General features: G+C 67.5%; 103 protein-coding genes, 1 tRNA gene, 1 other RNA gene and 3 pseudogenes (1 of these 108 running past the window's edge). 52 read left to right on the top strand and 56 right to left on the bottom strand.

The genetic code is table 11. The features are described 5' to 3' along the window. From hflK to GGR04_RS11445, 3 genes are all read right to left on the bottom strand, one after another. A protein-coding gene (hflK, locus tag GGR04_RS11455) for an FtsH protease activity modulator HflK (RefSeq protein ID WP_183200030.1) crosses the window boundary here: on the bottom strand, positions 1-770 show its 5' portion. It extends 478 nt beyond the left edge of the window; only the first 770 of its 1,248 coding nucleotides appear in the window; it begins with the start codon at positions 768-770; the stop codon falls past the left edge of the window. A 196-nt stretch (positions 771-966) separates the two neighbouring features. Beyond that, on the bottom strand, positions 967-1,596 hold the full coding sequence (locus GGR04_RS11450) for a dihydrofolate reductase (RefSeq protein WP_312857445.1): 630 nt from the start codon (positions 1,594-1,596) through the stop codon (positions 967-969). A gap of 180 nt (positions 1,597-1,776) precedes the next feature. Continuing rightward, on the bottom strand, positions 1,777-2,571 hold the full coding sequence (locus tag GGR04_RS11445) for a thymidylate synthase (RefSeq protein ID WP_183200028.1): 795 nt from the start codon (positions 2,569-2,571) through the stop codon (positions 1,777-1,779). Positions 2,572-2,707: 136 nt separating this feature from the next. Between GGR04_RS11445 and ssrA the strand changes: the two genes are divergently transcribed. The 4 genes from ssrA to GGR04_RS11425 all read left to right on the top strand — a co-directional run bounded on the left by ssrA (position 2,708) and on the right by GGR04_RS11425 (position 4,600). Beyond that, positions 2,708-3,065: a transfer-messenger RNA gene (gene ssrA, locus GGR04_RS11440) on the top strand. Positions 3,066-3,120: 55 nt separating this feature from the next. Further along, positions 3,121-3,723, top strand: a complete 603-nt coding sequence (locus GGR04_RS11435) for an SspB family protein (protein ID WP_183200027.1) — start codon at positions 3,121-3,123, stop codon at positions 3,721-3,723. 11 nt (positions 3,724-3,734) lie between these two features. Then, positions 3,735-3,944 (top strand): DUF4169 family protein, encoded by a 210-nt coding sequence (locus GGR04_RS11430; protein ID WP_183200026.1) that lies wholly within the window; start codon positions 3,735-3,737, stop codon positions 3,942-3,944. Beyond that, entirely contained in the window at positions 3,941-4,600 is a 660-nt protein-coding gene (locus GGR04_RS11425) for a ribbon-helix-helix domain-containing protein (protein ID WP_183200025.1), read from the top strand. The genes GGR04_RS11430 and GGR04_RS11425 overlap by 4 nt, the downstream gene beginning before the upstream one ends. A 312-nt stretch (positions 4,601-4,912) precedes the next feature. Here the strand turns inward: GGR04_RS11425 and GGR04_RS11420 are convergent, their stop codons facing one another. Continuing rightward, positions 4,913-8,683 carry an AsmA family protein gene (locus GGR04_RS11420; protein WP_183200024.1) on the bottom strand — a complete coding sequence of 1,257 codons (3,771 nt, stop codon included), beginning with the start codon at positions 8,681-8,683 and terminating at the stop codon, positions 4,913-4,915. Between the two features lie 295 nt (positions 8,684-8,978). On the opposite strand from GGR04_RS11420, the gene GGR04_RS11415 reads away from it, so the two are divergent. Continuing rightward, positions 8,979-11,648, top strand: coding sequence for an ATP-dependent helicase (locus GGR04_RS11415; protein ID WP_183200023.1), 2,670 nt, complete (start codon positions 8,979-8,981; stop codon positions 11,646-11,648). Positions 11,649-12,050: 402 nt separating this feature from the next. Here GGR04_RS11415 and GGR04_RS11410 read toward each other — a convergent pair whose 3' ends face one another. The 3 genes from GGR04_RS11410 to GGR04_RS11400 form a co-directional block, all read right to left on the bottom strand. Next, entirely contained in the window at positions 12,051-12,542 is a 492-nt protein-coding gene (locus tag GGR04_RS11410; protein ID WP_183200022.1) for a hypothetical protein, read from the bottom strand. Between the two features lie 77 nt (positions 12,543-12,619). Beyond that, a complete protein-coding gene (locus GGR04_RS11405) occupies positions 12,620-13,090 on the bottom strand; it encodes a hypothetical protein (RefSeq protein WP_183200021.1) in 471 nt (156 codons plus the stop codon). A gap of 50 nt (positions 13,091-13,140) precedes the next feature. Then, on the bottom strand, positions 13,141-14,637 hold the full coding sequence (locus GGR04_RS11400; RefSeq protein WP_183200020.1) for a chromosome partitioning protein ParA: 1,497 nt from the start codon (positions 14,635-14,637) through the stop codon (positions 13,141-13,143). Positions 14,638-14,933: 296 nt separating this feature from the next. Here GGR04_RS11400 and GGR04_RS11395 point away from each other — a divergent pair, with 296 nt between their 5' ends. Both GGR04_RS11395 and GGR04_RS11390 read left to right on the top strand, forming a co-directional pair. Then, positions 14,934-15,401 carry a BA14K family protein gene (locus GGR04_RS11395; protein WP_246393118.1) on the top strand — a complete coding sequence of 156 codons (468 nt, stop codon included), beginning with the start codon at positions 14,934-14,936 and terminating at the stop codon, positions 15,399-15,401. Between the two features lie 109 nt (positions 15,402-15,510). After that, a complete protein-coding gene (locus tag GGR04_RS11390) occupies positions 15,511-15,999 on the top strand; it encodes a BA14K family protein (RefSeq protein ID WP_183200019.1) in 489 nt (162 codons plus the stop codon). Positions 16,000-16,015: 16 nt separating this feature from the next. Here GGR04_RS11390 and GGR04_RS11385 read toward each other — a convergent pair whose 3' ends face one another. Continuing rightward, complete coding sequence (locus GGR04_RS11385) at positions 16,016-17,848, bottom strand: aminopeptidase P family protein (RefSeq protein WP_376769856.1); 1,833 nt, start codon at positions 17,846-17,848, stop codon at positions 16,016-16,018. Positions 17,849-18,103: 255 nt separating this feature from the next. Here GGR04_RS11385 and GGR04_RS11380 point away from each other — a divergent pair, with 255 nt between their 5' ends. Both GGR04_RS11380 and GGR04_RS11375 read left to right on the top strand, forming a co-directional pair. Beyond that, positions 18,104-19,900, top strand: a complete 1,797-nt coding sequence (locus GGR04_RS11380; RefSeq protein ID WP_183200017.1) for an acyl-CoA dehydrogenase C-terminal domain-containing protein — start codon at positions 18,104-18,106, stop codon at positions 19,898-19,900. A gap of 52 nt (positions 19,901-19,952) precedes the next feature. Next, positions 19,953-21,161, top strand: coding sequence for an acetyl-CoA C-acetyltransferase (locus GGR04_RS11375; protein ID WP_183200016.1), 1,209 nt, complete (start codon positions 19,953-19,955; stop codon positions 21,159-21,161). Between the two features lie 32 nt (positions 21,162-21,193). Here GGR04_RS11375 and GGR04_RS11370 read toward each other — a convergent pair whose 3' ends face one another. Then, positions 21,194-21,979: an EAL domain-containing protein gene (locus GGR04_RS11370; RefSeq protein WP_183200015.1), complete on the bottom strand. Its 786-nt coding sequence runs from the start codon at positions 21,977-21,979 to the stop codon at positions 21,194-21,196. 266 nt (positions 21,980-22,245) lie between these two features. On the opposite strand from GGR04_RS11370, the gene GGR04_RS11365 reads away from it, so the two are divergent. After that, positions 22,246-24,450, top strand: a complete 2,205-nt coding sequence (locus GGR04_RS11365; protein WP_183200014.1) for an FAD-dependent oxidoreductase — start codon at positions 22,246-22,248, stop codon at positions 24,448-24,450. A 110-nt stretch (positions 24,451-24,560) separates the two neighbouring features. Here GGR04_RS11365 and GGR04_RS11360 read toward each other — a convergent pair whose 3' ends face one another. Then, a complete protein-coding gene (locus GGR04_RS11360; RefSeq protein WP_183200013.1) occupies positions 24,561-25,589 on the bottom strand; it encodes a YihY/virulence factor BrkB family protein in 1,029 nt (342 codons plus the stop codon). A 280-nt stretch (positions 25,590-25,869) separates the two neighbouring features. Here GGR04_RS11360 and GGR04_RS24570 point away from each other — a divergent pair. The 3 genes and pseudogenes from GGR04_RS24570 to GGR04_RS11350 all read left to right on the top strand — a co-directional run. Further along, positions 25,870-26,071, top strand: a pseudogene (locus GGR04_RS24570) (helix-turn-helix domain-containing protein); the annotation flags it as partial. A 74-nt stretch (positions 26,072-26,145) separates the two neighbouring features. Continuing rightward, a pseudogene (locus tag GGR04_RS24565) lies at positions 26,146-26,520 on the top strand (S24 family peptidase); the annotation flags it as partial. Positions 26,521-26,585: 65 nt separating this feature from the next. After that, complete coding sequence (locus GGR04_RS11350; RefSeq protein WP_183200011.1) at positions 26,586-27,359, top strand: thermonuclease family protein; 774 nt, start codon at positions 26,586-26,588, stop codon at positions 27,357-27,359. An 8-nt stretch (positions 27,360-27,367) separates the two neighbouring features. Here the strand turns inward: GGR04_RS11350 and GGR04_RS11345 are convergent, their stop codons facing one another. Together GGR04_RS11345 and GGR04_RS11340 are read right to left on the bottom strand one after the other, a co-directional pair. Then, a complete protein-coding gene (locus tag GGR04_RS11345; protein WP_183200010.1) occupies positions 27,368-29,029 on the bottom strand; it encodes a lysine--tRNA ligase in 1,662 nt (553 codons plus the stop codon). A gap of 108 nt (positions 29,030-29,137) precedes the next feature. After that, complete coding sequence (locus tag GGR04_RS11340; protein ID WP_246393117.1) at positions 29,138-29,941, bottom strand: transporter substrate-binding domain-containing protein; 804 nt, start codon at positions 29,939-29,941, stop codon at positions 29,138-29,140. A gap of 280 nt (positions 29,942-30,221) precedes the next feature. On the opposite strand from GGR04_RS11340, the gene GGR04_RS23950 reads away from it, so the two are divergent. Further along, positions 30,222-32,027, top strand: coding sequence for a glycosyltransferase family 2 protein (locus GGR04_RS23950; RefSeq protein ID WP_183200008.1), 1,806 nt, complete (start codon positions 30,222-30,224; stop codon positions 32,025-32,027). 44 nt (positions 32,028-32,071) lie between these two features. Here GGR04_RS23950 and GGR04_RS11330 read toward each other — a convergent pair whose 3' ends face one another. After that, positions 32,072-32,317: a DUF2188 domain-containing protein gene (locus GGR04_RS11330; protein ID WP_183200007.1), complete on the bottom strand. Its 246-nt coding sequence runs from the start codon at positions 32,315-32,317 to the stop codon at positions 32,072-32,074. Between the two features lie 275 nt (positions 32,318-32,592). Between GGR04_RS11330 and GGR04_RS11325 the strand changes: the two genes are divergently transcribed. After that, entirely contained in the window at positions 32,593-36,138 is a 3,546-nt protein-coding gene (locus GGR04_RS11325; protein WP_183200006.1) for a beta strand repeat-containing protein, read from the top strand. Between the two features lie 570 nt (positions 36,139-36,708). Here the strand turns inward: GGR04_RS11325 and GGR04_RS11320 are convergent. Next, positions 36,709-36,864, bottom strand: coding sequence for a hypothetical protein (locus tag GGR04_RS11320; RefSeq protein WP_183200005.1), 156 nt, complete (start codon positions 36,862-36,864; stop codon positions 36,709-36,711). Positions 36,865-37,293: 429 nt separating this feature from the next. On the opposite strand from GGR04_RS11320, the gene GGR04_RS11315 reads away from it, so the two are divergent. Next, entirely contained in the window at positions 37,294-37,728 is a 435-nt protein-coding gene (locus tag GGR04_RS11315) for an NUDIX hydrolase (protein ID WP_183200004.1), read from the top strand. Positions 37,729-37,792: 64 nt separating this feature from the next. On the opposite strand, the gene GGR04_RS11310 is transcribed toward GGR04_RS11315, so the two are convergent. The 7 genes from GGR04_RS11310 to GGR04_RS11280 form a co-directional block, all read right to left on the bottom strand. Then, entirely contained in the window at positions 37,793-38,068 is a 276-nt protein-coding gene (locus GGR04_RS11310) for a formate dehydrogenase subunit delta (RefSeq protein ID WP_183200003.1), read from the bottom strand. Then, positions 38,058-38,891: a formate dehydrogenase accessory sulfurtransferase FdhD gene (fdhD, locus tag GGR04_RS11305; protein ID WP_312857440.1), complete on the bottom strand. Its 834-nt coding sequence runs from the start codon at positions 38,889-38,891 to the stop codon at positions 38,058-38,060. The genes GGR04_RS11310 and fdhD overlap by 11 nt, the downstream gene beginning before the upstream one ends. Before the next feature lie 4 nt (positions 38,892-38,895). After that, entirely contained in the window at positions 38,896-41,745 is a 2,850-nt protein-coding gene (gene fdhF, locus GGR04_RS11300; RefSeq protein WP_183200002.1) for a formate dehydrogenase subunit alpha, read from the bottom strand. Positions 41,746-41,755: 10 nt separating this feature from the next. Next, positions 41,756-43,309 carry a formate dehydrogenase beta subunit gene (locus tag GGR04_RS11295; RefSeq protein WP_183200000.1) on the bottom strand — a complete coding sequence of 518 codons (1,554 nt, stop codon included), beginning with the start codon at positions 43,307-43,309 and terminating at the stop codon, positions 41,756-41,758. Beyond that, positions 43,306-43,779 (bottom strand): formate dehydrogenase subunit gamma, encoded by a 474-nt coding sequence (locus GGR04_RS11290; protein ID WP_183199998.1) that lies wholly within the window; start codon positions 43,777-43,779, stop codon positions 43,306-43,308. Before GGR04_RS11290 ends, GGR04_RS11295 begins: the two co-directional genes overlap by 4 nt. 94 nt (positions 43,780-43,873) lie before the next feature. Continuing rightward, positions 43,874-44,761, bottom strand: a complete 888-nt coding sequence (locus GGR04_RS11285; protein ID WP_183199996.1) for a LysR family transcriptional regulator — start codon at positions 44,759-44,761, stop codon at positions 43,874-43,876. A gap of 132 nt (positions 44,762-44,893) precedes the next feature. Further along, positions 44,894-45,628: a TerC family protein gene (locus GGR04_RS11280; protein ID WP_183199994.1), complete on the bottom strand. Its 735-nt coding sequence runs from the start codon at positions 45,626-45,628 to the stop codon at positions 44,894-44,896. 289 nt (positions 45,629-45,917) lie between these two features. On the opposite strand from GGR04_RS11280, the gene queF reads away from it, so the two are divergent. The 3 genes from queF to GGR04_RS11265 all read left to right on the top strand — a co-directional run bounded on the left by queF (position 45,918) and on the right by GGR04_RS11265 (position 48,552). Further along, positions 45,918-46,376 carry a preQ(1) synthase gene (gene queF / locus GGR04_RS11275; RefSeq protein ID WP_183199992.1) on the top strand — a complete coding sequence of 153 codons (459 nt, stop codon included), beginning with the start codon at positions 45,918-45,920 and terminating at the stop codon, positions 46,374-46,376. A gap of 74 nt (positions 46,377-46,450) precedes the next feature. After that, positions 46,451-47,584: a 3,4-dihydroxy-2-butanone-4-phosphate synthase gene (ribB, locus tag GGR04_RS11270; protein WP_183199991.1), complete on the top strand. Its 1,134-nt coding sequence runs from the start codon at positions 46,451-46,453 to the stop codon at positions 47,582-47,584. Between the two features lie 104 nt (positions 47,585-47,688). Then, the gene (locus tag GGR04_RS11265) at positions 47,689-48,552 is read left to right on the top strand and encodes a VOC family protein (protein ID WP_183199990.1); all 864 of its coding nucleotides are present in this window, start codon (positions 47,689-47,691) and stop codon (positions 48,550-48,552) included. A 19-nt stretch (positions 48,553-48,571) separates the two neighbouring features. Here GGR04_RS11265 and GGR04_RS11260 read toward each other — a convergent pair whose 3' ends face one another. The 10 genes from GGR04_RS11260 to GGR04_RS11215 form a co-directional block, all read right to left on the bottom strand. Continuing rightward, a complete protein-coding gene (locus GGR04_RS11260) occupies positions 48,572-49,567 on the bottom strand; it encodes a type II secretion system F family protein (RefSeq protein ID WP_183199988.1) in 996 nt (331 codons plus the stop codon). A gap of 20 nt (positions 49,568-49,587) precedes the next feature. Next, on the bottom strand, positions 49,588-50,586 hold the full coding sequence (locus GGR04_RS11255) for a type II secretion system F family protein (protein ID WP_183199987.1): 999 nt from the start codon (positions 50,584-50,586) through the stop codon (positions 49,588-49,590). Next, entirely contained in the window at positions 50,583-52,037 is a 1,455-nt protein-coding gene (locus tag GGR04_RS11250) for a TadA family conjugal transfer-associated ATPase (protein ID WP_183199985.1), read from the bottom strand. Before GGR04_RS11250 ends, GGR04_RS11255 begins: the two co-directional genes overlap by 4 nt. 38 nt (positions 52,038-52,075) lie before the next feature. Further along, positions 52,076-53,311, bottom strand: a complete 1,236-nt coding sequence (locus tag GGR04_RS11245; protein ID WP_246393126.1) for a CpaE/TadZ family protein — start codon at positions 53,309-53,311, stop codon at positions 52,076-52,078. A gap of 58 nt (positions 53,312-53,369) precedes the next feature. Continuing rightward, a complete protein-coding gene (locus tag GGR04_RS11240) occupies positions 53,370-54,074 on the bottom strand; it encodes a CpaD family pilus assembly protein (protein WP_183199983.1) in 705 nt (234 codons plus the stop codon). Further along, positions 54,071-55,690, bottom strand: coding sequence for a type II and III secretion system protein family protein (locus tag GGR04_RS11235; protein WP_183199982.1), 1,620 nt, complete (start codon positions 55,688-55,690; stop codon positions 54,071-54,073). The genes GGR04_RS11240 and GGR04_RS11235 overlap by 4 nt, the downstream gene beginning before the upstream one ends. Before the next feature lie 3 nt (positions 55,691-55,693). Further along, the gene (gene cpaB / locus GGR04_RS11230) at positions 55,694-56,521 is read right to left on the bottom strand and encodes a Flp pilus assembly protein CpaB (protein WP_183199981.1); all 828 of its coding nucleotides are present in this window, start codon (positions 56,519-56,521) and stop codon (positions 55,694-55,696) included. Positions 56,522-56,636: 115 nt separating this feature from the next. Then, complete coding sequence (locus GGR04_RS11225; protein ID WP_183199980.1) at positions 56,637-57,149, bottom strand: A24 family peptidase; 513 nt, start codon at positions 57,147-57,149, stop codon at positions 56,637-56,639. Between the two features lie 39 nt (positions 57,150-57,188). Further along, positions 57,189-57,377, bottom strand: coding sequence for a Flp family type IVb pilin (locus GGR04_RS11220; protein ID WP_183199978.1), 189 nt, complete (start codon positions 57,375-57,377; stop codon positions 57,189-57,191). 80 nt (positions 57,378-57,457) lie between these two features. Further along, a complete protein-coding gene (locus GGR04_RS11215; protein WP_183199977.1) occupies positions 57,458-57,649 on the bottom strand; it encodes a Flp family type IVb pilin in 192 nt (63 codons plus the stop codon). A 241-nt stretch (positions 57,650-57,890) separates the two neighbouring features. On the opposite strand from GGR04_RS11215, the gene GGR04_RS11210 reads away from it, so the two are divergent. The 5 genes from GGR04_RS11210 to GGR04_RS11190 all read left to right on the top strand — a co-directional run bounded on the left by GGR04_RS11210 (position 57,891) and on the right by GGR04_RS11190 (position 62,049). After that, the gene (locus GGR04_RS11210) at positions 57,891-58,346 is read left to right on the top strand and encodes a pilus assembly protein N-terminal domain-containing protein (protein ID WP_183199975.1); all 456 of its coding nucleotides are present in this window, start codon (positions 57,891-57,893) and stop codon (positions 58,344-58,346) included. 94 nt (positions 58,347-58,440) lie between these two features. Next, positions 58,441-59,637 (top strand): phosphopentomutase, encoded by a 1,197-nt coding sequence (locus GGR04_RS11205; protein WP_183199974.1) that lies wholly within the window; start codon positions 58,441-58,443, stop codon positions 59,635-59,637. Beyond that, a complete protein-coding gene (add, locus tag GGR04_RS11200; protein WP_183199973.1) occupies positions 59,634-60,680 on the top strand; it encodes an adenosine deaminase in 1,047 nt (348 codons plus the stop codon). The genes GGR04_RS11205 and add overlap by 4 nt, the downstream gene beginning before the upstream one ends. A 51-nt stretch (positions 60,681-60,731) precedes the next feature. After that, entirely contained in the window at positions 60,732-61,361 is a 630-nt protein-coding gene (gene upp, locus GGR04_RS11195) for a uracil phosphoribosyltransferase (RefSeq protein WP_183199972.1), read from the top strand. A gap of 148 nt (positions 61,362-61,509) precedes the next feature. Then, a complete protein-coding gene (locus GGR04_RS11190) occupies positions 61,510-62,049 on the top strand; it encodes a retropepsin-like aspartic protease family protein (protein ID WP_183199971.1) in 540 nt (179 codons plus the stop codon). Positions 62,050-62,052: 3 nt separating this feature from the next. Here the strand turns inward: GGR04_RS11190 and deoA are convergent, their stop codons facing one another. From deoA to GGR04_RS11150, 8 genes are read right to left on the bottom strand one after another with little or no spacing between them, the layout of a single operon-like run. Continuing rightward, positions 62,053-63,366, bottom strand: coding sequence for a thymidine phosphorylase (gene deoA, locus GGR04_RS11185; protein WP_183199970.1), 1,314 nt, complete (start codon positions 63,364-63,366; stop codon positions 62,053-62,055). Continuing rightward, complete coding sequence (gene deoC, locus GGR04_RS11180) at positions 63,366-64,121, bottom strand: deoxyribose-phosphate aldolase (protein ID WP_183199969.1); 756 nt, start codon at positions 64,119-64,121, stop codon at positions 63,366-63,368. Before deoC ends, deoA begins: the two co-directional genes overlap by 1 nt. Then, the gene (locus GGR04_RS11175; RefSeq protein ID WP_183199968.1) at positions 64,118-64,918 is read right to left on the bottom strand and encodes a purine-nucleoside phosphorylase; all 801 of its coding nucleotides are present in this window, start codon (positions 64,916-64,918) and stop codon (positions 64,118-64,120) included. The genes deoC and GGR04_RS11175 overlap by 4 nt, the downstream gene beginning before the upstream one ends. After that, a complete protein-coding gene (locus tag GGR04_RS11170; protein WP_183199966.1) occupies positions 64,915-65,310 on the bottom strand; it encodes a cytidine deaminase in 396 nt (131 codons plus the stop codon). The genes GGR04_RS11175 and GGR04_RS11170 overlap by 4 nt, the downstream gene beginning before the upstream one ends. Before the next feature lie 57 nt (positions 65,311-65,367). Then, positions 65,368-66,336, bottom strand: a complete 969-nt coding sequence (locus tag GGR04_RS11165; RefSeq protein WP_183199965.1) for an ABC transporter permease — start codon at positions 66,334-66,336, stop codon at positions 65,368-65,370. Next, positions 66,336-67,472, bottom strand: a complete 1,137-nt coding sequence (locus GGR04_RS11160) for an ABC transporter permease (RefSeq protein WP_183199964.1) — start codon at positions 67,470-67,472, stop codon at positions 66,336-66,338. The genes GGR04_RS11165 and GGR04_RS11160 overlap by 1 nt, the downstream gene beginning before the upstream one ends. After that, positions 67,469-67,939: a VOC family protein gene (locus GGR04_RS11155; protein WP_183199963.1), complete on the bottom strand. Its 471-nt coding sequence runs from the start codon at positions 67,937-67,939 to the stop codon at positions 67,469-67,471. The genes GGR04_RS11160 and GGR04_RS11155 overlap by 4 nt, the downstream gene beginning before the upstream one ends. After that, entirely contained in the window at positions 67,936-69,465 is a 1,530-nt protein-coding gene (locus GGR04_RS11150) for an ABC transporter ATP-binding protein (protein WP_183199962.1), read from the bottom strand. The genes GGR04_RS11155 and GGR04_RS11150 overlap by 4 nt, the downstream gene beginning before the upstream one ends. A gap of 162 nt (positions 69,466-69,627) precedes the next feature. Between GGR04_RS11150 and GGR04_RS11145 the strand changes: the two genes are divergently transcribed. Both GGR04_RS11145 and GGR04_RS11140 read left to right on the top strand, forming a co-directional pair. Beyond that, a complete protein-coding gene (locus tag GGR04_RS11145) occupies positions 69,628-70,068 on the top strand; it encodes an acyl-CoA thioesterase (protein ID WP_183199961.1) in 441 nt (146 codons plus the stop codon). Further along, positions 70,065-70,271 carry a SlyX family protein gene (locus tag GGR04_RS11140; RefSeq protein WP_183199960.1) on the top strand — a complete coding sequence of 69 codons (207 nt, stop codon included), beginning with the start codon at positions 70,065-70,067 and terminating at the stop codon, positions 70,269-70,271. Before GGR04_RS11145 ends, GGR04_RS11140 begins: the two co-directional genes overlap by 4 nt. A gap of 7 nt (positions 70,272-70,278) precedes the next feature. Here GGR04_RS11140 and GGR04_RS11135 read toward each other — a convergent pair whose 3' ends face one another. From GGR04_RS11135 to GGR04_RS11125, 3 genes are all read right to left on the bottom strand, one after another. Then, the gene (locus GGR04_RS11135; RefSeq protein WP_183199959.1) at positions 70,279-71,217 is read right to left on the bottom strand and encodes a nucleoside hydrolase; all 939 of its coding nucleotides are present in this window, start codon (positions 71,215-71,217) and stop codon (positions 70,279-70,281) included. A 142-nt stretch (positions 71,218-71,359) separates the two neighbouring features. Continuing rightward, on the bottom strand, positions 71,360-72,358 hold the full coding sequence (locus GGR04_RS11130) for a BMP family lipoprotein (RefSeq protein ID WP_183199958.1): 999 nt from the start codon (positions 72,356-72,358) through the stop codon (positions 71,360-71,362). A gap of 224 nt (positions 72,359-72,582) precedes the next feature. Beyond that, on the bottom strand, positions 72,583-72,939 hold the full coding sequence (locus GGR04_RS11125; RefSeq protein WP_183199957.1) for a hypothetical protein: 357 nt from the start codon (positions 72,937-72,939) through the stop codon (positions 72,583-72,585). Positions 72,940-73,378: 439 nt separating this feature from the next. Between GGR04_RS11125 and GGR04_RS11120 the strand changes: the two genes are divergently transcribed. The 3 genes and pseudogenes from GGR04_RS11120 to GGR04_RS11115 all read left to right on the top strand — a co-directional run bounded on the left by GGR04_RS11120 (position 73,379) and on the right by GGR04_RS11115 (position 75,273). Further along, positions 73,379-73,468 (top strand) — tRNA-Ser (locus tag GGR04_RS11120). 80 nt (positions 73,469-73,548) lie between these two features. Next, a pseudogene (locus GGR04_RS24560) lies at positions 73,549-73,710 on the top strand (DUF6538 domain-containing protein); the annotation flags it as partial. A gap of 15 nt (positions 73,711-73,725) precedes the next feature. Then, positions 73,726-75,273 carry a site-specific integrase gene (locus GGR04_RS11115; protein ID WP_183199956.1) on the top strand — a complete coding sequence of 516 codons (1,548 nt, stop codon included), beginning with the start codon at positions 73,726-73,728 and terminating at the stop codon, positions 75,271-75,273. Between the two features lie 97 nt (positions 75,274-75,370). On the opposite strand, the gene GGR04_RS11110 is transcribed toward GGR04_RS11115, so the two are convergent. From GGR04_RS11110 to GGR04_RS11095, 4 genes are all read right to left on the bottom strand, one after another. After that, entirely contained in the window at positions 75,371-76,768 is a 1,398-nt protein-coding gene (locus GGR04_RS11110; protein ID WP_246393115.1) for a DNA cytosine methyltransferase, read from the bottom strand. 252 nt (positions 76,769-77,020) lie between these two features. Further along, a complete protein-coding gene (locus GGR04_RS11105) occupies positions 77,021-78,112 on the bottom strand; it encodes a GIY-YIG nuclease family protein (protein ID WP_183199955.1) in 1,092 nt (363 codons plus the stop codon). Further along, a complete protein-coding gene (locus tag GGR04_RS11100) occupies positions 78,105-80,231 on the bottom strand; it encodes a DEAD/DEAH box helicase (protein ID WP_183199954.1) in 2,127 nt (708 codons plus the stop codon). The genes GGR04_RS11105 and GGR04_RS11100 overlap by 8 nt, the downstream gene beginning before the upstream one ends. Continuing rightward, complete coding sequence (locus GGR04_RS11095; protein WP_183199953.1) at positions 80,228-82,876, bottom strand: DNA methyltransferase; 2,649 nt, start codon at positions 82,874-82,876, stop codon at positions 80,228-80,230. Before GGR04_RS11095 ends, GGR04_RS11100 begins: the two co-directional genes overlap by 4 nt. Positions 82,877-83,107: 231 nt before the next feature. Here GGR04_RS11095 and GGR04_RS11090 point away from each other — a divergent pair, with 231 nt between their 5' ends. The 5 genes from GGR04_RS11090 to GGR04_RS11070 all read left to right on the top strand — a co-directional run bounded on the left by GGR04_RS11090 (position 83,108) and on the right by GGR04_RS11070 (position 87,571). After that, positions 83,108-84,262 (top strand): hypothetical protein, encoded by a 1,155-nt coding sequence (locus GGR04_RS11090; RefSeq protein ID WP_183199952.1) that lies wholly within the window; start codon positions 83,108-83,110, stop codon positions 84,260-84,262. Further along, a complete protein-coding gene (locus GGR04_RS11085; RefSeq protein WP_183199951.1) occupies positions 84,259-84,657 on the top strand; it encodes a hypothetical protein in 399 nt (132 codons plus the stop codon). The genes GGR04_RS11090 and GGR04_RS11085 overlap by 4 nt, the downstream gene beginning before the upstream one ends. A gap of 158 nt (positions 84,658-84,815) precedes the next feature. Next, positions 84,816-85,385, top strand: coding sequence for a recombinase family protein (locus GGR04_RS11080; RefSeq protein WP_183199950.1), 570 nt, complete (start codon positions 84,816-84,818; stop codon positions 85,383-85,385). Positions 85,386-85,546: 161 nt separating this feature from the next. Beyond that, positions 85,547-86,317: an ATP-grasp domain-containing protein gene (locus GGR04_RS11075; protein WP_183199949.1), complete on the top strand. Its 771-nt coding sequence runs from the start codon at positions 85,547-85,549 to the stop codon at positions 86,315-86,317. A gap of 261 nt (positions 86,318-86,578) precedes the next feature. Further along, positions 86,579-87,571: a type I restriction enzyme HsdR N-terminal domain-containing protein gene (locus GGR04_RS11070; protein WP_183199948.1), complete on the top strand. Its 993-nt coding sequence runs from the start codon at positions 86,579-86,581 to the stop codon at positions 87,569-87,571. A 247-nt stretch (positions 87,572-87,818) separates the two neighbouring features. On the opposite strand, the gene GGR04_RS11065 is transcribed toward GGR04_RS11070, so the two are convergent. The 3 genes from GGR04_RS11065 to GGR04_RS11055 all read right to left on the bottom strand — a co-directional run bounded on the left by GGR04_RS11065 (position 87,819) and on the right by GGR04_RS11055 (position 91,867). Next, positions 87,819-89,216, bottom strand: coding sequence for a UvrD-helicase domain-containing protein (locus tag GGR04_RS11065; protein ID WP_183199947.1), 1,398 nt, complete (start codon positions 89,214-89,216; stop codon positions 87,819-87,821). Between the two features lie 5 nt (positions 89,217-89,221). Continuing rightward, the gene (locus tag GGR04_RS11060; RefSeq protein WP_183199946.1) at positions 89,222-90,934 is read right to left on the bottom strand and encodes an ATP-dependent nuclease; all 1,713 of its coding nucleotides are present in this window, start codon (positions 90,932-90,934) and stop codon (positions 89,222-89,224) included. A gap of 96 nt (positions 90,935-91,030) precedes the next feature. Then, positions 91,031-91,867 carry a hypothetical protein gene (locus GGR04_RS11055; protein ID WP_183199945.1) on the bottom strand — a complete coding sequence of 279 codons (837 nt, stop codon included), beginning with the start codon at positions 91,865-91,867 and terminating at the stop codon, positions 91,031-91,033. A 629-nt stretch (positions 91,868-92,496) separates the two neighbouring features. On the opposite strand from GGR04_RS11055, the gene GGR04_RS11050 reads away from it, so the two are divergent. The 13 genes from GGR04_RS11050 to GGR04_RS10990 all read left to right on the top strand — a co-directional run bounded on the left by GGR04_RS11050 (position 92,497) and on the right by GGR04_RS10990 (position 99,542). Beyond that, on the top strand, positions 92,497-93,825 hold the full coding sequence (locus GGR04_RS11050) for a hypothetical protein (RefSeq protein WP_183199944.1): 1,329 nt from the start codon (positions 92,497-92,499) through the stop codon (positions 93,823-93,825). A 435-nt stretch (positions 93,826-94,260) separates the two neighbouring features. Then, a complete protein-coding gene (locus GGR04_RS11045) occupies positions 94,261-94,707 on the top strand; it encodes a hypothetical protein (protein ID WP_183199943.1) in 447 nt (148 codons plus the stop codon). A gap of 12 nt (positions 94,708-94,719) precedes the next feature. After that, a complete protein-coding gene (locus tag GGR04_RS11040; RefSeq protein WP_183199942.1) occupies positions 94,720-95,028 on the top strand; it encodes a hypothetical protein in 309 nt (102 codons plus the stop codon). Between the two features lies 1 nt (position 95,029). Next, positions 95,030-95,605: a hypothetical protein gene (locus GGR04_RS11035; protein ID WP_183199941.1), complete on the top strand. Its 576-nt coding sequence runs from the start codon at positions 95,030-95,032 to the stop codon at positions 95,603-95,605. Positions 95,606-95,698: 93 nt separating this feature from the next. Then, complete coding sequence (locus tag GGR04_RS11030) at positions 95,699-96,250, top strand: hypothetical protein (RefSeq protein WP_183199940.1); 552 nt, start codon at positions 95,699-95,701, stop codon at positions 96,248-96,250. Positions 96,251-96,339: 89 nt separating this feature from the next. Further along, positions 96,340-96,741, top strand: a complete 402-nt coding sequence (locus GGR04_RS11025; RefSeq protein WP_056688249.1) for a hypothetical protein — start codon at positions 96,340-96,342, stop codon at positions 96,739-96,741. Between the two features lie 95 nt (positions 96,742-96,836). Next, on the top strand, positions 96,837-97,217 hold the full coding sequence (locus tag GGR04_RS11020) for a hypothetical protein (RefSeq protein ID WP_183199939.1): 381 nt from the start codon (positions 96,837-96,839) through the stop codon (positions 97,215-97,217). Positions 97,218-97,310: 93 nt separating this feature from the next. Then, the gene (locus GGR04_RS11015) at positions 97,311-97,700 is read left to right on the top strand and encodes a hypothetical protein (protein WP_183199938.1); all 390 of its coding nucleotides are present in this window, start codon (positions 97,311-97,313) and stop codon (positions 97,698-97,700) included. Between the two features lie 89 nt (positions 97,701-97,789). Beyond that, positions 97,790-98,044 carry a hypothetical protein gene (locus tag GGR04_RS11010; protein ID WP_183199937.1) on the top strand — a complete coding sequence of 85 codons (255 nt, stop codon included), beginning with the start codon at positions 97,790-97,792 and terminating at the stop codon, positions 98,042-98,044. Positions 98,045-98,100: 56 nt separating this feature from the next. Beyond that, positions 98,101-98,370 carry a hypothetical protein gene (locus GGR04_RS11005; RefSeq protein WP_183199936.1) on the top strand — a complete coding sequence of 90 codons (270 nt, stop codon included), beginning with the start codon at positions 98,101-98,103 and terminating at the stop codon, positions 98,368-98,370. A gap of 60 nt (positions 98,371-98,430) precedes the next feature. Then, on the top strand, positions 98,431-98,685 hold the full coding sequence (locus tag GGR04_RS11000; protein ID WP_183199935.1) for a hypothetical protein: 255 nt from the start codon (positions 98,431-98,433) through the stop codon (positions 98,683-98,685). 175 nt (positions 98,686-98,860) lie between these two features. After that, positions 98,861-99,007: a hypothetical protein gene (locus GGR04_RS10995; protein WP_183199934.1), complete on the top strand. Its 147-nt coding sequence runs from the start codon at positions 98,861-98,863 to the stop codon at positions 99,005-99,007. A 1-nt stretch (position 99,008) separates the two neighbouring features. Beyond that, positions 99,009-99,542: a hypothetical protein gene (locus tag GGR04_RS10990; protein ID WP_183199933.1), complete on the top strand. Its 534-nt coding sequence runs from the start codon at positions 99,009-99,011 to the stop codon at positions 99,540-99,542. Positions 99,543-99,615: 73 nt separating this feature from the next. On the opposite strand, the gene GGR04_RS10985 is transcribed toward GGR04_RS10990, so the two are convergent. Further along, the gene (locus tag GGR04_RS10985) at positions 99,616-101,748 is read right to left on the bottom strand and encodes a DotA/TraY family protein (protein WP_183199932.1); all 2,133 of its coding nucleotides are present in this window, start codon (positions 101,746-101,748) and stop codon (positions 99,616-99,618) included. Then, entirely contained in the window at positions 101,745-102,014 is a 270-nt protein-coding gene (locus tag GGR04_RS10980; protein WP_183199931.1) for a hypothetical protein, read from the bottom strand. The genes GGR04_RS10985 and GGR04_RS10980 overlap by 4 nt, the downstream gene beginning before the upstream one ends. Before the next feature lie 309 nt (positions 102,015-102,323). Here GGR04_RS10980 and GGR04_RS10975 point away from each other — a divergent pair, with 309 nt between their 5' ends. The 5 genes from GGR04_RS10975 to GGR04_RS10955 are packed head-to-tail and all read left to right on the top strand — an operon-like array spanning position 102,324 to position 106,337. After that, positions 102,324-102,626 carry a hypothetical protein gene (locus tag GGR04_RS10975; RefSeq protein ID WP_183199930.1) on the top strand — a complete coding sequence of 101 codons (303 nt, stop codon included), beginning with the start codon at positions 102,324-102,326 and terminating at the stop codon, positions 102,624-102,626. Continuing rightward, a complete protein-coding gene (locus GGR04_RS10970; RefSeq protein ID WP_183199929.1) occupies positions 102,623-104,509 on the top strand; it encodes a MobA/MobL family protein in 1,887 nt (628 codons plus the stop codon). The genes GGR04_RS10975 and GGR04_RS10970 overlap by 4 nt, the downstream gene beginning before the upstream one ends. Before the next feature lie 10 nt (positions 104,510-104,519). After that, positions 104,520-105,071 (top strand): hypothetical protein, encoded by a 552-nt coding sequence (locus GGR04_RS10965; protein WP_183199928.1) that lies wholly within the window; start codon positions 104,520-104,522, stop codon positions 105,069-105,071. Continuing rightward, the gene (locus GGR04_RS10960) at positions 105,068-105,538 is read left to right on the top strand and encodes a hypothetical protein (RefSeq protein WP_183199927.1); all 471 of its coding nucleotides are present in this window, start codon (positions 105,068-105,070) and stop codon (positions 105,536-105,538) included. Before GGR04_RS10965 ends, GGR04_RS10960 begins: the two co-directional genes overlap by 4 nt. A gap of 58 nt (positions 105,539-105,596) precedes the next feature. Beyond that, a complete protein-coding gene (locus GGR04_RS10955; protein WP_183199926.1) occupies positions 105,597-106,337 on the top strand; it encodes a hypothetical protein in 741 nt (246 codons plus the stop codon). Positions 106,338-106,782: 445 nt separating this feature from the next. Here GGR04_RS10955 and GGR04_RS10950 read toward each other — a convergent pair whose 3' ends face one another. The 5 genes from GGR04_RS10950 to GGR04_RS10930 all read right to left on the bottom strand — a co-directional run bounded on the left by GGR04_RS10950 (position 106,783) and on the right by GGR04_RS10930 (position 112,172). Beyond that, positions 106,783-107,979, bottom strand: coding sequence for an ABC transporter permease (locus tag GGR04_RS10950; RefSeq protein ID WP_183199925.1), 1,197 nt, complete (start codon positions 107,977-107,979; stop codon positions 106,783-106,785). Positions 107,980-107,983: 4 nt separating this feature from the next. Next, positions 107,984-109,126, bottom strand: coding sequence for an ABC transporter permease (locus tag GGR04_RS10945; protein WP_183199924.1), 1,143 nt, complete (start codon positions 109,124-109,126; stop codon positions 107,984-107,986). Beyond that, positions 109,123-109,839: an ABC transporter ATP-binding protein gene (locus GGR04_RS10940; RefSeq protein WP_183199923.1), complete on the bottom strand. Its 717-nt coding sequence runs from the start codon at positions 109,837-109,839 to the stop codon at positions 109,123-109,125. The genes GGR04_RS10945 and GGR04_RS10940 overlap by 4 nt, the downstream gene beginning before the upstream one ends. A gap of 4 nt (positions 109,840-109,843) precedes the next feature. Beyond that, on the bottom strand, positions 109,844-110,959 hold the full coding sequence (locus GGR04_RS10935) for an efflux RND transporter periplasmic adaptor subunit (protein ID WP_183199922.1): 1,116 nt from the start codon (positions 110,957-110,959) through the stop codon (positions 109,844-109,846). A gap of 124 nt (positions 110,960-111,083) precedes the next feature. Further along, complete coding sequence (locus GGR04_RS10930) at positions 111,084-112,172, bottom strand: AraC family transcriptional regulator (protein WP_246393114.1); 1,089 nt, start codon at positions 112,170-112,172, stop codon at positions 111,084-111,086. Positions 112,173-113,258: the final 1,086 nt, after the last annotated feature.

The raw sequence follows: 113,258 nt of genomic DNA, 5'->3' as shown, positions 1-113,258 counted from the left end.
GATTCGTTCTGCTCGGCGCGCTGCACCTCCTCGAACGCATCGGCGACCTCGGCCGGCGGCGCGGCGTCCTCGATGGTGATCGCGTTCACGGTGAGGCCGGAATTGTAGCTGTTCAGCGTGTCCTGCGTGATCTGGCGCACCGCCTCGGCGATGCCGGTCCGGTCGTTGCGGAACACGTCCTCCACCGGACGCCGGCCGACGACCTCGCGCACGGCGCTCTCGGCGACCTGCCGCAGGAGAGCCTGCGGATCCTGCACGTTGAACAGGTAGGCCTGCGGGTTGGTGACGGCGTAGAGAACGGCGAACTGAACGTCGACGATGTTCTGGTTGCCGGACAGCATCAGGCCGCTGCCGTCGCCGCGCTGGCCGCTGCCGATGGTAATCTGGTTCTCGGCTCTCGACACGGTCTCGACCGTCTCGAAGGGCCACATCACGAAATGCAGGCCCGGCTCGGAGAGCTCGGGGCGCGGCTTGCCGAAGAGCAGTTCGACGCCTTGCTCGTCCGGCTGCACGGTGTAGACCGCGTTCAGCAGCCAGACGACCGCAAGACCGGCGACGATCAGACCGCCGAAGGCGACGCCACTGGCTCCGCCGCCACCGCTACGACCGCCCCCGCCGCCCGGCATCGCGCGTCGCAGGCGTTCCTGGCCGCGCCGGAGGATGTCCTCGAGATCAGGGGAATTGTTGTTTCCGCCGGGACGCGGGCCTTGCGGTCCCTGGCCCCAAGGACCGCCGCCGCCGCCCTTTCCCGTCTGATTGCTCCAGGGCATGTATGTCCTTCCGATGGGAACCACGGGTGCGGCGCTCGCCGAGACCCGAAACGCGTCGTCGAACACCTTATAGGAACGGCCAAAATCCGTTTCAACGCGCGTGCGGCCATTTAGACACGGCGATACGATCACATGGTTATCATAAGCGCGACGGAATGTGTGTCGCCAACCCTGCCTGAGCCTCCTGACGTCGATGCTACAGCAGCTTCATCTGATCTAGGCTTAAGGCATCTGAATTCTTGACACCGACCAGATACGGCCCAACAAACCGCGCGAGCTCGGGCCTTTCGCGAATAAATTTTTCAACGGATTGAGATCTGAATTCTTTTCTTCTCTTCAAATAGCATTTGACATCGAATTCGCATTCGTCTGACAGACTTTTCGGATAGGAGACTGAACGGAACAACTGCCAGTCATTCTTGTTGAATTCAATATCAAATTTCGCGTCACCATTTATAGGACCGCACTGCACTTCAGTGACAAAAACCTTATTGATATAACTCGCAAGCGCGCGGTAGACATTTTCCCCGCCTACAACGAAGAATTGTTTTTTAAAATTTAAGATAGAATAATTATCAGCAAGATAAATAGCAGTCGAAACACTGTCGGCCCAAACTAAATTGGAAGAGTCAGCAAATTTAGTTCGTGAGAGAACGATGTTCATTCGCCTTGGAAGCGGCCGACCAACCGACTCAAAAGTCTTTCGACCCATGATTATAGCGTGACCTTCGGTCCGCCTCCGAAAGATATCGAGATCGGTTTTCAGACGCCACGGAAGGTGATTCTCAACGCCGATCACGTGGCTTTCTGCACTTCTTGCTACCACCGATGTAGCCGAAGGTAGGCGGACTCGCGGTCGATGCGACAAATCTGAACCCTCGACCAACGCAACGCGTCCCGATGCGCTTGCACAAGCGTCATTCTTGGACTTTCGAGGCTAACGAACCCTTACCCGCGCCCTCCTACACAAATGCCTGCGAATCAACAACCACTCACATACCGGCGTTTAGACCGCCACCTTGGCCTTGATGGGCTCGTGGGCCTCGTAGCCCTCGATCGCGATGTCGTCGAAGGTGAAGGCGAAGAGGTCGCGCACCTCCGGGTTCAGCCGCAGGGTCGGCAACGCCAGCGGCTCGCGGGCGAGCTGCAGCCGGGCCTGTTCGAAATGGTTGGAATAGAGATGCGCGTCGCCGAGCGTATGGACGAAGTCGCCGGGCTGGAGGCCCGTCGCCTGCGCCACCATGGCGGTGAGCAGGGCGTAGGACGCGATATTGAAGGGCACGCCGAGGAAGATGTCGCCCGAGCGCTGGTAGAGTTGGCACGACAGCCGCCCGTCCGCCACGTAGAACTGGAAGAGGCAGTGGCAGGGCGGCAGCTTCATTTCGTCGATCATCGCCGGGTTCCAGGCGGAGACGACGAGGCGGCGCGAGTTGGGGTTGCTGCGGATCGCCTCCACCACGTCGGCGATCTGGTCGATGTGCCCGCCGTGATAGTCGGGCCAGGAGCGCCATTGCGAGCCGTAGACGGGGCCGAGATCGCCGTTCGCGTCGGCCCACTCGTCCCAGATCCGCACGCCGTTCGCCTGCAGATAGGCGATGTTGGTGTCGCCGCGCAGGAACCACAACAGCTCATGGATGATGGAGCGAAGGTGCAGGCGCTTCGTGGTGACGAGCGGAAACCCCTTCGCGAGATCGAACCGCATCTGGTGGCCGAAGATCGAGCGCGTGCCGGTTCCCGTCCGGTCTACGCGATCCGTTCCCTCGTCGAGAACCTTCTGGAGAATATCGAGATAGGCGCGCATGGAGGCTCCGAAGAGAACGGCGCGGCGAACCCGGCCCATCGGCGCGATAGATTCCCGAGCGTCGCCGCTCTGTCCAGCACCGAACGCCCCCGCCTTTCGCCAGGCTGACCGACGCCGCGACGGAGACCGCGGATTCGGGCTTTCCACCGCGACGGGGAATGCCTATATTCCGCGGGTCGGGGCTTGCCTCGACTATGGCGATAAACTGACGATGAAATAAACCATTCGGACCCGGGGGCGGTACCCGGCGCCTCCACCTGAGCCCATCCCCAGCGATGGGTTGAGGCGGGGGCGAAATAGGATCGACGAGGGTGTAAAGATCGGACTTTCGCTCGGCATGGTACCACCGTCATCGGGCTGTAAAAGTAGTTGCCAACGACAACTATGCGGAAGTGCGTCTCGCCGCGTAAGCGGTGCGATAACTTCGAATCAAGCCCTGAGGGTTCGCACTCTTAGGCGGGGCCCGGAGGCGCCTGGCAACAGAAGCCTCCACCTGTTTTTTATGCGCGGTGACGACCCGGTTGGTCGACGCGAAGTCCAGGACACCCGATGGGTCAGGATCTTATCCGTTACGATGTTCTGGCGCAGGACGCCCTGCGGGGCGTCATCCGCAAGGTGCTGAGCGAAGTCGTCAAGACGGGCCTGCCCGGCGACCATCATTTCTTCATCACGTTCCTGACCTCCGCTCCCGGCGTGCGGCTGTCGTCTCGCCTTCGCGAGAAGTATCCCGAGCTGATGACGATCGTCGTCCAGCACCAGTACTGGGATCTCTCGGTCAACGAGACGGCTTTCGAGGTCGGCCTTTCCTTTTCCGACATTCCCGAGCGCCTGCTCGTGCCGTTCAGCGCGATTCGCGGCTTCTACGATCCAGCCGTGAATTTCGAGCTCGAATTCGACGTGCGCGACATGGACGCCGCCAACTCGCAGGACGAGGACGCCCCGGCGCCGACCGCGATCGCACCCGTTCCCGCCTCGCCCGCGCCGGTCGCCGTGAAATCGGCGTCCAAGGCAGCAAAGTCCGCCGGTACGGCGAAGCCGGTCAAGGAGGCGCGGCCGAGCGCTGCGTCCGACGAGAAGGCGCCCGACGACAAGCCGGCGGAGAAGAACTCCGCCGACGTCGTGTCGCTCGACGCCTTCCGCAAGAAGCCCTGACGGCTCAAGTCGTGGGGGACCTCGTCAACCTTCGCCAGATCCGCAAGCGTGCCGCACGCGCGGCGGACGAGCGCAAGGCAGAGGACAATCGCATTCGGCACGGGCTGACCAAACGCCAACGCGACGATGCCAGCGTTGAGCGCTCGACTCAGGATCGCCGCCTCGACGGCATGCGCATCGTCCGATCTGGCGCCGAGTCGGGCGGCGTCGACGGCGAATGACCGTCAAACGGTCGCTTTCGATCCAGGGGCACCGCACCTCGATCAGCATCGAGGATGCCTTCTGGCAGGGCCTGCGAGACATCGCGACGCGAACGCGCCAGCCGCTTGCGGCGCTCGTCGCCGAGATCGACGCGGGCCGCGCGCCGGGCACCAACCTTTCCTCGGCGATCCGCCTACGCGTTCTTGCCGACCTTCAGGACCAGCCTCGTGCCCCCTCGCCGCTCGCGCCGGACACGACGCCCTTCTCCCACGTCTATCTCGGCGTTTCCGACCACGAGGCCGCGCGCGCGTTCTGGGCGCCGCTGGCGGCATTGCTGGGCTGGCGCGCGCGATTTCACGATCTCGTAGCCGGTTGGAGCGGGTGGCAGCCCAGCGGCGCCGACCGCCCGCTCTTCCTCATCGGCCGCCCGTTCGACGGACAAAATGCCACCGTCGGCAATGGCGCGATGGTCGCGTTCCTCGCGGCAGATCGGGAGACCGTCGACCAATGCCACGCGCTGGCCCTTCGCGCCGGTGGCGCCGACGAAGGGCCACCCGGCCTGCGCCCGCACTACCATCCTCACTATTACGGCGCCTATTTCCGCGACCTCGACGGCAACAAGATCTGCGTCTGCCATCATGGCGGACCATCCGAGACGAATGCCGATCCTGACTGAATCGAACCGCACGATGACGCACAAGGTTGATTCGCGAAGGTACCGAGCCGCTGCTTGATCATGCGCGGCGATGCAAACTCGCCCCCTACAAGGCCGTCCTTGCCGTTCGCCGAATTCTTACAATTCCTGCGGCGACTCAAGCGGTTCCCTACCACGTCGAAGCGACGAACCTCATGCAGGTTTGGGCGCGGTTGCGCCGCGTCTTCGAACGACGGGAGCGAGCTGGGCCGATAGCGACGCGTTGATCGGTGCGCGGACCACAAAGCGACCATCCGCAAGACGCCTACGACTGAATAGGGCGCGGGGTTGATGTCAGAACGCGTTGGGATCGCCGACGCCCGGCAGATCGGGGAAACCGCGCGACGGCGACGGAACTGCCGGCACGGCGGGCGAGTCCGCGCGAAAATCGAGGCGCGGGCCGGGGGCGCCGCCTTGAGCGGGCGACGGCGAGGTTTCCCGTCCGGACGGAGGGGGCACCACCCCGTTGGACAGCGTCCGACGCATGATCTCCTGTGCCGCCGCCTCTGCCGCCGCGGCGGCCTCCCGGTCGCGGACCGCCGCGGCCTGACGTTCGGTCTCGGCGGCCGCGGCAGCAGCGGCCTGACGTTCGGCTTCGACCTCGGCAGCCTCTCGCGCGTCCCGAAGGGCGTCGCGAAGACTTTGGCGTTCGCGATAGAGACGCGCCTCGCGCCGCAACCGCACGCTCTCGCGCAGGTCCTCCTGCAAGGCTTCCACACGTGCCTGCTCGCGCTCGTAGGCACGCGCCGCGAGATAGCCGACGAGCGGTTGCGCGTCGGCCGTCAGGCTGGGATCGCGCAGCGTGCCGCCCACGCGATAGGCGAGCGAGGGGGTTGTCGCGTCCGCGGCCGCGCCGGCGGCATCGTCCGAAGGTGGCAGCGAGAGGACAAGCGACCCGTCGAGCGCGGCCTGCGCCATCGCTAGCCGGACCTCGCCGGCCAGCGTCGCCGGTCCGTCGCGCAGGTCGATCGAAGGCACCCGCAGCGTCCCCGCCGCGACCGCGAACGGAAGCGTCGCGGTGCCGAGATCGAAACGCGCGGCCGGCGACGCAGCGGCGACCAGCGCCTCGACACTCTCGGCCGTGGGCGTGAAGCCATCGGCGTCCGCAGCCGGAAGGATCGCCGCCAAGAGATCGGGCCGCACGCCCCGCAGCGATGCGTCCTGCAATTCGATCGCCCCGTCGCCCGCCAGCGACGCGAGGAGTTCTGGCATGGAGCGCCCGCCACCCGCGAGGGTTCCCTCGATCGTCAGCCGACCGGTCAGGAGGTCGGCGGCGGGATCATCGCCAAGGGGGAAATTCGCCAGTCGCGCCTTCGCCTGAAGGCTCGCGGTGCCCGCGACATTGCGGAACGCGCCGGACCCGGTCAGTCGAGCGCCGGCGAGCGTCGCCTCCAGCCCATCGGCGCTCAGCGCGCCGCCATCCGAGATGAGGCGCGTGCGCAGGCCGGTCAGTTCCTCGGACAAACCGGTGACGCGATCGGCCGAAAGCGCCAGTGCGAACGGCCGTGCGGGAAGGAGGCTGGCGCCGAACGGCGTCGATGCCGCGTCCGGGTCGCCGTCGTCGAGACCGGTCAGAAGCCGCCAGAGCCATTCGCCCGACAATTCGGAGAGGACGACCTCACCGGCGACGGAAGCACCCGGCGTCGCGCGAAGATCCGCGTTCACGCGCGTGCCCGCCACCGTGCCGCTCGCATCGCTCAACGTCCAGCCACCCCGATCCCAGGCGAGGCGCGCGTTGAGATCGACTGGCAGTGCGTCGAGTCCCTGCCCCGCGGCCACCGCCAGCGCCGTGAGCCAGGGCGCGAGGTCGCGGCTGCGGGCCGACAGCCGCGTCGCGAACGTCGCGAGCCCGTCGGCCCCGATCGTCATCGTGCCGTCCGCTCCGATCGTGGAGCCCGGCGCGGTGAGGCGCAGGGAATGCGCGGTGGCGGCGTTCGGGGTGCCGGAAGCCTTCAGCACCAGGGTCAGCGGCGCGGGGGTCGCGACGCCGAGCGCAGGCAGGCCGAGCTGGTCGAGAAGCACGGCCGGCGTATCGTTCGCCAAGGACAGCTCCAGCCCGAAGCGCCCGTCGAGATCACGCGCCGCCAGGCCGTTCTCGACGGCGACCGCGAGGCCGACCTTCGTTCCCGCCGCGGTGCCGTCGAGATCGACCCGCAGCGCCGGCGCGCCGGCGCCGGGCTGCGAGGCCGCCGTGCCCTGCATCTGCAACGGCCCGAGCGTGGCGGCCGTGCGGCGGAGCGAGGCAAGGAGCGGACTGTTCGGCAGGCGCTCCTGCAGGAAGGCGATGAAGCGCCCGGGCTCGGCCGCCGAGACGTCGACGCTGAGATCGGGAGCGGGCTGCAAGAAAAGATCGGCCACCGTGCCTTCGAGATGCAGGTCGGCGCCCGCGAAACCGGCGGCGTCGAAGCTGGCGATGTCGAGCAGCCCGTCGTCCAGCGTGAAATCCGCCGAGACGTGTCCGACCTCGGTGTCGGCATAGCGCAGTGGATTGGCTTCGAACTGCATGTCGAGGCGCTCGCCCGGCGCGATGCCCGGCCCGCCCGCCGCGAAGGCGCCGAACAGGGCGGCGAAGGCGTCGAGTTCCACGCGCCCGCCATGGAGATCGACGGTGACGACGCGGTCCTCCGGTCGCAGCGAGCGCACGATCGAGCCGCTGAGCATCTGGCCGCCGAGATCGAGTTCGAGGTCGCGGAACGCCTGCGCGTCTTCAGCCAGATCCACCTCGGCCGAGAAGCCGGCGCGGTCGAGCCGCGCGATCGCCGGATCGGCCCCGCCGCCGGCCCAGCGCACGAAGGCGGCGGGCTGGCGCACGGCCAGGAGCATCGAGCCGCGAAACCGCGGCTCGCCCCGCAGCGTCGCGACGCCCGATGCCTCGAGAAGCGTGCGGCCGGGCCACTCACTCGACAGCGTCTCGATCGACCAGCCGTCGCCGGTAGGCGAACCCGCGAAGCGCAGGTTGCGGATCGCGGTATCGCCGAGCGTCACGAGCGGCAGCGACACGGCGACCCGTCCGGGGATCGAGACGGTGGGGATGCGGGCGAGCGCCGCTCGCAACCCCTCGACCCGCGAGGCCATCGACGGGGCCGCGCCTTCGTTCGATGGCGTGACGACCGCGTCGACGTCGAACTCCTGTCCTTCGAGGCGCAGGTCGAAATGCGGCACCGCGCCGAGATCCAGCGACGCCTCGCCCGTCGCGAGATAGGGCGCCGTGCCGCCGCCGATCGAGGCCTTCAGTTCGCGCGCGTCGATCGTGCTCGGCGTGATCCGCAGCCCACCTTCGAGCTGGAACGGCGGCGGTGCGGTCCCCTCGGGCCCCGGCGTCTCGCCCTCCTTCGGCGGCAGGGTGGACACGAGAAGGCGACCGTCGAGCAGCGGACGCTCGCCGTCGGCCGCCGCCAGCCCGTCGATCGACACGGCGAGGCCGGCGCGGTCCGACTGCGCGGTGACGCGCAGCGGCATCGATCCGTCGCCATTGTCGGCGCCCGTCGAGACCGTGAAGCGCAGCGGCTCGCCCGCGGCGAAGAGCGTGCCCTCCCCGGTGAAGGGTCCGCGCAGCGAACGTGCCGCAATCGTCGTGTCGACGTCGGTGAGGGCGAGCGTGCGGCCGGTGCGGGCGTCGCGAAGGGTCACGGCGCCGTTGCCGATCTCCAGGCGCTCCACCACCACCGGCGTGCTCGGCCCCGACGCGCTCGCACCGATCGGCCAGCGGATCTGCCCGTCCGCCCCGACCGAAAGGTCGAGCTTGGGCGATTCGATGCGCATGTCGAAGATGCGGATCTCGCCGGACAGATAGGGAGCGAGCTCGGCGTCCATGCTGAACCGGCGGACGGTGAGAACGGGTGCCGCCGGGTCGTCGCCGATCGCGACGTCGGCGAAGGTGACGGAGGGGAACGGCAGGATGCGCACCGAAGCGGCGCCGTTCACGACCACCCGCTGGCCGAGGATGCGCGAAGCCTCCGTCTCGAACGACGCCCGGTAGGCCGTCCAGTCCACGAAGCGCGGCCCGACCAAGAGAACGAGCAAGGCGGCCACGAGAAGGCTGCCGAGCACGATGAAGACTTTCACGGGCGACCTCCTTTCGCGGCAAGTCGTTGGCGCGACGGATTCGCCTTCGTCGGCGCGAGCGGTCGCCCGCCGACTTGAGCGGGAACGACGTCGCCTGTCGAGGGTGTTTGCCCCGCGCCAAACGAAGTCTTGCGAATTGGTGAACGCTCTGTGCCCGGCCCGCCATAACGGATCGACCGGGCGCCGCAGTTCGCCGGCAGCGAACGAGACGGTCGGCAACGGGCGTGCCGCGCGAGGTCGCATCCGGTCGTCCGTTCCCCTAGTGTTCTCCGAGGAAATCGCTAGATAGAAGCCGATGAACGATTCCAACGATCCGAGGGCGGCTTCGCCCGGTCGGCCCGCCGGGGCCGGCATCGCGGCCCGGGCCCTGGCGGCGCGCGGCGGTCCCGTGGCCGCCCCCCCCGCCGACTATCTCGCCGGCCTCAACCCCGAGCAGCGCGCCGCGGTGGAAACCACCGAAGGCCCGGTCCTCGTGCTCGCGGGCGCCGGCACGGGCAAGACGCGCGTCCTCACCACCCGCATCGCGCATATCCTCGCGACGCGGCGCGCCTACGCGTCGCAGATCCTCGCGGTGACCTTCACCAACAAGGCCGCCCGCGAGATGCGCAACCGCATCGGCCTGCTGGTGGGCGGCGAGGTGGAGGGCATGCCCTGGCTCGGCACGTTCCACTCGATCGGCGTGAAGATCCTGCGTAAACACGCCGAGCTCGTGGGCCTGAAGCCCAACTTCACCATTCTCGACACCGACGATCAGATCCGCCTCATCAAGCAGCTGATCCAGGCCGAGAATCTCGACGATAAGCGCTGGCCGGCCCGCACCTTCGCCAACCTGATGGACGGCTGGAAGAACCGGGGGCTGACGCCCGAACACATTCCCGAAGGCGACGCGCGGGCCTTCGGCAACGGTCGCGGCCGCGAGCTCTACCGCGCGTATCAGGCCCGGCTTCTCAGCCTCAACGCCGCCGATTTCGGCGACCTGCTGCTGCATCCGATCGCGATCTTCCAGAACCATCCGGACGTGCTCGCCGACTATCACCGGCGCTTCCGCTACATTCTCGTCGACGAGTACCAGGACACCAACGTCGCGCAGTATCTCTGGCTGCGCCTGCTCGCGCAGTCGTCGGAGGCGCGCGTCGCCGAGGGCATCCGCACGGTCAACGTCTGCTGCGTGGGAGACGACGACCAGTCGATCTACGGCTGGCGCGGCGCCGAGGTCGACAACATCCTGCGTTTCGATAAGGATTTCCCTGGCTCTACGGTGATCAGGCTGGAGCGCAACTACCGCTCCACCGCCCATATCCTCGGCGCCGCCGCCCATCTCATCGCCCACAACGAGGACCGCCTCGGCAAGACGCTCTTCACCGACTTCCACGACCCCGAGCACGAGAAGGTGACGGTGAACGCCGGCTGGGACTCGGAGGAGGAGGCTCGCGCCATCGGCGAGGAGATCGAGCAGCTGCAGCGCAAGAGCCATGCGCTGAACGACATGGCCATTCTCGTGCGCGCCTCGTTCCAGATGCGCGAGTTCGAGGATCGCTTCGTCACGCTCGGGCTCAACTACCGCGTCATCGGCGGCCCGCGCTTCTACGAGCGGCAGGAGATCCGGGACGCGCTCGCCTATTTCCGCTGCGTCTGCCAGCCGGCGGATGATCTCGCCTTCGAGCGCATCGTCAACACGCCGAAGCGCGGCCTCGGCGACGCCGCGCTGAAGCTCCTGCACGAATACGCTCGCGCCAAGACGATGCCGCTGATCGAGGCGGCCGGCGATCTCGTGCAGGGCGACGAGTTGAAGCCCCGCCCCCGCGCGGCGCTGGCCGAGGTCGTACGCAATTTCGCGCGCTGGTCGAGCCTGCTGCCGACCATGCGCCACACCGACCTCGGCGAGATGATCCTCGACGAGAGCGGCTACACCGAGATGTGGCAGGCCGACCGCTCGGCCGACGCGCCGGGGCGGCTGGAAAATCTCAAGGAACTGATCCGCTCCATGGACGACTATGAGAGCCTTCCCGGCTTTCTCGAACACATCGCCCTGGTGATGGATGCAGAGCAGAACGCCGAGACGGACGCCGTGTCGATCATGACGCTGCATTCGGCCAAGGGTCTCGAATTCGAGACCGTGTTCCTGCCGGGCTGGGAGGAGGGTCTCTTCCCGCATCAGCGATCGCTCGACGAGGGTGGACGCTCCGGGCTGGAGGAGGAACGGCGCCTCGCCTATGTCGGCATCACCCGCGGCAAGAAGCGCGTGAAGATCTGGTTCGTCTCGAACCGCCGCATTCACGGCATGTGGCAGTCGACCATCCCCTCGCGCTTCCTCGACGAGCTGCCGGAGGACCATGTCGACGTGCTCGAACCCTCCACCTCCTACGGTGGCTATGGCGCCGGCGGCATGGGCGGCTACGGTGCCTCACGCTGGGATCAGAACGCCTTCTCCGCTTCCTCCTACCAGACGCCGGGCTGGCGCCGGGCGCAGGCCGCGGGCGGCGGCGGCTCCACCTATGCGGGCGGGCGCGGACAGGCGATTCGCTACGGCGAGGGCGGCGTCGCGGGATCGGAACCGGCGAGCCGCACCGCCTCGAAAGCCGACCGCTACATCTCGCGCGACGGCAGGCCGGTGGGCGAGACCGGATTCGACGAGCCCGCCGCCCCCACGTTCGATCGCTCGGGCTTTGCCGGCAAGCTGACGGACCCGCTCTCCGCCAACCGCTCGCGCGGCTCGAACATGCCGGCGCGTAAGGGCGGCGGGCTCTACGCTTCGGCTCGTGCCGGGGGCCCGCGCGACATCGAAGGCTCGCTCGTCGCAAAATCCGTCGCCGACGAGGAGAGCCGGTTCACCGTCGGAGACCGGGTGTTCCACCTCAAGTTCGGCAACGGAACGGTGGCGTTGATCGAGGGCAACAAGCTGACGGTGGACTTCGACCGCGCCGGCCAGAAGCGCGTGCTCGACGGGTTCGTCGAAGCGGTGTGATATCGGCATCGCCTCGGCGATGGTCCCCCGCATGCCGGGACCACGCCGGGTCGATGCGGCGTTCATCCGTCACCGTTCGGCGTTGAAGCGATCTCTCAGCGCCGGGTGCCGCGCAGACAGACTTCGGGCATGCTCGGCATTCGTTCGGCGTCGCGCCCGATCCGATTGTGTCAGCTGCATGGGCGGACGCGGTCACCGCTGGCGTTCGGCATCGAGCCCGGTCTCGATCTCGCTCTCGCTCTCAAGGCGACTACCGCAGTGCCCGCCGACTGCTATCGCCATGCCTCACTTCGGACCGAACCGATTTCTCCGAGTGGGTTCCAGGGCGTACAAGCCATGGCGATGCGTCCTGCGGAGGCCGACCGCGCGGCATACTTCCGAGAAACCGTCCGATGGGGCCGCTCAGACGACGGCGAGCAACTCGTGCACACGCCGCAGATACGCCTCCAACTGATGCGCCTTGGCCTCGGCCTCCGTCGCGCGCTGCTCCATGCGCTTCTCGCGCATGTTGGCCTCCCACTCGTGATATTCGGCGTCGCGCGTCGCCGCTTCCGAATGGGTGACGCGGTCTTCGGCCAGCTTCAGTCGGTCTTCGAGCGACTGGATGTGGGCCTGGAGCCGATGCTGGTCTTCGGCGGCCCGGTCGGCCAGCGCCTTGGACTGCTTTTCGAGTTGCAGGAAGCGCTTCTCGTAGGCCCGGATGGTGGCGGCGGCGCGCTCCACCATCGTCAGCGTCTTCGTCCAGTCGCCGCCGCCGAGTTCGGCGGGCATCGACACCTGCGAGAGCGCGACCGAGCGACCGACCGATCCCTCGCCGCTCTCCTCGCTCTCGCCGACGCTGCGCAGGTTGCTCGACGTCTCGCCGCCCCGAAACATGTCCCCGAGATCAGCCACGGATCCATCGAAGACCGATGGTCGCAGGCCGTTTCCAAGCCGATCGTCGTGCCGCTCCCGGTCGTCCCGCAGCGCGCTCATGCGGGGTTGCCCAGATCGCCGTTCGCGAAGGCCGCGCGGAGTTCGGCCTCCGCGTTGTCGTCTCCCGCGACGACCCTGGCGAAGCTGCCGACGATCGCGTCGTGCATCTTGGCGAGCCAGGCCTCGGCCTCTGCCGCGCGCGCCTCGGCCGTGCGAGCCCGGGCTTCGGTCTCGGCGAGACGCAATTCGGTCTCGTCCAGCTGCTCCTGCAGGGTGCGGATGTCCTCGCTGGCCCGTTCGGCGTCGAGCCGGTGCTCGATCTCCATCTCGGTCGCGCGCTCGTCGCGAATGCGGATCGCCTCGCTCGCTTCGCGCACGAGGTCGAGCGCCGCCGACCAGTCCCGCTTGCCGGAATCGGACGGGGGCACGAGCACGAAGCCCGAATCCGCCCGTCCGGCGTTGGCCGGATGATCGACCACGCTCTGGCGCAGGCCCATCCCGATCTGCTCGCTGGCTCCGTTGACCATGCTCTCAATCCCTCACGCCGCCTTGTGGAAGATCCCGCCGCCGCGGATCTTCAGTCGTTTCTCTCCGGCGCCGTGAAGGGCCGGACGTTGGAGACCCGCTCTTCACGAATCGTCTCGCCGTCGTAATCGTTCCCGCCGCCGTGGTCGCCCTGGCGCACGCGCGTGGCGCGCTTCAACGTCTCGTTCTGCCGTTGCAGCGCGGCCCGGCTTTCGCGCGCGATGTCGAGGGCACCCTGCGCCAGAGTGCGCTCGGCCTTTTCGTTCTGCAACTCCTCGATGAGGCGGCGGTTCGTCGCCTCCAGCGCCAGCCGGTCCTGCTCGAAGCGCAGCGTCAGTGCCTCGACGCGATCGGACAGGTTGTTGGCGCGCGTCGTCACGCTTTCGAGCGAGGCGTCCTTGGCCGCTAGCGCCTTCACGAGCATGTCGCAGCGGTTCTCGAGATCCGAGCGGTTCTTCTGCGCGTCGCCGAGCTGCGCCGCCAGTCGCGTGCCCTCCGTCTTGAGGCTTTCGAGGCGACGCTCGAAAGTCGAGCGTTCGGCGATCGCCTCCTTGTTGGCGCGCTCGGCCGCGCGCATCGTCTCTTCGCGCTCGCGCAGCTGGTGGCGCACCTGCGCGAGGATCTGGTCGGTCGCCGCGAGACGGGCGGTCAGCGCCTCGATCTTCATGGCCGAGCTCGACCGCTCCGTCTTCAGAGCCGAGAGATCGACTTCGTGCTGCGCGCTCACCTTCTGCCGGGCCGACTGCTCGCTCGCCAGTTGCGCTTCGAGCGAGGCCACGAGATGGAGATTGTGGTCGAGCTGCTGCGCCATGTCCTCGGCGCGAGCATTGACGGTGACGATGTCGGCCGACTGCTCCTCGGCCAAAGCCTGCAGGCGCCGGTTCTCGCCGTCGAGGAGATGGCGCTGCTCGCCGATTTCCGCGAGCAGGCGTTCGGCCTCGCTCAAGGCCTGATCGGAGATCTGCGCCTCGGCGCGAAGCGTCTTCACCTCGAGCACCAGCGACTGGTTCTGCTCGACCTCCGACAGGAGCTGGCGCTCTAAGGCGTTGGCGTGCGTGGTCTTTTCGCGCAGCGTCAGCCGTTGCTCGTCGAACGAGGTCTCCTGCTCGCGCAATAGGCTTTCGAGCCGCGAGACGCGGGCGTTCGCGGTCGACAGGTCGCTGGCGGTCGCCGAGTAGCGCCCGAGCAGGCCGTCGACTTCACGGCGCAGCGCCTGCCCGCTGTCCATCTCTTGCGCCAAGAGAGCTTCGAGCTCGAGGATCCGCCCCTTCGAGCGCGGCAGCTCCTCCGCGATCTCCTCGATGGGATCGATGAGCATGGTGAAATCGTCGGTCAGCGTGCGCAACTCGCCGAGCCGCTCCGACATCTCGCTGATGCGAACGCGCAGCATCTCGTTGCGCTGACCGATGCCGTCGAGCGGGGCATTGGCCGATCGCTGCAGACGCGACGGGCTCTCGGACGGTAGGGGCGAGGTCAGCTCCCGCTCGGCCGTCTTCGTCGCCGCGCGGTCTGGCTCGCGCCGGAAGAAAAACGACAACGGCGAGCTCATAGACGCTCCGACTCCTCGTTCAGGCCCATATTGCAACCTGTTGTAGCCGATCCCACTCCTACGCGACACCGTTTACGAAATCTAAATCAAGTTTTCCGCAACGGGATGGAAACAGGGAACATCCGGCCTCGTCGAGCGCCGCCGCCACCACGTCGACGGCAGCGAGCGTGCTGCCCCTCGCTCACCACAAGGTGATGCCGGCAGCTGCATGAGACTTTCCGCCGATCCTTCGTTCAGGAACCGTTCATCGGAGAGCGGGTTTGATGGACAGGACGATAAGTGAACCGGAGGTTCTCATGCAGTTTCCCCATTGGATGGGCGGCAAGATCCTGGCCGGCGCTCTGGCGCTGACCCTTCTGCCCGCCGCCCTGCCCTCGCAGACGCCGCTCGTCGGCGTCACCGCCGCCCATGCCCAGTATTATGGTGGCGGCTATTACGGCGGCCCTCGCCATTACCGCGACCGCGGCTTCTACCGCGGCTATCATGGCGGCCCGCGCTATTATGGTGGCCGTCACTACGGCCATCGCCGTGGAAACGGCGGCGCCGCTCTGGCCGGCGCGATCGTGGGTCTCGGCGTCGGTGCCGCCATCGCCAGCAGCGCCCAGCCCCGCTACTACGAAGAGCCGCGCTATGCCGCGCCGGCCTATCGCGCCCGCCCTTGGACGCGCGACTGGTACCGCTACTGCGCGGCTCGCTATCGCTCGTTCGATCCGGGGTCCGGCACGTTCCAGCCCTACAACGGGCCGCGCCAGCTCTGCCGCTGATCCACCCGCCACATGGACCGAAGGCCGCGCGATTGCGCGGCCTTTTATCGTTCGGGAACCGAAACGGCACGAGCCCCTTTTCCGACCATGCGCAACCGAGGGCGGTGACATGGGTTGGAAATCGAGTGGTCTTTCCTTGGCAATGGCGGCGCTGATCGGCGCCGCGTCCGCCCTTCCTGCCTCGGCCGGCGAGTATCTCGGTCTCGATCCCTACAATCGCCCGATCTTCGCCGAGCCCGGCCCCTTCCCCGTCGTTCCCAGCCGCGTGAGCGGCCCGCACTATCGCCGCACCGTCGGGCAGTTCGGAGGCCCGAGCGTCGCCGGGCCACTCTATTACGCGGAGCCGGCCCCACCCGTCAGCGGCTTCTATCGGCCAGACCCGGCGGTGGAAGCCGGTTCGATCCTCGCATTCGACAGCGATTCGGCCTTTGCCCGCGCCGAGCGCACAAGCGGACGCTTCGACGAAGCCTATGCCGGCCGCCGGCCGCCACCATTCAGCGCCGAATGGTATCGCGATTGCGCTGCGCGCTATCGCTCCTTCGATCGCGACAGCGGGACCTTCCAGCCCGATCGCGGACCACGCCGCCTCTGCCGCTAGGCTTGGGCGCCGACGTTCAGGCCGCCGACAATGGTCGCGTGACCTCGTCCAACCAAACGCGATCGTCGGGCGACAGAAGAGGGCCGACGACGCGCCGAACCTCCTGATGGTAGCCGTCGAGCCAGGTGATCTCCTCGCCTGACAGCAGATGCGGCTGCATCGCGCGGCGGTCGATCGGCGCGAAGGTCAGCGTCTCGAAGCCATGCATCGGGGCATCGCCGTCGTCGATCGATGTCGGCGCCTCGACCAACAGCAGGTTCTCGGTGCGGATGCCGAAGCGCCCCTCGGCATAGTAGCCGGGCTCGTTCGAGACGATCATCCCCTCTTCCAGCACCGCCATGCCACGCCGCGAAATGGACTGCGGGCCTTCGTGCACCGCGAGAAACGAGCCGACACCGTGGCCGGTCCCGTGGGCGTAATCGCAGCCCGCCCGCCAGAGCGCGACGCGCGCCAGCGGATCGAGGTCGAGCCCCCGCGTTCCCTTCGGAAAGCGCGCGGTGGAAATGGCGATCATGCCTTTCAGCACCAGCGTGAACTTTTGCCGCATCTCGTCGCTCACCACGCCGATGGCGACGGTGCGCGTGATGTCGGTGGTCCCGTCATCGTATTGTCCGCCGGAATCGATGAGGAACAGTTCGCCCGCCTTGAGCGTGCGGTCGCTGACGCGGTTCACCCGGTAGTGCGGCAACGCAGCGTTCGGTCCCGAGCCGGAGATCGTGTCGAAGGAGATGTCGCGCAGCGGCATGCCGTCGCGCTCGCCGAACGTCCGGCGGATCGCCTCGAGCTTCTCGGCCGCGCCGATCTCGGTGACGCTGCCCGGCGGCTGCCGGTCGAGCCAGGCGAGGAAGCTCGACACCGCCGCGCCGTCGCGCCGATGGGCGCTGCGCGAACCCGCGATCTCCGTTGCGTTCTTGCGGGCGCGCGGCAGGCGGGCGGGGTCGCCCTTCTCAATGAGCGTGCCGCCGGCCGCGACCACGATCTCGCGCAGCCGGTCGGCCGCGAGCGCGGGATCGAGCATCACCGCGCGACCCTTCGCGAGGCCCGCAAGCCGGCCCTCGAAACTCTCCGGCGCAGCGATCTCGGCAAGTTGGCTCAAGGCCTCTGCGACCTCGCCGGACAGCTTGTCGCCGTCGACGAACAGCACCGGGCGCCCCTCCACCGGGAGCCAGGCGAAGGAAAGCGGCAGCGGCGTGTGCGGCACGTCGGAGCCGCGGATGTTGAAAGCCCAGGCGACCGAAGCGGGATCGGTGAGGATGCAGGCCTCGGCGCCCGCGTCGCGGATGGCATGGCCGAGATCGGCGAGCTTCTCTGCCGCCTCCCGCCCCGCGCGGGCAACCGGATGCAGCCGGATGGCGCCCTTCGGCGGCAACGGCCGATCCTGCCAGCACTGGTCGAGCGGGTTGCGATGCAGCGGGACGAGCGCCCCACCGATCTCGGCAAGCCCCTTCGTCAGCGCAGCGACCTCGCCCATCGTATGCAGCCAAGGGTCGAAGCCGATGCGCAGCCCCTTCGCATGCGCCTTCAGATAGTCGGCGACGGGCGTCTCGACCGAACTCTCCGGCGTGAAGGCGGCGGGATCGATCTGCGCGCGCACCTGCACGGTGTAGCGCCCGTCGGTGAAGACGACGGCGCGATCGGGAAGCACCAGCGCCGTGCCGGCCGAGCCGGTGAAGCCGGTGAGCCAGGCAAGGCGCGCTGCCGAGGGCGGGATGTACTCGCCCTGGTGCTCGTCGGCGCGCGGCACGAGGAAGCCGTCCACCCCGGCCTCACTCAGCGCGAGGCGAAGTCGCTCGAGGCGCGAGACGCTCTGGCTGGCGTCGGAGGTCTCGTCGAAATCCTGAAACATCACGTCCGATCCTTCTCGTCCGGCGATCGTGCCTCCAGTCCTTCGGGATGCACAGCCACCATCGTCGTTTTCCTGTCTTTCAGGACTGGGCGGCGGCGGCAAGTCTTCGCCGAGCCGCGGACCGGGCGCCCGGCCGCCGACGGAAGGCGCAAAATCGAAGGGCCGAAGACCGGATCTGCGAACCCACGTGCCTTTGACAAAAGGCATGTTTACCCTTACGCAAACGTCAAACAATTCGACGGATCTCGGGAGGCTTCCATGCCGGTCTATCAGGCGCCGATCGCCGACACGCTCTTCGTTCTCAACGATCTCCTGGGCTTCGACCGGCACAACAACCTGCCGGGCTTCTCGGACGCCTCCCCCGACATCGTCGAGGCCATTCTCGGCGAGGCCGGGCGCTTCGCGACCGACGTGTTCCTGCCGCTGAACCAGATCGGCGACAGCGAAGGCTGCCGGCGCGCCGACGACGGCTCGGTGACGACGCCGAAGGGATTCAAGGCCGCCTATGACCAGTTCCGCGAGGCCGGCTGGGGCGGGCTCTCGGCCGATCCCGCCTATGGCGGCCAAGGCCTGCCGCACACGCTGGCGGCGGCGGTCAACGAGTTTCTCTCCTCGGCCAACATGGCCTTTTCCATGTATCCCGGCCTCACCCGCGGCGCCATCGCGGCGATCCAGCAGCACGGCTCGCCCGAGCAGAAGCAGCGCTATCTGCCGAAGATGATCGACGGCGTCTGGACCGGGACGATGAACCTCACCGAGCCCCATTGCGGCACGGATCTCGGCCTGCTGCGCACCAAGGCGGTGCCGCAGGGCGACGGCTCCTACAAGCTGTCGGGCCAGAAGATCTTCATCTCCGCTGGCGAGCACGACCTGTCGGAGAACATCGTGCATCTCGTGCTCGCCCGCATCGAGGGCTCGCCCGAGGGCACGAAGGGCATCTCGCTCTTCATCGTGCCGAAATTCGTGCTGGACGAGGCCGGCGAGGCCGGCGCGCGCAACATGGTCTCCTGCGGCTCGATCGAAGAGAAGATGGGCATCCACGGCAACGCCACCTGCGTCATGAACTACGACGAGGCGACCGGATTCCTCATCGGCGAGGCCGACAAGGGGCTCCGCGCCATGTTCACGATGATGAACGAGGCGCGGCTCGGCGTCGGCGTGCAGGGGCTGGCGATCTCCGAGATCGCCTACCAGAACGCCGTGGTCTACGCGAAGGACCGCATTCAGGGCCGCTCGCTCTCGGGCGCCAAGGCGCCGGAGAAGAAGGCCGACCCGATCATCGTCCACCCCGACGTGCGCCGCATGCTGATGACCATCCGCGCGGTGAACGAAGCCGGCCGTGCGTTGATCCTGTGGACGGCGATGAAGGGCGATCTCTCGCATCTTGCCGAGGACGCCGGGGAGCGTCAGGCCGCCGACGACTGGATGGGCCTGATGACCCCGGTCATCAAGGGCGTTCTCACCGACAAGGGCTTCGAGAACGCGGTGCTGGCGCAGCAGATCTATGGCGGGCACGGCTACGTGCGCGAATGGGGCATGGAGCAGTTCGTGCGCGACGCCCGCATCGCGCAGATCTACGAGGGTGCCAACGGCATCCAGGCGCTCGATCTCGTCGGCCGCAAGCTGGCGCTGAACGGCGGGCGCGCGGTGCAGGCCTTCTTCCAGGAGGTCGGCGCCTTCTGCGAGGAGCACCGAGCCGTGGAGGCGATGGCGCCCTACACCAAGGCGTTGAAGAAGGGTCTGAACGATCTGCAGGGGGCGACGATGTGGCTGATGCAGCATGCGATGGCGAAGCCCGACAATGCCGGCGCGGCCTCCACCGACTACATGCATCTCTTCGGCTTGGTGGCGCTCGGCTACATGTCGGCTCGCTCCGCCAAGGTCGCGCAGGACAAGCTCACTGCGGGCGCGAACGGCGATGCCGCCTTCCTCGAGGCCAAGCTCGTGACGGCCCGTTTCTTCATGGACCGGCTGATGCCCGAAACGGCGGCCCATCTCGCCCGCATTGCGTCGGGTTCCGATTCCATGATGAGCTTGAACGAAGAGGCGTTCTGAGCGCTCTCGCTCGGCTCGAACGCTGATCCATCCAGACCCCCGGGAGGTCTCCATGACCGAAGCCTACATCTACGATCACGTTCGCACCCCGCGCGGCCGCGGCAAGAAGGACGGCTCGCTCCACGAGGTGCCCGCCGTACGGCTGGGGGCCAAGGTCCTTGAAGCGCTGCGCGATCGCAACGGCATCGACACGGCTCGCGTCGACGACATCATTTTCGGTTGCGTCGATCCCGTGGGCGAGGCCGGCTCGGTGATCCCGAAGGCTGCGGCCTTCGAGGCGGGCTACGCCTTTTCGGCGCCGGGCATGCAGATCTCGCGCTTCTGTGCCTCCGGCCTCGACGCGATCAACCTCGCGGCCTCCAAGGTCGCCTTCGGCGCCGACGATCTCGTCATCGCGGGCGGCGTCGAATCGATGTCGCGGGTGGGCATGGGCATGTCGGGCGGCGCCTGGATCATGGATCCCTCGGTTGGCATTCCCGCCTATTTCATGCCGCAGGGCGTCTCGGCCGATCTGATCGCCACGAAATACGGCTTCTCGCGCGACGACGTCGACGCCTATGCCGTGGAATCCCAGAAGCGTGCCGCCCGTTCCTGGGAGGAGGACCGCTTCGCGCGCTCCGTGGTTCCGGTGAAGGATCAGAACGGCCTGACGATCCTCGACCGCGACGAGCACATGCGCCCCTCCACCGACATGCAGTCGCTCGGCAGCTTGAACGCCGCCTTCGCCATGCATGGCGAGATGGGCGGCTACGATGCGGTGGGCATTCAGGCCCATCCCGAGATCGAGGCGGTGGATCACGTCCATCATGCCGGCAACTCGTCGGGCATCGTTGACGGCGCGGCCGCCGTCCTCGTCGGCTCGAAGGAAGGCGGCGCGATTCTCGGCGCCCGGCCCCGCGCGCGCATCCGCGCCTTCGCCAATATCGGGTCCGACCCCGCCTTGATGCTGACCGGACCGGTGGACGTCACGGAGAAGCTCTTCGCCCGCGCCGGCATGACGCGCGCCGACATCGATCTCTTTGAGCTGAACGAGGCCTTCGCCGCCGTGGTGCTGCGCTACGCCCAGGCCTTCGACATCGATCCGGCGATCCTCAACGTCAACGGCGGCGCCATCGCCATGGGCCATCCGCTCGGCGCCACCGGCGCGATGATCCTCGGCACCGTTCTCGACGAACTGGAGCGGCAGGACAAGCAGGTCGCGCTCGTGACGCTGTGCATCGGCGCCGGCATGGGCACGGCGACGATCATCGAGCGGGTCTGACCGCTCCGATGCCGCGTCCGCTTTCCGTCCGCTCAGGCGTAGTGCGCCTCGTGGGTGATCACGATCGGCTGCGCGGGAAGGCGGATCTGCGGCAGCGCCTCGAAGGCCGGCTTGGCGAAGTAGTAGCCCTGGAAGAGGTCGATGCCGGCCGCCTTCAGCACCGCGAACTCGGCCTCGGTCTCGATGCCCTCGGCGAGGACGGTGATGCCGAGTTCGCGCGCCGCGGTCGCCATGGAGGCGACGATCACCTGACGGGCGCGGCTGGTGTCGATGCCGCGGATCAATTTCATGTCGATCTTGATGAGATCGGGCTGAAAGTCGGCGAGAAGGCTGAGGCCGGCATAACCCGCGCCGAAATCGTCGAGTGCGGTGATGAAACCCTGGCGACGATATTCGTCCAGGATCTTGAGAAGATGCTGGGTGTCGGCGATCTCCTCGTTCTCGGTGAACTCGAACATCATCGAATTCAACGGGAACGCATGCTTGCGCGCGGTGGCGAGCGTCGCCTTCAGGCATGCGGCCGGTTCGTAGACGGCATTCGGCATGAAGTTGATGGAGAGTTGCAGCCCGCTCTCGCGCGGGAACAGACGGGCGGCGAGTTCGATCGCCTTGACGCGGCAGGCCTGGTCGAACCGATATTTCTGGTCCTCGGAGACCTGCGAGAGCATCGCGTAAGCGCCCTCCCCGTTCAGTCCGCGGATGAGCGCCTCGTAACCCCACACGCGCGAACTCGACAACTCGAAGATCGGCTGGAAGGCCATCGAGAACTCGAAGCCCAGCGGCTTGCCGGATCGGCATCCTTCGCAGGCAATCGTCATCAGCAGGGTCCAGTCACACATTACGAACTGCTGAAACTCATAGATCGCAAGGCGCTAAAGAGTTGTGAAGCGCCGACGCGAGTAAGCTTGCCGAATGATAAGCAAGCCCCTCAAATACTGGATCGAAAAGGATCGGCGATGATCGCTTCTGTACCGGAGATACGCTTCCAGCGTGCAGTAGAGACTGCATCGATCCTTCAGTTGATCACCCCCCACCCGACGATCCCCCTCGTATCGACCCCATGCCTCAACCGGGAGAGCTCCCCATGACCGACGCTTCCTTCACCACCGAGATCGACGCCGAAGGCTTTGCTCTCGTCGTCTGGGACATGAAGGACCGCTCGATGAACGTCTTCACCGAGGAGGTGATGCACGAGATCGAAGCGCTGGTGGATCGGCTGGCGGCCGACGCGCGCGTGAAGGGCGTGGTCCTCACCTCCGGCAAGGACGGCTCCTTCACCGGCGGCGCCGACCTCAAGATGCTGCGCGGCCTGTTCGACACGTTCGCCGCGAAGAAGGTGGCCGATCCGGACGGCGCCGTCGCCGAGCTTTTCGAGCGCTGCGGCGAAATGGGCCGGATCTGGCGCAAGGTGGAGACGAACGGCAAGCCCTATGTGGCGGCGATCAACGGCACCTGCATGGGCGGCGGTTTCGAGCTGGCGCTCGCCTGCCACGGGCGCGTCGCGGCCACGGAGGCCAAGATGGGGCTGCCGGAGGTGAAGGTCGGCATCTTCCCCGGCGCCGGCGGAACGCAGCGCGTACCGCGCCTGGCCGACACGCAGTCGGCACTGCAGATGCTGCTGAAGGGCGAGACGCTGTCGGCGCAGAAGGCCAAGGCGATGAAGCTGATCGACGCGGTGGTGCCGCAGGGCGAACTCGTCGAGGCGGCCAAGGCGATGCTGCGGGCCGGCCTGAAACCGGTGAAGCCATGGGACGAGAAGGGCTTCAAGCTGCCTTCAGGCCCCGTCTACTCGCCGGCGGGTGCGCAGGTCTGGCCGGCCGTCGCCTCGCTCTACCGCAAGGAGACCTCCGACAATTATCCGGGCGCGCGCGCCATCGTGAAATGCGTCTACGAGGGCCTGTTGCTGCCGATCGACCAGGCGCTGAAGGTCGAGCAGCGCTACTTCACCGAGGTGTTGCAGACCACGGAAGCGGCGATGATGATCCGCTCGCTCTTCGTCTCGCTGCAGGCGCTGAACAAGGGCGCCCGGCGCCCGGCCGGCGTTCCGCCGCAGGCGATCCGCACGCTCGGCGTCGTCGGCGCGGGATTCATGGGCGCCGGCATCGCCTTCGTGGCGGCGCGTGCGGGGATCGACGTGGTGCTGGTGGACCGCGACCAGGAAGCGGCCGACAAGGGCAAGGCACATTCCGCCGGGCTGATGGAGGCGCTCGCCAAGAAGGGCCGCGCCACGAAGGACGAGGCCGAGGGCGTTCTCGCCCGCATCACCGCGACGCCGGACTACGGCGCGCTGGGCGAGGCCGATCTCGTGGTCGAGGCCGTGTTCGAGGATCGTGACGCGAAGGCCGAGGTGACCCGCAAGGTCGCGGCCGTGATGAAGCCCGACGCGATCTACGCCTCGAACACCTCGACGCTGCCGATCACCGGGCTCGCCTCCGCCTTCCCCGATCCCGCGCGCTTCATCGGCATTCACTTCTTCTCGCCGGTGGACCGGATGATGCTGACCGAGGTGATCCTCGGCAAGGAGACAGGCGACCGGGCGCTGGCGGTGGCGCTCGACTTCGTGCGGGCGATCAAGAAGACGCCGATCGTCGTCAACGACACGCGCGGCTTCTTCGCCAACCGCTGCGTGCTCCGCTACATGACGGAAGCCTACGACATGCTGGTGGAGGGCGTGCCGCCGGCGATGATCGAGAACGCCGCGAAGTTCGCGGGCATGCCCGTGGGGCCGCTGGCGCTCAATGACGAAACGGCCGTCGATCTCAGCCAGAAGATCATGAAGGCGGCGATGAAGGACGACGGCGAGGACGCCGTCGATCCCCGCCACTTCAAGCTCGTCGATGCCATGGTGACCGAGGACGGGCGCCTCGGCCGCAAGGCCGGCAAGGGCTTCTACGACTACCCGGCCAAGCCCGCGAAGAAGGCGCTCTGGCCGGGCCTGAAGGAAAAGTTCCCGCAGCAGAAGCCGGAGGACGTGGACTTCGCCGAACTGAAGCAGCGCTTTCTCGTGACGATGGCGCTGGAAGCGGCACGCACGATGGAGGAAGGCGTCGTGACCGATCCGCGCGAGGCCGACGTCGGCTCGATCCTCGGCTTCGGCTACGCGCCCTATACGGGGGGCACCATCTCCTACATCGACGGGATGGGCACGAAGGCCTTCGTGGCGCTGTGCGAGACGCTGGCGGCGCGGCACGGCGAGCGCTTCGCGCCGACGGCGCTGCTGCGCGAGATGGCGGCGAAGGGCGAGACGTTCTACGGCCGCTTCGCACCGGCGGATGCCGAAGCGGCCTGATGTCGTGAAAAGCCTCCGGGGCGGCTTCGGCCACGCCCCGGAGGCATCTTGGTGACAATGTTCACGCCATCCCTTCCAAGCCCTCTTCGCCCGGCAAGATGACGGGACGATCAGACCTCGCGTTTCTCGCGCACGATGGAACGGCCAATGGTGTCGGCGACACGCGCGCCGCGCAGGCCGATCGGCTTGTCCGGCTTGTCGGTCGTGTCGAGCGCCGTCTGGTGCTCCATCTCGGCGTTGATCTCGGCGCCGATGATGAAGATGATCGACGAGATCCAGACCCACATCATGAAACCGACCACCGCGCCGAGCGAGCCGTAGGTCGCGCCGTAATTGGCGAAGTTCTGCAGATACCAGGAAAATCCGATGGACGCGGTGAGCCAGACCACGGCCGTCAGCATCGCGCCGAACAGCACCCACGTCCATCGCGCCCGGTTGCGGCTCGGGCCGTAGCGGTAGACCATCGAGATCGAGGCGACGATGATGGCGAAGAGCACGGGCCAGCGCGTCGCCGCGATCAGCTCGTCGGAAAAGCTCTGCGCGCCGACGATGCCCATGATGATCGGCACCACGCCCACCGCCACGATCATCAGGATGCCGATGATCACCGCGCCGATCGTGAAGCAGAAGGCAACGGCGTTGAGCTTCAGGAAGGAGCGCTGCTCCTGCTCGCCATAGGCGACGTTCATCGCCTCGAACAGCGTCTTGATGCCGTTGTTGGCGCTCCAGAGCGAGAACAGGAGGCCCGACAGGAAGCCGACCGAGAGCGAGGCGGGATCGCGCGTCACCAGATATTCGAGCTGCGCGGTGAGGAGGTCGGTGCCAGCCTTCGGCAGGAACTGACCGACGAAGGCGATGTGATCGGCGATCGTGTTGGGATTGGCGACGATGCCGTAGAACGAGACGAACACCGCGAAGGCGGGAAACAGCGCCAGCAGCAGATAGAAGGTGGCGCCGGCGGCGATCAGCATCACCCGGTCTTCGAAGAACGAGTACCAGATGCGCACCGCGATGTCCTTCCAGCCCTTCCAGGGAATGCCGAACGGACCGGTGGCGTCTCGTCCGCGGCCGGGCTCGCTCGCACGGCGGCGAAGCTCGTCGCTCGTGTTGGGCGCGAACCTCAACCCTTGCGTGGACATCGACGACACTCCTCAACGCACGAACGCCGGTGACGAACCGTCACCGCTCATCGAACAAATGCCACATTTCGGTTCCGGTTCCCGGTTCCTTTCCGGAATCGCGTCGAGACCGTTCGGGAAGATGTGGAAAAGCGCTACGATGCCGGCCTTTGCGCATGCGGTCGCCCGTCGCGAGTCGACATACCTGGCATCTCGGTTTAGACAAAGTCCCGACAAGGTATATATTCCTGTCAGGCCAAGGGGCCGTAGACGTCGTTCTCGATCGGATCGGATGCCGCCGATGTTCACGCATGACCGGATCTGGGACGCGATCGACCGTTTGGCGGCCCGCAACAAACTGTCCTCTTCGGGGCTCGCGCGCCGCGCAGGTCTGGATCCCACCACCTTCAACAAGTCCAAGCGCCTTGCCGCGGACGGGCGTCCGCGCTGGCCCTCCACCGAATCCATCGCCAAGATCATCGAGGCGACGGGAACGAGCTTCACCGACTTCTCGGCGATCCTGACCCAGAGCGATCTGAACCCGGCGAAGATCTCGCCGCAGTCGATCGGCAAGTCGGTGCCGCTGCTCGGCTTTGCCGAGGCGGGCGCCGGCGGCTTCTTCGACGATGGCGGCTTTCCCGTCGGCCAGGGATGGGACGAAATTCATCTGCCCGGCTACGACGAGACGCTCTACGCCCTCGAAGTGTCGGGCCAGTCGATGCTGCCGCTCTACCGCGACGGCGACATCGTCGTGGTCTCGCCCGGCGCGGCCGTGCGGCGCGGAGACCGCGTCGTGGTGCGCACGCGCGACGGCGAGGTGATGGTCAAGATCCTGCAGCGCCAGACCGCCAAGACGATCGAGCTCGCCTCGGTCAATCCCGAGTTTCCAGACCGCCAGTTCGCGGTGAGCGAGATCGACTGGATCGCCCGCATTCTCTGGGCGACCCAATAGGCATTGGTGGACGCTTCGCCTATGACCGCCGCGAAGGGTAAGAGCAACCGCAAGAGGACTTCGTGATGCAGCGGCTTCGCATCGCCGTCGCCTTCGTGGCGCTTTTGGCGGCCTGGATCGTCTTCCTGCCGCGCGAGCCGACGCTCCTGACGCCGGCCCCCTTCGTGGAGGAAGCCGAGCTCTCTCCGAAGGCCGCGCCTCCCGTCTCGGCCGAGGCCCTGCCGGAAACCGCGGTCACCGTGGAGCGCGCGCCGGCGGTGCGGGCGATCGTCCCTTCGCCGTTGGCAGGCGGCGGCGACCTTCGCCGGCTTCCCCCGGTGCAGAGCGGTGCCGCGACGCCGATCACCTCCGCAGCCAGCCCGCCTTTGCCGGCCGACGCCGCAAGCGAACCGCAGCCTTCGTCGCAAGCGGCAGAGACCGTCGCCGGCGCCGCACCGGAGACGGCCGCCCCGGCCCAGCCCGAATACCGCCGCTTCAGCCAGCCGATCGCCATCGATTCGGGGACGATTCAAGTCGGTCGCACCACGCTGCGCATCGCCGGGGTCGAGCCGATCGAACCCGAGGCGCGCTGCATTTCCGGCGACCGCTCGCTGCCCTGCGGGGTGCGGGCGCGCACCGCCGTTCGCGGCTGGCTGCGCGGGCGCTCGCTGCTCTGCCCGGTGCCGCCCGAGGCCGGCGACGACCTGACGGTGCCCTGCCTTCTCGGCGAAGAGGACGTCGGTGAATGGCTCGTCGCCAACGGCTGGGCCGCCGCCACGCCGGACAGTCGCTATGTCGAGGCCGAGGCCACGGCGAAACAGGCCCGCCGCGGCATCTGGGAATACGACATCGAGCCGTGAGCCGCGCCTCAGGCCGCCGGGGCGAGTCGTCCGGCCAAGGCGTCTGCGATCAACCGGCGCGTTTCCTCGACCCCGTAGAGCGCCACGAAGGAGCCGAAGCGCGGGCCCCGCTCCTGCCCGATCAGCGTCTGGTAGAGCGCCTGGAACCACTCGCCGGACACGCCGGGGCCGCCGTTCGGGCCGGTCTTCTTCAAATCCTGGTAGCGCTCGATCGGCCGGGCGACGTCGAGCACGGCATCCTGGATCGCGCTCCCGTCCGCCCCCGCCGGCAGCGCGGCGAGCTTGGCGTCGAGCGCCGCCAGTGCCTCGCGCTCCACTGCGTCCGGCACGCGGAAGCGCTTGGCGGGGCGCACGAAATCCTCGAAATAGCGCAGCGCGTAGCCGACGAGACGGTCGAGCTCGGGGTCGCTCGCGGCGGTGACGCCCGGCGCGTAGCGAGAAATGAAGCCCCAGAGCGTCTCCTTGTTAGCCGCGTTCGACACCGACACGAGATTGAGCAGCATGGCGAAGGGCACCGCGATGCCCTGCACCGGCGGCTCGCCACCATGAATGTGGAAGGCCGGGTTCTGCAGCCGCGACTTCTCGTCCTGCCGGCCATAGCTTTCCGTGAACTGGTAGTAGTCGTCGACGGCCTTCGGGATGACGTCGAAATGCAGGCGCTTGGCGGCGCGCGGCTTGTTGAACATGTAGAGCCCGAGGCTCTCCGGCGAGGCGTAGGCCAGCCAATCCTCGATGCTGATGCCGTTGCCCTTCGACTTCGAGATCTTGGCGCCCTCGGCGTCGAGGAAAAGCTCGTAGACGAAATGCTCCGGTGGGCTGCCGCCGAGGATCGTGCAGATCCGGTCGTAGACGACGGCGTTGGTCTGGTGATCCTTGCCGAACATCTCGAAATCGACGCCGAGCGCCGCCCAGCGCATGCCGAAATCGGGTTTCCACTGCAGCTTCACCGCCCCGCCGGTCACCGGCAGCGTCGTCTCCGCGCCGTCCTCGTCGAGGAAAGTGACGGTGCCGTTGGCGGCGTCCACCGCCTTCATCGGCACGTAGAGCACCCGGCCGGTCTTCGGCGAGATCGGCAGGAAGGGGCTGTATGTCGCCTGCCGCTCGGCCCCGAGCGTCGGCAGCATCACCGCCATGATCTCGTCGTAGCGCTCGGCCGCGCGGCGCAGCACCGCGTCGAAGCGGCCCGAACGGTAGGTGTCGGTGGCGCTGGCGAACTCGTAGTCGAAGCCGAACGTGTCGAGGAAGCGGCGGAGCATCGCGTTGTTATGCTCGGCGAACGTCGCGCCCTCCCCGCCGAACGGGTTGGGCACGGCGGTGAGCGGCATGTGGAGATAGGGCTCGAGCGCCGCCCGGTCGGGCACGTTGTCGGGGATCTTGCGCATCCCGTCCATGTCGTCGGAGAAGCAGATCAGCCGCGTCGGCACCTGGTCGTCGGTGAGGATGCGAAAGGCGTTGCGCACCATTGTGGTGCGCGCCACCTCGCCGAAGGTGCCGATATGGGGCAGGCCCGACGGCCCGTAGCCGGTCTCGAACAGGACTTCGCTCTGGCCGGTGCGCTCGATGCGCCCCAGAAGCTTGCGCGCCTCCTCGAACGGCCAGGCCGACGAGCGCATCGCCTCGTCCCGGCGTGTCGTCGAAACCGCTTCGCCCTGCTGCCGCTCGTCGGTCATGCCCGTCTGCCTTCGTCGTTCGTTACGACCCCGGCCGATGCCGGACGTCTCGTTGTCTCGTGCGGACCTATGGTGGCCGGCGTCCCGCGCGTCAACGCGGCTCCCGGCTCAGAAGGCGCTGACGGGAAAATAGCGTAGCAGCAACTCGGACATGCGCCCGTTCTCCACGATGCGCCCGATCGCATAGTCGAAGGCATAGGCGAGGTCCGCGTCCTCCGGCTTCACCGCGATCGCCAGCCCTTCGCCGAGGAAGCGATCCGACAGGTAGGGCCCGCCCGCGAAGACGCAGCAGTCGGCGGCATCCTCGCTCGTCAGCCAGAACGACAGGCCGACGCCGTCGCCGAAGACGGCCCGCACGCGCTTGGCCCGCAGCGCCTCGATCGCGGCCTCGCGCGTATCGAAGTCGACGGGCCGCGCCTTCGGGAAGAAGGATCGCAGCATCGCGCCGTGCGCGCCCCCGCCGACGACCCCGATCTCGGTCCCGTCGAGCCCCGACGCCAGCGTGGTTTCGAGATCGTCGCCGCGCAGTGCCACGAAGCGCGCTGGAAAGCGGAAGAAGGAGTGGGTGAAGGCGAGCCGCGCCCGGCTGTCGGCGGTGACCGCGAGCCCGGCCGCCACCGCCTCGCCGTCGCCCTTCAGCAGCGCCTCCTGCAACCCCGCGAAGGGCATCGCCTCGACTTGGCAGATCGGCGTGACATTCAGCTCCTCGCAAATCGCGCGCGCGAGATCGACGTTCAATCCGGACACCCGCCCTTGCTGGTCGAGGAAGTTGAAGGGCGGAAAGTCCACGGACGTGAGAAACCGGATGCGGCTGCGGCCGGAGAGGTCGGGCTCCGTCATCCGCTGGCGCTGGTCCCAGAAGTTCGGCGTCTCAACGCCCTGCGCTCGGGCGAACGTGGCCGCTCCGACCATCGATGCAACCAGAACGAACAGCAGACATAACCTGTGAGAGATTTTTACACGCAGCGATTTGTGTCCTTCCGGGGGCGCGCACGCGACAGTGAACGTCATTCGAGAATTCAGGGCATTCATGACGTCGCAGACTATGCCACCGTCATCGGCATCGCAGCAACTTTGCGACGCGGTCGATCGCCCGCGATTTTCCACGACGCGATTCATCGCGCGTCGAACGTCGGCCGCGACAACGGGAGACGAGGCCGCGTCGCCCTCGAACGACGATCTCGTCGAGGCCGTGGGCGACCGGCTCGGGCTGGGCTTCCGCGAACTCGCCGCCCTTCGCCGGCGCGCGCGGCATGTCGGATCGAGCCTCGACGAAGAAATCGTCGCCTGCGGTCTCGCCTCGGAAGAGGAGATGGCCCGCGCCATCGCCGCCGTGCTCGGGGTGCCCACGGGGCACATCGATTCCGATGCCACGGTGTTGCGCGATCCCCGCGGCGAGATCCAGATCGGCAAGCGCCACCTTCGCACCTGCGACGTGTCGCTGACGACGCGCCTGTTCATGGCGCCGCCGCTCGAGGCGCTCGATCTCGTGGCCGGTCATCTCGACGCCGACCCGGCGCTTCACGGCCCCGTGCGGATCGTGACCGCGAGCGAGATCCGGGCGGCGGAGGCCGCCGTCACCTGCGAGGAGCGCTCGACCCGCGCCAGGCTCAGCCTCGCCATGGACTTCAACCGCTGGTCGGCACGCGACGTGGTGAGCCCGCTTCAGGCCGCCGTCGGCGCGCTTCTGACCGTCGGCATCGCCGTCGCCTGGTTCCGCGTCGACCATTTCGGCTTCGCGCTGCACGTCGCCTGCACCGTCTCGGCCTTCGTCTTCACGATGTTCCGCCTCTGCGTGCTGCTGTCGCCGGGCGCACCCCGCCCTGCCCTCGCGCTCGCGTCCGCGATCTCGGACGTCGATGCGGTGCCGCGCTATTCGGTGCTCATCGCCCTCCACCGCGAAGCCGCGATGGCGGAACCGCTGGTCGACGCGATGGCCCGGCTCGACTGGCCCCGCTCGAAGCTCGAAGTGCTCTTCGTCTGCGAAGCGAGCGATCCCGATACCATCGCGGCGGTGGAACGGGCGATCGCCGGCGAGCCGAACTTCTCGGTGATCGCCACGCCGCGCACGGATCCCACGACGAAGCCGAAGGCCCTGAACTTTGCGCTACCCCTCGCGCGCGGCGAGTTTCTCGTGCTCTACGACGCCGAGGATCGCCCCGATCCGCGCCAGCTGCGCCAAGCCTTCGAGACCTTCCGCACGTCGTCGCCGGACCTGGCCTGTCTGCAGGCGCCGCTGACGATCCGCAATGCCGAGGCCGGCTGGTTCCAGTCGCTCTTCGCAGTGGAATATGCGGTGCTGTTTCGTGCGGTCCTGCCGTGGCTCGCGCGGCATAGGCTGCCGATCCCGCTCGGGGGAACATCGAATCATTTCCGCCGGGCGGCGCTGGTGGAAGCCGGCGGCTGGGACAGCCACAACGTGGCCGAGGACGCCGATCTCGGCATCCGCCTCGCCCGCCTCGGCTACCGGGTCGGCGTGATCACCGCCCCGACCTCGGAGAGCGCCGTCGGCCGGTGGAGCGACTGGCGCAACCAGCGCACGCGCTGGATCAAGGGCTGGCTGCAGACTTGGCTGGTCCACATGCGGGCGCCCCGGCATATGGCGCGCGACGTCGGCTGGCGCGGCTTCCTGATGTTCCAAATTCTTTTCGGCGGCATGATCGGCGCCAGCCTCATGCATGTGTTCTTCGCGATGCAACTGGCCTCGTCGCTCGCGACGCTGGCGAACGGCGGCACGGTCTCGCTGGCCCATGGCCTCATCGCGATCGCCGATGCGGGCAACGTCATGCTCGCCTACCTCGTCTTTCTACTTTTGGCCAATCGCGTGCTGGAGCCCGAGGAACGCCCTCTTCTCGGGCGCCTTTGGTCGCTTTGGTTCTACTGGCTCCTGGCCAGCTATGCCGGCATCCGGGCGATGTTCCAACTCGTCCGAACTCCGCATCTGTGGGAAAAGACGCCGCATCGAGAGATCGTCGCCGCGAGCCCCGAGAGCCGCTGAGCGGCATCCCGGCACCGGCCCCAGTCCTCAAGCGCCCCGAACGCTCAGGAGCGGTCCACCACGTCGGCATGCGGGCGGTCGTCGCCCTTGGCGATCTCCTCGTGCCACTCGCCGCTTCGGTCCTGATAGACGATGCCCTGCGTCTCGCCGGCGAGCTCCTGGCGCGAGGAGGCGTCCTTGGCCGCAGCCAACGCGTCGTCGTGGCTACGGAACGTCTCCGAGAAGACGTCGCCGACCTTATAGGCCCAGCCGCCGTCGTGCTGCACGATCTGATAGTGGATCTCGGTCATCGCGTCCTCCTGCGATACGCGGGGCCCGGTGCCCCGCGTGTGAGGAGCGAACGGCGACTTTGCGTCCGGGTTCCCGCACGGCGCCCGCCCCCTTCGCGCCTCGGCCATCGCCAGACGAGGCGGCCGAGACATCTCTGCAACCATAGCGATAGTAAAGCCGCATTACCGGTTGCAAACCGGCACAACCCTGTTCTACCAGTGGATGCAACCTAGAGTAGGTTATCGACATCCACACACCCGGGAGAGTCCGGGTGCACTTCGCCTTTGGGGGTAGAATGGCAATCATCGATTTTAACGGTTCGGCGTCGCAGACGGTCGCCTTCGCCGATGGCGACGTGCTCAATCTGAACGTGCCGAACGCACAGATCCGCAACGTCACGGAAGGCACCAGCGGCGTCACCATCACGCTCGTCTCCGGCATTTCGCTGACGCTCACCGGCGTCGACTACGCCGATCTCGCTGCAGCCGACGTCAACCTCCTCGACGGCGGCGATTTCACGGTGCTGGCGGGCTCCGACGACGTCGCGAACGCCGGCGACACCGGCGACGTGGTGCTCGGCGGCGACGGCGCGAACACGATCCTGCTGGGCGACGGCGACAATCTCGTCTTCGGCGGCGGCACGCTTTCGGCCTCGACCGACGGCGGCGACGTGATCGTCACTGGCTCGGGCGACGACACGGTCTACGGCAATGGCGGCGACGACGCGATCCGCTCGATCTTCGGCAACGATCTGCTCGCCGGCGGCAGCGGGTCCGACGCCATCGTGGCGGCGCCCGGCGAAGGCGAGACGGCGACGATCTACGGCGGCGGCGGCGTGAGCGATCCGACCGACGGCGACGACTTCATCTTCGTGGGCAACGGCACGGCACCCGCCGAAGGCGACGCGCTGGTCTACGGCAATGGTGGCGACGACGTCATCGTCGTCAATTCGCTCGGCGACAACACGATCTACGGCGGCGCCGGCTCCGACCTCGTCCTCGTCGGCAACGGCGACGCCACCGGCGACAACCTCGTCTACGGCGGCTCGAACGATCCCGCAGGTTCGCCCGGCGACGACCTCGCCGACGGAACCAGCCTAATCCAGATCGCGGTGGCACTCGGCCTCGACATCGGTGCGATCGGCGGCGACATTGAGGACGTTCGCGGAGGCCTGCTGGGTCTGGACGCCGACATCCTGGCCGATCTCAACCTCGGTATCGCTGGGACCGACATCGTCGATCTGACTACAGCCGTCGATGTCGATCTCGAACTTCTGACCGAGAATCTCGTCGGTCTCGACGCGAGCGTGCTGGCCGGCGTCGGCCTGTTTTCGGCGAATGGCGACCTCTTCGAGATCGGCGACGCGCTGCCAACCGATCAGGACGGCCTCATCGCCTTCGTCCAGGCGTTGCCCGATGCGGTCGGGACCAGCTTGGTGGCCGCCATTCTGGCCGAACTCAATCTGACGACGCTGTCGCAGCTGCTCGCCCTACCAGATCCTCTGGGTGCCGTATTTGGGGCACTCGACGACATCGATCCGGCCGTTCTGCTCTCCGCCGGTCTTGCCGTGGTGGCCGGTATCGTCACGGAAGTGACCGTGCTTGCCGAAGCCGATGTCGCCGGGCTGCTCTCCGGTACGGACGGCGCGGACATCCTTGATCTCCTCGACCTCGGCCAGGTCGGCGACGACGTCTTCCCCGTGCTGGACGATGCCGGGCTGCTCGGTGTCCTTCTCGATCTCGACCTCACCGTTCTCGCCGATCTCGGGCTCGGCGTCTTCGACGGGCAGCTGGTCAATCTCGACCTGATCGCGAACCTCGACGTCGGCGGGTTGCTGTCCTCGCTCGGCTTCGAGATCACCGCGACGCTCGCCCTCGGCCTGACGATCGGCGACATCCTCGAAGGCGGCGGTCTCACCGAGTTCCTTCAGGGTCTCGACGTCCTCGTCGTCGAGAGCGACGGCGACAACACCGTCTATGGCGGCACCGGCGTCAATGATCCGTCCGACGGAAGCGACCTGATCCTGGTCGCCGGCGAGGGCGACAATCTCGTCTACGGCAATGGCGGCGACGATTTTATCGCGGTCGGCGGCAGCGGCAGTAACACCGTCTACGGCGGGGCTGGCGACGACGTCATCTTCGTCACCCCGCTGGAAGGCGACGGCGGCGTTCCCACGACCTTGGCCGCGACGCCGGGCGAGTTCGTGAACGACGTGCTGCTGGTCGGCGGCTCGGGCGACGACCAGATCTTCGGCGCGGTCGACGGCGACCTCCTGATCTACGGCGGTTCGGCGATCACCGATCCGACCGACGGCGGCGACCAGATCGGCTTCCAGGCCTCCGGCGACGTGCTCGTCCACGGCAATGGCGGTAACGACGACATCGACGGCAACGCCAACCGCGCGACGATCTATGCCGGCCTCGGCGACGATTCGGTGAACGTGTTCGGCGCTCAAGAAGCCTTCGTCGTCGGCGGCTCCGGCGAGGACGAGCTCTTCGTCGGCACTGACGGAAACGCCACCGTCTACGGCGGCAACGGCGTGACCGACCCGACCGACGACGACGACGACATCGGGGTCTCGGCGTCCGGTTCGGCGCTCGTCTACGGCAATGGCGGCGACGACTTCATCGCCGTCGATGCGGACCGCGCGACGGTCTATGGCGGCGTCGGCAACGACACGATCGAAGTCGGCGACGTCTTCGGATCGGACGGTTCCTTGAGCTCGGGCCTCGTGGTCGGCGGCGACGGCTCCGACGACATAGAAATCTTCGACGGCGGCGACGTGACCGTCTTCGGCGGCAACGGCGAGGTGGACCCGACCGCGGACAACGACGTCATCGACGTGGACGTCGGTGGCCTGGCGGTCGTCTATGGCAATGGCGGCAACGACGACATCTATGTCGAGGCTGGCAGCGCTTCGATCTACGGCGGGCTCGGCGACGACACCATCACCCTCTACACCTATGACGACAACGGCTCGTCCTATGTGCGGGGTGGACCGGGCGCGGACACGATCGAGGTCTATGCCGATGGCGACGTGACCGTCTTCGGCGGCGACATCGTCCTCGACCCGACCGATGGTGCCGACGATATCTATGTTGAACTCGACACGTCCGGCGACGCCGTCATCTACGGCAATGGCGGCAACGATCGGATCGAGCTGGTCTTCGATAGCGAAGGCTCGGCCGGCGGCGGATCGTCGATCTTCGGCGGCTTCGGCGACGACCAGATCACCGTGTTCGGAGACTATGCGGACCGCGGCGTCTCGGTCTTCGGCAACCAGGACGGCGATACGATCGACCTGACGCAGTTCACCGGGAGCGCCACCGTCTTCGGCGGCATCTCGGCGAACGATGCAGGCGACGGAGCGGACCGCATCCTGCTCGGCAGCGGCGACTCGCTGGTCTACGGCAATGGCGGAAACGACACGATCGTCTCCGGCGGCGGCGACACCACGATGATCGGCGGTGTCGGCGCGGATCTCCTCGTCGGCGGCGAAGGCAGCGACACGTTCGTCTTCTCGGCCGGCAGCACCGGCCTGACCGCGGCGGCGCTCGACCGGGTCGAAGCCTTCGATCTCGGCTCCGACGTTCTCGACTTCGGCCTCGCGGCCGGGTCGGCGACGACCTTCGCGGCGGGTACGACGAGCAACACGAGCTATGATGGTGCGTTGAGCGCCGCCAACTCGGCCTTCGCGGCGGCAGAGGGCCCCACCCTCTACAGCTTCCAGGTCGTGGGCCCGGACGGCTACCTCTTCGTCGATGCCGACGCCAACGGCTCGGCGGACAGCGCCATCCTGCTCGCGGGTGTCACGACGCTGACGGCCGACGCCATCATCTGACGCAACGATCTCCGGCGCCCCTGTCGCGGGGCGCCGGGCCTATCGAACAAGGAAGGGGTCCGTCGCGCCTGCGACGGACCCCTTCCTCGTTTCATCAGTCGGCGGAAGTCCATGAGCGCTGACGTCAGCACGGCCCGAACGGATCGCTGGCAGCGAAGACGCTCTCGCCGCACCGCTCACCCGTTGCTTCGCTCGATGCTCTTGGATCGGTCCGCTGCCGCTCTACAGGTGAATATTGCGGACGCAGGCGAAGGCAACGGATCGTCGTGGCAAACCGTGTGGGCAGCCTTGCGGGCGCTCTTGGCAGGCCGCGCGCGTCCGGTTCTCGCAGACGAGGAAACGGAGAGCCGAAGAGAGAAGAGGAGTCGCGACCTTCGAACGAGGCCGGCAGGGGCGAGGAGCGCTTCCGCTCCTCGGCTCGCCTCGAGACGTCTCAGACCTCAATCCAGGCTGGTGGAGATCGAAGCGCACCGACGGCCGCAACCATGCCGAGCCATGCGCTTTGCCGCTTGCAGCGCGCGCCGAGCCCGCACCTCGGGGACGAAGCCGCGGGCGCTCGAGCCGATCATGTCAGTCGGGCTGACCGACCGCGACGTCGAGCATCGCGTAGTCGATCATCGCCGCAACGGCGGGATGATCTCGCTTCAGAAGCGCGTGCGCCATCGACAGCAGGTAGAGCGCACTGCGCTCGTCGACGGACAGGCCGGGCGCATCCGGTCGCGCCAAGTTTGACGTCAGAGGATCGGAGCTCCGTCCTCCCGACCGACGCATGTTCCGCACTTGCTCGATCGCCGTCACAGGATGATCCAAACCCCCGCCATGATCCAACAGCCGAGCGCTGCCAGAAACCAGGCGATCACCGCTTCCGGCCTCGATTCGTCGCCCGACCATTGCACCGACCTTGCCTCCGTTCGATACCGCTGGCACGACGATAGGTTGTGTTGAAGGCCGTTGCAATCACGGGTCTATGCAATTTTTGCGAGCAAACCGTTCAGCGAAGGGCGGTCGTCCGTCTTGACGCCTAGGTTGCGCGTTGGGTCTGCGGCATCTGCTTTGGCACTAACAAAAATAAATTGGTCGCGTGCCCGCCTTATGGGTTTCCGTTCACCATACCAGCCCTTAATTGGTCTAGACCATGAAAGGCATGTGAGCATTATGAAGCAGCGGAAGCAGGTCGGCGCCATCGCCTACCAGGACGACCCGGCGGTCGGCCTTCGCATCCTGCTGGTCACCTCGCGCGAGACGGGCCGCTGGGTCATTCCGAAGGGCTGGCCGATGAAGGCCAAGCGCCCGCATCAGGCCGCCGAGCAGGAAGCGTTCGAGGAAGCGGGGATCGAGGGTCGGATCGCGAAGAAGGCGACCGGCTGCTACCATTACCCCAAGCGCCTTCGCAGCGGCGAGGTGATCGCCTGCCGGGTGAAAGTGTTTGCGATGACGGTCGATCGTCTCGCCGGCACCTGGCCGGAAGCGTTGGAGCGGCGCCGCGAATGGTTCACGCCGGAGGAAGCGGCGAATGCCGTGCAGGAGCCCGAACTCGCCGAACTCCTGCGCTCGCTCCAGAGGCTGATCGAGACGCCCAAGGCGTCGTAAACCTCGACTTGGCAGAAAGGCTCGCCGTCGATGGGCGCGTCGGCGGCATCGGACCTTGGCAACGTCAGCCCGGTTCGGCCGGTCCCTCCCCTTCGATCGACGTGCGCGCCTCCAAGGGCTCCTTCGGCCGGCGGATCGCCGTCATCGCGTCGAGCACCAGCGGGTGGAACCCAGCGGTTTCCCCCCCCTCGTAAGCCGCGAAGAGCTGGCTCCGCATGCGCGGTTCCCAGTAGCTGTTGATGTGGTCGGCAACGCTCGCGGTGTGGCGAGCGCCGTCGGGGTTCGACTGGCAGAAGGTGGCGATCTGGTTCGCCATGCGGATCAGCTTCTCAGGCGGCATCGCTGGCTCCTTCGACATCCAGGGCACCGGCGATCCGGCGGGGATGGGTGAAGATCTCGAACTCGTCGCCGCGCACCACCGCCACCAGAGTGACGCCCGCGCCCCGCGCCGCCTCAATCGCGAGACCGGTGGGCGCCGACACCGCAGCGATCAGGCCGCAGCCCATCACCGCCGCCTTCTGGATGAGTTCAACGGAGACGCGGCTGGTCATCGCCAGAAAGCCCGCGGCCGGGTCGAGCCCGCGCGCTGCCAGATGGCCAGCCACCTTGTCGAGCGCGTTGTGTCGGCCGACGTCCTCGCGCAGCACCACCAACGTCCCGCCGGCGTCGAGAAAGCCCGCGGCATGCACGGCCCGGGTCTCACGTCCGAGATCCTGCCGGCGGGCCATCGCCTGAAGCCCTTCGGTAATCGCTTCGGGGCGAAGCGTCACCCCTGCCCCAACGAGCGGCAGAGTGCGCGAGGCCAGTTCCAGGCTTTCGACGCCGCAGAGGCCGCAGCCGACCGGCCCGGTCATCTGCCGTCGGCGCGCCACATAGGACGCCGCGCGCTCCGGCGTCAGCCAGATCCGGCAGTCGAGGCCGAGCTCGGCGTCCTCGACGTCGATCCGCTCGATCTCGCCGGGCGTGGCGACGATGCGCTCGCTAAGGGCTAGGCCGAGCGCGAGATCCTCGAGGTGATCGGGCGTCGCCATCATCACCGCATGGGTCGAGCCGTTCACCGAGATCGCGACCGCGACCTCGGCCGGCACCCGCCGGGTGCCCGCCGCGAACCGCCCGCCGCGAAAGACGAGGCTCGTCGCCTCGCCGGAAATGGGACGCGCCACGCCGCTATTCCGCCGCGTCGAGCACGGGCGCGATCTGCCGGCTCTCCTCGGAGAGTTCGCGATACTCCTCCTGCCAGTCGGTCGGGCCGTTGGAGGGCGAGATCTGCACCGCCGTCACCTTGTATTCCGGGCAGTTGGTGGCCCAGTCCGAGAAGTCGGTGGTGATGACGTTGGCCTGCGTCGCCGGATGGTGGAAGGTCGTGTAGACGACGCCCGGTGCTACTCGGTCGGTGATCTTGGCCCGCAGCGAGGTGGAGCCGGCGCGGCTGTCGAGCTTCACCCAGTCGCGCTCGCGAATGCCGCGCATCTCGGCGTCGTGCGGATGGATCTCAAGGAGATCTTCCTCGTGCCACGCGACGTTGGCGGTGCGCCGCGTCTGCGCGCCCACATTGTACTGCGAGAGGATCCGCCCGGTGGTGAGGAGCAGCGGGAAGCGCGGCCCGGTGCGCTCGTCCGTCGCCACGTATTCGGTGATGACGAACTTGCCCTTGCCGCGCATGAAGGCGCCGATATGCATGATCGGCGTGCCCTCGGGATGCGCCTCGTTGCAGGGCCACTGCACCGAGCCCTTCTCCTCCAGAAGCGGGTAGCTGACCCCCGCGAAGCTCGGCGTCGTCGCCGCGACCTCGGCCATGATCTCGGAGGGGTGCGAATAGTGCATGTCCATGCCCAGCGCGTGCGCCAGAAGCTGCGTCACCTCCCAGTCGGCATAGCCGTTCTTCGGGCTCATGACGCGGCGCACGCGGTTGATGCGCCGCTCGGCATTGGTGAAGGTGCCGTCCTTTTCGAGGAAGGTCGAGCCCGGCAGGAAGACGGTGGCGTAGTTCGCGGTCTCGTTGAGGAAGAGATCCTGCACGATCAGGCATTCGAGCGCCGCCAGGCCCGCCGAGACGTGTTTGGTGTCGGGATCGGACTGGAGGATGTCTTCGCCCTGCACGTAGAGCCCCTTGAAGGTGCCCTCCACCGCCGCGTCGAACATGTTGGGAATGCGCAGCCCCGGCTCCTCGTCGAGCTTGACGCCCCAGAGGCTCTCGAAGGTCTCGCGCACCTCGTCGCGGCTGATGTGCCGGTAGCCCGGCAGCTCGTGCGGGAAGGAGCCCATGTCGCAGGAGCCTTGCACGTTGTTCTGGCCGCGCAGCGGGTTCACGCCGACGCCGCGCCGGCCGATATTGCCGGTGGCCATGGCGAGATTGGCGATCGCCATCACGCTGGTGGAGCCCTGGGAGTGCTCGGTGACGCCGAGCCCATAGTAGATCGCGCCGTTGCCCCCCGTCGCGTAGAGCCGCGCGGCGGCGCGAACGTCCATCGCGGGCACGCCGGTGACGCTCTCCACCGCTTCCGGCGAGCGGGCGGGATCGGAGACGAAGGTCGCCCAGTCCTGGAACTCGGCCCAGTCGCAACGCTCTCGCACGAAGGCCTCGTCCATCAGCCCCTCGGTGACGACGACATGGGCGAGCGCCGTCAGCATCGCGACGTTGGTGCCGGGGCGCAGCGGCAGATGGTAGTCGGCCTCGACATGCGGCGTCTTCACGAGATCGATGCGGCGCGGGTCGATGACGATGAGCCGGGCGCCCTGGCGCAGGCGCTTCTTCATGCGCGAGGCGAAGACCGGATGGCCGTCGGTCGGGTTGGCGCCGATGACGAGGATGACGTCGCTGTCCTCGACGCTGTCGAAATCCTGCGTGCCCGCCGAGGTGCCGTAGGTGGTGGAGAGGCCGTAGCCGGTGGGCGAGTGGCAGACGCGGGCGCAGGTGTCGATGTTGTTGTTGCCGAAGCCGGCGCGCACCATCTTCTGGACGAGGTAGACCTCCTCGTTGGTGCAGCGCGACGAGGAGATGGCGCCGATCGAGCCGCGCCCGTATTTCGCCTGGATGCCGCGCAGCTTGGCGGCCGCGAAGGCGATGGCCTCCTCGTAGGAGACCTCCTGCCAGGGCTGCAGGTAGTGGTCGCGGATCATCGGTTTGAGGATGCGGTCCTTGTGCGTGGCATAGCCGAGCGCGAAGCGACCCTTGACGCAGGAATGGCCGCGATTGGCCTTGCCGTCCTTGTAGGGCACCATGCGGATCAGCTCTTCGCCGCGCATCTCGGCCTTGAACGAGCAGCCGACGCCGCAATAGGCGCAGGTCGTCACCAGCGAGTGCTCGGGCAGGCCGATTTCGACGACAGACTTCTCTTCCAGCGTCGCGGTCGGGCAGGCCTGCACGCAGGCGCCGCAGGAGACGCATTCGGAGGAGAAGAAGTCGTCGGAGCCGAGCCCCGCCGAGACCTTCGAGTCGAAGCCGCGCCCGGCGATCGTCAGCGCGAAGGTGCCCTGCACCTCCTCGCAGGCCCGCACGCAGCGCGAGCAGACGATGCATTTCGAGGCGTCGAACTGGAAGTACGGGTTCGAGACGTCCTTGGCCTGTCCGAGATGGTTCTCGCCCTCGTATCCATAGCGCACGTCGCGAAGGCCGACGGCGCCGGCCTGCGTCTGCAATTCGCAGTCGCCGTTGGCCGCGCAGGTCAGACAGTCCAGCGGATGGTCGGAGATGTAGAGCTCCATCACGCCCTTGCGAATGCGCTTGAGGCGATCGGTCTGCGTCGAGACCTTCATGCCCTCGGCCGCAAGCGTCGTGCAGGAGGCCGGCGTGCCTCGCATGCCCTCGACCTCGACCACGCAGAGCCGGCAGGAGCCGAAGGCGTCGAGCATGTCGGTGGCGCAGAGCTTCGGCACACCGATGCCGGCCTCCATTGCCGCGCGCATCAGCGAGGTGCCCTCCCGCACGGTGACGGCGCGCCCGTCCACACTGATCGTGACGAGCTTTTCCGTCCGAGATTTCGGCGTGCCGTAGTCGGTTTCCTGGATGAGCGACATGACGGTGCTCCTACTCCGCGGCTTCGCGCAGGGGCGCGGCACGGAAATCTTCGGGGAAATGTGTGAGCGCGCTCATGACCGGATAGGGCGTGAAACCGCCGAGCGCGCAGAGCGAGCCGAACTTCATCGTGTTGCAGAGATCCTCGACCAGCTCGAGATGCTCGCCGACTCGCTCGCCGGCAATCACCTTGTCCATCGTCTCCAGCCCGCGCACCGCGCCGACGCGGCAGGGCGTGCACTTGCCGCAGCTCTCGATCGCGCAGAACTCGAAGGCGAAGCGGGCCTGGGCGGCCATGTCGACGCTGTCGTCGAAGACGACGATGCCGGCATGGCCGATCAGCCCGTCGCGCGCGGCGAAGGCCTCGTAGTCGAACACCGTGTCGAAGAGCGCGCGGGGAAAGTAAGCGCCGAGCGGGCCGCCGACCTGCACGGCGCGCACGGCGCGCCCGGTGCGCGTGCCGCCGCCGATCCCGTCCACGATCTCACCAAGCGTCAACCCAAAGGGCGCCTCGAACAGGCCGCCCCGGGCGACGTTGCCTGCGATCTGGATCGGGATCGTGCCGCGCGAGCGCCCGGTTCCGAGCGCTTGATAGGTCGACGCACCCGCACGCAGGATCTCCGGCACGCTCGCCAGCGTCACCACGTTGTTGATTACGGTGGGCTTGCCGAAGAGACCCTTGTGCGCGGGCAGCGGCGGCTTGGCGCGCACCTGCCCCCGCTTGCCTTCGAGGCTTTCGAGCAGCGAGGTCTCCTCGCCGCAGACATAGGCGCCGGCGCCGACGCGCACCTCGATGTCGAAGGCCCGCCACGAGCCCATCACCGACGCGCCGAGCACGCCGTCTGCCCTCGCCCGCCGAACCGCCTCGTTCATCACGCGGATCGCCACCGGATATTCCGAGCGCAGGTACACGAAGCCCTTGGTCGCGCCCGTGGCGACGCCGGCGATCGCCATGCCCTCGATCAGGCAGAACGGGTCGCCTTCCATGATCATCCGGTCGGCGAAGGTGCCGCTGTCGCCCTCGTCGGCATTGGCGACGATGTACTTGCGGTCGGCCGCGGCCTCGGTGACCGTCTTCCATTTGATGCCGGTCGGAAACCCCGCCCCGCCGCGGCCGCGCAGGCCCGACTGCGTGACCTCCGCGACGACGCCGCCGGCTTCCATCGCCAGCGCGCGCGCGAGGCCCTCGAAGCCGCCGTGGCGGCGATAATCGGCGAGCGAGAGCGGATCGGTGAGCCCGCAGCGTCGGAAGGTGACGCGGGTCTGGGCTTTGAGGAAGGGATGCGCCTCGGGGTCGCCGATGCGCTTGGGATGATCGTCGCCGTGCAGGAACCCAGCGTCGAGCAGCGCCGCGACTTCGCCCGGCTCGATCGGGCCATAGGCGATGCGCTGGCCGAGAACCTCCACCTCCACGAGCGGCTCGAGCCATGCCATGCCGCGCGAACCGTTGCGCACGATCTCGACATCGTGACCGCGGGTCGCGGCGAGTTGCGCGAGTTCTTCAGTGATCTCGTCGGCGCCGCAGGCCACGGCGAAGCTGTCGAGTGGAACGAAGACGCGGATCATAGCCGCGCCTCTTCGGCGAGCGCGGCGACCTTGGCCTCGTCGAGCCGGGCGACGATGCGCCCGTCGAGCATGGCGGAGGGGCCGATCGCGCAGAGGCCGAGACAGTAGCAGGCCTCCAGCGACACCTGCCCGTCGCGCGTCGTTTCGCCGAAGCGCACGCCGAGCGCGGCCTCGAAGGCCGCCGCGACACGGTCGCTGCCATTGGCCTGGCAAGCTTCGGCGCGGCAGACCTTCAGGCTGCGGCGGGCCGTCGGCTCCGCGTGGAAGTCGTGGTAGAAGGAGACGACGCCGTGCACCTCGGCACGCGAAAGGTTGAGCGCCGCCGAGACGGTGCGCACGGCCTCTTCGCCGACGAAGCCGAAGCGGGCCTGCAGCGCGTGGAGGATCGGCAGGAGGGGGCCTTCGAGATGCCGGAGGCCGGCGACGATCGCCTCGGCCTCCTCGCGATCGTAGCCTGTGGCGCGAACCATGGCCGGCTCCTCCCGTTTGAAATCGTTCCAAACAGTAGAGCGAGCTTTTCACCCGCGATCAATCGCCCTTTCCGCGTGCTGCGATAGAGATCGTCTATCGCGCAAACGTGTGCGATGCGGCGAAGGCGAAGAACGAGGCCGGCAGAAACGGACGCGGCTCGCGCGATGCCACGACGAGGCCGAGCGTGCGCACCGGCCCGCCCGATCCGAGGGGAACCACGGTGAAGTCGGACCCGAGCCCCAGCGCATCGGCCATGCCCTCCGGCAGGATCGTCGCGCAACCGCCGGCCCGCACATGGGCGATCAGGGTGATCATCGAGTTGGTCTCCATCACAGGCGCGACCCGGATGCCGAGCGCGGTGAAGCTTTCGTCGAGGATGCGGCGGTTCTGCATGCTGGGATCGAGCAGCGCGATCGGGATCGTCGCCAGCTCGCTCCAGTCCACGGTGGCGCTCCCCGCCAGCGGCCCGTCGGGCCGAGTGAGCAGGCAATAGCGTTCGTCCAGAAGCGCATGATGGGCAAAGCCGACCACGGCCTCGTGCGTCAGGTAGGTGATGCCGACGTCGGCGTCGAAGTGCCGGACGGCCTCGAGCACCTCGGCGCCGGTGCGGCTGCCGATCTCGAGCGTGACGCCGGGATGGGCGGTGAGAAAGGGAACCGTCAGACGTGGCAGCCAGCTCAGGGCCGTCGGCACGGCGACGATGCGCAGCCGACCGCCGACCGTCGCCTTCGCCGCGTCGAGTTCGATCTCCAAGCTGCGCACATCGTCGAGGATCCGCCGTGCCCAGACGAGAACCCGCTCGCCCTCCGGGGTGAGGCTCTTGAAGCGCGCGCCGCGATCGACGAGCGTCGCGCCGAAGCGCTCCTCCAGCTGCTTGAGGCCGGCCGACAGCGTCGGCTGAGTCACGCCGAGGCTGAGGGCGGCCTTGCCGAAATGGCGCTCGCGCGCGAGCGCCACGAGATATTCGAGCTTGTCGAGCATGGGGGTTCGGTCGCGGCCGCCTCCGAGGAGACGGCGCCGGCCCGCGATCGGACCCGGCACCGTCCTTTCTGGAACGCGGTCTGCGCGAAGACGATCCCGCGTGGTTCGGCCCCGCGTGGGCCGGCGTCGAACCTACTGGGCCGGCGCGGGCGACACGCTCGCCGCCGGGGCGCTCGAAGCGGGCGCCTCGATGCCGGCGGGTAGCGGCGGGTGCCGCGAGTCCTCGACGGCGAACGGGATGTATTCGCCGAGCGGCGGATAGACCTGAACGAGACCCTTCAGCACCATCTCCACCGCCACGAAGAGGATCACGGCAAGGCCGACATAGGCGATCCAGCGATGGCGGTTGAGAAGCTTGGCGATGAAGTTCGCGGCAAGCGCCATGAGCGCGATGGACAGGAGGAGACCGAAGGCGAGAAGCGACCAATGGTGCCCTTCGGCCGCGCCGGCGACGGCGATCACGTTGTCGAGCGACATCGAGACGTCGGCGAGGATGATCTGCAGCGTCGCCTGGCCCAAGGTCTTGCGCGGGGCGCCAACCTTCGTGCCGTCGATCGCGTCCTCCGCGGCTTCGTGGCCACCGGCCCGCAGCTCCGACCACATCTTCCAGCACACCCAGAGCAGCAGCAAGCCGCCCGCGAGAAGCAGGCCGAAGATGCCGAGAAGCTGCGTCGCGACGAGGGTGAAGGCGATGCGCAGGCCCGTGGCCGCTGCGATGCCCCAGAAGATGGCCTTGGTGCGCTGGTCCTTCGGCAGGCCGGCGACGGCCAGCCCGATGACGATGGCGTTGTCGCCGGCGAGGACGACATCCATGATGATGATCTGGCCGAGCGCCAGCCACCCTTCCGGCGTGAGAAGTTCGAACATGAGGGGCCTTTCCGACCGTGAACGGAGACGTACGTTCCCGGGTCGAGACCACCGCTGCGGCGACTTGCGCCGGCGGACGGGCATCTCGGCACGGCAAACCCGTGCGGGGAATCGTCCGCCAGTCCGACATCGCAGCCCGGAGGCTGCCAGAGGGGCCCGGCCTGGCGAGGCAGGCCTTAAGACGGATCACGCAAACTTTCAACCGGCGTGATGGATGAATTTGTCCGTTGAAACGACACCGGCCGGGCGATACCGCAGGGCAACCTTTCCGCCATCCGGGAAACCCAGAATGTCCGACCCCACCCTGACCCAGCTCGGGCAAGATGCCCGTCCCGCCGCCTCGCCCGACGAGGCCCGGCTGGAAACCGTGCCCTACGCCCGGCGCGAAGGGCCGCCGGCCATCGTGCGCTTCACGGCGCCCGAGTTCACCTCGCTCTGCCCCGTCACCGGCCAGCCCGACTTCGCCCACATCGTCATCGACTATGCGCCCGACGAGCGACTGGTAGAGTCGAAGTCGCTGAAGCTCTTTCTCACCAGCTTCCGCAACCACGGCGCCTTTCACGAGGACTGCACGGTGGAGATCGCGCGCCGCGTGGTGGAAGCGACACGCCCGCTCTGGCTGCGCATCGGCGGCTACTGGTATCCGCGCGGCGGCATCCCGATCGACGTGTTCTGGCAGACGGGCGCCCCGCCCGAGGGCGTGTTCCTGCCCGACCAGGGCGTGCCGCCCTATCGCGGCCGCGGCTGAGGGCGAACGGTGCGTCGCCGTTGATCGCGGGCCCGCTCCCCTCTAAACGCTGGGGGGCGTCCAGGGGGAGTGGCATGGAACTCGACAGCATCGAAGAGGCGGTCCGCGCGATCGCCGCCGGCGAACTCGTGGTGGTGGTCGACGACACCGACCGCGAGAACGAGGGCGACCTGATCATGGCCGCGTCGAAGGCGACGCCCGAGACCATGGCCTTCATGATCCGCCACACGAGCGGCATCCTCTGCGTGCCGATGACGGGCGAACGCGCCGACCAGCTCAACCTGCCGCCGATGGTGGCCAACAATCTCGATCCGATGCGCACCGCCTTCACCGTGTCGGTGGACTACAAGGTGGGCATGACCACGGGCATCGCGGCCGACGAGCGGGCCAACACCGCCCGTGCGCTCGCCAACGGCAACGCGGTGGGGCGCGACTTCATCCGCCCCGGCCATATGTTTCCGCTCATTGCCCGCGAGGGCGGCGTGCTCACCCGCTCGGGCCACACCGAGGCCGGCATCGATCTCGCCAAGCTCGCCGGGCTGGAGCCCGCCGGCGTCCTGGCCGAGGTGGTGAACGACGACGGCACCGTGAAGCGCCTGCCGGAGCTCGTCGCCTTCGCGCGAGAGCACGGGCTGAAGATCGTCTCGATCGAGGATCTCATCTCCTACCGGATCCGGCGCGAGAGCTTCGTCTCCTGCGTGCGCGAGGAGGCGATGGCGATCGGCGGCATGAACGGGCGCATCCGCATCTACCAGACGCCGTTCGACGCCATCCAGCACGTCGTGGCGATCTTCGGCGACGTGCGCGGCGCCGAGAAGGTGCCGACGCGCATCCACCGCGAGCAGCCGGTGACCGATCTCTTCGGGCGCACGCGCGACGCCAAGACCTGGATCGAGATCGCCGTCGACCGGATCCGCGCCGACGGGCACGGCATCCTCATGCTGCTGCGCACCGCGCAGGTGGACGACTTCGAGGCTGCCGAGACCGCCACCGCGATCGAGCCGAATGCGGACGGCGTCGCCGACGGCGAGCGCCATGCGAGCGCCAAGGCGAGAAACCAGCGCTGGCGCGAGGTCGGGATCGGCGCGCAGATCCTGCGCGATCTCGGCGTCCGCTCGATCTCGGTGATGGCGACGCACGAGCGAGACTATGTCGGCCTCACCGGTTTCGGCATCCAGGTGGCCGGCACCATCTTCGTGGAGGACTGAGGGTCGCGCCCGGCGACCGTCGTACATTCCAACATCCTGGCGGGCGCCGCTGCGAGGTCGGCCCCGCGTCGCACGTTCGATCCTCCCTTCGCGCGGAGACCGCCATGAGCTCGACCCCCTCCCCCGCCAGCGCCGACGCCCAGCTCCATGTCGGCGCGGTGCAACTCGTGGTGCGCGATCTCGAACGCGTCGCCGCGTTCTACCAAAGCGTCATCGGGCTGAGCGATCTCGGCCGCGAGGGCGCGAGCCTGCGTCTCGGGGTCGGGGCGAACGTGCTTCTCGAGCTGCAGCACGACCCCGCGGCGACGCCCGCCGACCCCCGCAGCGCCGGGCTCTTCCACACCGCCTTCCTCCTGCCGACGCGGCGCGATCTCGCCCGCTGGGTCCGGCATGTCGCGCAAGGGCGCGTCGCCCTCCAGGGCGCGTCCGACCACGGCGTCAGCGAGGCGTTCTACCTCGCCGATCCCGAGGGCAACGGGATCGAAGTCTATGCCGACCGCCCGACCGGGGCCTGGCCGCGACGGAACGGGGCGATCGAGATGGGCACCGAGCGCCTCGACGTCGACGACCTGCTGGCCGCCGGCGACGAGCAGCCCTATGCCGGCGCGTCAGACGAGACGGTGGTCGGGCACATCCACCTGCAGGTCGGCTCGGTGGACACGGCCGAGGCGTTCTACCGCTCGGTTCTCGGCTTCGAGACCATGGTGCGCCTGCCCGCGGCGTCGTTCCTCGCAACCGGCGGCTATCACCATCACGTTGCGGCGAACGTCTGGAACAGCCGAGGTGCCGGGCCGAAGCCAGCTGGCACCACGGGCCTTCGCGCCTTCGAGCTTCTGGCGCGGGACGAGGAGGCTTGGCGGGCGACCGAGAGCTGGATTCTCTCGTCCGGCCACACGGCGGTGCGCTCGAACGAGACGCTTCTCGTCACCGATCCCTATGGCATCGGCATCGCCGTCCGCCGAGCGTGAGCGCGCACCGGACCGTCCTTCACCGATACTGGCTCGCCATCACCTGAACGACCGCCGGGCCGATGACGATGGCGAAGAGGGCGGGAATGAAGAAGAGGATCATCGGCACGGTGAGCTTGGGCGGCAGCGCGGCGGCCTTGGCCTCGGCGGCGGCCATGCGGATGTCTCGGCTTTCCTGCGCCATGGTCCGCAGCGCCGCGCCGAGCGGCGTTCCGTAGCGCTCGGCCTGGATGAGCGCGGTGCCGACCGAGCGGACGGCTTCGAGGCCAGTGCGCGAGACGAGGTTCTCGTAGGCCTGCTTGCGCTCGGGAAGATAGGAGAGTTCGGCGCAGACGAGCACGAGTTCCTCGGCCAGCGGAATCGACTGGACGCCGATCTCGTCGGCGACCCGGCGAAAGCCCGCCTCGATCGCATTGCCGGATTCGACGCAGATCAGCAGCAGGTCGAGCGCGTCCGGCCAGGCCCGCGTGATCGACTGCGAGCGCTTCTTCGAGGCGTTGGAAACGAAGATGTTGGGCGCGTAGAAGCCGAGATAGGCGACGGCGATGCAGACGAAGACGCGCAGCATCATCGACTTCTCGGCCATCAGGCCAATGCCGAAGATGTAGAAGGCGGCGAGGATGCCGAAGACGAACGGCAGGACGGCGCGGCAGAAGAGGAAGAGCGTGAGGGCGCGATGCGTCCGGAAGCCGGCGATGCGCAGCTTGGCGAGCGTGGCGTCGTCGACGAGCGCCTTGCGCAGGTCGAGCTTCTCCACGACCTTGGCCGCGAAGGAGCGATCGACCTCCTGCCGCAGCCCCTTGCGGCCGGCGTCCTTGTCGCTCGACATGCGGGCGCGGGCCTGCGCGCGCACTTGGTCGCGTTCGAGCGCCACCGCCTTCATACGTGTCTTCAGTTCGCGCCCGCCCAGCAACGGAAGCGCGATGGTCAGGAACGTGGCGAAGACCGCGATGCCGACGAGAATGCCGAGAACCGCATGGCTTGACAGTCCCACTGCGCGAAACAGAAAGTCCATGTCCCGGCGAGCCTTTGCTTTCAGAAGTCGAAGGTGATCATTTGGCGCATGACGAAGATGCCGGTCGCCATCATGCCGACCGCGCCGCCCAGGATCAGGTTGCCCAGCGACTCGGTGAAGAGAAGCGAGATGTAGTCGGGCGAGGTCAGGTAGACGAGGAAGCCGACGATCACCGGAAGCGAACCGATGATGTAGGCGGACGCCTTGGCCTCCATCGACATGGCCTTGATCTTGTCCTTCATCCGGCGCCGTTCGCGCAGCACCTTCGACAGGTTCGACAGCGCCTCGCCGAGATTGCCGCCGGACTGGCTCTGGATCGAGACCACGATGGCGAAGAAGTTCGTCTCGGGCAGCGGCATGTTCTCGTTCAGGCGCTGCACCGCCTCGGAGACCGACATGCCCATCTGCTGCGCCTCCACCACGCGTGCGAACTCGGAGCGCACGGGTTCGGGCGTTTCGTGGGCGATCATCCGCAGCGTGTCGTTGAGCGGAAGACCGGAGCGGATGCCGCGAACCACCACGTCGATCGCATTGGCGAACTCGAGCACGAACTTCGCTTGGCGACGCTTGCGAAGGAACGACAGGACCCAGCGCGGCACGCCGAGGCCGCAGATCACGGCAAAGGCCAGCGCGAACAGCGGCGAGAGACCGACGACGAGCACGACGAGACCGGCGGCCAGACCCAGCGCCACCGAAACGATCACGAAGCCCCGGAGCGTGCCGTCGAGGCCGGCCTGCTGGAGCCGGCGCTCGATCGAGACATGCGCGGCCTTGCGACCCCGTTCGCGCGCCTTTTCCTCGAGCTCCGTGAGCGAAGACTGCAGCGACTTGCGGCGCTTGGCGACCTCGTTCAGCCGGTCTCGCGCGACCTGGCGCATCGCCGCGTCGGTCTCGCTCGCGCGATACTGGGCGAGGCGGTTCTTGGCGGTCTTGTCCCGCTGGAAGCGTGGCTCCAGGATTCCGTAGGCGAGCGCCGCCATCGCGAGCGTCGAGAGGAAGACGAGGGCGGCGACGATCATGCCGCCTCGCCCGCGCCGGCATCGGCGGCATCGAGCGCGCGGGCGAGCCGCTGCTCCTCGTTGAAGTAGCGGGCGCGGTCCCACATCGCAGGGCGGCCGATGCCGGTGGACCGATGACGCCCGAGAAGGCGGCCACGCGAATCCTCGCCGAGAATGTCGTAGACGAAAAGATCCTGCGTGATGATCACGTCGCCTTCCATGCCCAGCACCTCGGTGATGTGCGTGATCCGGCGCGAACCGTCGCGCAGGCGCGCCGCCTGGATGATGATGTCGATCGATCCCACGATGATCTCCTTCACCGTGCGCGCCGGCAGCGTGAAGCCGCCCATGGCGATCATCGCCTCGATGCGGTTGAGGCATTCGCGCGGCGAGTTGGAGTGGATCGTGCCCATCGAGCCGTCGTGGCCGGTGTTCATGGCCTGCAGCAGATCGAACACCTCGGGGCCGCGCACCTCGCCGACGATGATGCGTTCGGGACGCATGCGCAGGCAGTTCTTCACGAGATCGCGCATGGTGATCTCGCCCTCGCCCTCGATGTTCGGGGGCCGCGTCTCCAGGCGCACGACGTGGGGCTGCTGGAGCTGGAGTTCGGCCGAGTCCTCGCAGGTGATGATGCGCTCGTCCTCGTCGATGTAGCGCGTCAGGCAGTTGAGAAGCGTCGTCTTGCCCGAGCCCGTGCCGCCGGAAATCACGACGTTGCAGCGCACCCGGCCGATGATCTCGAGGATCGTGGCGCCTTCGGGCGAGATGGCGCCGAACTGCACGAGTTGGGGAAGGGTCAGCTTGTCCTTCTTGAACTTGCGGATCGTCAGGATGGTGCCGTCGATGGCGAGCGGCGGTGCGATGACGTTGACGCGCGATCCGTCGGGAAGGCGCGCGTCGCAGATCGGCGAGGATTCGTCGACGCGCCGGCCGACCTGGCTGACGATGCGCTGGCAGATGTTGAGCAGCTGCTGGTTGTCGCGGAACCGCACGCCGGCGTCGATCACCTTGCCGTCGACTTCGATGAAGGTCTGCTTGGCGCCGTTCACCATGATGTCGGCGATGTCGTCGCGCACGAGCAGCGGCTCGAGCGGGCCGTAGCCGAGAACGTCGTTGCAGATGTCGGCGAGCAGATCCTCCTGCTCGGCGATCGTCATCGCGAAGTTCTTGATCGCGATGATGTCGTTGACGATGTCGCGGATCTCCTCGCGCGCCGACTCGGCGTCGAGCCGGGCGAGCTGCGAGAGGTCGATCGTGTCGATCAGCGCGGCGAAGACCTTGCTCTTGGTCTCGTAGTAGCTGTCGGGCCGAGAGCGCGATGGCGCGGCCGCCGGCTCCTCGCGTGCCGGCGCGGCCCGCGCCGGCACGGGGGCTGGAGTCGAGGAGGTCGACGCCGGCCGAAGCGCAACCGCCGGCTGGAGCGTCTTGGCGACCTGAAGTGCGCCGTCGTTGCCGCGTTTACCGAACATCGAAACCCGACCTCGTGTTGGACGATGGGACCGCCGCGTCAGCGGCGGCGGATGCGGGCCAGAAGCCCACCCTTGGCGGACTTGGCGGCGCGAGCGCCCTGCCCCTTGGTGCTGCTGCGCCCGGTGAGGGCGTAGGCGATCTCCGCGAAGGCCGCATTGGCGACATGCTTGGCATCGGTCTCGCCCATCATCCGGCCGGTGTTGGCCGCCATGCCGAAGGGCAGCGGATCGAAGGCGATCGTCGTCAGGACCTCGATGCCGAGCGGCTCGACGAATTCGCCCACCGCGATCTCGGGCCGCTTGGTCATCCCGACCTGGTTGAGCACGAGGCGCGGCGGCGGATCGTTCGGCCGAGCCTTGCGCAGCGTGTCCACGAGGTTCTTGGTGTTGCGCAGGTTCGCCAGATCCGGCGTCGCGGTGATCACCACCTCGTCGGCGCGCTGCAGCACCGAGCGGGTCCAGTCGTTCCAAACGTGCGGCACGTCGAGCACCACGGCCGGAGTGCCGCGCCGCGCCGCCTCGATGAGCGCCGAGAAGGCCTCCGTCTCGAAGTCGTAGGTCCGGTCGAGGGCCGAGGGAGCTGCGAGGAGCGAGAGGTGGTCGGCGCAGCGTGCGAGCAGGCGGTCGAGGAAGACGTCGTCCAGGCGATCGGCCGAGAACACGGCTTCGGCGATACCCTGCGCGGGATCCTTGTCGAAGTTCATGTTCGCGGTGCCGAAAGGCAGATCGAGATCGGCCAGCACGACGTCGGTGGAGAAGAGCTTCGAGATCGACCAGGCGACGTTGTGGGCGATGGTCGACGATCCGACGCCGCCCTTGGCGCCGATGAAGGCCATCGAGCGCCCCAGCGGCTCGACGCCCTCGGCCACGAAGAGCTGCGAGACGATGGCGATGATGTCGGCCAGATGCACCGGCGCCAGCATGTATTCCGAGATGCCGCGGCGCGTCAGTTCGCGATAGAGCGACACGTCGTTGTAGTGCCCGATGATCACCACCTTCGAGCCGGGGTCGCAGACGTCGGCCAGCATCTCCAGTTCTTCGAGGAGCTCGGCCGGCGGGTACTTGGATTCGAGGATCACCAGATTGGGCGTCGGCGCGCTGGCGAAATGCTCGGCGGCGGCACGGATGCCGCCGGTGTTGACGTGGACATGCGCCTTCAGCATGCGCCGGTCGGCGGCCGCGGCCGAGATCGCGGCGCTGACCTCCGCGGTCTCGCAGAAGGCCTGAACCGAGATGCGCGGGATCGGCCGCAGCTCGTCGAGCCGCTCGCGCATCGTCGTCTCACTCGGACGATAGGAGGCTTCGGTCTCGGAATCCAAGGGGGTCTCCATCCTACCAGTCATAGGTCGACTCGGTTCTCGAGCGGTCCGAAGCGGTGGTTTGACCGGCTCGGTAGCGGCCGATGACGTTGGTGCGGCGCTCGGCGTCGATCTCGCTCATGCCGCGCGGTCCCAGAAGATCGCGCGGGTCGGCGATCTGGGCGGCGAGGTTGCTCTGCGAGGCGCAGCCGAAATTGTGGTAGTTGCGGTTCTGCGCGGTGTCGCCGAGATCCTCCGGCCAGCGACCGCAGGGCTCGACCTCGGCCACCACGGCGTTGAACGACAGACGCACCGGCGGCGTGTCGGCCATCGGACCGGGATCGTAGGGGCTGACGATGACCCGCGAACGCGCGACGCCGAGCCGGCCGAGCGAGCGCACGACATTGTCGGCGACGAGGCGCGCGGCGGCGCCGTTGAGCGAGCCCTGCGGAAGCTGCACGCGGATCACCGCGGCGCGCGAGGCTCGGAAGCGGTTGGCGAACTCCTCGACGCGGGTCTGGTCGGCGAGCGTCAGCCGCGTGTCGGCGGACGAGACGAAGAGGTCGAGATCGCGCGTCGCCTCGCGCACCACGATCGGGTGGCGCGTGCGGTAGTCGTCGGGGATGGCGCCGACGCTGCCGTCCTGCAGGTTGGCGCAGCCCTGGAGGGCCGCGAGGCCGGCGAGGATGCCAACGAGCGGGAGGCCGCGAAGGACGGGGCGAAGGGCGAGCGCGCTCATTTGTAGATATACCCGACGGTGCCGTGGAAGCGGCCAGGAGGAGGAGCGGTCTCGGCGGCGCCGTAGACGCGGTTGATGCGACCGAGGAAGTTGCCGGCGCCGTCCGCCGTGAAGTTCAGATTGTCGTCCGGCCGCGCCAGCGCCTGGCGCGCCACCGGCCGCACGAGATAGGGCGTGACGATGACGACGAGTTCGGTCTCGTAGCGCTGGAAGTCGCGAGAGCGGAAGAGCGTGCCGAGGATCGGCAGCTTGGCGAGGCCCGGCAGGCCCGAGATCACCTGGCGCATCTCGTCGCGCACGAGACCGGCGATCACCAGCGAGCCGCCGGACGGCAGTTCAACGGTGGTGTCGGCGAGGCGCTTGCGGATGCCGATGAGGTTCATGCCGGGCGCGACGCCCTTGGGCACGTTGAACGGCGTCTCGAACGTCGGCTCGGAGACGCTGGTGCGGATCTTCAGGCTGATGCGGCCGGGCGAAAGAACCACCGGCGTGAAGTCGAGGCCGATGCCGTAGTCGATTTCCTTGGAATCATAGTTCACGCTGGCCGGGTTCGTGTCAAAACCGATGATGTTACCATCAGCATTGCGAATTGGCGTTCGTCGAGCCGGGGTCTCGGCCTTGCCGCTGGCGACGTTGAACTGGCCGCCGACCTTGAACGAGGCGCTTTCGCCGGAGATCGCCGTGAGGCTCGGCTCGGCCAGCGTGCGCATGACGCCCGCCTGTTCGAGCGCGCGCAGCTGCCCGGAGATGCCGTTGAGATCCCCCGAACCCGACAGGTTGGAGAAGTCGGCGCCCGCTTCCGCGATCGCCTTGCCGAGGCCGAAGGGATTGTCGGTGGCCGCCGCGAAGGCGACGCCGTCGATCGAGCCCTTCACGACGCCGTCGAGACCGAGCTGCTTGACCACGGAGCGCTGCACCTCGGCGACCGTGACCTTGAGCGTCACCTGATCCTCACCCTGGATCTGCAACAGGTTGACGATCCGGCTCTGGCGCACCTCCGGCGAGATTTGCGACACGTCGCCAAAGGCAACGCCTCCTCCCCCGCTTGACGAGGCACCAGACGAGGCCGACTGGATGTACTGGCCCGACGTCGCTTCGCCGCCAGTCACGAAGATCGCCGCAAGATCCTCCGCGCGCTTGGCATCCTGCGCGTTCTCCACCGTACCGGTGAGGATGACGTTGTCGTTGAGCATCTCGGCGCGCACCTCGGCGGTCGGGATGTACTTGCGGATGGTGGACGCGAGATTGGCGATATCGCGCTCGATCTTCAGGTCCAGCACCGCGATCTCGCGGCCGGCCGCATCGAAGACGAAGATGTTCGTCTGCCCGATCCGCTTGCCGAAGATGTAGATCCGGCGAGCCGTGCGCGTCACAGCGTCGGCCACTGCCGGGTTGGCGACGATGATGTCGTGGGCGTCGCGTGGGAGGTCGATGACCTTCGACTTACTGAGCCCGAGCGCGATCGTCTGGTTCGACCGGTTGACAGCGATGACGGAGCTTTCCGCGAAAGCGGGAAGCGGGGCAACATTGCATGCCAAGGTGACGGTGGCGAGGCTCGTCTGGAGAAGACGCCGTGCGATCGGGAACCGCCGGTCGGTGGAGGTGCGAAGGGCCATCCGTCAGTTCCTCGTCGTGATGTCGGTGGTCTTGCCGTAACGCACGAGACGGACCACGCCCTTCTGGGGCGCCCGTTCCTGCTCGAGCAGAAAGGCTGCATAGCCCGGCGTTCCCGGGATCGAGTCCGACAGCGAGCGCAGCGAGAGCACGAGCTTGTCGGACATCTGCTGGGCCGCGGTGAGAGCTTCGGCCTGCCTTGGATCCACCTCGAGTGTGGCCGTCGATCCGACAACAACGCGCTCGCCGTCCTTTTCCTCGACGGTCTGGTCGATCGCGAGGACGCGAAGATTCTTCAGGACGGTCTCGGTCTCGAGGCTCGGCGGCATGTCCTTTTCGGTGGACGGCCGCTGGCGGCTCATGATCACGTCGACATGGTCGTTCGGCAGGATGAAGCCGCCGGCGGAGGTCTCGGCGGAAATCTGCACCGCGATAGCGCGCTTGCCCTCGGGCAGGATCGCCGACATGAAGCCGCGATCGCTCTTGATCAGCTTGGCCTCGCGGATCGGCTCGCCGGAAAAGAAGCTCTGCCGTGCGATCGAACCCTTGAGGTCCTCGATCGCCTGAGCATGCTGGTCGCGGCGCACGAGCGTAGCGGACGCGCCGTCTTCGGGCCATTTCATCCAGTCGAGCGCGCCATCGACGCGCGATCCCATCGGAATGTCCTTGGCGGCGACGAGCACTTCGATGAGCTTGATCGGGGGCTCGACCGGCTGGGCGTTGATGATGATTGGCCCCTCGGGAGCCGGCGCCGACAAGACGAACGCGAGGAAGCTGGCCCCGGCAGCCGAAGCCGCTGCAACTCCGAAGATTGCCAGCCTTGCCACATTCATCGCTTCGACCCCCAAGAGGACGGCCCGTCTGGAGCCGATGAAGCGTTATGAACGGCAAACTCTCAAGACATGGTTAATGAAGCGCGAAGACCTTGCAGGACATAGGCCGCCGAGGTCAGCTTCCGCCCAACAACGCTCGCAGCGGAATCGACCAGTCGGCTTCGAGAAACACCACCATCCCCGCCGCGCCGAGGGCAACGCCGTAGGGTATTCCGCTCGCGCGGTCGAGAAGCCGATCGGCCGACGCAAAGCCCGTGGTCGGACTCAGCACGAGGCGCACCACGAGGAGAAGCGCGGTTAGAATTCCCCCGAAGATTGAGGCGAGGACGGTGTAGCGCATGAGGTCTGGGCCAGGCCCAAGCCAGAGTGCCGTGGCGGCGACGAGCTTGGCATCGCCGCCGCCCATCCACCCCGCGGAAAAGAAACCGAAGGTGATCGCGAGAGCGGCCAAGCCTACCACGAGATGCAAGCCGATGGCGGGGGCGCTCCAGCCGGACAAGAGGGCGAACGCCAGAAACCCTGCGCCGAGTGCGGCGACGAGGCGGTTGGGGATCGTCATGGTCGCAAGGTCGGTCGCCGCGGCGGCCAGCATCGCGAAAGGAAAAATCGACAATAGGAGTGACGTCACGAATTCAGCCCTCTGCGTGGGGGCGTACCAGAGCGCGGCTCAGTGCGCGCCGCTGGTCGGGGCCGAACTGACCGCGGTACCGAGGGCTTCGAACCTGGCGCCGAGGGCCGTACCGAGTGAACCGGCACCAGCGACAATGACGAAGCCGATCAGCGTCGCGAGCAGACAATACTCGATGGCTGTCGCTCCCGACTCGTTGCGGATCATCCGTTGGATGCGATGGATCATGAGATGCCTCCGAACGGATGTCGACCGGGATCGGGCGAGACGTCGAACAAGCTCGCCCGATCATCGAGGACGCGACGGTACTAGTGGGCTGCCGCCGGCGCGGGTGTTCCCTGGATGGTGGTGGCGATCGTGCTGAACTTCGTGTTCAGGTTGCTGCCAACGCTTGTCGCGCCGGCGATGATGGCCACGCCGATCAGCGCGGCGAGCAGGCCGTACTCGATGGCGGTCGCGCCGGATTCGTTCTTGTGAAAGCGCGAGAGAAGCTTGAGCATGAGGAGGACCTTCGATGGGTGTTTCCGATCCCCGACGATCGTCAGTCCGTCGCCGTTCGGATGACCAAGGTTTATCCGGCCGCGATTGCCATCCGCTTAAAAGACTAGATTACCAAACCCTAAAACGGCGTCCGCGCATTCGCCCGGCGAGCCGAAGGCTTCGTTAAGCACCCTTTAAACATGGGCGGACTACGATCGGGTCGCGCCGGTGGAGGAATGTCGGCCTCGGAGTTTGGCTCGCATGGTTTTCCCTCGCCTCGTCGCTGGTCTGGCGCTTCTCGTCGTTCCCACCCTCGCCTGCGCGGCAGGATCCGCCACCGGCGAGATGCAGGTGGCGGTGGATCATGCCCGCATCCTCAAGATCCCCTCGCCCGCTGCCACCGTCATCATCGGCAATCCCTCGATCGTCGACGTGGCGATCCACGATTCCGAGACACTCGTGCTCACCGGTCGGTCCTACGGCGTGACCAACGTCGTGGTGATCGGAACGGGCGGCGAGGTGGTGTTCGACGACAGCGTCACCGTGACCACTGCCGAGGATCATTCGGTCCGCGTCTACCGACAGGCGTCCCGCTCGACCTATTCGTGCTCGCCGCAATGCGAGCCGAAGGTCACCATCGGCGACAACCAGGATGATTTCGGGCTGGCCGCACGACAGTTCAAAATACGGGAAGAGATGATCAACCCGAAGGACTGAGCTTGCGCCGCGAAAGACCGCGTCGTTCGACGGCCACTTGGAAACGTACGCTCCCACATGCCAGACTCCCGTCCTGATTGCGGGGAGACGACCCTTGTCACGTGCCATCCTCATCGTGCTCGACTCCTTCGGCATCGGCCAGGCGCCCGACGCGAGCGCCTTCGGCGACGAGGGGGCCGACACGTTCGGGCACATCCGCGCGGCCTGCGCTCGGGGCACCGGTGATCGCACAGGCCTGCGCGTGGGGCCGCTGCACCTGCCGAACCTCGAACGCCTCGGGCTTCTGGCCGCGGCGGGCCTGCCCGGCCCGGACGCCGTGGCGGGCGGTCTCACCGGATCGGCCGCCGAGATCTCCCGCGGCAAGGACACGCCGTCCGGCCACTGGGAAATCGCGGGCGTGCCCGTTCTCTTCGACTGGGGCACCTTTCCCCGCACCATCCCGACCTTTCCCGAAGCCCTGATCGAGGCGATCCGCGACGACACCGGCATCCCCGGCATTCTCGGCGATTGCCACGCGTCGGGCACCGACATCATCGCCGAGTTCGGCGAGGCGAGCATCCGGTCGGGCCGGCCGATCGTCTACACCTCGTCCGACAGCGTGCTGCAGATCGCCGCGCACGAGACGCATTTCGGGCTGGAGCGGCTTTACGACCTCTGCAGGGCCGCGCGGCGCCATGTCGATGCCCTCAACATCGGCCGGGTGATCGCGCGGCCCTTCACCGGCGAGGACGCGACGAGCTTTCGGCGCACCGCCAACCGGCGCGACTATTCGGTGCCGCCGCCCGAGGCGACCCTTCTCGACCGTGCGGTCGAGGCCGGCCGGCGCGTCATCGCCATCGGCAAGATCGGCGACATCTTCGCCCATCGCGGCGTCTCGGAAGTCCGCAAGGGCGACGGCAACATGGCGCTGTTCGACGCGATGATGGCGGCGCTGCCCGATGCCAATGCAGGCGATCTCGTCTTCGCCAACTTCGTCGATTTCGACATGCTCTACGGCCATCGGCGCGACGTGCCCGGCTATGCGGCGGCGCTCGAAGCCTTCGACCGCCGCCTCCCCGAACTGATCGCGGCGCTGCGGCCGGGCGATCTCGCCATCGTCACCGCCGACCATGGCTGCGACCCTACCTGGAAGGGCACCGACCACACCCGCGAATGCGTGCCGATCCTCGCTTTCGGGCCCGGCATCGCCGCGCGCGACATCGGCCGCCGCTCGACCTTCGCCGACATCGGCGCGAGCGTCGCCGCGCATCTCGATCTGCCGCCCGGCCGCCACGGCAGGAGCTTCCTGTGACGCTCGCCGAGCGCCTCGCCGCGGCGGCTCGCGAGCGGCAAGTCACCGTCCCGCTCGCCGAGTTGCACGTGCATCTCGAAGGAACGGCGTCGCCGGCCCTCGCGCGCGAACAGGCGCGGCGCCTCGGCGTCGCGATCGACGATCTCGTGGACGGAGATCGCTACCGCTGGCAGGGTTTCGGCGGCTTCCTCGAGGCCTACGACCGGGTCGCCGCGCTGTTTCGCACGCCCGACGACTTTCGCCGGCTCGCGTCGAACTATCTGCGAGACATCGCCGCACGGGGCGCCGTCTACGCCGAGCTCTTCGTCTCGCCCGACCACGCCCGCGCCAGCGGCCTCGACCCCGACGACTATCTGGAAGCGGTCGCCCGCGGCGCGACGGACGCGGAGCGCGAGGCGGGGATCGTCGGCCGGCTCGTCGTCGTCGGCGTGCGGCATCTCGGGCCCGACGCGGCAGAAGCGGCGGCGCGCCTAGCCGCCATGTCGAGGCATCGCGGCGTCACCGGCTTCGGTCTCGCCGGCGACGAGCGGTCCGGCCACCCCGCCGACTTCGCGCGGGCTTTCGCCATCGCCGGCGAAGCGGCCCTCGGGCTCACCGCCCATGCCGGCGAGTTCGCGGGACCGCAAGCGATCTCCGAGACGCTCGACCGGCTGAAGGTGACGCGGCTCGGCCACGGGGTGCGTGCGGTGGAGGATGCCGCGCTCCTCGACCGGCTGCGCCGGGAGCGCATCGTGCTGGAGGTCTACCCGCACTCAAATCTCGCTCTCGGCGTCTACCCGGATGCCGATGCCTACCCGCTCCGGCGGCTGCGCGAGGCGGGCCTGCGCCTCACCGTCTCGTCCGACGATCCGCCCTTCTTCGGAACGAACCTCGCGCGCGAATACGCCTTCGCCGAGAGCCAGAGCTTCGGCCCGGCCGAGCGCCTGGCGTTGACGCGCACCGCGCTGGAAGCGGCCTTCGTCGAGGAGGGCGTTCGCCGGCAACTTCTGGAAACGCTAACTCTCACAGCCATTTCGCTTGGCGCGCCGGGCGCCAGCCTCTAGAGATCGGCGCCGAGATCGAAGCATTCCAGAATTCCCGCGGAGAGTCCCGACATGGACGGCGTCACCGTCATCGACCACCCTCTGGTGCAGCACAAGCTGACGCTGATGCGCCGCAAGGAAACCTCGACCGCCAGCTTTCGGCGCCTCCTGCGCGAGATCTCGACGCTGCTCTGCTACGAGGTGACGCGCGACCTCGATCTCACGACGATGGTGATCGACACGCCGATGGAGCAGATGGAATCCCCCATCCTCGAAGGCAAGAAGATGGTGTTCGCCTCGATCCTGCGCGCCGGCAACGGCCTGCTCGAGGGCATGCTCGATCTCGTGCCGGCCGCGCGCGTCGCCCATATCGGCATGTACCGCGACCACGACACGCTGGAGCCGGTGGAATACTACTTCAAGGCACCCGAGGATCTCGAGAACCGCCTGATCATCGTGGTCGATCCGATGCTCGCCACCGCCAATTCGGCGACGGCGGCGCTGCAGAGGCTAAAGGATCGCGGCGCGCGCAACATCCGCTTTCTCTGCCTGCTCGCCACGCCCGAAGGCATACGACGGTTCCGCGACGCGCACCCGGACATCCCCATCTTCACGGCTTCGATCGATCGCGAATTGAACGAGAAGGGCTACATCATGCCCGGCCTCGGCGATGCCGGAGATCGGATGTACGGCACCAAGTGAGCTTCAGGCTTCGCTAACCCTACGCGCGGCGATCGGAGCGGCGATCCCGCGCGGGAACCCCGGTCTTCAGGGTCGGGTAACCACGAGCGGGTGAGACTGCGACACCGTCTCACGCGCGCGGACCGCTCCGCCGAGGGCCCGCCGCCGCATGTCGAAGCTTCTCAACCTCATCATGATGGCCTCGGTCCTGGCCCTCGCGTTCCCCTCCGTCTACGAGCGCTACCGCACGCAGCTCGTCGCCGGCGAGGACGAACGGCTCGACCCCGCGCCGTCCGTGGTGGAGGCCGCAGCCTCGCCGCCTTTCGCGCCCGCAGGCCGGCGGACGATCCACCTGACGGCCGACGAGGACGGACACTTCCGCGCCGACGCGCGCTTCAACGGTCGCAGCGAGAGCGTTCTCGTCGACACCGGCGCCACATACGTGGCGATCAGCGACGCCACGGCCCGGCGGCTCGGCGTGCGCGTCGGCCCGTCCGACTTCCGCTACACCGCACAGACCGCGAACGGCCCGATGCCCGTCGCCATGGCCCGCATCGACCGGCTGACGCTCGGCGGCGTCGAGGTGCGCGACGTCGAGGCGATGGTGGCCAAGGGCGACGCGCTCGGCACCACGCTTCTCGGCATGAGCTTTCTCAAGAAGCTGAAGCGTTTCGCAGTGGAGAACGGCCGGCTGACGCTCGTGCAGTAGGCGTCAGCCGAAGCGCTCGATCACCGCTTGGCGCATCGGCGCGGCGTTGCCGACCTGCATCGCCGCCCGCACCACCGCGACCGCCGCAGCCGCCGACCCCTCGTCGCGTGCGTGGACCACGGCCAGCGGATCGCCCGCCCGCACCTGCGTGCCGATCGCCGCGATCTCGGTCAGGCCGACCGCCGGGTCCACGGGGTCGCCTGGCCGCGTGCGCCCGCCGCCGAGCCGCACCACGGCGAGCCCGAGATCGCGGGTTTCGATGGCCGCGACGACGCCGTCCGCGAGCGCCGTCGCCGGGCGTGACACGGGCGCGCGTGGCAGATGCGCGTCCATCCGCTCCACGAAATCCGCGGGACCGCCGAGCCCCGCGACCATCCGGGCGAAGCGTTCGAGGGCGCGACCGTCGTCGAGCGCCGCCAGCGCCAGACGCTCGCCCGCGTCGGGATCGGGCGCAAGGCTTGCAAGCACCAACATCTCGCCGGCCAGCGCCAGCGTCACCGCGAGGAGGCGGGGATCGCGTTGCGTGCCGTCGAGGAAGCGGACGGCGTTGCGGATCTCCGCCGCGTTGCCGGCCGCGCTTGCCAGCGGCTCGTCCATGGCGGTGAGAAGCGCGGTGGTTGGCAACCCCGCGCCGACGGCGACCTCGACCAGCGCCCGCATCAGCGCGCGGGCGTCGTCGATCTCGGGCATGAAGGCGCCCGATCCGGTCTTCACGTCGAGCACGAGACCGCCGAGCCCCGCGGCGAGCTTCTTCGACAGGATGGAGGCGACGATCAGCGGCACCGACTCGACCGTCGCCGTGGTGTCGCGCACGGCATAGATCCGCCCGTCCGCCGGGGCGAGGCGCGCGGTCTGCCCGACGATGGCGCAGCCGACCGCGCGCACCACGGCGCGAAGCCGGACGTCGTCGGGCGTCACCCGGTAGCCCGGAATGGCTTCGAGCTTGTCGAGCGTGCCGCCGGTGTGGCCGAGCCCGCGCCCGGATATCATCGGCACCGCCGCGCCGCAGGCCGCCACGATCGGCGCGAGCATGAGCGAGACGTTGTCGCCGACGCCGCCGGTGGAGTGCTTGTCGATCACGGGCCGCCCGATGTCGCGCCAGTCCAGCACCTCGCCGGAATCGCGCATCGCCTCGGTCAGCGCCACCGTCTCGCCGGGCTCCATGCCCCGCAGGAACACGGCCATGGCGAAGGCGGCGATCTGCGCGTCGGCCACCCCGCCCTCGCCAATGCCGGCGACCAAATCGGCGATCGCCTCGCGTCGCAGCCGCTCGCCGTCGCGCTTGGCGCGGATGATCTCCTGCGGCAGAAACCGCATCAGTAGCCCGCCTTCGCCTCGACGCGTCGCTCCCCGGCCGCCACGGCGAGGAGATCGGTCAGGACGCCGGAAGCGCCGAGCCGGAACCTCGACGGATCGGGATAGCCCTCACCGCAGATCTCGGCCGCCATGTCGCGGAACCGCTTGGCATCCTCGAAGCTCTTGATGCCACCCGAGGGCTTGAAGCCGACTGATCCGCCATGCGCCGCGATGGCCTGAAGCAGGATGCGGGCGGCCTCCGGCGTCGCGCTGACAGGGGTCTTGCCGGTGGAGGTCTTGAGGAAGTCGGCCCCGCCGGCCAATGCCGCCTCGCAGGCCGAGAGGATGAGATCGGGATCGGCGAGTTCGCCGGTCTCGAGGATGGTCTTCAGCGTTGCCGCGCCGGCGGCCGACTTCACTGCCCGCACCTGCCCCTCGACGAAGGCGGGATCGGCGGCGACGCGCCGGTAGGCGACGACGAGGTCGATCTCGTCGGCCCCGTCCGCCACCGCCTGCCGCGTCTCGGCGAGGGTCGCCGCCACATCCTCGCCGCCGGCGGGAAAGTTGACGACGGTGGCGAGCCGGATGCCGGGCGGCAGGATGGCCCGCGCCTGTTTAACGAAGCGCGGCCAAATGCAGATCGCCGCGACCGGCCCGGCCGGCGTCGAGGCGCGGGCCACCAACGCGTCGATGTCGGCCGAAGTGCAGCCATCGTCGAGGTTGGTGAGGTCGAGGGAGGCGATCAGGCGCCGGGCGTCGGCGGCGGCATCGGTCATGTGGCGATCTCCGGCAGGGCCGCGGCGAGAATGCGCGCGAGCTTGGCGCCGCCGCGCGGAGCCACGTCCTTGGTTTCGGTGTGGGAGAGCTCGTCGCCCGTCATGCCGGCGCCGTAGTTGGTGACGACCGAGGCCGCGACGACGCGAAGGCCGAGGAAGCGCGCGAGAATCGTCTCGGGCACGGTGGACATGCCCACGGCATCGGCGCCGAGCACCCGCGCCATGCGGATCTCGGCCGGCGTCTCGAACGAGGGGCCGGAGAACCACATGTAGACGCCGCGATGCAGCGTCTCGCCGACATCGGCCGCCGCGGCCGCGAGCGTCTCGCGCAGCGCCGCGTCGTAGGCCGTGGTCATGCCCGTGAAGCGCGCGTCGCTGGGCTCGGAGATCAGTGGGTTGCGGCCGGAAAAGTTGATGTGGTCGTCGATCAGCATCACCTCGCCCGGCGCGATCGCGGCGTTCACCGAGCCGGCGGCGTTGGTCAGCACGAGGATCTCGACGCCGACCGCCTTCAGCGCCTCCAGCATCGGGCGCATGGCCGCGGCGTCGCCGCTCTCGTAGTAGTGGATGCGCCCGGAGAGGATCAGCACTTCGACCCCCGCCAGCCGCCCGGCGACGATCTCGTCGGCATGGCCCGACACGGCCGAGACGGGAAAGCCGGGGATCTCGGCATAGGGGATGCGCAACGGGGCCTCGACGGCATCGACGAGCGCCCCGAGGCCCGAGCCCAGCACGAGGGCGACGCGCGGGCGGCGCTCGCCCAGCCGTTCGATCAGCGCCCTGACAGCACGGCTCAAGAGAGCGAGTCCGTCTGGAAGGATTTCGGCAGGAGATCCCCCATCAGGATGGTTTCGATCACCCCTTCTGCGGCGTCGCAAAGGAAGACGCGGGTGTCCGGCCGCGCGAACTCGGCGATGCGCTGACGGCAGCCACCGCAGGGCGAGCAGCCGCGGAGCCGCTCGGCCACCACGGCGATCTCGGCGATGACGCCGCCGCCGTCCATCACCATGTGAGCGATGGCGGTGGTCTCGGCGCACCAGCCCTCGGGAAAGCTCACCACCTCGACGTTGCAGCCGGCATAGATGCGCCCGTCCTCGGTGCGCAGCGCCGCGCCCACCGGAAACTGCGAATAGGGCGCGTGGCACTTCCTCATCGCCGAGCGCGCCTTGGAGAAGAGATCGTCGGACATGCGATGCGGCCTTTCCGGCTCTTGCGGGAGGGGACAAGCGCAGGGGCTCGCGAGCCCTCAGCGCTCCTTGACGTAGGGCACGCCGCCGGCTTTGGGCGGGGTCGACTTGCCGACGAAGCCCGCGAGCAGGATCACGGTGAGGATATAGGGCAGCGCCTGCACGAACTGGGGTGGGATCTGGCCGATGACAGGCAAGGCCGTCGTCTGCAGCCGGATCGAGGCGGCGTCGAGGAAGCCGAAGAGGAGACAGGCGAGAAGCATCGGTACCGGCTTCCAGTTGGCGAAGATCAGTGCGGCGAGCGCGATGTAGCCGCGCCCCGCCGTCATCTCGCGCGCAAAGCCTGCCGACTGCGCGATGGCGAGATAGGTGCCGGCGAGCCCGGTGAGCACGCCGCAGATCAGCACCGCGCGGTAGCGCAGCCACGCCACCGAGATGCCGGCCGTATCCACCGCCGCCGGGTTTTCGCCCACCGCTCGCAGCCGCAGGCCGAAGCGGGTGCGGAAGAGGATCCACCAGGTCAGCGGCACCGCCAGGAAGGCGACGTAGACGAGGAGGTTCTGCCCCGACACGAGGCCGGAATAGAGGAAGCCGACCACGGGCACGTCGCGAAGCGCCTCGGCGCCGGGCAGGTCGATGTCGAGGAAGCGACCGGCCGCCGTCAAGGTCGGCGTTCCACCACCCATGCCGAACCAGGCCGAACCGAGGATGATCGTCAGGCCCGACGCCACGAAGTTGAGCGCGACGCCCGAAACGATCTGGTTGCCGCGATAGGTGATCGACGCCAGCCCATGCACGAGCGAGAAGACGACGGCCACCGCGACGCCGGCGCCGAGCCCGGCGAAGGCCGAGCCGGTGACGCCGGCCGCGGCCGCCGAGGCGAAGGCGGCCGCCAGCATCTTGCCTTCCAGCCCGATGTCGAAGACGCCGGCGCGCTCCGAATAGAGGCCGGCGAGCGCGGCGAAGATCAGCGGCGTCGAGAGGCGAATGGTGGAATCGAGGAGGTTGAGAAGGCCGAGCGAATCCATCAGCGCGCCTCCGCCGCCGGCACGGGCTTGGTCAGACGCAGCGCCATGAAGCCGTAGGCGCGACCGATGCCCGGTCGCAGCATGTTCTCCAGCGCGCCCGCGAAGAGGATGACGAGGCCCTGGATGATGACGATCATGTCGCGCGAGATGGTGGGCATGTCGAAGGCGAGCTCGGCGCCGCCCTGGTAGAGCACACCGAAGAGCAGCGCCGCCGGCAGGATGCCGAGCGGGTGGCCGCGCCCCATCAGCGCCACGGCGATGCCGACAAAGCCGGCGCCGGCCGGGAAGTTTAGCTGCAGCCGGTACTGGTCGCCCATCACTGAATTCAGCGCCATCAGCCCCGCGAGCCCGCCGGAGATCAACATGATGGTGATCACGAGCCGCGTCTCGCGCATGCCGGCATAGCGCGCCGCCTGCGGGCTAAATCCCAGCGTGCGGATCTCGTAGCCGAGGCGCGTGCGCCAGATCAGCACCCAGACGGCGAGCGCGGCGAGGAGGCAGACGAAGAAGGTGACGTTCAGCGGCGCGCCGCCGAGATCCATGCCCAGCGCCGCGAACAGCGCGTCGAGCTTCGGCAGTTGGCCGCCTTCGGCGAAGGCCCGCGTCTCCGGCTGCATCGAGCCGATCGGGCGCAGCACGTTGACGAGAAGATAGACCATCAACGCCGAGGCGATGAAGTTGAACATGATCGTGGTGATCACGACGTGGCTGCCGCGCTTGGCCTGCAGCACGCCCGGCAGGAAGGCCCAGGCCGCGCCGAAGGCGAAGGAGGCGAGCATCGCCAGCGGCAGGTTCACATACCAGGGCAGGATGCCGCCGAGCGTCATCGCCACCAGCGCGACGCCGAGGCCGCCGACATAGGCCTGCCCCTCACCGCCGATATTGAACAGTCCGCCATGGAAGGCGACCGCGACCGCGAGCCCGGTGAAGACGAAATTCGTCATGTAGAAGAGCGTGAAGCCGAAGCCCTCGCCATAGCCGAAGGCGCCGCGGATCATCAGCCGCGCGGCCTCCACCGGGCTCTCGCCGACCGCCAGCACCACCAGCCCGGCGACGAGAAAGGCCACGGCCACGTTGATCAGCGGAATGACGCCGTGATCGACCCAGCCCGGCAGTTTCGCATAGGGTCGGCTCATGCGGAATCCTCGGATGGCGCCGGATCGGACGGGATGGCCAGAAGGTCGAGGCGCCCGTCCGCATCCAGCGCGAAGAACGGATTGTGCGCGAGTTCCCAAAGGTGGCCGTCCGGATCGGCGAAATAGCCGGAATAGCCGCCCCAGAAGACCTTATGCGGCGGCTTCACGGGCTCGGCGCCCGCCACGACGGCCTGCTTGAAGAGTCGATCGGTCTCGGCCTCGCTCGACAGGTTGATCGCCAGCGCCATCCCGCGAAAGCGCGGCAGCCGCTCGCTGGCGGGCAGACCCGCATCGGCGGCGAGATCGTCGCGGCCGAAGAGCGAAAGGACGATCCCCTCCCCTTGCAGGAAGACGACGCTCTCGTTGCCGGCCGCGGTGCGCCGCCAGCCGATCGCCTCGTAGAAGCTTGCGGCGCGGGCGAGATCGGCGACGCCGAGCGTCACCAGCGTGACCCGGGCGTCGGTCATCGCGCAGCCTCCGCGCGACCCGCGCCCGCCATGAGCAGGCCGAGATCGCCCTCGTCCGCCTCCGCCCCGCGCTCGCCGACGACGCGGCCGGCGAACATCACGAGGATGCGGTCGGACAAAGCGCGGATCTCGTCGAGCTCCACCGAGACGAGAAGGATCGCCTTGCCGGCGTCGCGCATCTCGACGATGCGCTGGTGGATGAACTCGATGGCGCCGACATCGACGCCGCGCGTCGGCTGGCCGATGAGCAGCACCGACGGGTCGCGCTCCATCTCGCGTGCCAGCACGATCTTCTGCTGGTTCCCGCCGGAGAAGTTGGCGGTCTTCAGCTCGCAGGAGGGCGGGCGGATGTCGTAGGCCGCGATCTTCGCCTTCGCGTCGTCGCGCATCGCCGTTACGTCGAGAAAGGGGCCGGCGGCGTAGGCGGGGTCGCGGTGATAGCCGAGAATGGCGTTCTCGCACTCCTGGAACTGCAGCACGAGGCCCATGTGGTGCCGGTCTTCCGGCACGTGCGCGAGACCCTTGGCGCGCAGCGCGGCCGGGTCGAGATCGCGGGTCGGATCGAGCGCCTCGCCGTTCAGGCGGATCGCGCCGCGCTCCGTGCGGCGAATGCCGGCGAGCGCCTCCAGAAGCTCCGACTGCCCGTTGCCGGCCACCCCGGCGATGCCGACGATCTCGCCGGCCCGCACGGTGAAGGACACGTCGTCCACCATCACCACGCCGCGCGCGTCGCGCACCGTGAGGTTCGACACCTCCAACGCCGGTGCGGCCGGGGCCGCCTCGCCCTTGTCGACGCGCAGCAACACCCGGCGCCCGACCATCAGCTCGGCGAGTTCGCCGGCACTGGTCTCGGCCGTGCGCCGGGTCGCGACGATCTCGCCGCGGCGCATCACCGAGACCTCGTCGGTGACGGCCATGATCTCGCGCAGCTTGTGGGTGATGAGGATGACCGTCACGCCCTCGTCGCGCAGATGGCGCAGCACTTCGAAGAGCTGATCAGCCTCGGCCGGGGTCAGCACGCCCGTCGGCTCGTCGAGGATGAGGATGCGCGCGCCGCGATAAAGGGCCTTCAGGATCTCCACCCGCTGCTGCAGGCCCACCGGCAGGCTTTCCACGGTGGCGTCGGGGTCGATCGCGAGGCCATGCGCCTTTTCCAGCCGCATCAGTTCGGCCCGCACCTTGCGGATGCCGGGCGCCAGCAGGCCGGACTGCTCGGCGCCGAGCATGACGTTTTCCACCACGGTGAAGTTCTCCACCAGCATGAAGTGCTGGTGGACCATGCCGATGCCCGCGGCGATGGCGGCGTTCGAGTCGGCGATGACCAGCGGCTTTCCGTCCACCCGGATCTCGCCGGCATCGGCCTGGTAGAAGCCGTAGAGGATCGACATGAGCGTGGACTTGCCGGCGCCGTTCTCGCCGACGATGCCGTGGATCGTGCCCTTCTCGACCTTGAGGTCGATGTCCCGGTTGGCGCGCACCGCCCCGAAGGTCTTGCTGATCCCGACCAGTTCGATCGCAGCCGCCATGCCGATTCCGGTCTCCGTTTCAGGCTCGTTCCCGCCAGCCTATCGGGGCTCCGGCGAGAACGCCAGCGGCCGCAGACGGCCGTCCCCTTCGACGCGGGGCTTGCCCTACCCCCGCCCCTTACGTCATGTCGGGCGGCCCCGTCCTCGACAGATCGAAACCCGATGCCGACGCTTGCCCGCCCCGCGCCCCAGAGGCGCACCGACTACCGCGCCTTCGTCGAGGTCACGACCCGCTGGTCCGACAACGACATGTACGGACACATGAACAACGCCGCCTACTACACGTTCTTCGACACGGCGGTGACGAGCTGGCTGATTTCGGCCGGGCTCGCCGCCGCCCCGAAGGGCTCGATGTTCTTCGTGGCCGAGACGGGCTGCCGCTACCTCTCGGAGATCGGCTATCCCGACCGGGTGGCCGTCGGCCTTCGCATCGCGCGGCTCGGCACCTCGTCGATCGCCTACGAGATCGGCCTCTTCCGCAACGATGCGCAGACCGCGGCGGCCGAGGGCCTGTTCGTCCACGTGCATGTCGACGCCGCGACGCGCCGGCCGGCGCCGCTGCCGGCGGCGGTGCGCCCCATCCTGGAGACGATCCTCGCATGAGCGACGACACGCGCATCACCGAGCTGGAAATCGCGCTCGCCCATCAGAGCCACACGATCGAGGAGATGTCGGGCGAGATGGCCCGGCAGGGCGAGTTGCTCGACCGGCTGCAGAAGACGCTGAAGGCGCTGGCCGAGCGCTTCCTCGAACTGGAAGAATCGGCCGCGCCGCGCGCCGAGATCACCCGGCCGCCGCACTACTGACGCCGGATTACGGCAGGCGGGCGATCCGCTCCGCGAGCAGCGCGAAGAAGCCGTCGGCATCGCCCGAGCGCACGAAGAAGGCGTTCTTCGGCCGGTCGGTGACGCCCCAATAGTCGGCCACAGTCATGCCCCGCGTCAGCGAGCTCGACGTCTCGATCTCGACATTGATCCGCCGGCCCTCGAAGAGCTCGGGCCGGATGAGGAAGGCCGTCACCGTGGGGTCGTGCAGCGGCGCGCCGTCCCAGCCGTATTTCTTCAGGTCGAACGTCTCGGAGAAGGTCAGCATCGCCGTCACCGCCGCGCCGGCCTTGTTGCCGATGCGGCGGAAGGCGTCGATGCGGGCCGGCGTCGCGCGCATGGCGTGGGTCACGTCGAGCGGCAGCACGGTGATGTCGGTGCCGCTCGCAAAGACCACGGCGGCGGCTTCGGGATCGACATAGATGTTGAACTCGGCGGTCGGCGTGATGTTGCCGACCTCGAAATAGGCGCCGCCCATCAGGACGATGCCCTGCAAGCGTTCGGCGATGTCCGGGGCCTTCAGCAGCGCCAGCGCGACGTTGGTCAGCGGCCCGAGCGCGGCGATCGTGACGCTTCTCGCCGGATGGGCGCGCACGGTGTCGATGAGGAAGTCCGCGCCGTGGCCCTCGCGCAGTTTCGTCGTGGGTTGCGGCAGGTTCGGCCCGTCGAGCCCGGTCGTGCCGTGCACGTGCTCGGCCGTCACGAGGCGGCGGGTGAAGGGGCGGTCGGCGCCGGCATGGACGGGGATGTCGGCGCGACCGGCCAGTTCCACGAGGCGCAGCGCATTGTTGGCGGTGTGGTGCAGCGGAATGTTGCCGGCGACGGCGACGAGACCGAGCACCTCGATCTCCTCGGGCGAGCCGAGCGCGGCGAGGATCGCCACGGCATCGTCCTGCCCCGGATCGGTATCGAAGATCACCTTGCGCATCGGCCGGCTCCCGCGTCATGTTTCGAGCGAGCCGATAGCACCGTGTAGAAGCGGGGTCGAGGCGCGGCCGAGATTGCGAGGCGGCCTGCCGACGATCAAAACCCGCCGGCCGAAGCCGACGGGTCGCCTCGATCGACCTGCCTCAGTACGGGCAGGAATTGTCGGTGTTGTAGTTGTGGACCTTGATCGTGCCGGCGATGATGTCGGCCTTGGCCTTTTCGGCCGCGGCCGTCATCTCGGGCGTCAGCAGCGCCTTGTTGTTGTCGTCCACCGCATAGCCGACGCCCTCTTCCTTGAGGCCGAGGGTCTGCGTGCCGCCGGTGAACTTGCCGTCCTTGGCATCGGCGAAGGTCTGGTAGACGGCGTTGTCGACGCGCTTCACCATCGAGGTGAGCACGTGGCCGGGATGCAGCATGTTCTGATTGGAATCGACGCCGATGCCGTACTTGCCGGCATCCGCCACCGCCTGCAGCACGCCGACGCCCGTCGCGCCCGCCGCGTGGAACACGACGTCGGCGCCCTGGTCCATCTGCGAGCGCGCCAGCTCGCCGCCGCGCACGGGATCGTTCCAGGCGGCGGCCGTGGTGCCCGTCATGTTCTCGAGATACTTGGCGTCCGTCTTCACCGACAGGACGCCGCCCTTGTAGCCGCAGGCGAAGTTGCGGATCAGCGGAATGTCCATGCCGCCGACGAAGCCCACCGTTCCGGTCTTCGACTGCATCGCGGCGAGCAGGCCGACGAGGTAGGAGCCCTCCTCCTCCTTGAAGAGGATCGAGCGCACGTTCGGCAGATCCACCACCGTGTCGATGATGGCGAACTGCAGGTCGGGATATTCCTTGGCGACGTTGGTGAGCGCCGCCTGCTGGGCGAAGCCCACCGCGATGATCGGCGAGTTTCCGTCGCGCGCGAAGCGGCGCAGCACCTGCTCGCGCTGCGTCTCGTTCTGCATCTCGAACTCGCGATAGGCCGTGCCCGTCTCGGCCTTGAAGCGCTCGGCCCCGGCGAAGGCCGCCTCGTTGAACGACTTGTCGAACTTGCCGCCGAGATCGAAGATCACGGCGGGCTTCAGATCGGCCGCGAGAGCGGCGCCGGCGGTGGAGAGGAGGCAGGCGGCGAGAAGGCCGGCGAGAACGTGCTTCATGGGTCTAGCGTATCCCTGTTGCGATGATCGCGGGCCGAGCCCGATCCGACTGCCCGCCCGAAGCCCGGCCGGACAGATCCTTGCGCAAACTGGCACGAGCGCCCCGCGTCCGCATCTAAAATCGGCAGCGTTCCCCCGCGCAACGGCAGGAGGCACTTTCATCGCCGCTGAGGCTGGTCACGCACCCGTCTCCTCGATCCGGGAAACCCACTGGCTCGCCGACCTCAGTGCGGCCCGCCGCGCAGTCGCTCCCGGTCGGTGGAGCGTCGCCCCGAGCGGCCGATGAAGAGCAGGGCGATGCCGGCCGCGCCGAGCACGACCGAGGCCGGCTGGATCGCCAGCACCGCCATCGGGTCGGCGCCTCGCCCATCCGTGGCAAAGACGCCGGCGCGCGCTGGGTCAATCCGGCCATCCTCCGCGCTCGCCGCTCCGAAGCCCGCGACGCGCACGGCCTCCCCGATCGTCATGAGGCGCACCCGGTCGGAGGCCAGCGACCGGGCGACGTCGCCGACGGCAAGGACCGTACCGGCCGCCAGCACGAGGCAGCCGACCACGCGCAGGACCCAGGCAACCATCTTCATCGGGCATCTCCCTCGTGTGGGCAGGTCAGCCGGAATCTCGGCTCGGGCGCGAACCGGACAACGCGACACGAATCACCACCACCCGAGATATGGAACCGCAAGCCGCGTGCGGCAACGAACGCGCGAGCGAAAAGGTAGCCGGCGGACCGCCACGGCCACTCGTGTGGGAGCCAAGCCGACAACCGGTGCCACCAGCACCGTCGCGGAATGGGCCGCCGCGGTCGCAAGCGGCTTTGCCATAGGCGACAGAGGCTTGCCACCACCGCGCGTTTCCAGGGGGCGAGACAACCCCGCCTTCCGCATCACGCGAAAACATCGCGGCCTGCATTTCGCCGCTTGTGCCGTCTCGCGTTCTGGCTATAGTCCGCGCCGACCGGTCAGGGACACCTGACGAGACCGCGACACGGCGCTTGCGCCGGCCGTCGAGCGATCCGGTTCTGGAGAGGTGGCCGAGTGGTTGAAGGCGCACGCCTGGAAAGTGTGTTTACGTGAAAGCGTAACGCGGGTTCGAATCCCGCTCTCTCCGCCATCGCAACCCGTTGATTTTGCTTACGAAATCTCCGCCCAAACGGCTGATGTACCCAGCCGCGTACCCAGGGCGGCCTTCCTATGCACCTTTCCCGGCGACCATCTGGCTATCGGTTCCAACTGCGGGTCCCAACCCTTCATCGCGAATCCTTCGGGCGTTCGCCGATCCGCGTTTCGCTTGGTCCGCTGACGGCAACGGAAGCTCAACGCAGAGCGACTAGGCTCGCGGCTCACTGTCACGCGCTTTGGGACTCTGGCATGGCCGACCGCGAAACCCTGACCCGCAGCCTGACAGCCCTCGCTGCCGAACTGGACACGCTCGACCGCGGGATTCGATGGGCCGGGCTGAAGGCCGAGTCCGCATGGTCGGAGGCCGATCAGCACGGCGCGCGCGACGACCCCGACTCGCGGGAAATCGCCGCGCACTATCGCTCAGCCGCCGCCGCGCAGGATGCCCGCCGAAAGGCGCTGAAGTCGATCCGGACGAGGCTCGACATCGTCGGCGCGGCGCTGGCCCAGGACGACGTCGCATGGAAGTCGGAACGGGCGAACTTCGAGTGGACCGTCGATCGGGCGTTGACTGTCGGCCAACGCATCGACGCGCCCTCTGCTGTCGTGGCTGTGGCTCCCGTCGCACCACCGCCATTGCCGGAGTCGCCGCCCCAAGCCCTTCCCCTACTACTCAGCGCGTGCCTGGACGCCTATCTCGCGGACCTGTTGGAGGACGGCAAGCGCCTTGAGTACGCGAACGGCTTGGTAGCTAAGTGCCGCGAGTTCGTCGCTCTCGCCGGGGACCGCGCCATCACGGACTACGTTCCGCGCGACTTGAAGACCTTCGCGAAGACCTTGGCCGACCTGCCCACCAACTGGACGAAGCTACGAGCGTTCAGGGGCTCCACCTCGCCGGAGATCGTGGCGAAGATCGCCGCCTTGCGCGAGGCCGGAAAGCCTGTTCCGGCCTGCCAGTCCGAAACGACGATCGCGACCTACGTCGCCGCCGTCGCGGGTGTCTTTCGCTGGATCGCGGTCGAGCACAACGTCCGCTCCCCATTTGCGGACCTTCGCGTCAGCGCGCCCGGCCATGCACCGAAGGCGATAGTGCGCGAACCGTTCACCGTCGAGGCGCTGAACAAGTGGTTCCTTCACGCCACGAAGGAGGCCCGCCCCGACGACTACTGGCTCCCGCTGCTTGGGACCCTCACCGGCGCCCGCATCGGCGAGTTGGCCTACCTTCAGGGCGGCGACATCCAGGAAATCCGGCCGGGCCTGTGGGTCGCGAACCTCACGACCGACTTGACGATCGGCGGGAAGGCTGAGACCCGCGATATCAAGAACGTGACCTCGCGTCGCCTCTTTGCTCTGCACCAGGAACTCGTGGATGTCGGCTTTGTCGCCTATGCAAAGGCGCGCCGCAACGGCGAGTGGGTGTTCCCGCACCTCCATCGCAACATCTCCGATCCCGCCGACACGGCCTCGAAGCGCCAAGGGACGCGACTTCGAATCTACGGGCTGCACACACGCCTCGCGACGGTATTCCATTCGTCGCGCCACAGCGCGAAGGACATCTTGCGCGTCGCCAAGGTCGATCCCCGAACGTCAAGCATGCAGACAGGGCACGCCTTCAAGACCGTCGAGGAGTCCTACGGTTCGAAGCTTCTTCGAGCCGACGAGGTCGAGGTGCTTGCGGCGATGTCGTTGCCCGAGGGGCTAGACCTGTCGCCCTACCGCGACACGCGCGGCCCGAAGCGACCTCTCAAGCGGAAGCGCGTTCCGGACCATCTACGCGACCGGGGAGTGACGGCGTAGCCGGCGCGAGCCGGGCGAACCCGGCAACGTCCCGCGAGGAGCGTGAGACCCTCCCCAGGGGGGAGGGTCGGAGCCGAACGCTAGTTCGGGAGGGGGATCAGGATGCCTCAACCATACAGGACGGCTTCTTTGCGCTCGCTCGCCCAGCTTCAAGCGACGCGGCCACCCTCGTGTTGAAGGGAACGTGCTCCTCCTTGTGGCCCGCGTCATCCTGAGCTCGCGCGTTGAACTCGGCTTTGGTCAGCCCGTCATATAGCTTGCGCTCGACCTTCAACGCCTTCGCCGCGGCGACCTCAGTTCGCCATTTCGCATGGGAGCGCAGCGCTCCGCGCAGTTCGGACCGAGACCGGACGGAAAGTTCCGCGAAGCCCTTCGCCTTCTCGAGCAGCGCGATTTCGGCGTCAATATCGGCGACGACCCGACCGCCCAACAGACGGCGCGCCTTCTTGAGGCTCAAGCGGCGGTTCCGGAGCGCTTGGTCTTTGAGGCCCTTGCGGCCCTTCTGAAGCCACTTGTCGAACGCCTTCTCGGTCGTCGGGATCGTCTCCCCTCGCGAACGGGCAAGGATCGCGCGCCCGACCGCTTCGGCGAGCGCCGGCGGAACCGCGTTCGCGATCATCAACATCCGTTTCCGGCTCGCCGGAATGTCGAGCCAGTTCCAATCCGCCGGGAAACCCTGGATGCGCGAAAGTATATCCATCGGCAGCGGGGGAATGTTCGCCGACGGCCCCATGTCCCGCTCGTGGTCCTTGTACCAGTTCTGCGGCCCCTCGTGCGCGCTGCGCAGGAGCGTCGGGCACGGAAGGTCGATCGATCGAACCCCCGAATGTCCGGTGTACGGACGCATGAAGAAGGCGCGGGCCTCGGGCGGGTGGTTCCCGCCGGGGTGGATACCCACATCGTCGCCCAGCGCATCCCGGACTGACATCCGTCGAGGAGCAGCGGCATCGGCTAGGGCGGACTCGAGGAACCCGTCAGCCTCGCCAAGGCGACCAATCGAGAAGAATCGTTTGCGCATCTGAGGTGTGCCATAGCGACTGCCGTCGAGGACTACCTCCGTGAGGCCATAGCCGGCCTTCACGAAGAGAGCGCGGGCACGCGAATAGGTTTGGGTTTTCCGGGCGCGCGGGACGTTTTCCATGACGAACCACGTCGGCCTGGCCGTCACGATCGCGATCGCGAAGCCGAGCGTCAGGCTGGCGTTTCGGCCTTCGGTTCGCTTCCCCGCCGAGGAGAAATCTTGACAAGGAGGCCCGCCCACGATGATGTCGGGATGGAACTCCGCGATCGTCGGCGCCATCTCCAGCAGGTTCGCCAGATCCGCTTTGCGGTGACGAGCGACCCGAAAGACGCGCTCGGCCGACGTCCCGAGGTTCGCTCTGTGCACGCGAAGCGCTTCGCCGTTCGCGTCATATGCACGGACGATATCGAACCCGGCACGCTTCAGGCCAAGCGACATCCCGCCGGCACCACAAAAAAGATCGACCGCGCGCATGGCACCCCCGTCATGGATTCATTCCTGACGCTGGCCTACCCGGGAAGCAGTTCGAGTCCGGTCAATGGAAAGGGTGAATCGTTGGTGGCGATCGATCCGACCCGCCCCCGTTTACCACAGGCGGAGCGCACCTTCGGCGCCACCTCAAGAGCGCGGTGCGCCCCGCCTGCTCCGCCTTCGGCTCCGGCCCGTCCGGGCTGGAAAACGGGGACGGGCCTGCCGTCATGCCCAATTTTTCAGGCGCGTTCGAAGCTAAGCCTCATCAACTTCGACGGGGGCGTTTCCGGCCCGCTTGCCCTTGTGCGGAAAGCAATGCCGAACAGCGGCGGCGATGGTCTCCGTGTCCGTCCGGAACCACTCTGTGGCGTTGAAGGACCGTCCGTCGGGTCCCGTAACCTTCAAGGCCACGTGGAATGGTCGGAGGGTTTCGTGAACCAAGCGTTCGGCTTCCTTTGCGGAGTAGCCGACAAGGCCGTAGGTTTCGACGATCCTGACGGGGGCGAACAGGAACGCGCCCTGCGTTTCGGCCCGCGCGATCCTGTCCTCCACGGCGCCCGCGGTGGTGCCGACCTTCAGGAGACCGCGCACCTCGGGACGGCTTGAGAGAGACCGTAGCACGTACACGAACCCCGTATGGGCACCCTCGAACAACGGTCCTGCACTTGTCTGACCGATCCTTCGCGCATCCTTGTCCTCATAAAGACGGCGGACGAGCGAGGACATCAGGAGGTTGGACTCGGTCTCGTTGTCGAAGATGACCCTAAGGCGGGCGTCGGGCTTGCCGTTGCGGCGGTGGTCGTCCCTCACGTCGGCGACGTGAACGAGCTGCCCCTTGAGGACGAAGAACTCGCCCAGCTCGACGCGCTCCTGATGGAACGGTTGCGGTCGTCGGCTTCCTTCTTCGACGGCTTGGCGAACGGCGTCGAAGGCCGACCGGAACCGATCAAAGTCCGGACAGGGACGTCGGTCGGCGACGTAGTCGGGTTCGGCCTTCGGCTTCAGGCTTTCGCGCACCTGGAAGATGTCGTCCCCACCTGCCAGGAGCGGGTCATCCAAGGGATCAGTCGGCTTCTGGCCCCCGAAGACCAAGCCATGTGCGTCGAAGACCTCAAGGCCGGCCAGATCGACGCGAGAGGCTCGCAAGCCAGCAAGCTCGTTCGCCAGCATGCGTTCGCGCACGCTCCTGCCCTTTGTCGAAACTGGCTCGACGCCCATCTCATCGACGTATGCGTTGATACGCGCCAGCACTTCGGCAGCCCTCTCGACGACGGGCGTCCGAGCAGCCTTCGGCTTCTCGTCGGGCGTGAAGAGGAGCGGGTCGTTCAGATAGTCGATATCAGACATTCACGCTCGCTCCGGGCTGCCCCGTCGTCGCGCCGTCGGCACCGCCCATGTCCGCCCGACGTTGGCGCGAAAGCCGTCTGAGGAACGCGAGGCCATCGGCAAGGCGCACCTCGCGGCCGTTCGGCGAGTTCAGGTTCGGCTCGCGTCCTTCCCGTGAAATGAACTCACGAATACGCGGCATGAGCTTCTCAGCCTCGTCTTGGGACATCGTGACCTTCATGGCCCGAACCTCGCCGTGCAGCCGCGCCAACACCTCCTCGCTCAGGGCCTTGGAAAGAAGCTCGTAGGCGTCGTCGAACTCCCGACGGCTACCCAGTAGATCGACCTGAAGTTCCCGAACGTCGATGAAGCGTCGCGTGTCGCGTACGAAACGGTCCCCTGCACCCAAACCACCCTTGCGGTCCGGTGTTGTTGTCCCGGCCTCCAATGACGGTTCGCCGAACAGCGAAGAGGTGCTTCCCTCCGACTCGGGTGATCCGGTGTGGATCACGTCTGGCTCCTCGTTCACGGCGCGCGCCAGCCCCGAGCGGATGCCGAAGAGGGTCGTGGCGTCACTGACTTGCTCCTCGGAGAAACCGGGGTACCGCGTCCGGATCACATCCGTCACGACCATGTCGTAGATCACATCGGCATGGTGATCGTCCGGATTGATCATCACCGTCATCGTGCGGGGATCGGACTGGACGTCGGCAAAGAGGTCGGGGAAGTCGGTCTCGATGACCCTTGCCGCGTCCCGGTCGACCGGCGGCATTCCGACGATCTCGATCTCGCCCATGTTGGTGACCGGAACGCGCTGCCCGTCGCCCGCTGGCGTGCCGTCGAACTCGTCGGCGCCCTTGAAGGTCCGGAAGCGAAAGACCGGCGCCATGACCTGTTCCATCAGGAGCGAAACGGAAATCGCCTTCAGCATGTCGTTCACGGCGCGCGACACCGCGTCGTCGTTCGCAAAGGGCGCCGAAACGAGGTTCGTGAAACGGGCGGAGGTCTTGCCCGGGGCATCGCGCGTCGCCCGGCCGATGATCTGGACGATCTCCGTCAACGAGCCTCGATAGCCGACGGTCAGGACGTGCTCGCACCAGATCCAGTCGAAACCCTCCTTGGCCATGCCGAGCGCGATGATGACGTCGACGTCGTCGCGCTTGCGCACGTTGCGCAGGGAAGCCATGACCTTTTCACGGCCGGGGCCGTCGTCGACGAGGTTGGCAACCTTCAGCACCCGCCGGCCGGCCCGAACCCTCTCGAAGCCCGTCGCGGCATCCTGCCCCAACGGCTCGCCGAGCGCTGAGATGATCGCGTCGACCGCGAACATCTTGTCGACCGCCGCTTCCGAGGAGCCGACATGCGGGATATGGACGATGGTCTTGAGCTGAGGGTCGAGGGCATCGCCGATCGCATCGAGGTACCGGCCCTGATAGAAGCGGAAGCCGATATGCAGCTCCTTCAGGTGCTCGTAGCCGTTGAGCTGTTCGTAGTAGGTGTAGATGACCTTCTCGAAGCGAGCCTCGTCGTCCGGATGGAAGATCGCCTCGCCATCGCCTCGGAAGTAGGACCCGGTCATCGCAAGCACGTGGGCGCTTCCGCGGTCCATCAGCCCGCGTAGAAAGTTGCCGAGACGGTTGTCTTCGTCGTTCGACGCATGGTGCAATTCGTCGATGCACACGAGGCAGCCGTCGAATGCCTCAAGGTTCGCTTCGCGGAACGCGAACCGAAGGGTGGCATGGGTGCACAGGGCCGTCGTTCCGACGTCGGAGCCAAGGAAGGCAACCAGTTCGCGGACCTTGGACCCTGTCTCGGAGCCAATGCCGCAGAGGTCTAGGTCGAGCTTCCAGTCGTCAGGAAATCCCCCGGCCGAAAGCTTCGTATCGCGGAAGGAGGCGCCGATCGACCGCTCCGGAACCGCCACGATCACCTTGCGCAGCCCTTGGTTCCTGAGCTTGTCCAGCGCGATGAACATGGCCGCGCGCGACTTGCCGGAGGCCGGCGGCGATTTCACCAGGATGTAACGGGCGTCGCGCACGTCCCATACACGCCTCTGCATGGCCCTCATGCCGAGGGGGTCCGTAAGCTTCGACGAGCCGTTGGCGGCGTAGTGCAGTGTCGTATCGGCAAGAACGTTCATCGTCCGCCCTTTCCTTCGATCGCCGCTTCGTAAAGCTGGAGGAGATGCTCAATTCGATCAGCATCCGAACGGTAGCGCCGGGCACCGAAAATCTTCTCGACCGTCGCATCGAGGTCCTCATGGGCACGACGCAAGTCGGCGGGCATCGTCTTCGGGACGTAGAGGTCGCCTAGCGTTCGACCGAAGCCTGCTTCCTTCCGAGCGCGGTCAATCTCCCACCAGTGCTCCTCAAGTTCCGCCTTCCGATGATCCGTGAGGCCGGGCAAGGGGAAGGTGTTCCACACGAGCTGGTTTGAGTAGGAAGGGTCTTCTTTCAATCGTCCGCCGACAGTTTCGAGCCAAAGACGATGGAGACGTGAAGAGAGAACCGCGGCTTGCCAGATTTCTCCATCGTAGAGAGCGAAAAGGCGATCGTGGACGATAGCCGTTTCGTCCATGACATCGACTGGCAACCAGATGCGGTTTTCGGAGGAAACGCGCGGCACCATGATGGTGTGGGATGCCGCTTCGTTCTGAGGGTCAAACGCCCAAGGAACCTCCGCAAGGCGGACGCTCTGTGACCTTGTACTTGCGAGGCGTAGCTCGCGCACTCTCTGAAACCGCTCTTCCAATGGAATGATTGCACGAGCCACAGCGACCTCCTCCGGACGCACCCACAGGCACCAGCGCTCGATGCCCTTCATCAACTCCTGGCTTCCGTAGAGCCGACGAACGAACCGTGCTGCTTCCGGATGAGCATGGAGGAGGTCATCGCGTTCACCGCGATCGAGGAGCAAGGCTTCGCCGTTGTTCGGCATGTTGCCAAACACCATTTGGCCCAGGTCTGGCGCGACCGGCCGAGATCGCTTGGAGACGATAGTCGTCACGTTTGGAGCGAGGTAGGGGCCTATCAGGTCGACTTGCCGCACCGTGTCGCCGTCATACAGACCCTTGGTGGCTTGCGTGGCAGCGCCGAGGCCGACGATGACGCAGGTAACTCCTGCATTCTTCGACGCAAGGTTCGACCATTTGAATGAGCGGTGTGCGAAGCGGATCACCAGCCCATCCAGGAGGTGTGGCCAGAGCGTCGAGACGGACGCGCCTTGGACGATCGAGTTGGTGGAGACGAGCGCAAAGGGTGTGCCCGTCGCTTTCGCATAGTCGGCTCCTCTGAGGAACCAGATCGCGACGTAATCGAGTTCGCCCGAGTTCGGAACACGCCCCGAAAACACGGCCTTCATGTCTTCCCGCTGGGCTGGCGAGGTGTGCTTCGAACCTTTGAATGGCGGGTTGCCGACCAGAACCGTCTCGCTTCCGGCTTTGGCGGGGCAGGCAATGAGCCAGTCGTCCATAGCGGCATTGCCGTGTGTGATCCGTCCTGCTTGGCTCAGCGGAAGGAAGGGTCGGGTACGGCCGAGTTCCTTCCGGAACAGCTCGTCCATTTGGTACTGCGCTATCCAGAGGCCGAGCCGAGCTGTCTGGCAGGCGAAATCGTCGATCTCCAAGCCGAAGAAGCCATCGAGCGTCACGACGTCATGGGGCAGTTCACCGAGACGCTTAAACGCCTCCATCTCCATCTCTCGGAGCGTCTTGTAGGCGATGATCAGGAAGTTGCCCGACCCGCAGGCTGGGTCGAAGACACGCACGTTGGCAAGGCGCTTCAGGAAAGCTCGAAGGCGTTCCTTGTTCGCCCCAGCGCGGTCCAGTTCGGCGTTCAGGTCATCGAGAAGGATTGGCCGAAGCACCTTCATGATGTTGCTCGGCGATGTGTAGTGCATCCCCAGCTCGCCGCGCTTCTCCGTGTCCACCACGCCTTGGAGCATGGAGCCAAAAATGTCCGGGTTGATGTCCCGCCAGTCGAGACGCGCACAGTCGAGGAGATGGCGGCGGCACCGCCCGTCCAGCGTCGGCACGGGACTGACTTCGGTGAAGAGGCTTCCGTTCACGTAGGGGAGTTTGGACCATCCGCGAGCTGGCCGCGGGCCAGCGCTCGGGTCGGTATCCATGTGGTCGAAGGCGCCTTCGAGGAACTCCTTCAGATCCGACCCGTCGGGGCGCGTCGACTGTTGGACGGCTGTCTCGAAGGCGTCCTTATCGAAGATGCCGACGTCGTCGGAGAAGAGGCAGAACAGGAGACGCGCCATGAACACGTTCAGCGCGTGCCGATCGCGGGAGGTGTTCCAGCCTGGGTTCGCGTCACGCACCGCGTCGAAGAGGCGTGACAGGTGCTTGGTAGCACGAACGTCCGCGAGCCGCTCGGGGTCCGGAACATGGCGTTCATGTCCGCCTAGCGGAAACAGGATGTCCGCTTCGTAGGCGAGCGCGTCGAGGCCGACCCTTTGCTCGTCGCCGATCTTGGTATCGCGCACGGCGACCACCTCGCCATCGTAGGCGAGCAGGATACGGGGACGCTTGGCCTTCGGACGACCTTCGGCATCGATCCGCATCCGGTCGAGTGCCGGGCCGGCATCGCCCTGTCCAACCGCCTCGAACCGCAGCATGCGCGTCCAATTGAAGGTCCCGCTCGCCGCCTCCTCCCGAAGCCTGGTGATGGTCGCGCGCGGAGCGCCGACGGCTTCCATCAGTTCGAGACCGAACTCGGCGCCCTCGGGACGCTTGGAGGCTAATGCCTCAACATTGTCGTAGATCTCGGTCGGGGTCAGCATGCGCACGTTTCGGTTGGATGACGGACGAGCCAAGCGTTTCGCCGCCCGGTGTCCCGAACGTCGATCGCCGCTGCACGCACCGCACGACATCCGGCAAGGCGAGTCAACCAGTCCCATCTGCGCACGCCTGCGAACTGGCGAGGTAGAGAAGGGCGACGGGAAAGCATGACCCGCCGATCTCGTTGGACGGGACGCACGCGCATGCTACTTGAGGTTCGACTCGGAGGCGACATGGAAACCAAGGAAGGGCGGGAGTTCAGGCTACGCTACGTCGGACAACGGTTCGAGGGAGCGAGGCTTCCGCTCGACGTCATTTCTGATCTGCCAGCCTTTCGAAACCTCGTCGTCGCGTTCGCAAAGGATATCTGGCGCGCCGAGAACCACGGCCGTGTCCGGCTGCCGAAGGGGTTCGACCAAGCGCTGGGGTTCGATCTCGTCGCGCTGGAGGACGGGAGCGCCGTTCCTTGCCTCGCATGGAGCCGTGAGTCCGCCCAGGTGCCGCTGCCAACGATGTCCGACTACATCGATACGGTCGTCGACGCCGCTTATCAACAAGCCGTTGACCTGATGGATCGCGCTGCCCGGGGCGACTATCCCGCCGGGGCGCTCAGCGTAGCCGCCGTTCGGGCGCTGGACCGCTTCGGCTCGTCTCTTCGTGAGGACGAACGGATCGAATTCCTCGGGAGCGCCGGCCGCGACGGCAACGTCGTTTCGATCACGCCAGAGCGTCGACGGCAGTTCCTGAAGAAGGTCAAGGATACCTACACGCTTCGCGTGGAAGGTATCGGCTGGCTTTCTGGACTGAGCACTGAGGCCGGATGGATCGAAGTCCAGACCGATCAACATGGGTCGCTACGCATCCCTGTAGATGGCGATGAGGTTCATCAGGCCTTCGATGGGAACACGCGCCAGCGGGTGCGGTTCGACCTCTCCGTGATTTTCGATCGCGAGGATGCGGTCCGTTCGGTCGCCGAAGCGCACGACGTCGCGATGATCGACGAGGAGGTCGATCAGGCAATCGAGAAGGCGGAAACCCGCCTGTCGCACCTCAAGACCTTGGAAGATGGCTGGAAGGATGGAGAGGGCGTCGCGATCGCGGATCGATCCATCAAGAATGCTCAGCACCTTCTCGCGCGACGCTCGACACTGGCCACGTCGTTCCGGATTTACCCGACCCTTGAGGGTGGCGTGCAGATCGAGTTCGAAGCTGGAGGCTGGGAGTTGTCGGTCGAAATGTCGGCAAACGGCGAGGTCGAGTTCTACGGGTCACGTCTTGATGGAACTGCGGATTTCGACCCGAGCACCTACGAGGGAATCGACGAGGCGTTCCTAGAGGAGCTTGATGACCGGGTCGGCGCATACCCGACGACGGGAGTCTTCTCTTGAGCGAGGAGATGAACGGCGACGAGGTTCTCTTCCGTCAGATCCATCCCGAATGGGTCCAGGACGGTCTTCCGACCAGTCAGGGTTTCCGGCCGACGCCGAAGGACGCGGGCAGTCTGTCCGTCGACCGCTCGACCTTGTGTACCGCACATGACAGCTACGCTCTCCATGCCGACGTAAAGCAGTTGGCGACTGCCGGGACCTGGGGCGTGAGCGTCGAAGAGTTCGCCGAGGTCTTGGTCGAATGCCGCCCCGACCCGATTGAGGCGACGCCGACGGAGCCTGCGAACGCCGCCCATGCGGTCGCCGACTTCACGCCGCTACCCGCCAATCGTTGGAAGCCCGTTTCGCAAAAGCTGAAGACCGTAGCCGCTCGACGGGGCCGACAGCACCCGTAAGCCCGGGAGACCGAAGGGTCGAGACATCGTGGAATTGTTCCGGAAACGGCTTGCGGCTTGCCGTGCCATCGCAAGAGGATTGTGAAAGGCCGAAGTGCCGGCGCCGCCGTCGCCCTTCGCGCCGTTCCGAAAACGGCCGTTTGCGAAAGGCTCCTCCCATGCTCCTCGGCTACGCCCGCGTCTCCACCACCGACGACCAGTCCACTACCGCCCAGGCCCGCGCGCTGCGCGACGCCGGGTGCGATCGCGTGTTTGAGGAGGTCGCGTCCGGCGGGCGCTGGGATCGCCCGGAACTGCATCGGCTGCTCGATCACCTGCGGCCGGGCGATAGCTTGGTCGTGTGGAAGCTGGACCGCCTGTCGAGGTCTCTGAAAGACGCCCTCGCCATCATGGAGAAGGTGGAGAAGACCGGCGCCGGGTTCCGATCCCTGACCGAGGCGATCGACACGACGACCCCGGCCGGCCGGATGATGATGCACATGGTCGCCGCCTTCGCCGAGTTCGAACGCGGGATGATCCGCGAGCGAACCGCGGCCGGTCTCCGACAAGCCAAACTCGAGGGCCGCGTCGGCGGGCGTCGGAGCAAGCTCACCACTCGTCAGCGCGAGGAGATCGCCGAGAGTGTCCTGTCGGGCAGGCGGACGGCAGCCGACATGGCGCGGCTCTACCAAGTGAGTCAGCCGACGGTAAGTCGTATCGTGGCGGATGCGAGGTCAGGACTCGGCTGAAGCCGTCATGGACTTCTCCGGTACGATGACGAGCGACTGGTCGACCGCTATCGACCCTTCTAAGACATCTGCCTGCCTGTTGTCGTTTCCCGTAAGCTGCCGCTTCCAGAACGCAGCTATTTTACCATCGTCAAACTCAGCGAGCGTTACCGAGGCGTCCCATGCATTGGATCATCCAGGAGAACATGTTCTGGGAGAAGGCGGTCGAGCGTTTAGCGAAAACGCTCTCGCAACTCGACATCAAGCATACATCCGTCAAAGTCATCCCTTTCGACGGCGGGCTCGAGCCTGACATCGAAGTTTCCGAACCAGCGGTCGTCGTTGGCTCTATGTCTCTGTCGCGACATGCCGTGCGCAAAGGTTGGACACCCGGGGCGTGGATGAAGGCCGAGGGCTTCGGCTACGAAGCCTACATCGAAGCATTCGGCGACCTCATGCTGAACCATGAGGCCCGTGTCGTTCGCTTTGCCGACGCGCTCGACCACGACATGGAAGCCTTTTTCATTCGGCCGGACGACGATGGGAAGCTGTTCGCCGGCACGGTCATGGATCGCTCCGACTTCGCCGAGTGGCAAGCCAAAATCGCCTCGGCGGACTCGACATGGACGGTCACGCCGGACACCAAGGTCATCGTTTCCGCCTTGAAGACGATCCAAACGGAAACCCGTTTTGTCGTAGTCGACAGCGAGGTCATCACCGGCAGCCTCTACAAGGTGGGCGGGCGCGTTCGCTATGATGGGCAGGTTTCCCTTGCGGTGGAAGCATTCGCTCGTCAGCAGGCGCGGGTATGGACACCTGACCGCGTCTGCGTGCTCGATGTCGCGGAGACCGACGAGGGCATGCGGATCGTCGAGTTCAACAACTTCAACTCAGCCGGCTGGTACGAGTGCGACATCCGCAGGATCGTGATGGCCATCGAAGATTTCATCTGATCGAGGCAACAGCACCAAGGCCCTGCCGCTGTAGACCCGCCATCAGCTTTCGCCGATGCTCGTCCGGAAGCGGACGGTCGCCTTGCCACCCGGACCAGTCAATCGCTTCCCGCTCAGTTCTAGGCCGCCTGCTGGATTGGTGGCCTTCGCTACCGAATGCCGTAAAGACTCTTGTCTTGGTGGAGCTCGGCCTTGGAAGTCGCTTGGCAGTGGCTAGTCTCCGCGGGCGGTCCTAGCCCGCCCAGAGGCATGGGAGAACGCATGGCATACTGGCAGATAGCGGCAGGCTCGGACCAACGGACCTACGCCGACCGCTTCACGCGTCACGGCATGGCGTTCGTCGGTGGCGACGCGCAGGTGAAGACGATGGCCGGCGTGCAGCCCGGCGATGTCGTCGTCCTCAAGCAGGGCATGACCAGCATTCTCGCGGTCGGCCGCGTCGTCGAGCGGGACGGCCGGCACTCCGGTCTCAACGACAAGCATTGGCTGATGGATTTCGACGGCTGGGAGCTGCGGGCCTGGTGCTTCGTGGACTGGCACGAGCCCGACAAGCCTGTCCCGGTGAACGGCCTGACGCGAGCCACGATCCAGCGGGTCAACCAGGGTCACATCGTTGCCGAGGCCGATCGCATCCTCGCGGACGTTCCGGCCAAGGCCTCCTACGACCCGGAACCCGCCGATACGGCGCGCTTGACCGACGACCAGATGACGCGCGACCTGATCGACCACGGGCTTCGGCCGGGCGCCGCCGAGGAGCTGACCGTAGCGCTTCGGCGCATCCGCCTCCTGGCGGGTTTCTATCTCGGCCGGAAGTGGGACCTGACCAAGGAGCACGAGGCCCGGACGTTCCTCGTCATCCCGCTGTTGCAGGCTCTCGGGTGGGCGGAGCAGCGCATCCAGATCGAATGGACGATTCCCGACGTCGGCCGGGCCGACATCGCCTGTTTCCGGAAGCCCGTGCGGAAGGGGGACGAGGACTGTTCGATCCTCATCGAGACCAAGAACCTCAGCCAAGGGCTTTTCTACGCGACGGACCAAGTGAACCGCTACGCCTCGAAGATCCCGGCGTGCGAGGTGGTCATCGTCACGAACGGCTATTGCTATAAGGCTTACCGACGCGATCCTGCGACTGGCACCTTCCCGAAGTTGCCGACCGCCTATCTTAACATTCGAGATCCACGGACGAGGTACCCCCTAGACCCGGAGAACACCGACGGTGCGCTGGCCGTCCTTCAAATGCTGATCCCGAACTGATCCACCTCGGACATCGGACGGGATGACGGCGCTCCACTTAACCAGCTCGACGGAGGTCGCATGCATCCTCATGAAGGCTGGTGTCGACATCGACGACGTCGCCTCTCTGGGCGGACGGAGTAGCGAGACCACGTCTACCTGTTTGTCGGTAATTCACGAGGCGGATCGAATGGCAGCTTCTGCATTTTGCGCCCGAAAGGCGCTCACCCGTAAACAAACGCGCTACGCCATCAACAGGATGCCCTTATCAAAAGCCCAGCGTTGGAACACGCGAGCAGATCACCAGCTTACGTGCACCGCGCGTCATGGCGACATACAGGTGCCGGGCATCCATCTTGTCCGCTGAGAGGATCACCGCGACATCGGCCTCCAGCCCCTTCAGGAGCAAGGTGCTCCCGACAGCTCGGTTCGGTAGATCCCTGCCGAGTTGGCGATGCTCCTCGCGCATCCGGACGCAGGCAGCACGAAAGCCGTCGGCATCAGTGCACTGGCGAAGCGCCTGCATGCAGGCTCGATGGACGGCAGGGCGGTAGACCCTGACGCCCGACTGTCCGTTGATCTCCGACAGGAGAGCGAGGACGCGCCCGTGGCACCGATCGTCCTCGAACGCCATCGCGGCAGACTCGGCATCGCTGGCCTCCTTCCGCGCACGTCCACCCCGAAGCACCTGAACCCGTCGGACGAAGTCCTTGCCCCCGACGTTGTTCATGACGCTCTCGGCGAAGTCCACGATCACCTCGAGCGCGTTCGGTGCCGACAGGTCGAGCCGCTGCGAGAACATGACGAGGTCCTGGAGGTCGACGGCTTCGACGGTCACCGCGCCGGGTGTCTGGCTGGCGAACGCTCGTTGCGAGGCCGGATTGGTGCTCTCGCCGATGATCAGCACGTTGCCGCCCGCGACGGGGGACTTGGTGAGGCAGGCGCGCAGTTGGGATGGGTGGTCGCTTCCCGACCCGTCGAGCCGCACCCAGGTGACGTTCGGCCCGTTCCTCACATCAACGCGGCCGCCAGTCTCCAGGGTCGCGCGAACCTCCAGGAGCCAAGCGCCGAGATCGTGCGCTCCCGCGTTGATCCAGCGCCATGGGGTGTCCAAGGTCTCCGCCACCGGAAACGTCGCGAGGACGTCGCCGACCCAGTCCGCCATGCAGTCGATCTTGCCGAAGTTGAAGATCGCCTGCATCGGGTCGCCCAGCACCGCCGTCGGAACGAGAGCCGCGATCCCTGCGACGGTGGCATGCTGGAGGCAGGAGCAGTCCTGGTACTCATCGACGATCAGCCTGTCGTAGCTGGCCCGGATCACGTCGTCGACATGCCCGGCGGCAAGCAGCCCGGCCGCAGCTCTCCTCGCCTCCGCATAGTCGGGACGTGCCGCCTCGACGATCGCTGGGTCATGGCCCGAACGCGCGGGGAACGTCGATATGAGCCTCATCGCCCACCCGTCGATCGTCGACAGCCTGTAGGCCCGACGGGAGACCCCCGACCGCTCAAGCCTGCGGCGAAGTGCTGCGACGCCCGCGTGCGTGTGCGTGAGAACAAGGATTGGCAACGGCCGGGCATGGCGGAGCAACGCCGTGGCGATCAGTTCGGTCTTGCCGCATCCCGCGGGTGCGACGACCGAACCGCGCTCGATCGACAAAAGGTCCATGAGCCTTAGACTCCGTCGATCCATTTGAACGCATCGATTACGACCTTGGTCAACTGAGCGTCGGCCGTCCTGAGGTTCGGCCCCACTACGTCATGAGCCGCGTCTTCCATAGCGGTGATTTGCTTGAACCAGCCGCCCTTCTTCGCGGCGGATGCCAGCGCACCCCGCTCGTCGAGGCCCAGCCCGCCGAAGGCAATCAAGGTACGTAGATGCTCTAGTCCGTGTCTCCCTGCCGAAGTCGATTTGATGTGCTGATCGACGAGATCGGCCTCCTTCATCGCGACTGCGCTCTCCAGCAGAGCGCCAACCGCCGCGTCGCCGAGGCCGAGGAACAGTTCGTCCTCAACAGCATGGCCAGCCCGCCAAGCGAACACCTCGCCGCCCTGAGCGAGGAACGCGCCCTCCTCGGGTCCAGACGGCCTGTCGCTATCCCGAAGGACGGCGGTGCGATAGCCCATGGCGATGAACGCTGAGGCGCGCGCGAAGGTGTTGCTTCCGCCACCGTCCACCAAGCCGACACCATGGGCGGTCAAAGATGGATAGCCGTGATCCGTCCGGTAGCGATCGAGGCCCCGGACGAACCCGACCTCCGTCGCTCCCTCGCAGACCAGCACCGACCGCGACAGGAGCGCGTCGGGCGCGAGCCGCACGGCACCCTGCACGTCGCCCGCGACCGAGACCCGAACGATCGACACCTCTCCGGACGAGGTGCGTCGGACGACCTGGAGCTGATGCGTCGTGAGTTCCTTGACCGCGACCGGCGAGTGGGTCGTCAGGAAGGCTTGGAGCGGCGGGACCTGCTCCTTCGACCCCAGTTCCGAGAGTAGGCGGTGGATGCGGTGCGGCTCCAGTCCGTGCTCGAGTTCGTCCACCAGGATCATGGATGCTTGTTCGGCGACGAGCCTCTGCAAGCCGACGACCAGAAGACGGGACGAGCCAAGCCCAAGGCCCTGGAGGGGGACCCCGTCGGAATCGTGTAGCGACACGGTCCCGCTGCGGATGTCCATCGATCGCGGGTCGAGCATTGCCGTGACCCCAGTGCCCACCGGCACCCCCAGCCGATCTGACAGGCCCTGGACGGACTGGAGCGCCGAGGCGAGGTCCTTCGCGGCCTCCTCGCCGAACGTGGTCCGGGCGTCGCGTGCTGCCCGGCTCAGCACGGAAGACACATCGACCTTCTCGTCGGAAACCTTGCTGAGGACCGATCCGCGACGCCAGCCGAGATTATGGCCGCCGGCTCCCGCCAGCCGAGTCGGCGCGATGCGTGTCCTGTCGCCCCAAGACAGGTTCTTGGTCAGCCCTTGTCGGGACGCGCGGTCCGAGACCAGCGACCACTGAGGCTCGAGGTCCTCGCCGATCCGCATCTCGACGGTGATCACGGTCTCGAGGCCCTGCCCCGGCTCGTCCTCCAGCAGGCCGACCGTGCGGTCGAAGCCGCGCAGGAACTGGCCGTAGGACTCCAGCGCCATGAGGTTTCCGTCCAATGCCCCCAACGTGGCGGAGATCACGATCTCGCGCCCGCAGTCGAGCAGGTGGAAGTCGGCATCCCCGATCTGTGGCGCCCTGCGCGCACCAAGGCATAGGTCGATCGCTTCGAGGACGGTCGACTTCCCGCTGTCGCCGGGACCGACAAGGCAGTTGATGCCTTCTTCCGGAAGCCACTCGAGCGAGCGGATCCCTCGGAAATTCTGCACGCTTAGCTTCCTGATGCGGGTCATGTCGCGAGGCGCTCCATGCTGGCCGCAAGAGTGCCGACCACGTCATGGAGGAATCAGTTACGCCACGCGGGCCTGATTGTCAGTGGCCCTGCAACTTCATTCGTCCATGTACGTGCTCTCGAACGCCAGCCTCGCGTTCCCCGACGAGGTGCTGACGCCGGTGATGTCGCACGAGGTCTTCGACCGGACGGGGGCGGCCCCGGACAGGCTGAATCCCTGGCCCCGGTACTCCCCCCGGACTTCGTATGGCGCAGGCGCGCAGCCCTTCTTGTAGACGAAGGCGGTCCCGCGGATCGGCACCGACCTCGGGTCCAGGCTCCACGGCCGACCGCGGTAGAGCACCGTCCCCGGCTTCACGGTCCCGGCGATCGAGGCCTTTGGCTTCGCGTACACGATCACACCCTTCCCGGCGTCGACGATCATCTCGGACCCGTTGTGGTCGTATGGCAGGCCGTCGAGCGAGTTCAGGGAGACCACGTCGGCCTTTGTCGACGAGGACGGCGTCGGCTCCTCCTCCCCGCCGCCCAGCGCCGCCATGATCGCGCGATCGAAGGCGGCGCGCTCGGCCTTGGTCAGGCCCGCAGCCTTCATTCCGGCGCCGACGCGCCGTTCGAGCTTAGGTCCGGAGAAGAAAGAATACGCAGGAACCCCCAGGCTCGCGACCGCCTGCCCATCGACGTTGGCGGCGGTGATGTCGAGCGCGGCGCACTCCGCCAGCTTCTCCACGGTTGCTGTCCTCTTGAGGGACCCGTAGCACGTCTCGACCGCCTCGGCGGCGCCGCTGATCCCGCCCTCGCCGTAGATGCCGCGGAAGGCGGCTGCACCCCGCTCCGCCCCCGCCGAGACCGACCGCGACAGATCGGGACCGGCCATCGCGGCGGGCGACAGGGCGAGCATGGCGGCAATGGTCAGGACGCTGGCGGCTAGACGCATGAGGACTCCGTCGATCGTGGAGCCGTCACCCTGCCACGATCGAGGAAACCTTCGGTTGCCGAAGCCACTCGCATTCTCACGGATCGACGCCGAAACGCGGAGCTTCGACGGTTCGGGAATCCCGAACTAGATGCTTCGAGTTTCGAAACGTTCGTGACCGAGGCCGGATCGACGACCGAGCGGTTAGTTCGAACATCCCGAACTATCGAACGACAACACGAAGCCGGATGGTTCGACGGTTCGGGATTCTCGAACAATGGAGATGGTCGAGCGTTCGGGAGTTTCGAACCGAATGTTTCGACTTTCGAAGCGTTTTGCGCCTTCGACGTCCGGCCATGTGACGAGCCGATTTCCGAAAATCGCGATACGCTACAGGCTCTTACCCGGCGTGACAGCCGTCTTCGCCGAAATGCCTTTATTAGTTAGGGAGGGTCTTTGGGTAGGGCCGTTAGGAGCGGAGCGACGGTCGGCCCGTCTTCGGCCGACGCAGTCGGGCGCTTGACGAAGGCCCGTCCGGGCCTGACCCTGAAACGCAAATGACCCGGCCATATGGGATTGCCGTCCCGGCCGGGTCTTTGATGCGGTTCTGTGGAGGTGACGATGCGCGATCGAGCCGCACCCGTCAAGGCATGAGCATAGCGCCGGAGGCCTTCGAGTGGCTTCGCGCGCAGGCATACGAGCGCTGGGGCAGGATGCCGAAGGCCGAGCGCCAGGCGGGTGAGATCGCCGCGTGGGGCGCATCGGCCCTTACTCACTGGCGCGAAGGGCGACCGGACGGCGGCGACCTCTCCGACGCGCAGCTCGGGCGGACGGCGAACGATGTCGCGCGCTACATGGTCGAGCGGTACGGCCAGAAGCGTTCTCGGCCGGCGCCCCGCACGACAGCCGAGGGACGCGCCGTGGAGAAGAGGATCATCAGCGCCGTCGTCCCCGACTACCTTGAGGAAATTGGACAACCGGTGACTGCCAAGGCCGTCGCGCAGCACCTCGACGTGAGCGAGCGCAAGGCATCGCGCGCGCTGGCGACGGGCCGGGGCGCTCCGAAGCGCGACGCCCGCGTGGCCGCGTTGGACGGGCACGGACGCATCCTTCACGAGATCGCGGAGGCGCTCCTCCCCGTCGATGGCTTCTGCGTCCTTCGCGCGAGCGACATCGCGGCTCGCCTATGGTCGGACCCGGCGGAGACGGATGCCGCCCGTCGCAAGCGGCGAGAGAGGCTCCTGAAGGCGTTCGCGCCGCTTGCGCTGCTGTCGTTCCATGTCGTTGCCAAGGGCGACCTCTTGGCCCTCCGCCGCGGCCGAAAATGGAAGCCCGAGGATGCCGCCGCTCGCCTGGCAGCCGCGGCCGAGAAGCCCGGCCGCGTCGCGCCTCTCCCCGTCCCGCGGGACAAGGGCTTGTTCTGGGAGTCCGCCGAGGTCAGGGGCCTGATAGCTACCCTCCGCGTCTCCCTCAGGGGTGGCGACCGTCCAGACGTGTTCGAGGACTTCCTTGCCATCCAGCGCCTCGTGCATGACGGACGCGCGGTCATGGGCATCTACCACTTCGCTCATCGGATCAGCGGCAGCATCAACCACTGGTGCAATGACCTTCCGTCCTTCTTCGCCCTGGCGGCCGTCGGGAAATGGGGCATCCGGACGGAGCCGACCGTCAGCCATGCACTCAGCGAGATCGGCTGCCGCATTACGATGCTGGAGGAGGATGGATGCTGGGGCCGCTCCGCCTTTGACACGGTGCAGACCCTGCTCTCGTTCGAGTCGCGCGGCGTGGCTTTCATCGAATGCTTCGATGACGATGCGCGCGCCCGGATCGAGGCATTCCAAGCGATCGTCGACGTATCCGATGCCGACGGCTGGATCGACGGCAGCACCGCGCTCAAACTGTGCGACCGCCTCGCCCGCGAGGAGCGGGATGGAACTTGGTCCGCAGACTCTTGGATCAAGTACGGCGCGCCGTTCTAGGCCATCGGCACCGTCCGGTCGGCATGGCCGGAAAGGACTGACACGGCCGCGAATCCTTGCCATCGCGCCGCGAATCCTTGTCAACGCGCAGGTGCAATCAAAGCGCGATCCCTCGAAAATTCGAGTTCTTGTCAATGATTACCCCTGATTGCAATCTGAATTCTTACTGAGAATTTCTTACCGGAATCCGGTCCTTTCGAGGATTTTTCCTCCGATCGAATCCTTGTATGCGTCCTTCCAGATGCCCTCCGTATCCTCGTTTCGAGCAAGATATTTCAAGTAATCAAATTGGTACAAGTGTCTGTATCTGCTGAATTTTATAAAATAAATCAATTGCACGGCGGGACGGACGCGGGGCACGTTAGGAGGTGACGGAGCCGCTTGGTCGCAGGCAAGTCCGTCGATCGAGAAGATGCAACCTGATAGGAGAATGCGATGTCCGACGTGGACGACATGCAGGCCGCGGGCGACGCGGCGCAGACGACCCGGGGCGAGGTGATCGCCTTGGACGGCGGGGCGCTCGAAAACCCCGCGTTCGTGAGCCACAAGCGCGGCCGGAACTGGGGTGCCGTCCTCAGCGGCCCGAACGCCGCCCGCATGCAACGCACGTTCCTCGCCGCCCGCGGGGCGACGGTGGACGTGTCCGACGTGCAGCCGGGGCAGGTCATCGAGCTCGGCGGCGACTACGTCACGAGCGGCGGGAACCGCCACTACGATCGCCGCTACTTCCTTGTCCTCGACACGGACAGCGAGGAGCGCATGACCGCCGAGCAGCACGACACCGCCGCCAAGGCGCTGCGCGCCGCCCGTGAGCTTGCGAAGGGCACCAGCCTCCCCATCCCCTCTGCCGCGTCGATCATCGACGCCGCACCTGTTCTCTAAGGCGGAGCGACCATGCACATCACCAAGGTCGTCGGCGGACTGCGCTACGACACCGCCAAGGCCGAGGAAATCTGCCGTCTCTCGAAGGGGCGTCCGGGCGACTGGAGCACCGAGGAGACCGCCCTGTACCGCACGTCCAAAGGTGCGTTCTTTCTCGCCGGAGAGGGCGGCGCCCGCTCGCGCTGGGGGAAGCGTGTCAGCGATGGGTTGACCGGTGGCGAGGGTTTGATCCCCGTCACCGTCGAGGAGGCCCGCGACTTCGCCGAGGAGAACGCCGACGCGGAGACCGTCGAGGCCTTCTTCGAAGTCGAGGAGGCCTGACATGCGCTCGCAGATCGAGAGCACGATCGAGCACCTCGAGAAGAGCGGGCGGGCCTGGGACGCGCCGCTCCACGCCTACGGTTCCGACGAGCCGCGAACGGCTGCGATCGGACTTTTCCCCTCCGGATGGCTCGCACTTATGCCGGACATCCTGGACCCCTACAGCCCCGTCGAGGACGGGTTCTCGAAGGCGCTCGTTCCGGTCTACGGCGGCATCCGCCGCGATGCGCTGGTCGAACTCCTCCGTCGCCTCGCGACCGATCTCAAAGCGATCTTCGACGGTGTGGCGGACGGCACCTTCAACGAGGAGGCCCTGGAACTCCTGGAGAGCATGAGGACCGAAGCGGGACGGCGCGGGTTCGGGGAGAACGACGGCGCCCGCATCGAACATGTCGTGGACCACGTCGGAGACTCGGCGGGCGACCTCGGCATCGCGTCGGACACGACAGACGACGACCTCGTCCGGATCGAAGAAGCGCTCAGGGCGGATGCCGTCGCGCAGGAGATCGTGCTCGTCGGCAACGTCGGTGCCTTCCTGCGGGAGGTCCGCGAGGACGCTGCCGAAGACGACGCCTGAACAGCGGCGGGCTTCATGCCCGCCCTTCATCCGAAGGCCGCAGCCGGCCCTGGGATGAAGGGCGAAAGACCTTCCCAACCACTGGAGATATCAATGAACCTGCATCCCGCGGGCGGCATCCAGCCGCCCCGAACGGACGAACTTGACCTGACGAAGCCGCTCTCCGCCTGGATGCCGACGCTTTGGTATCCCGGCTACATGGACGGGATGCCCGACCTCCTCATCGGGCGGCTCCCCGCGTCGTTCGAGCAGCCGTACAAGCTGTTCTACGTGGAGACGCCGGGTGAGCGCGCGGCGCTGCTCGCCGCTCTGGAGAAGCCCGTCCCGGTGAACGGCGACCTCGTCGATTTCCGCGACGGCCCCGACCGTACCTGCTCCCGGCGGAGCCGACTGCGGGTGTCGGACCTAACGGTCTACCTCTACGTGCCGTCTGAGCCGAACTGGCCGTTCTTCCTCGTCACGGCGTATCCGGACGCGGTCGTGCGGGAGGTCGGGCCAGAGGAGTTCGGCCGCGAGCGCTACACCATCGAGCGCTTCTCGACGGAGGAGGAGGCAACGGCCTTCATGACCCGGCTGGGCCTCATGGCAGCAACGGAGGGAGCCGAGATCGACATCACCGCCCCCGACCGCCGTTCCGTGAATTGACGAACCCGGCGGGCTACGGCCCTTCGCCCTTTACCAAGCCGCCGGGCTGACCGGCGCCGCAACGGGACGCGGACTTCCGGAGAGACAACATGGACATCGAGAAAGATTTGACGCCCTCGCGCGAGGGCGATCGGCCGCCCTATGCCGACAGGTGGCACACCCTGTCCGACTGGATGCGTGTGAACATGCGCTCCAAGGACCCGCGCTACTGGACCGCCGAATTTCCCCACGAGGTCACCGGGACCGAGATCGAAGGTGTCGCAGGCGTGCCGAGGGGGTGGACGGTCCAGCTCTTCGTGATCGACAGCGACGATGAGGTCCGCGCCGAGGTCCGCGCGTTCTTCTTCGCGCCCGATCGCTCTGTCACGGTCTCGGTCGTGCAGATGCCCGACGACATCGCGGCGCGCAAGGACTTCTACCGTCGATACATATGGGAGCCACACGACCTCGCCGCAGAGATGTGGGAGCGGCGCGAAGCCAGGGCTGCCTGACACCGACCCCGGCGGGCTACGGTGCGCCGCCCTCCACCAAGCCGCCGGGGATCACCGGCGCCGCATCGGGACGCGGAGTTCCGGAGAGACACCCCATGGACATCGAGAAAGATTTGACGCCCTCGCGCGAGGGCGATCGGCCGCCCTATGCCGACAGGTGGCACACCCTGTCCGACTGGATGCGCGTCCACCTGCGCTCCAAGGACCCGCGTTTCTGGTCGGACGCATACCCCCACACGATGACCGGCATCGCTGTCGATCACGTCGTCGGCATGCCGCACGGCTGGACCGTCCACCTCTGCGTGGACGACGGCGAGGCGATCGCCATGTTCTACCCGCCCGCCGAGAGGCAGGGCACGGTTTCGGTCGTGAGCCGGCCCGACGACATCGCGGCGAGGATGGACCTCTACCGCCGTTACATCTGGGAGCCGCGCGATCTTGCCGCCGAGATGTGGGAGCAGCGTGAGGCTGCCTGACTACGACCACGGCGGCCTCGCGCCCGCCGCCCTCCACCAAGCCGCCGGGGATCACCGGCGCCGCAGCGGGACGCGAAGTTCCGGAGAGAACCAATGGACATCGTTGAAACTGCAATGCCCCCGCGCGTCCGCGCGGGTGCGATCCGCCACGCCTTGGACCTCCAGACCGTAGGCCGGAAGTCCGGTACGGTCGCCGACCAGATTTTGGCCTTCGCCACGGGCGGGACGGCGGGCTGCTCATCGGGCCGCGCGATGGCGCGCCTCTTCCTCGTCCTCACCCAGGGCGCGGCGATCCCGCTGGGCGACACCGACATCGCGCTCGACAGCACGCGACAGGCTTGGTGGCGGGTGGCGATGGACGAGTACGGCCGGGGCATGTGGGGCGGCACGAGCGACGGGGCGGAGCGTGTCCGCGCGCGGCATCCCGAAATCGCCCGCGAGGCGGACGCGGCAACGGGCGTCTATCGGGCCGCGAAGGGCTGACGAGGCGGCGGGCATCTTGCCCGCCCTTCTCCCGGCCGCCGCGCAGCGCGACGGCTCGGCGAAGGGCTTTCCTTCCGGAGACATCGACCATGAGAAGCGAATCCGCCGCGATCGCGGCCATCAAGTCCGGCGAGCGGACGATCAGCGACTACGGAACGGCATCGACCAGCGAGTGGCTGACGCTGTGCCTCGCGCTGGCGCGGTACGACGGACTCGAGGGCACCGGATACGAGGCCAACGAAGCAGCCTGGGACCGCCTGAACGACGCTCAGCGCGCCATCGTGCGCGCCGAGAACCCCACCTTCCGCGCGGCCGAGTTCGACGGCCCGTCGAGGTACATGTAGGAGCCGCGCGCATGAAGCTCCAGCTCCCCGCCACCCTTCGCGCGATCGAGGCAGGCATGCTCCTGCCCGTCGTCTGGGATGTGAACCTCCCTGGCCAGACCGACCGCAATGCCGTTGTCGGTGCAGCCTGGGCCGAGATCGAGATCGGCGGCGTCTTGCTCTCCGTCGAGATCGAGCCGTCGCGTGCCGCGGACGGCTACGTGTGGACCATCGTCGGCCGGGCCGACGATACCCTGCTTCACGGCATCGCGGCCACGATGGACGATGCGAAGGCATGCGCCATTGTGGCCGCGGTTGCCCTCGTCGGCGACATCCTCGCCGCCTGACCTGGACGCCGTCGCCGACCGCCCGCACGCTGGTCTCCTGACCCACTCAGGAGACCCCCCATGCTACCGACGACCCTTGTCCTCGCCCTCTGCCGCCGAACGGCACTACGCCGCCTTCTCAGCCTCGCCGGGTATCTCGGCGGGGCTATTGCCGTCGTCTACGGTGTCGCGCTCTTCAACACTGGACCCGCTTTGAGCGACGTCACCCTCGCGTCCGGTTACTGGCTCTGCGGAGGACTCTTCGCGATGATCGGGACCTACGAACTCCGCGACGCGATCCGTACTGCCTGCAAGCCCGATCCGATCGAATCCTGACCTTCCTGGACGCCGTTCCTCAACACCTCTACGGCATTCTTCCGGGGCTGACGCTCATGCCCAAGCGCGGGGCGTCGATCGCTGCGCGGCCGAGGCAGCTACCCCCGGCGGGGATGCCGCAAAGCGAGGCCGGAACGGCCACAGGGGCGGCCAAGAGAACGACAGGAGATCGGACATGGGATCGGCAGCACTCGCAATCACCGCAGGCATCGAGAACCGCTGGCTTCGTGGCCTCGCCGTCCTCGCCCTCATGGCCTCCCCGGTCATCATGCTCCTCGGCTTCCCGTTGATGGTCGCGGCCATCTGGGTCCTCGTCCGCTAGGATGACGGTCCTCTACCACTACAGCGACACGGCCCGCCTGCCCTGGATCATCCAGAGTGGCGAGCTTCGTCCCGGTCGGAATGCCATCGGCGGATTCCCGGAGCCGGACTTCCTGTGGGCGACGTCGGACCCGCAGGGAGACCGGACGGCAAGCGCGCACCGTGGCGACTACTGGCGCCGCGGTGCGCTCTGGCACGTCCGCTTCGTCCTCGATGCCGTTGACTTCGCTCGTTGGGCGGATACCCGCGACAGCCTGCCGGGCTGGACCGCCGACCACGTCGAGCGGCTCGAAGCCGCGAAGAGCGCATCGCCAGCGGCGTGGTGGTATCGCGAGGCATCGTTGCCCCTGTCGGCCTGCCGCGCCGTCGAGGTGCGATCCTACGCCGTCAATCGATGGCGGGAGGCGCTTCTCGGGCAGCCGATCGGTGTCGATGGCGGCGCCGGCCTCTCGATCACCATCGGAACCCGCGCCTTCGCGTCCTCGCGGGAGGCCGGGGCGGGTCCCGGCGGAGGCGACATCTATGCCATCCTGTAGCGGCACTGGCAGAACGAGAAAAGGGCACCCACGCGGGTACCCTTTCGTTCGCCGACCGTACCGGACTTCTGGCCTACACCTTGTCCGCCGCCGCCCCCGCCGCTGCACCTACGGCCGGACCGCCTGCCGCCGAGGCCCCGAGCTTGGCCGCGCTCTCGGTAGCGCCCTTCGCGGCGTCGTCGCCGCCTCCGCCCTTGCCGGACTTCCCGGAGCCGGGCTTCGGGACGTGCCGATGCCCGCCCGAGATCGCGCCGACCACTGACGATCCAGCGTCGTCGTCGCCCCATCCAGACGCGGAATAGCCGATGAACTCCGCCACCTTCTGAGGCATCGTCGTCACCGTTTTGTAGCTCCAAAGGATGATCTGCCACTCGACGTACAGCATCACCGCGACGGAGATCAGCACCCCGGTTCCCCCGATTGTGTATCCGACCTGCGATCCCTTGAAGGCGGCGTTGTATCCGGTAAGGAAAATGTTGAGGATCGTGATGTTCATCATGTGCATCGCCACGAAGGCGGCGACCGTGACGATGGGTCGAAGCATGATCCCGACGAGCAGGCTGATGTAGCCTTGTTTCTGCGCCTGTCCGACGAGTTCCGGCTCGTCGATCCGTACATGCAGAAAAGCCCAGATCACGACCGCGATCGCCGCCTTGACCACCTCCCAAGCCCAGGCGACGAGCGCGAACGTCATGAACACGAATGGAATGATCGGGACCACGTAGGCCAGCATCGCGCCGACGACCCAGGCACCGCCGATGATCGGCCAACCCGCGATCATCAGGAAGTCGAGGACGCCGCCGCCGATCCCGCCGAAGATGCCGGACGCGGTGTAGGCCGCGAGCGCCAGCCCCCACGCCGCTTGCGCGGACACCATGAGGATGCCGCCGAGGCTCATGAGGTCCCCGATCGGATCGGCGCGCGGCCCCTCGTACCCGGTCAGATAGTCGGTCAGAGGCACCGTGACCGACTGCTCGATCGTCGCCAGGAAGTTCCCGCCCTCGGCGGCTTTGCCCGTGAGCTCGGTTCCGGTCGCCAGTGCCGAGACCGCCGACTCCCGCCGTAGCTGGCCGTCCACGAGCGCCAGCGCCGTGCCGACTGGACCTGCCATGGACTCCCACGCGGCCGGGTCCGGCGCCGTCCGCTGCGCCCGCTCCGACACCGCCTCGGCGGACGCGAGGGAGGCATGCGCCATCACCCTGTAGTACGAGCCGAGCGCGTAGAATCCGCGCTCCTCGATGTCCCGGAGCACGGTCTGCCTCATGCCGGCGTCGTCGCCCGTCGAGAGGCCCGCTGCGACCTTCGAGAGGCCCCTGTCGTACCGCTCGCCCGCAGCGCGCAGCTCGGCGTCGACGGCCGATCGCAGGATGCCAAGTCCAGCATAGGCCGCGTCCGCGTCTGGCCCGGCGACATGCGTCGAGGATGCCGTCCGCGCGGCCTCGGCGAGACGATCGACGAAGGGCAGCGCGCGCACCTCGGAGACCACGGTCGCGACCGCCTGACGACGGGCCGCACCGAACGCCCCGTCTCCGAACCCGGCCGCCGTCGTCAGCATCAGGGACCCGCAGGCCCGACCCCAATCCCAGGCGTAGCCGGTCACCCGTTCCGGCTCGTCGGTCCCCCATGGGAACCAAGACTCCCGAGCCGGCGAACGGACCTCCTCTCCGGCCGGCGACGGCTGCGCGGCCGCCCCGGCACCGTCGATCACCTGCCACGTCCGCGACACCGCGTAGGTCCGCGCGCAGACCTCGCTTTCGACCACCGCGAGGACGACGTCGCGCCCGCCCGCCGAGACCGGCGACAGCGGATGGCCGTCGCGCAAGATGAATTCGGCGGCCGACCCCGCCGCCGCGTTCGCGGCGTTGATCCCGGGGCGAACGAATCCATCCCTCAAGATGTAGTGGACCGTCGAGAGACCGCCCGCGCCGATCGGCACGAGACACCCGAGTCCGACGACCACGCGGACCATCGCCATGGCGCCCGACTGCTGGTCGGACAGTGCCTCGCCCTTCCTCGCCGCGCGCACGATCGCCATCAGGATCGAGTACCCGAGGTAAATCGTGGCGACGACGACGAGCGTCGCCGAGAGGTAGCGGATGACGGTCGCGAATGCCGTCACGTCGTCGCCCATCGGCAGGATTGTCGTCGCGATCTTCCAGGCGACATCCGTCGCCGGCGGCTCGCGAAAGAGGTCGGCGGGATTCACTGGCTCGGCTCCACGTCGTGCTGCGCGGCCGACGTGCTGCCGACGAAGAGTTCGGCATCGCGAGCCGACATCCGTGCGACCAGTGTCACCAGCACCTCGGCCGGGACCGCACCTTCCCGCACGGCCGATAGGAGAGCCGCACCGGCCACGATCTTGCGGCGCGAATCCGCCCGCCGCTCAGCATCGCGTAGCGTCGTCGTCGCCGCCGCGAGGCTTGCCTCAAGCCGCGCCTTCCGCTGCCCGAGCTTTGCCAAGTCCACAACCATCGCACCTGTCCTCCCCCGTCACGCCGGTCAGCCATTCCGCCGGCGGATTCCTCGTTCGTGGAGCGGAAGAGTCCGCCCCCGTCGATCAGGCCTCCCATCGGTTTTCCGAGGTTTCACGAGGCCCGGAGGCGCCCCAAGCGGGACGCCCGAGGACAAGCGTCAGGCATCCGCTTGCGTCGAGCAAATCGGCGCCCAAGCATCGACGTGGGGAAACCAGTTCCTGGCGAAGGCGCGATTATAAGTTGGACTGCGTTCAACTTTCGCGCCCTGCGGGCCAGGACCTCCCCGTCGCCGACGAGGAGAGATCGCATGCCGTCCACCCATCGCCGGATCGTCGAAGCCGCGGGAGCAGCCTGGCACCATGCCTCGGCGCTCCAGCGTAATGCGGGCGTGGCTATCTCGTCGCGCGAGCGCGATGCGCTGACGGACTATCGCGACGAAGTGCGGGACACATGGCTCCGCGCCATCGAGCGCGCCCGGCGCGAGGAGAGGCGGCGGAACGTTTCCGCAACACTTGCCGCGCTCGACTACGGCGCGGACGACGAACTCGAGTTCGGCTTCTACGCCGACGGCGACTTCGATTTCTCGGGAGTGGAGTGGGGCCACGAGTGACCTCCCTTCTGGACCACGAAGCCCTTTGCCACGTCCGCGCGTCGATCATCCAGCGCTCGCGCGGCAAGAGTAGCGTTGCGGCCGCCGCCTACCGCGCCGCCGCGCGTCTGACCGATGCCCGCACCGGGCAGACGTGGGACTACAGTCGGAAGCGCCAAGTCACGGATTCCTACGTCATGGCCCCGGCCGGGTCCGCCGCCTGGGTCTACGACCGAGAGCAGCTCTGGTCGCGCGTCGAACTTGCCGAGAAACGCCGCGATGCCCAGACCGCGAGAGAACTGCAAATCGCGATTCCGCGTGATCTGCCGCGCAGCGCCTGGGGTGCCTTCATCGGCGACGTCGGCGCTCCCTACCTCGCCGCCGGGGCCGTGCTCGACGTCGCCCTCCACGAGCCGCGCGCGGCGGACAGGGGCGAGCAGCCGCACGTCCACATCCTCATTACGGTCCGGGCACTTGATCCCGCGTCCCCGACCGGATTCGCCTCGACCAGGAACGCCGCCGTCTCCGCACTCCTGACATCCGGCGGGAGCCATGGTGGCGGGGCCCGTGGCGATGCCCTGAAGCGAGAGCGCGAGCGCGTCGCGACGATCATCAACACGCATCTCCGCGCCACTGGTTCCAAGCGCCGCGCGGACTCACGATCGTACGAGGCTCGCGGGGACCCTCGGACCCCCGAGCCGCCGATGGGCGAGCAGCGCGTTGCCGCCGTCCGACGTCGACGGACGCACGATCGCCGATCAGCGGTCGTGACCGGCCTTCGCGAGACCCGACGCATCGAAAACGAACTCATCGAAACGGAGAAGATCATGGCTTTGTCTGCCCGCGGATTCCCCCGCGCCCCCGCCCGCAAAACCCGCGAACCGCACCAGCAGGACTACAAGCTCGGCTTGTTGAAGGACCGTTTCCCCGATGCCGTCCTCTCACCCACGATCGGCGAATCCTTGTACCTCGTTGACGTACGCGACCCGCGTCGAACCAGGACGCTCCTCCGCGACGGCGCGTGGGTCGAGAGCGACGACGAGTCCGGCACCGTCTCCTTATGGGGACCGCGCTCTCAGAACGCCGCCGCCCTCGCCGAAGCGATCAGCGCTTCCACCGGCTACGGCATCGACCGCGTTGAGCGCACCGCCTCCGCCGCGAAGCCTGGCAAGACCCGCAGGAAATCAGTGGTTTCCGAGGACGAAGCGATCAGCTTGGCCGACAAATGGCGTCGCCGGGGCTTCTCCGACGTGACGGAAAGTCCCGCGGGGGTCCGCGTGGGTCTCGGCGGACGCAGCCGCCTCCTCGACAGCGGCGATCACGTGGACCTCCACGGCCCCGTCAGCGACGAATCCTTGCGCGCTCTCGCCAGCAAGGCCGCCGAAGACTGGTCGGGCAGCTTGACGCTGGACGGTCCATGGCCGGCCGAGGCTCAGGCCCGACTCTGGTTGGAGTGCCAGCGCCAGGGCGTGACCCTCGCAGACTACACACCGCCGCCCGCCGTTGCGGCAGCCTGGGCGGCCGAGTCGGGTTCCGTTGCCGACACCGCGACGAAACTTCGCGCCGTCCGCTCCGAGACCGCCGAAGCCGACCTCCTCCTCGGCGCGGCAGCAGGCGACGTTGCGAGCCTTAAGAAGTTGGAACCCGCCCTCCGGGCTTTCGTGACCGGCCATCTGGACGACGATCAGCGCCGCGACCTCGTGAAGGCCGACCGCGAAGAGATCGTCGCCGTACTCGGCGAGTTCCGCTCGATCGGCGCAACGGAACTGGCACGCCAGAAAGCCGATCGCCTGGCCGGACGCTCCTGGCTCACGGAGGGCCCGGCGAAGCCAGGCACCGCCACCCCGCCGCCGGCGCAGGACGCCGCGCCCGTATTCGGGCGACGCTCGACTATCGCCGACTGAGGAGACCAGGATGCCCGCCCACGACCTCGCCCCCGACTATCGGTCCCGCCAGATCGTGCGGGACCTCCAGGCCTTCGCGGCCGACCCCCGCGTCGGTCACGGCGTCGCGCTGCGCGACGACCCAGACCTCCGCCGCTTCGCGGCCGACCTCCGCGCGGGCGACTGGCATCGGATCGCGGATGCCGATCCCGATAACCTCGCCGCCCGGCTGCCCGACTGGCGGGAACGCGGCCGCGCGCTCCTCGCCCGCGACACCGCGCTCGTGTCGGACTACGCCGCCGCGCAGGCGGGCGACGACGCGGCGCGCGATCGCCTGCGGGCATCCGTCGAGGGCGGGCACGGCGAGCCGGACCTCGCCCGCGCGTCGAGATGGGATACCACCGACCGGAGCTGCATGTCCGTCGCAGAGGCCGCAGCCGATCTCGCGTCCTACGCCGAGGCCCTTGCGGAGGACCGCGTGGAGTACGTCGGCGACGAGGACTGCGACGAATCCGAGCACGAGGCAGACGACGACATCCGCGACTACGAGGAGGGCGACGCGCCGGGCAGGTACTACCGATGACCGGCATCGCGGACGCTCTCGAATCCCGCCGGGACGCGAACACTCTGCGGCGGTACGTCCGCGAGCGCGCCGCTGGCCGTGGCGCGACCGAGTGGGCGGTCTACGACGACCGCCTCGGAGCGTGGCTCGCCGCCGACGAAGTGACGGCCACTACGTCTGGCCGCGCGTGGCGTCGCGTCCGTCAGCCCTCGGAGCCATGGTGCGGGACCCTCGGCCGGGACCTCTCGATTGCGCGCGACGACCTTCTCCAGGCCGTCTTCGCCACCCTCGCCGACGACGACCTCAGCGCATGGCGACGCCTCTACCTCGAAGCCGATCGCGCCCCGTCGCGCTGCCTGACGGACTGGCGCGCGCGCGGCCGGCGTCTTCTCGCCGCCGTGTCCGGCGAACCCGGAGCGGAGGGCGGAACCCTCGCCGGGCGGTTCGCGGCGCGGGGAACGGGCAAGCGGAGCCTCGCGGCTGTCTGAAGCGTTGCGGCCAGCCATCGAGGCATTAAGGTCCCGCTATGGGTAGGAGCGATGCCGCATGGAACAGCATACGGAACTTGATTCGCAGCGGCAGGCGATCCGTGAGGCTGCCTTGAATGAAACGATCATCGAGACCCGCCATAGGTTGGCTACCTTCGCCTCCGAGGTGTTTCACGACGTCGGCAGGGAACTGCACGTAGTTGGGCACCTGATCGGCTCGGATCGGACGAACGGGACGTCGCCGTTCGGTCACGGGGATGACGCTACCGTTGCTGTCTCCATGCTCCTCCGGATCGGAAGCGAACTTGTTTCCGCGAGCTCGGACCTTATTGCAGATGGGCGCGCCTATGCGGGTTCGGCGCTCATCCGCCAGTTGGTAGAGATCGAGTACCTCGCCTGGGCCTTCGAGACCAAGAGCGAGGAAGCCGCTCGGTGGTTGCGCAGCACCCACGGGGAGCGAATGACGTTCTTTACCCCAGCGAAATTGCGGAAAGCGGCGGACGGGCGGTTTCGTGGCGTCGACTACGGTTACCACTGTGAACTCGGCGGCCATCCAGTTCCGCAGTCCTGGCAACTTCTAGGGGATGACGGCGGCCTCGGTCAGCTCATGCTCTCCGATTGCCTTGGGCATACCGGACGCATCTGGGATCATGTGGTTCGTTGGGCGCATGGACATCCGCTCGGCCAAGGCGTTTCATCGCGATCTACCGAGATGCTGACGAGGTTCGGGGACTGGAAGCGCATTGATCCTCTGACGGAACTTCCACCGCCGCCCGAAGCCTTCCCCGAACGCTGGTAGTGCCGTCTGACATCATGGGCGGTCCTGCCACGTCGCGTTGATCGCCGGAGCAGGAAAGTGCCACCCGCCTCCGACTTGTCGCTCAGGCGGCTCGCAGGAAGGCCGTTTTAAGCCCTTCGACCCCTCGGCGGCACTCGGACACCCCGGAACGGCTCTCGTCGCCCTGCCGGAACGCCGAAGCGCATGAGGAGGCCAACGAGGCAGGGATGACCCTTGACGGGGTTGCGGCGTGCTCGTCGGGGGCAGTCGGTCCCGCCCCGCCTTCGGCGTCGCTCCTGCGGCTACCCCGAGGGCCGATCTCGCACCCGAGACTCCCGCGTCGCCGGCGATGCCGTCGCTATGCTCGCCGCTCCGGTACTCTGAGTTCCTTCGGTGGACCCACTCGGCAACCTTCTGTCAGCCGAGCGCCAAGTCGGTACGACGTAGCGAACAAGTCCCGGACACCTCAGCCGTTGCCCCGTAGCGCCGAGACGAGCGGCAGCCGCGTGGCCGCGAAGGCGGGCAGCGCCCCCCCGAGGCATCCGACGAGGAGGGCCAAGGTCCCGGCCTGAAGCATGGCGAGAGGCGTGACGCTGAGCCGGAAGGCCAGTTGCGTGTCGTTGGCTCCAAGCGTCGAGGCCTGCCAGCCGTCGAGGATCCCCCAGGACGCGACGGCGCCAAGCAGGCCTCCGGCAAGCGAGAGCAGCGCCGCCTCCGTGAAGGTCGCGGTGAAGGCTGCCACGCGGCTGAAGCCGAGGACGCGGAGCGTCGCGATCTCGACCGAACGGTCGGAGACCGAACTCATCATCGTGTTGAGCGCGCCCGCCGTTGCGCCGACCGCCATGAGGAGCGCGATCGGCCAGCCGAAGAGGGTGACGAGGCGCTCCGTCCGCGCCGACTGGCCCGCCAGGAACTCGGCCTCGGAGACGACGGTCAACGGTGTCGTCGAGATCGTCGGCAAGGAGGCCTGAAGCGTGGCGAGGCCGTCCGGCCCGGCGAGCCGGGCGCGCAGCGTCTGGATTTCCCCCAGACGGTCGAAGGCCGAGCGGACGGCATCGAGGTCGGCCCAGATTTCGGACTCCGCCATGCCGCCGTCGGCCGAGAGGATGCCGGCGACGGTCCAGTCGACGGGGCCGAGGCGGATCGTCTTCCCCGGCACGAGGCCGCCGAGATCGCGGGCGAGACGGGCGCCGACCACGATCTCGCGCGATTCCGGCGCGAAGACGCGACCTTCGCCGATCGACGCGCTTGCGCGCAGGGCCGGGCCGGCCGTCTCCATGCCCCGTAGAGCGATCATCCGGGACGTGCCGTCCACGCCCGTCGCCTCCACCGGAACGAGGATCTCGCGCGAGAGGAGAAGGTGTCCGGCCGGATCGTCCGCGATGCCGCCGGAGGTGCCGGCAGCCGCAAGGCTACGGGCGGCTTCCGGGGGAATGCTGGAGCCGACCTCCTGAGTGCCGCCGCCGAGGACGATGGCGACGTCGGGCGAGCCGCCGGTGCCGAGCGTCTGGCGAAGACCGGCGGCCATGAACAGGAAGCCGATCAGCACGGCGACGACGAGGGCGACCGAGAGGACCATGGAAAGCGAGATCGCGGTCCGGCGCGGCAGGCTGGCGAGCGAGGCTCTCGTCAGGACGAGCATCTGGCGTGGAAGGGAGGACATGCGGCTACCTCGACTTCAGGGCGTTGGCGATGGGCATGCGCATGGCCTGTATGGCGGGAACGAGGCCCGCGAGAAGGCCGAGCGCGAGAAGGATGGCGACGGCCTTGGCGAGGACGACCGGCGGCAGAGCGAGGCCGAATTCGGCGCCGAGGAGGAGCGAGCCGGCCTTGGCGAGACCGAGGCCCGCGAGACCCCCGACGAGGAAGACGAAGAGCGTCTCGCCGAGCACCAGCGCCATGACCCGCCGGCGCGAGAAGCCCAGCACCTTGAGGACGCCGATCTCGAACGTCCGCTCGCGGATCGCGAAGACCATGGTGTTGACCACGATCATCAGGATCGTGACGAAGGCGGCCGAGGTGACGAGGGTCACGATCAGCCCGAAATCGGCGATCTGGCGGATCAGCGCCTCGAGGAAGGCCTTCTCGGACTGCGTCCGCGTCGGGGCCGCGGAGCTTGCGAACATCGCGTCGATCCGGGCGGCGAGGACGCCCGGCGACATGCCGGGGCGCGGCACGACGACGATGCCGTCGACCGTGTCCCGGTCCCGCGCCCGGGCGGCGTTCACGTAGTCGTAGCGGGCCAACATGAAGTGCGTGTCGACGTCGGTCCGCGCGCCGTCGAAGATCCCAGCGATCTCGAAGCTCCAGGTCCTCGCGCCGTCCGCCCGCATCGTCTGGAACGGCGTAAAGGCGAACCGCTGGCCGACGCTCCAGCCCATGGTCTCGGCCAGCGCCCGGCCGACGAGCACCCTGTCGCGTGCGCCCGCCAGCCCGGCGAGGAGGTCCGGCGTCAGGCCGAGTTCGTCGCCCATCGTCGCGGCCATGGAAGCGGGATCGACGGCGCTGGCGACGGCGACGTTCCGCTCCGTTTCCACGAAGCCCCGGATGCGGGCCGAGTAGGCGGCGAATGCCACGTCGGGGTCGGCCGCGATGCGGGCGAAGTGGCTGAGCGGCAGGGGCTGCGCCCGACCGCTGCGGCTGGCGACGACGAGGCGGCTCTCGTCAGCGCCCCCCGACCCTTGCGAACCCGCGAGGAAGCCGGCGCCGAGGCCGTGGATGAGGAAGGCGACAGCGACGCAGAGCATCATCAGGACGGTGCGCAGCGGCCGGCGCCAGGCGTTCAGCCGCATGAGGCGGAAGAAGCTCATCGCGCGGCTCCCTCCCCGGTCCCGACCTCGTCGTGGAACACGCCCTTGTCGAGATGGAGCGTGCGCCGGGCGGCTTTGGCGGCGGCGGGATCGTGCGTCACCATGACGATGGTCTTGCCGAGCTCGCGGTTGAGGAGGCCGAGCATCTCCAGCGCCTCGTCTGCCGAGCGGCGGTCGAGATCGCCCGTCGGCTCGTCGCAGAGGAGGAGCGCGGGGTCGCCGACGATCGCGCGGGCGATGCCGACGCGCTGCTGCTGCCCGCCCGACATCTGGCGCGGATAGTGCCGTGCCCGCTCGGACAGCCCGACGAGGCCTAGAACGGTCTCGACACGCTCGCGCCGCTCCCGGCGGGAGAGTGGCTTGAGGAGAAGCGGCAGCTCGACATTCTCCGCCGCCGTCAGCATGGGCAGGAGATTGTAGAACTGGAAGACGATGCCGAGCGTCTGCGTCCGCCAGCTTGCCCGGTCCCCTTCGCCCATCGCACCGATGTCGCATCCGTCGATCGCCACCCGGCCGGCTTCGACGCCGTCGAGGCCGGCGAGGAGATTGAGCAGGGTCGACTTGCCCGACCCGGACGGACCCATGATCGCGACGAAGTCGCCGCGGGGAATGTCGAGCGAAAGGTCGGAGAAGATCGCGATCCGGTCCTCCCCCCTGCCGAAGCTCTTGGTGACGCCCGAAAGGGCGATGAAGGGACTGTTCTCGGCGCTCATGGGTTCAGTGTCCTTGACTGGTGGCGGTGGCGACATCCGTTTCGATGCGGACCCGCACGGCCATGGCGGGGCGGATGCCGGGAGGCGGCGAGAGGGGTGTGAGGCGTAAGCTCACGGTGCCGCGCTCGGCGGAGGCGACGGGCGCGATCCGTGCGACCTCGACGGCGAAAGGTTGGTCGGGATAGCCGTCGAGCACCGCTTCGCCTCGAAGCCCCGGCCGCAGGGCGGCAACGGCGGTCTCGGCGATGTCGACGTCGATGCCGAGACGATCGGGGTCGGTGATCGTGAAGAGCGGCGCGTCGCCCCGCGCGTCGATCTGGGCGAGGATGGCTTCGCCGAGGCGCGCGCTCCGGGCCGTCACGACCCCCGCGATGGGGGCGGTGATGGTGAGGTCCGAGACGGCCTGTCGCGCTCGTTCAAGAGCAAGGTCGGCCCCGGCGAGGTCTTGCGCGCCCTGATCGACGAGGTTGGCAGCCCGGCGGGCAGCGCCGTCCGTGTCGATCGCCGTTTGGGCATTGACGGCGCCGCTCCTCGCCAGCCCCGCCATGCGCCGGGCGCTCGCATCCGCCTCGTCCCGATCGAAACGGCGGGCGGCGAGGACGAGACGTGCGCGGTCCTGGGCAAGCTCGGCGGCCTGCCGCGCGAAGACCGTCTCGGGATCGTCGAGCCGCAGGAGGACCTGGCCCGCCCGCACCCGATCGCCGACATCGGCGTCGAGCGCGACGATGGTGCCGCCGCGCCGGGGATGGACCATGGCCTCCGCCAGCGCGACGACATGGCCGGAGCCGGTGACGGCCGGCACGGCGGGAGGCGGCGGTGTCGGCGTGCGGGTTGCAGTCGCCTTGGTATCCGTCGCCTTCGTTGCCTCATCGGAGGCCAATGCACCCGGCCGCGAGGCTTCGTCGGCACGCGAGCCGAGGCTGTCGAGGACCGCGTCGAGCCGGACTCCCGACAGGATCGGGACGGCAGCGGCGGCGACGGTGAGCGCGACGATGCAAAGGATGGAAAGGGTCCGTCCGCCCCGATGCTTCGGCGGACGGGAGCCGGCGGGAGCCGGGGTCAGGGAGAGAGCGCTGAGCTTCTCGGACAGGCGGGGGTCGGGATGGGCGTGTGCGTTCATGCCCCGACGATGGCGGGTCGCCGCCCTGCCCTCGACCTCGAACAGGATCGAGGACGTCCGAGATCGCGATCGGGGTCGGGGCGGGGTCGGGAGCCCCTTGGCGCTCAGGCCCCTGCGAGAAAGCTCAGGACGTCGGCGCAGGCGATTGCGTCCCGACCGCCGGGGCCGCTTCGGCAGAGGTGCCGCCGCTGGACCGACGGTAGGCGCTCGGACTCATGCCCGTGACGCGCAGGAACTCGCGGTTGAAGTTCGACTTGGTCCCGAAGCCCGATTCCAGCATGACGGTCGTCACCGGCTCTCGCGTATCGACGAGGCGCCTGCGCGCCTCGGCCACCCGGTACTCGTTGACGACCTGCGAGACGTTGCGGCCATGGACGCGGTTCAGCGCCGCCGAGATCTGGCGGGCCGGCACGCCCGCGCGGCGGGCGAGGCGTTCGAGCGTCAGGTCGGGATCGCGGTAGAGATGGTGCTCGCGCATCAGGAGATCGATCCGCGTGACGATGGCGGCGTCCTCCGGTGGCCCGGCCTCCATCCCCGCCTCGATCGGTGCCGTCGGCGATGTCGACGATGTCGGCGCGTCCGGGATCGCGTCGGGTTCGGACGCGGGGCGGCTGCCCTCCGCGGCGGTCGCGGCATAGCCGGCGGCGGCGAGCCACAGGACGCCGGACACGGTGAGGATCGTCCCGGCGAGCCGGCCGCCGCCGAAGGCAAGGTCGAGAGAGACGGCGGCGTCGACGAAGGCGGTGGCGACGAGCAAAGCACCGAGGGCGACGAGCGCCCGATGGGCGACGCGTTCGTCGCCGATGCGCGTCGCGGCGAGCGCCCCCGGCCCCGCCCGGCCCATCCTCAGGAGCGCGGCCCCGTAGCCGAGGTAGACCGCGAAGAGGACGAGGTCGATCGGCTCGCGCCGGAGGGCGACGAGACCGGCGACGAGACCGGCGGGTGCGAGATGCGGCCAGAACCGCGTCGGGTCGGGCCTGCCGCTGCGGCGCAGGTGCTCGAACGCGACGAAGGCGAGAGCCGGCAGGACGGCCGCGAGAATCGGCTGCAAGAGCCGGACCGGGTGCCAGCCGAGGCTCCAGTTCAGGCCGGATAGAGTCGCCTGAAGGGCGAAGGCCCCGACGAGGAGCGGGAACAGGCCGAGCCGTCCTTCATCCTGCCGGACCATGCGGACAAGGAGGAGGCACAGGACCAGAGAGATGACGAACGGCAACGGGATCGACGGCATGGGCACGAGGCATACCAAGGTCCGTTCGGTTCGTCTCCCTTCGAGCGGAAAGGTCATGCCCGACGCTTGGTCCGTTCAAGGCACCTTCGTTCGAGCGACGAGGTGAGGTGCGTCTGCCTGCCCGTTCGCCGATCGAGGACGGACAAGCGCAGTCCGTCGGTCATCTAACGGCATGGGCATGCTTGCCACACCGCAAGGATTTGCCGGGGTGGAAAGATGCCACCCGACAAGGACTCGTCGCTCTGGAGGCTCGCAGGAGAGCCGTCTGGAGCGCTTCGACCCCTCGGTGGCACTTAGACACCGCCCGAACCGTCTTCTTCGTCGTCGTGGACGGTCCAAGGATCGAGAGGAGGCCAACGGGTCCCGGAGACCCCTACCGGGAGAATGGAGTGCTCGTCGGGAGCAGTCGATCCCGCCCCGCCTTCGGCGTCGCTCCTGCGGCTACCCGGCAAGCCGATCTCGCACCCGAGACTCCCGCGTCGCCGTGATCGACCGCCATGCTCGCCGCTCCGGTGCTCTGAGTCCTCGTCAGAATTGTTGACAACGCCCGACCGTGTCCTGTACCCGAGTCCGTACCCACTCAAATACCCATCCGGCGGTGATTTCCGAAGCGTGGTCAAAGGGTTCTAGGATTCGGCAGGAAGCGCTCCCGCTCTCTCCGCCAGACCGAACCGCCCGTTTGCGCTCTTGGCAAGTGGTTGTGTCGACATGAGCTGATGGTCGATCCTCAGTATAGAGTGATCGAGTCTTTCGTTCCCTATTCTATCAAAGTTCCAGCCAGCAGGACTTTTCGAATCCCGCATATGTCACGCACTGACGGCGGCTGACGGTTTGCCTTGCGCTTGCCGGCGACGTTTCGCGCTATCTTGAAAGATAATGCGGGACCGGGGCGGCAGCCGGCTTTGTGCGGACCAGCTTCGGACTGATGACGTCCCGCAGGGCGCGAATGATAAGCAAGGTCGCGGCTGCGCGGTGCTGATCGGCCCCCACTGAATGGTCCGGTTGGAAAGTTAGTTCAGGGTTGGTCTCTGCGCTAGCGGTAGCTTGGCCGGCGAAGCGGGTCTGGTCAGC

Origin of the sequence: Aureimonas pseudogalii (assembly GCF_014196835.1) — a bacterium.
Taxonomy (GTDB): domain Bacteria; phylum Pseudomonadota; class Alphaproteobacteria; order Rhizobiales; family Rhizobiaceae; genus Aureimonas; species Aureimonas pseudogalii.
This window is presented reverse-complemented; position numbering and strand designations above follow the sequence as displayed.

Bases quoted from the DNA above. Each gene is read 5' to 3' on its own strand.
- GGR04_RS11215 (WP_183199977.1), bottom strand. From the start codon at position 57,649: ATGCTCAAGCTTCTCTCGCGCTTTCACAAGAACGAATCCGGCGCGACC.
- GGR04_RS11125 (WP_183199957.1), bottom strand. From the start codon at position 72,939: ATGAAGATGGTTGCCTGGGTCCTGCGCGTGGTCGGCTGCCTCGTGCTG.
- GGR04_RS11130 (WP_183199958.1), bottom strand. From the start codon at position 72,358: ATGAAGCACGTTCTCGCCGGCCTTCTCGCCGCCTGCCTCCTCTCCACC.
- GGR04_RS11325 (WP_183200006.1), top strand. From the start codon at position 32,593: ATGGCAATCATCGATTTTAACGGTTCGGCGTCGCAGACGGTCGCCTTC.
- GGR04_RS11365 (WP_183200014.1), top strand. From the start codon at position 22,246: ATGACCGACGCTTCCTTCACCACCGAGATCGACGCCGAAGGCTTTGCT.
- GGR04_RS11350 (WP_183200011.1), top strand. From the start codon at position 26,586: ATGCAGCGGCTTCGCATCGCCGTCGCCTTCGTGGCGCTTTTGGCGGCC.
- GGR04_RS11080 (WP_183199950.1), top strand. From the start codon at position 84,816: ATGCTCCTCGGCTACGCCCGCGTCTCCACCACCGACGACCAGTCCACT.
- GGR04_RS10965 (WP_183199928.1), top strand. From the start codon at position 104,520: ATGCCCGCCCACGACCTCGCCCCCGACTATCGGTCCCGCCAGATCGTG.
- GGR04_RS11110 (WP_246393115.1), bottom strand. From the start codon at position 76,768: ATGCGCGCGGTCGATCTTTTTTGTGGTGCCGGCGGGATGTCGCTTGGC.
- GGR04_RS11295 (WP_183200000.1), bottom strand. From the start codon at position 43,309: ATGATCCGCGTCTTCGTTCCACTCGACAGCTTCGCCGTGGCCTGCGGC.
- ribB (WP_183199991.1), top strand. From the start codon at position 46,451: ATGGAACTCGACAGCATCGAAGAGGCGGTCCGCGCGATCGCCGCCGGC.
- GGR04_RS10935 (WP_183199922.1), bottom strand. From the start codon at position 110,959: ATGAACGCACACGCCCATCCCGACCCCCGCCTGTCCGAGAAGCTCAGC.
- GGR04_RS10990 (WP_183199933.1), top strand. From the start codon at position 99,009: ATGACGGTCCTCTACCACTACAGCGACACGGCCCGCCTGCCCTGGATC.
- GGR04_RS11330 (WP_183200007.1), bottom strand. From the start codon at position 32,317: ATGACCGAGATCCACTATCAGATCGTGCAGCACGACGGCGGCTGGGCC.
- GGR04_RS11090 (WP_183199952.1), top strand. From the start codon at position 83,108: ATGGAAACCAAGGAAGGGCGGGAGTTCAGGCTACGCTACGTCGGACAA.
- GGR04_RS11020 (WP_183199939.1), top strand. From the start codon at position 96,837: ATGGACATCGAGAAAGATTTGACGCCCTCGCGCGAGGGCGATCGGCCG.
- GGR04_RS11415 (WP_183200023.1), top strand. From the start codon at position 8,979: ATGAACGATTCCAACGATCCGAGGGCGGCTTCGCCCGGTCGGCCCGCC.
- GGR04_RS11435 (WP_183200027.1), top strand. From the start codon at position 3,121: ATGGGTCAGGATCTTATCCGTTACGATGTTCTGGCGCAGGACGCCCTG.
- GGR04_RS11445 (WP_183200028.1), bottom strand. From the start codon at position 2,571: ATGCGCGCCTATCTCGATATTCTCCAGAAGGTTCTCGACGAGGGAACG.
- GGR04_RS11210 (WP_183199975.1), top strand. From the start codon at position 57,891: ATGGTTTTCCCTCGCCTCGTCGCTGGTCTGGCGCTTCTCGTCGTTCCC.
- GGR04_RS11015 (WP_183199938.1), top strand. From the start codon at position 97,311: ATGGACATCGTTGAAACTGCAATGCCCCCGCGCGTCCGCGCGGGTGCG.
- GGR04_RS11170 (WP_183199966.1), bottom strand. From the start codon at position 65,310: ATGTCCGACGATCTCTTCTCCAAGGCGCGCTCGGCGATGAGGAAGTGC.
- GGR04_RS11285 (WP_183199996.1), bottom strand. From the start codon at position 44,761: ATGCTCGACAAGCTCGAATATCTCGTGGCGCTCGCGCGCGAGCGCCAT.
- GGR04_RS11315 (WP_183200004.1), top strand. From the start codon at position 37,294: ATGAAGCAGCGGAAGCAGGTCGGCGCCATCGCCTACCAGGACGACCCG.
- GGR04_RS11060 (WP_183199946.1), bottom strand. From the start codon at position 90,934: ATGACCCGCATCAGGAAGCTAAGCGTGCAGAATTTCCGAGGGATCCGC.
- GGR04_RS11400 (WP_183200020.1), bottom strand. From the start codon at position 14,637: ATGAGCTCGCCGTTGTCGTTTTTCTTCCGGCGCGAGCCAGACCGCGCG.
- GGR04_RS11160 (WP_183199964.1), bottom strand. From the start codon at position 67,472: ATGAGCCGACCCTATGCGAAACTGCCGGGCTGGGTCGATCACGGCGTC.
- GGR04_RS11075 (WP_183199949.1), top strand. From the start codon at position 85,547: ATGCATTGGATCATCCAGGAGAACATGTTCTGGGAGAAGGCGGTCGAG.
- GGR04_RS11260 (WP_183199988.1), bottom strand. From the start codon at position 49,567: ATGGACTTTCTGTTTCGCGCAGTGGGACTGTCAAGCCATGCGGTTCTC.
- GGR04_RS11340 (WP_246393117.1), bottom strand. From the start codon at position 29,941: ATGGTCGGAGCGGCCACGTTCGCCCGAGCGCAGGGCGTTGAGACGCCG.
- GGR04_RS11070 (WP_183199948.1), top strand. From the start codon at position 86,579: ATGGCATACTGGCAGATAGCGGCAGGCTCGGACCAACGGACCTACGCC.
- GGR04_RS11290 (WP_183199998.1), bottom strand. From the start codon at position 43,779: ATGGTTCGCGCCACAGGCTACGATCGCGAGGAGGCCGAGGCGATCGTC.
- GGR04_RS11140 (WP_183199960.1), top strand. From the start codon at position 70,065: ATGAGCGACGACACGCGCATCACCGAGCTGGAAATCGCGCTCGCCCAT.
- GGR04_RS10960 (WP_183199927.1), top strand. From the start codon at position 105,068: ATGACCGGCATCGCGGACGCTCTCGAATCCCGCCGGGACGCGAACACT.
- upp (WP_183199972.1), top strand. From the start codon at position 60,732: ATGGACGGCGTCACCGTCATCGACCACCCTCTGGTGCAGCACAAGCTG.
- GGR04_RS11250 (WP_183199985.1), bottom strand. From the start codon at position 52,037: ATGTTCGGTAAACGCGGCAACGACGGCGCACTTCAGGTCGCCAAGACG.
- GGR04_RS11025 (WP_056688249.1), top strand. From the start codon at position 96,340: ATGGACATCGAGAAAGATTTGACGCCCTCGCGCGAGGGCGATCGGCCG.
- GGR04_RS11380 (WP_183200017.1), top strand. From the start codon at position 18,104: ATGCCGGTCTATCAGGCGCCGATCGCCGACACGCTCTTCGTTCTCAAC.
- GGR04_RS10950 (WP_183199925.1), bottom strand. From the start codon at position 107,979: ATGTCCTCCCTTCCACGCCAGATGCTCGTCCTGACGAGAGCCTCGCTC.
- GGR04_RS11115 (WP_183199956.1), top strand. From the start codon at position 73,726: ATGGCCGACCGCGAAACCCTGACCCGCAGCCTGACAGCCCTCGCTGCC.
- deoA (WP_183199970.1), bottom strand. From the start codon at position 63,366: ATGCGGTTTCTGCCGCAGGAGATCATCCGCGCCAAGCGCGACGGCGAG.
- GGR04_RS11370 (WP_183200015.1), bottom strand. From the start codon at position 21,979: ATGACGATTGCCTGCGAAGGATGCCGATCCGGCAAGCCGCTGGGCTTC.
- GGR04_RS11050 (WP_183199944.1), top strand. From the start codon at position 92,497: ATGAGCATAGCGCCGGAGGCCTTCGAGTGGCTTCGCGCGCAGGCATAC.
- GGR04_RS11105 (WP_183199955.1), bottom strand. From the start codon at position 78,112: ATGTCTGATATCGACTATCTGAACGACCCGCTCCTCTTCACGCCCGAC.
- GGR04_RS11235 (WP_183199982.1), bottom strand. From the start codon at position 55,690: ATGGCCCTTCGCACCTCCACCGACCGGCGGTTCCCGATCGCACGGCGT.
- GGR04_RS11280 (WP_183199994.1), bottom strand. From the start codon at position 45,628: ATGTTCGAACTTCTCACGCCGGAAGGGTGGCTGGCGCTCGGCCAGATC.
- GGR04_RS11100 (WP_183199954.1), bottom strand. From the start codon at position 80,231: ATGAACGTTCTTGCCGATACGACACTGCACTACGCCGCCAACGGCTCG.
- GGR04_RS11040 (WP_183199942.1), top strand. From the start codon at position 94,720: ATGCACATCACCAAGGTCGTCGGCGGACTGCGCTACGACACCGCCAAG.
- GGR04_RS11220 (WP_183199978.1), bottom strand. From the start codon at position 57,377: ATGATCCATCGCATCCAACGGATGATCCGCAACGAGTCGGGAGCGACA.
- GGR04_RS11310 (WP_183200003.1), bottom strand. From the start codon at position 38,068: ATGCCGCCTGAGAAGCTGATCCGCATGGCGAACCAGATCGCCACCTTC.
- deoC (WP_183199969.1), bottom strand. From the start codon at position 64,121: ATGACCGATGCCGCCGCCGACGCCCGGCGCCTGATCGCCTCCCTCGAC.
- GGR04_RS11155 (WP_183199963.1), bottom strand. From the start codon at position 67,939: ATGACCGACGCCCGGGTCACGCTGGTGACGCTCGGCGTCGCCGATCTC.
- GGR04_RS10940 (WP_183199923.1), bottom strand. From the start codon at position 109,839: ATGAGCGCCGAGAACAGTCCCTTCATCGCCCTTTCGGGCGTCACCAAG.
- GGR04_RS11000 (WP_183199935.1), top strand. From the start codon at position 98,431: ATGCTACCGACGACCCTTGTCCTCGCCCTCTGCCGCCGAACGGCACTA.
- fdhF (WP_183200002.1), bottom strand. From the start codon at position 41,745: ATGTCGCTCATCCAGGAAACCGACTACGGCACGCCGAAATCTCGGACG.
- GGR04_RS10980 (WP_183199931.1), bottom strand. From the start codon at position 102,014: ATGGTTGTGGACTTGGCAAAGCTCGGGCAGCGGAAGGCGCGGCTTGAG.
- GGR04_RS11035 (WP_183199941.1), top strand. From the start codon at position 95,030: ATGCGCTCGCAGATCGAGAGCACGATCGAGCACCTCGAGAAGAGCGGG.
- GGR04_RS11395 (WP_246393118.1), top strand. From the start codon at position 14,934: ATGCAGTTTCCCCATTGGATGGGCGGCAAGATCCTGGCCGGCGCTCTG.
- GGR04_RS11405 (WP_183200021.1), bottom strand. From the start codon at position 13,090: ATGGTCAACGGAGCCAGCGAGCAGATCGGGATGGGCCTGCGCCAGAGC.
- GGR04_RS11345 (WP_183200010.1), bottom strand. From the start codon at position 29,029: ATGACCGACGAGCGGCAGCAGGGCGAAGCGGTTTCGACGACACGCCGG.
- GGR04_RS11065 (WP_183199947.1), bottom strand. From the start codon at position 89,216: ATGGACCTTTTGTCGATCGAGCGCGGTTCGGTCGTCGCACCCGCGGGA.
- GGR04_RS11135 (WP_183199959.1), bottom strand. From the start codon at position 71,217: ATGCGCAAGGTGATCTTCGATACCGATCCGGGGCAGGACGATGCCGTG.
- queF (WP_183199992.1), top strand. From the start codon at position 45,918: ATGTCCGACCCCACCCTGACCCAGCTCGGGCAAGATGCCCGTCCCGCC.
- GGR04_RS11055 (WP_183199945.1), bottom strand. From the start codon at position 91,867: ATGCGTCTAGCCGCCAGCGTCCTGACCATTGCCGCCATGCTCGCCCTG.
- GGR04_RS10945 (WP_183199924.1), bottom strand. From the start codon at position 109,126: ATGAGCTTCTTCCGCCTCATGCGGCTGAACGCCTGGCGCCGGCCGCTG.
- GGR04_RS11245 (WP_246393126.1), bottom strand. From the start codon at position 53,311: ATGCGCGAGCGGCTCGACGAGCTGCGGCCGATCCCGCGCATCTCGGTT.
- GGR04_RS10975 (WP_183199930.1), top strand. From the start codon at position 102,324: ATGCCGTCCACCCATCGCCGGATCGTCGAAGCCGCGGGAGCAGCCTGG.
- GGR04_RS11265 (WP_183199990.1), top strand. From the start codon at position 47,689: ATGAGCTCGACCCCCTCCCCCGCCAGCGCCGACGCCCAGCTCCATGTC.
- GGR04_RS11095 (WP_183199953.1), bottom strand. From the start codon at position 82,876: ATGCTGACCCCGACCGAGATCTACGACAATGTTGAGGCATTAGCCTCC.
- GGR04_RS10955 (WP_183199926.1), top strand. From the start codon at position 105,597: ATGGAACAGCATACGGAACTTGATTCGCAGCGGCAGGCGATCCGTGAG.
- GGR04_RS11165 (WP_183199965.1), bottom strand. From the start codon at position 66,336: ATGGATTCGCTCGGCCTTCTCAACCTCCTCGATTCCACCATTCGCCTC.
- GGR04_RS11390 (WP_183200019.1), top strand. From the start codon at position 15,511: ATGGGTTGGAAATCGAGTGGTCTTTCCTTGGCAATGGCGGCGCTGATC.
- GGR04_RS11005 (WP_183199936.1), top strand. From the start codon at position 98,101: ATGCTCCTGCCCGTCGTCTGGGATGTGAACCTCCCTGGCCAGACCGAC.
- GGR04_RS11240 (WP_183199983.1), bottom strand. From the start codon at position 54,074: ATGAGCGCGCTCGCCCTTCGCCCCGTCCTTCGCGGCCTCCCGCTCGTT.
- GGR04_RS11150 (WP_183199962.1), bottom strand. From the start codon at position 69,465: ATGGCGGCTGCGATCGAACTGGTCGGGATCAGCAAGACCTTCGGGGCG.
- GGR04_RS11375 (WP_183200016.1), top strand. From the start codon at position 19,953: ATGACCGAAGCCTACATCTACGATCACGTTCGCACCCCGCGCGGCCGC.
- GGR04_RS11425 (WP_183200025.1), top strand. From the start codon at position 3,941: ATGACCGTCAAACGGTCGCTTTCGATCCAGGGGCACCGCACCTCGATC.
- cpaB (WP_183199981.1), bottom strand. From the start codon at position 56,521: ATGAATGTGGCAAGGCTGGCAATCTTCGGAGTTGCAGCGGCTTCGGCT.
- GGR04_RS11010 (WP_183199937.1), top strand. From the start codon at position 97,790: ATGAGAAGCGAATCCGCCGCGATCGCGGCCATCAAGTCCGGCGAGCGG.
- GGR04_RS11190 (WP_183199971.1), top strand. From the start codon at position 61,510: ATGTCGAAGCTTCTCAACCTCATCATGATGGCCTCGGTCCTGGCCCTC.
- GGR04_RS11045 (WP_183199943.1), top strand. From the start codon at position 94,261: ATGTCCGACGTGGACGACATGCAGGCCGCGGGCGACGCGGCGCAGACG.
- GGR04_RS10995 (WP_183199934.1), top strand. From the start codon at position 98,861: ATGGGATCGGCAGCACTCGCAATCACCGCAGGCATCGAGAACCGCTGG.
- GGR04_RS11030 (WP_183199940.1), top strand. From the start codon at position 95,699: ATGAACCTGCATCCCGCGGGCGGCATCCAGCCGCCCCGAACGGACGAA.
- GGR04_RS11255 (WP_183199987.1), bottom strand. From the start codon at position 50,586: ATGATCGTCGCCGCCCTCGTCTTCCTCTCGACGCTCGCGATGGCGGCG.
- GGR04_RS11360 (WP_183200013.1), bottom strand. From the start codon at position 25,589: ATGTCCACGCAAGGGTTGAGGTTCGCGCCCAACACGAGCGACGAGCTT.
- GGR04_RS11145 (WP_183199961.1), top strand. From the start codon at position 69,628: ATGCCGACGCTTGCCCGCCCCGCGCCCCAGAGGCGCACCGACTACCGC.